A 114608-nucleotide genomic window follows, 5' to 3' on the forward strand; every position below is an offset into this window, starting at 1 on the left:
GCCGCGCGTGCGGGGATGTGCGCGGACTGGAAGCGGAACTCCTCCAGTCGCTCGTCGCTGACCTTGGGACCTCCGCCGGCCTCGGAGATCATCGCGGCGTAGTTGGCGTACAGTCGCCCCTTCGCCTCCGAAACGAAGGAGTAGGCCTCGGCCAGCGCGAGGGCGGTGGCCGGGTCGATCCTGGGTCGGCGCTTGCCCCTGTTGAACTCCACCAGGGCGTCCGCCATGCCCTTCAGGGCGCCGAGCGCCGTCGGTGCCTGGGTGGCCCGTGAGAAGACCTGGAAGAACGGGAGTCTGAACAGCAGACCCGCGTTGAGCGCCAGGCCCGGTGCGGTCCTCTGGTGCACCTCGGTCCAGGTCAGGCTCCGGTGGTCGGGAACGAACGCGTCCTCGACCACGATGTCGTTGCTGCCGGTGGCCCGCAGACCGGACACGTCCCAGTTGTGGACGATCTCGTAGTCCTCGCGCGGGAGCAGCAGCACGTGGCTGCCGACCGGCCCCGGCCCGGGGGTCGGTTCGCCCTCGATGTTGGCCCCGAGCAGCGCCCAGTCGCAGTAGTCGCTGCCGGAGGAGAAGGACCACCGTCCGGACAGGCGGTACCCGCCGTCCACCCGCCTGGCCGTCTGGGGCGCGTACGGCGAGCTGATCAGGGTGGTCGTGTCCGAGGACCAGACGTCGGACTGTGCGCGGGCGTCGAAGAAACCCAGGTGGAAGTGGTGAATGCCGACCACTCCCAGGACCCATCCCACCGAGGGGTCGCCCTCGGCGAGGATGGAGGTCACTTCGAAGGACTCGATGGGAGTGAGCTCGTACCCGCCGTGGGCACGGGGCTGCAGCATCTGGAAGAAGCCGGCCCGCTGCATGTCCGCGATCGTCTCGGGCAGCAGCCGGTCCTGCTGGGCCTGCCGCGCCGCTCGCTCCTTGAGGACCGGGACCAGGTCCCTGGCACGCCGCACCAGCGGTGAGGTGCTGAAGTCGCCCAGAAGGAACGCGTGGATGTCTCCGGTCGGTTCGACGTCACCGGTCAACCGGTCGGGGTGCAGCGCGAGGAGCTCGGTCATGGGGCGTTCCTTTCCGCAGCCGTGCAAGGCTGCTGTGGCAGGTCCACTGACGGGACGTGGGAGGGGTTCACCTGGGCCCGGGCCGGGCCGGCTGCTGGTCGACGGAGACGTCGACCTCGCGGGCCCGGTCGCGCAGAGTGGCGTCCGCCCTCAGGAGGTGTTTGGCGACCTTCCCGGTCGGCGTGAGCGGCATGTCCTGGGTGAGAAGGACGTAGCGGGGCCGCTTGATCCGGGCCAGCCGGGCGCCGCAGAAGTCGGCGACCTCCTGCTCGGTCAGGAGGGAGTCCGCACGGGGCGTGGCAACCAGCAGGATGTCCTCGTCACCCATCTCGGACGGCACTCCGACCGCGGCCGCCAGCACCACCTCCGGGTGTTCGGCGGCCACCCTGTCGAGCTCGGCTCCGGAGACGTTCTCGCCCCGCCGGCGGATGATGTCCTTCTTCCGCGCGACGAAGTAGTACCAGCCGTCCTGGTCCCGTCGCACCAGATCGCCGGTTCTGAACCAGTCGCCTTCGAAGGCTTCGGCGGTCTGCCCGGGTTCGCGGAAGTACTCCAGCATCACGATGGGCGTCCGTACCCAGAGCTCCCCGGCCTCGCCGTCGGGAACGTCCGCACCGGCTTCGTCCACGATGCGGCACTGCGCCCACGGCCGTGCGGGATCAGGATGCCGGCAGAGCCGGCCCATGCTGCCCGGCCTGGCCTCCGCGTCGTACGGAGTGCTCAGGATGCCCGGGATCTCGGTCATGCCGTACCCGCCCACCAGGTGGGGCACCTCGAACCGCTCCCGGAACGCTCGTGTGCTCGCCTGCCGGATCCCGTAGATCTTGCGCAGGCCGTGGCCGGGCACGTACTCGTCGCCGGGCCGGTTGAGCAGGATTGCGCTGATCGCCTCGATCATGTTGACCTGCGTCGCACCGAGCCGCTTGACCGTGGGCCAGAAGCCGGAGGCGGAGAAACGCGGCTCCACCAGCAGGGTGGCACCGGCGGCGAGCGCTCCGGCCACTGAGTAGAGCAGGCCGTTGACGTGGAACAGCGGGAGGATCGTGAGCACCCGGTCGTGCGGCTGCAGGCGAACCCGCTCCACGAAGCTCTCTCCCGTGGCGATCACGCTCTGCTGGCTGTGCAGGACGCCCTTCGGGAAACCGGTGGTCCCCGAGGTGTAGATCATGACGCACGGAGCCTGCCGGTCACCGCCGCTCAGCTCGGTCGGCTCCGCGTCGAGGAGCTCGCCGCCGAGCCGCTGGATCCAGGCGGAGCTGTCGACGTCGTCGCGCGCGGCCTCGGCGACCGGTTCGGCGGCCTGGTCGCAGAGGATGGCCCGGGCACCCGACTGACGGAGCACATAGGCCGCTTCCTCCACCTTGAAGTCGGGGTTGACGGGCACGAACACCGCACCCAGCCCGGCGGCGGCCAGCAAGGCGAGTACATGCCAGTCGCTGTTGCGGCCCATGACGAGCACCCGGTCCCCGGCCTCCACCCCCCTGCGCCGGAGGTGACCGGCCAGCCGTCCCGTCGCGTCGGCGGCCTGAGCCCAGGTCCATGAACGCTCACCGCACACCAGCATCGGACGGTCCGGATCCGCCGCGGCCCGGCCGGCCACGAGGTCGATCAGGGTGTCACCGTGTTCCCGGTAGAGAGCGAGCACCTCGGCCGGGGTGTACCGATCGCCCCACTCATCAGTCATGCGAAGTCTCCTGGGGATCCGAGTACGGGATGCCCTCCCTGGTGAGCTGCCAGATGGTGCGGGCGGAGGGCTGGGCGAACTCCTCCACCACATGGCCGAGCAGACCGCCGGCCCGGGACACCACGGCCAGTCCGCGACCGGCCTTCAGCGGGATCCCGATCTCCAGGAACAGCGCGGCGATGGCACCCGTGGCGTTGATGGTGAGGTGACGGCCACCCCGGGCCGCGTCCACCTCGCGGCTCAGCCGCCGCAGCAGGTCGACGTAGCGGCCGGTGATCCCGTTCTCCCCGGCCACCTCGAGGAGGGTGACCGCGCGCGGGTCGTCCGGCTTGTGCAGGCGGTGCCCGAATCCCGGCACCGGCCGCTTGGCGCTCACGTACTCCTCTGCCACGCGCTTGCAGTAGGCGTCCGGGTCCTCGCCGCTCTCGACACCCTCCACCAGCAGCTCGGCGCAGCCCTCCATGGTCCCGGCGAACACCGGCCCGACCGACAGCAGCCCCGCGGCGATCGCCACCTGCACGTCGTCGGGCACACTGTCGGCTGCCAGCCTGGTGATGATCGACGTCGGAGTCCACCCGTGCTCCATGAGCGTGACCAGGCAGGCGTCGAGAACCCGTGCCTCGGGCGGCGTGGGCATCCGGCCGACGGACAGGAAGTAGATCATGTCCGTGAAGCTGTGCCGGCCGATGAGGTCCTCGCACAGGTCCTTCCCGCGGACGGTGATCGAGGTCGCGTCGGACGTCGCGATGTGGGTGCGGCTGCCGGTCACTGTGCGGCTCCTGACTCCGGTGCCGGCGCGGAGCCGGTCAACTCGTCGTGATACTCGTCGAGCGCGGGCGCCGTGGTGCCGAAGCCCGCTCGCACGCCGTTGATGCTCAGTGGCAGTCCAGTGAGCTTGAGCCGGTCGTCGGCGTTGTCCAGGATGATGTCCATGGCGTGGGTCTGAGGGTGCTCCAGTACCTGCGGGATCGAATGGATGGGTGCGCACGGAACGCCGGCGCGCTCCAGACACGCGATCCAGTCGGCGACGGTGCTGCGGCCGACGAGTTCGGAGATGAGCGGAAGCAGCATGGCCCGGTGCTCGTTGCGCGCGGCGTTCGTGGCGAAGCGGGGGTCGCTCGCCCACTCGGGCTTCTCCAGGGCCGCGGCCAGCTTGGCGAACAGGCGGTCGTTGCCCGCGGCGATGATGAACGGGCCGTCCGCCGCCTCGAACGCACCGTAGGGAGTCAACGAGTTGTGACCGGTACCGACCCGGGGCGGGATGGTGCCGGTCGCCCCGTAGTCCGCGATGTGCCGTCCCGCCCAGCTGACGGCCGTCTCCAGCAACGAGGTCCTCACCTCACCGCCGACCCCCGTCGACTGGCGTTCCAGGACCGCGGCGAGCACGCCGATCACGGTCCACATGCCCGTTCCGAGGTCGACGACCGACGGACCCACCCGGGAGGGCGGACCGCTCGGGTCCCCGTTGATGGCGATCAGACCGGAGAACGCCTGCAGCAGCGGCTCGTAGCCGGGACGGTTCGCCATCGGACCGGTGTGACCGAACGCCGACATCGAGCAGTAGATCAGCCGGGGGTTCACGGCCCTGAGCGTCTCGGCGTCCGCCCTGAGCTTGTTCTCGACGCCCGGGCGCAGATTGTGGATGAAGACGTCGGCGTCGCGGATGAGGTCGAGGAAGACCTTGTAGTCGGCCTCGTCGTCCAGCGACAGCACGACGGACCGCTTGTTCCGGTTCATCATGTGGAAACTGACCGAACTGTCGCCCACGAACGGCGGGCCCCAGCCGCGCGCGTCGTCTCCTCCGGGCTTCTCGACCTTGATGACCTCGGCACCGAGGTCACCGAGGATCAACGAGGCGTACGGGGCGGCCAGGTTCTGGCCCATCTCGACGACCTTCAAGCCCGGAAGCATTCCGAGCGGCTTACCCGCTCCCTCGTTTCCCCGAACTCCCACAGCTTTCTCCTAGCGGCTTGGGCCCGGGCACTGGAGAACCCGGCGCGAACCAATCAAGTTGTTGTGGTGTCAACAACATCCTCGGGTCATCTTGTTGTGTTGTCAACAGCAATCCGGGGCGCTCCGTGGACCGCTCGGATTCCGGTACGGAATTCCGACGCGGAGAAGCGCCCCGGATGCTGTGGCAGCGGCTGTGGCAGCGGCTCAGCGGTCGGCCATCGACTCCTGCGGCTCTGCGGAGCGGTCGGTGAGGAAGAAGGCCGTCACCAGACTGATCAGTGCCATCACCATCAAGTACGGCGCGACCGCGATGACCGTGCCGAATCCCTGCGTCAGCGCCTCGGCGATCATCGGCGCGAACGCTCCACCGAGGACGGCACCGACCGCGTAGGCGAGCGACGCCCCGGAGAGCCTGATCCGGGCCGGGAACATCTCCGCGAAGAGCGCCGACTGGGGGCCGTAGGTCAGGCCCAGCGGCACCGCCAGGGTCAGCAGGGCCACGCCGACGCCCAGCCCGGTGCCCTGACTGAGCAGCCAGAACTGCGGAAGGAGCAGCACGAACAGCATCGAGTAGCCGAACTTGTAGACGACCGGACGGCCGGAGCGGTCGCTCCACCACGCGCCGACGTAGGTGAACGCGATCCACACGGCACTGGCCGCGAAGAGCAACATCAGCACCTGGGCGCGAGGAAGGTCATGGGCACTGGTCACGTAGGCCAGCGCGAAGCCACCGACGATCATGTAGCCGGCGGCGATGTTGCCCACCATCGTGGCGGCGGCCTTCAGCACCTTGGTGCCGTGGGTGCTCAGCAGCTCACGCAGGGGCGTCTTCGCCTTGGCCTTCGACTCCTCGAGTTCGGTGAAGACCGGCGACTCGGCGACCTGGGACCGAACATACTGCCCCACCACGACCAGCACGACGGAGAAGAGGAACGGCAGGCGCCAGCCCCACGCGTCGAAGGCCTCCTTGCCGAGCAGGGCGTTGAAGGCGCCCATCACGACGATGGCGAGCATCATCCCGAGCGGCACGCCCATCTGCGGGAAGGCTCCCATCCGCCCGCGGTGACCGGTTCTGGCGTGTTCCACGGCGAGCATGGCCGCGCCGCCCCACTCGCCACCGGCGGAGAGCCCCTGGAGGCAGCGCAGGAGGATGAGCAGGATCGGAGCCGCGATTCCGATCGCCGCGGTCGTCGGCAGCAGGCCTACCAGCATGGTCGACACGCCCATCAGCCCGAGCGTCAGCACCAGGACGATGCGACGGCCGAACCGGTCACCCAGATAGCCCGAGACGATGGCGCCGAGCGGCCGGAAGAAGAAACTCACCCCGGCGGTCGCCAGGGCGGTGAGCTGGCTCCACTGGCCGAGCCCGCTGAAGAAGAGGTCACCGAAGAGCAGGGCAGCGACCTGCGCGTAGACCAGGAAGTCGTACCACTCGATGGTGGTACCCGCCAGTGTGGCGTAGACGACCCGGCGGCGTTGCTTCTCCTCGCCCCCCGGAGCGGGGCCGGTCGCCAGGGCGACCGACGCTTTGGGCTCAGCAGTCTGATTCGCTCCCATGACGTCCTCTCTCGACTGAATACCGCTACGGAAGTGCCACCCCGGAACCGACGCTGAGCCGCGATGCGAGAAGGCCTGTCCCGGGCACGGGACAGCGTTGCTCAGCAAGGTGTTGAGTGATCAAGGGCACACGCTCTCCCCCCTCTCTTGACTTGTCAAGGGTCAATTTGACAACTGCGGGAAGAAGGTCACCTGTCCGCGACCGGGGTACGTCGGGGCTTCCGCGAACCTTGTCCGTGACCGGCCGACGGGCCTCGGTGACCCCCTGACCAGCGTGATCGTGCGCTGACCAAGTCCTGTAGCCGCCTCGACCACCGAGATCCGTTGACAAATCATCAAGCGCCGGGACAGACTCGGCCGCCTGTTGACGAAACAACAAGCGGCCGCTGTGGCCGCTGAGGGAGGGTGGAGACGGATGGCGGTGGTGGATCAGCGACCGACGGCCGCACGATGCCCCGTGACCAGTGGTTTCAGGCCGTTCGACCACGACGGCACCTACGCGTTCTTCTCGAGGGCCCGTCGCGAGGCGCCGGTGTTCTACAACGAGGAGACCGACTACTGGGTCGTGACGAAACGGCAGGACGTCCTCTCGGTGTTCAAGGACCCCGCACGGTTCTCGGCCGCGAACGTCCTGGACTCGCTGGAGACCTACCCCGAGGAACTGACCCGGTTCCTCGCCGGCAACGGATTCACCGTCGAACCGGTGCAGTCCAACACGGACCGGCCCCGGCACACCCGGATCCGGCAGAGCGCCGGCCAGTTCCTCAATCCCAAGCGCTACCGCGACTGCGAGCCACGGATTCGCGCGCTGGTGCAGGAGTATGTGAACGGCCTGCGCGGCAAAGACGAAGTCGACATCGTCGCCGAACTGACCCACGAGATGCCCGCGCGCGTGGTGTTCATGCTCCTCGGTGTCGACGACGTGGACCCTCTGATGATCAAGCGGTGGGCGCTCAACCGCGCCACGATGATCTGGGGCAAGCCGACCCGGCAGGAAATGATCGATGCCGGCCATGAGTTGAACGACTTCTTCCACTTTTGCAGGGAGATCGTCGAGGACCGCAAGCGGGCACCGCGCGACGACTACCCCAGCAAGCTGCTGGAACTTCGCGGAGGCGACGACTCGGTACTGACCGAGAACGAGATCGTCTGTCTGGTGTTCGCGTTGCTGCTGGCCGGTCACGAGGCAGTGACCAACGGTCTGACCATCAGCATCCTCACGCTGCTGGAGAACCGCGGGGCCTGGGAGGAACTGGTCGCGGATCCGGCGCTGATCCCGCGTGCGATCGAAGAAGTCCTCCGGCACAGCACCCCGGTCATGACCTGGCGGCGCAGGGCCCTCGAGGACGTCGAACTCAGCGGCGTGACCATCCCCGCAGGAGGCAAGGTCCTGCTGAGCCTGGCATCGGCGAATCACGACGAGGACCAGTACGAACGGCCGTCGGACTTCGACATCCACCGCCCCGACGCACGAGGTCACCTGTCCTTCGGATACGGCATCCACGTGTGCATGGGCGCCCCTCTGGCACGCATCGAAATGAAGATCGTGCTGGAAGAACTCATCAACGCCTTCCCCGGCATGGAGCTGGTGAAGGGACAACGACCCGCATGGACGAAGACGATGGCCCACCGCGGTCCGCAGAGTCTGCTGGTCCGGCTTGGAGGTTCTGACCATGGCTGAGGTGACCTGGATCACCGCCGACGGCGAGCGCATCACCGCCGAGGTCGGCGACGGCGTCAGCCTGATGGAGGCGGCCGTGGCCAACGGCGTGCCCGGCATCGTCGGTGAATGCGGTGGCGGGATGATGTGCGCCACCTGCCATGTCTACGTCGAGTCCGACCACCGGACCGGCGCGCCCGGCCCGATCGAGGCCGACCTGCTGGACTTCGCCGACGCACCTCGGCGCGACGGCAGCCGTCTGAGCTGCCAGATCTCCGCCCGGCCCGAGCTTGACGGAATCACCGTCGAAGTACCGCCGGGCTGGTGACGCCGCGCCATGACACACGGAACCGTGATCATCGGCGCCGGACAGGCCGGCCACACCACGGCCATGCACCTGCGCGCCGCGGGCTATGACGCGCCGATCACCCTGATCGGCGCCGAAGCGGCCGTCCCCTACCAGCGCCCGCCCCTGTCCAAGCGCTACCTGCTGCGCGAGATCGGGCAGGAGCACCTCACGCTGGGATCCCCCGCCGGCCGCGCGAAGCCCGAGGTCGAGCTGCGCACCGGCGAACGGGTGGCCGGGATCGACGTCGCCCGGCAGGCCGTGGTCCGGGCGGACGGCAGCACTCTTCGCTACGACAACCTGGTCCTGGCGACCGGTGCGCGGGCCCGACGACTGCCCGACACGCTGGTCAACGGCGTTCAGGGTGTGCACGTGTTGCGCACACTCGCCGACGCCGACGCCCTGTCCGGGGCACTCGACGAGGCGAAGTCGGTACTCGTTCTCGGTGGCGGCTTCATCGGCCTCGAGTTCGCCTCGGTGGCGGCCCGCCTCGGACGTCACGTCACCGTGGTCGAGCGCGACCGGCTGCTCCAGCGAGTCGTCAGCGAGCAGGCCGCCGACCATCTCCGCTCGGAGCACCTGCGCAACGGGGTCGAGGTCCTGGAAGGGCGCGAACTGCGGTCGCTGGACGGCGAGAACGCCCGCGTGGCCGCCGGTGTGCTCACCGACGGGACGCGGATCGACGCCGATCTCGTCCTGGCGGGGATCGGCGCCGAACCGGAGGTCGAACTCGCCGCTCAGGCCGGCATCGCGGTCGACAACGGCATCACCGTCGACGATCTCGGCCGGACCAGCGCCCCGTCGGTCTACGCGGTGGGCGACTGCGCCAACTTCGCCTGGCAGGGCGGCAGACTCCGCCTGGAGTCGGTCCAGAACGCGGAATACATGGCGAAGGCAGCGGCGGCGCACATCGCGGGTCGCACGCCGCCCGCGCGGCCGGCGCCCTGGTTCTGGTCGGACCAGTACGACGTCCGACTGCAGATCGTCGGCCTGACCGGCGACGGCGACGGCGTCATCAGGAGAACCACCGAGGACGGCGCGGGCTTCTCGCTGTGGCACTACCGCGGGGACCGCCTGATCGCCGTCGAGGCGCTGAACGACCCCGGCGCCTTCCTGACAGCCAGAAGGCTGCTGGACCGCGGAATCAGTCCCGCGTGTCACCACCTGGCGGACGAGAGTGTCAGCATCCGGGCCCTCGCCGCACAAGCACTGGGGAGGGCAACCTCATGATCGAATCGTTCGATCCGCCGTTGGCGGATTCCAACTCCATCGTCAGTACCCTGCGTGTGCCGTTGGCGGCACCGGTGCACCTGGACAAGGAGTGGTTCCACCACCTGCCGGGCCCCGCCTTCGGGCAGTTGAAGCTCGGCGCGTTCGACCACGACCTCACGGTGCAGGGCGTCTCGGAGCCCATCGGCACCCGCGTCATCGTCCACGGAACCGTGACCGACAGCGGCGGCATCCCGGTCAAGAACGCCCTGGTCGAGATCTGGCAGGCCAACGCCGCCGGGGGCTACCGCGACTCGATGGACGTGTCGGGCTTTCCGCTCGACGCCAACTTCCACGGCGCGGGCCGGTGCCTGACCGACAGCCGCGGCGCCTACCGCTTCGTGACGATCCGTCCGGGCCCGTACCCGGCGATGTTCAAGGACGGTGCCCGTGCTTGGCGGGCGTCCCACATCCACTTCTCCGTCCTGGGTGCCGGCTGCGCCGGCCGGCTCGTCACGCAGATGTACTTCGAGGGCGACCCGCTGATCCGCATGGACCGCATGATCAACGCCGTCCCGGACCGACGAGGCCAGGAGCGCCTGATCGCCCTGCTCGACGAGGAGAACTCCGTCGCGGAGTCGTTCGGCCCCCGGCGCACTCTGGCCACCGTCGACGGCAGCGGTGCGGTCGTCCACCCACCGGAGCGGACCGACCCCGGCGCCCTGCTGAGCAGGAACCCCTCGGCGCTGGCATACCGGTTCGACATCGTGCTTCGCGGCTCGGCCGCGACCCCGTTCGAGTAGGGATGGCCATGATTCTCACGCCCGCACAGACCTGCGGTCCCCTGTTCGGCTTCGCCATGACCCCGCCGGGCATCACCCAGACCGTCGCCGAGGACGATCCGGGCGCCGTCGTGATCGAGGGCATGGTCCTGGACGGTCAAGGGGACCACGTCGACTATGGCGCGTTCCTCGAGCTCTGGAGCCAGGAGCAGGCATGCCGTGTCCGCACCCTCGAGGGTCGCTTCCGCGCCGTCGTGAGGAAGCCGGAACCGGTGACGCTGCCCGACGGCAACCGGTTGGCGCCGCACCTGAGCATCTTCGTCTTCACGCGCGGCCTGGCAGGGCCGCTGGCGACGAAGGTGTACTTCCCCGACGAGGAGCAGGCCAACGGGTCCGACGCGATCCTGCGGCAGGTCCCCGAGGCCAGGCGGCCCCTCCTGATCGCACAGCCCACCGACGTCGAGCGGCACCTGCGGTACGACATCAGGCTGCAGGGCGAGCGCGAGTCCGTCTTCTTCTCCATCGACTAGAGCACGAACGAGGCTGAACCATGGAAGCGAACCTTATTGTCGAGCGCCTGGGCCATGTGCTGGTGCTCACCCTCAACCGTCCCAAGAAGCTCAACGCCATGGACAGCGCGCTCTACGAGCGACTGATCGAAGAGCTCCGGGGAGCCGACCAGGACGACGAGATCCGTGCGGTGGTCGTGCGGGGGGCGGGAACGTCCTTCTGCACGGGCGCCGACACCGGTGAGTTCGCCGAGCTCACGCCAGACAACACCGAACGCGTCGAGTACCGCGCCGGACTCACCTACGGTCTGCACAAGACCATTCCCGAGCTCTCCAAGCCGGTGATCGCCGCCATTCACGGATACGCCGTCGGCGGCGGCTGCGGGTTGGCCCTCGCCTGTGACATCACCATCGCGTCGGCCAACGTGCGCATGGGCTACCCCGAGATCAAGCACGGTCTTGTCGCGGCGGTGGTGATGGCCAACCTGACCAAGCAGCTCGGCCGCAAGGCGGGTTTCGAGCTGGTGGCCAGTGGGCGCCTGGTCCATGCCGACGAAGCCGAGCGGATGGGAATGGTCACGCGCGTCGTCCCGGAGGGCGAGGAGTTCGCCGAGGCGATGAAGATCGCCGAGAAACTGGCGGGACAGGTGCCCATGGCGCTCCAGGCCACCAAGCGGCTGTTCCACGCGGTCGCGGATCTCCCGCTGGCCGAAGGCCTCGTGCGGGGCCGTCAGGCGAACGAGGAGATGCGTGAGTACCGTGCCGGGGCGCTGAAGGAGTTCGGCGCCTCCGTCAAGGCCGTGAAGGCAGGTTGAGGGCGCTGATGACCGATCAGTCGAGCACCGGGCCCTCGGAGCCCCGCGCACACATCGTCAAGGACACGCTCCGGGTGAGCGACCTCGACTTCCAACGCCACATGGGCAACACCGCGTTCACCGAGATCCTCGCCAATGCGCGCTACGCGTTCATGAACGAGCAGGTGAGGCCGGCGGTGGGGTTCGAGCCGATCATCGCGCTGGTCCGGCTGGAGGTAGATTTCAAGGGCCAGGTCCACCACCCCGCGACGATCACCACCGAGACCCGCCTCGACCGCGTCGGTCGCAGTTCGCTGGGGCTCACGCAGCGCATGCTGGTGGGCACGCGGCTGGTCGCGACGTCCGAAGCCGTCTTCGTGCTGACCGACCGTTCCAGCGGTCAGGCAATGCCCTGGCCCCAGGAGATCCGTGCGTTGGCCACACCCTCCGAACTCGAAGCGAGTCACCCATGAGCGGCGGCGCGGTGGACTCCGCCGCTTTCCGGCAGGCCCTCGGGCATCACCCCACGGGGGTGGCCCTGATATCCAGTACCGACGCGGACGGGGAACCCGTCGGGATGATCGTGGGCACGTTCACCTCGGTGTCCCTCGATCCGCCCCTGGTCGGCTTCCTGCCCGCGCGGGACTCCGCGAGCTTCGCCGCGATCAGGAAGTCGGGGCGCTTCACCGTCAACATCCTCGCCCACGACCAGGAAGACATCTGCAGGGCCTTGTCCCGACCCGCGGACCAGAGGTTCGAGGGACTGGCGTGGTCGCCTTCCGGCAACGGGGCGCCGGTTCTCCCGGACGTGGTGTGCAGCATCGACTGCAGTCTCGAGGCCTGCACCCCGGCAGGGGACCACTACTTCGTGACCGGCTCGGTCGAGAGCCTGGAGATCCATCGTCCGGTCGCCCCGCTGCTGTTCTTCCAAGGCGGTTTCGGCGGCTTCGTCCCGGGGGCCTTCATCGCGCCGAGTGACGCGATCGTGGCCGAGGGCGTGCAGACCGTGCAGCACATCCGCGACGGCATGCAGCGCCTCGCGCATGCGGCCAACGGGGAGGTGACCGTCTACGCCAAGGTCGCCGACCACGCGGTGGCCGTGGCGACGGTCGCCGGCCCGGACGTGCCGACGTCCACGATCCTCGGTTCGAAGTGGCCGCTCACGCCTCCCTTCGGCGAGGTGTTCCTGATCGGCGCTCCCGAAGCGGAGGTCGAGCAGTGGATGAACAGGGCGAGGTCCGCAGGCGAGGAGCTGCTGCGCACGTCCCGGGAACGTCTGGACCATGCGCGCAAGCACGGCTGGGCCGGCTCCTACGCCGGGGACACACGGGACACGCTGCTCTTTCCCGCGTTGACCGAGTACGGCGTGGACGGGGTCACGCCGGCGAAACAACGCGAGATCCAGGCGATGTTCCGGGCCGCGGGGGAGGATCTCCGGCCGGTGGACCTCGAACCGGAGAGGCAGTATCAAGGCGCAAGCCTGGTGGTCCCCATCCGCGACAGGCACGGACGATGCGAACTCATGCTCCGGCTGTGTCGGATTCCGCCGGTCTCCGGATCCCGGATCGAGGTCCTGGCCGACGAACTGTGCCGCCTCACCCGGGAGGCCGAGAGGTCCGTCGGCGGTTCACCCGACCCGCGGATCTTGGTTTCCTCCCCGTGACCCCGTATGTGACGGGGGCTCACCCGGTGTGGGTGAGCCCCCGTGTGCGTCCGGCGTACGTCAGACCTTGCCGAAGCCGTAGCCCAGGAGCTTCTTCGCGTCCGTCTCGCGCTGGGCGGAGCTGGTCGAGGCGAGGACCGTGCCGATGACGGTCTTGCCGTTCCGCGTCGCGGCGAAGACCAGGCAGTACTTGGCAGTCGGACCCGAGCCGGTCTTCACGCCGATCGTGCCGCTGTAGCTGCTGAGCAGACCGTTGGTGTTGGTCCACGGCGCCATCGTGCGGGTGCTGCCCGTCTTCGTGACGGTCTTCGCCGTGTACGCCTTCGTCTTGACGATCGCGCGGAAGTTGGCGCTCTTCATCGCACTGCTGGTGATCTTCGTCAGATCGTGCGGCGTGGAGTAGTTGTTGCCCTTGCCGATGCCGTCGAACGAGTCGAAGTTGGTGTTCTTCAGCCCCAGTTTCTTCGCGTCGGCGTTCATCTTCCCGACGAAGGACTTCACCCGGGCGGCCCGCGTCGAGCCCGTACCGAACTTGTCGGCCAGCGCGTACGCCGCGTCGCAGCCGGACGGCAGCATCAGCCCGTACAGCAGCTGGCGCACGGTCACCTTGTCGCCCACGATCAGGCGCGCGGACGACGCGTTGTTCGCCACGATGTAGTCGCTGTAGGCCATCTGGATGGTGACCTTGGCGTCGAGGTTCAGGTTCTTCTGCGCGAGCACGACCTTCGCGGTCATGATCTTCGTCGTGGAACCGGTCGAAAGACGGGTGTTCGCGGCCTTGGTGTAGAGCGACTTGCCGTTCGCGTCGTTCATCACGAAGCCGCCCTTGGCGGCGATCGTGGGCGCGGCGGCAGCCTGGACCGGTGACGCGTAGAGGGCTCCGGAGGCCAGTACGGCGCCGGTGGTGACGGCGACGCCGACGGCTCTACGGAGGCGGACGCTCTGATTGCCGATATTCAAGTGAGGTACCCCGATTAGGTTGAATGCCCCATTGCTGCGGCCGACTTGAGGTGCGGCTGAGTGGGGCCGCACCAGTCTGACGCGCAGGCGGTGCGGATGGTTGTGCATCGGGGTGTGCGAATTTCGCCGGGTGTCTCGACGGTCCGTCGGCGCGTCGGGCGGCTCGACGGTCCGCCGGCCGCCGGGGGCCTCAGCCGCCTGCTGGTTCGCCGGTCCGTCGATCCGGGCCGCGGGTTCGGGTCGCGGGTTCGGGTCGTGGGTTCGCCGGGCCTTCGGCCTTCCGGTCCGAATAATGGACGGATGCGTCCATGGGTACGTGTTGTATCTATCATGTCGCCATGAGTCTGGCCCCGGTGAAGCAACCCCCCGCCGCCGAGCGCGTCTACGCCCACGTCAAGCAGGGTGTCCTCGACCGCCGTTACGAGGGCGGCACGCTGCTGACCGAGGGGGAGCTGGCCGACGCCGTCGGGGTCTCGCGCACACCGGTGCGTGAGGCGCTGCTGCGGCTGGAGGCCGAGGGCCTGATCCGGCTGTACCCGAAGAAGGGCGCCCTCGTCCTGCCCGTCTCCGCGCAGGAGATCGCCGACGTCGTCGAGACCCGGCTGCTCGTCGAGGAGCACGCGGTGCGCAAGGCCGTCCCCGCGCCCCCCGGACTCATCGAGCGCCTGGAGGCGTTGCTCGCCCGGCAGAGGGAACAGGCCGCCGCCGGTGACTTCGCCGCTGCGTCCGTCACGGACCGCTGTTTCCACGCGGAGATCGTCCGCAGCGGCGGCAACGAGATCCTCTCCCGCCTCTACGACCAGCTCCGCGACCGACAGTTGCGGATGGGAGTCGCCGTCATGCACTCGCACCCCGACCGCATCGCGAAGTCCCTCTCCGAGCACCAGGAGATCCTCGAGGCCCTGCGCTCGGGGGACCCGGAGGCGGCCGCCGGGGCCGTCAACCGGCACGTCGGCTGGTTCTCCCACCTGGCCCGGGGAGAAGTGCGATGACCGGCGGGAGTGCCCTGCCCGGGGATCCTCCGGGCGGGCGGCGTGCCCTGGTGGTGTGGGGGATCGGTGTCTCGGTCTACTTCGTCGCCGTCATCTTCCGTACGTCCCTGGGGGTGGCCGGCCTCGACGCCGCCGACCGCTTCGGCGTCAACGCCTCCTCCCTGTCCACCTTCTCCATCCTCCAGTTGCTGGTCTACGCGGGCATGCAGATACCCGTCGGCCTGCTCGTCGACCGGCTCGGCACCAAGAAGGTGCTGGGCATCGGCGTCGTGCTGTTCACGATCGGACAGCTCGGCTTCGCCCTCTCCCCGTCGTACGGCATGGCGCTCGCCTCCCGCGCCCTGCTCGGCTGCGGGGACGCCATGACGTTCATCAGCGTGCTGCGGCTGGGCAGCCGGTGGTTCCCTGCCCGGCGCGGGCCGCTGATCGGGCAGCTCGCCGGGCTGGTCGGCATGGCGGGCAACCTCGTCTCCACCCTGATCCTGGCCCGGCTGCTGCACGACATCGGCTGGACGGCGGCCTTCGCGGGCAGCGCGCTCGCCGGTGTCGTGGTGTTCGTCCTGCTTTTGCTGTTCCTGAAGGACCATCCCGAGGGCCAGGAACCGGACCCCGTCCGGCACCAGGGCGCCGCCTACGTACGCCGGCAGGTCGCCGCCTCCTGGCGCGAACCGGGGACCCGGCTCGGGATGTGGGTGCACTTCACCACGCAGTTCCCGGCGATGGTGTTCCTGCTGCTGTGGGGCATGCCGTTCCTCGTCGAGGCGCAGGGGCTGTCCCGGGCCACCGCCGGTGAACTGCTCACCCTCGTGGTGCTGTCCAACATGGTCTTCGGGCTCGTCTACGGCCAGCTCATCGCCCGGCAGCACGGCGCGCGGCTGCCGCTGGTCCTCGGGACCGTGGGGATGACGGCTCTGCTGTGGGCGGCCACGCTGGCCTACCCGGGCGAGACGGCTCCGATGTGGCTGCTGGTGGTGCTGTGCACGGTGCTGGGCGCCTGCGGCCCGGCCTCGATGATCGGCTTCGACTTCTCCCGCCCGGTGAACCCGCCGGAGCGGCAGGGCACGGCGTCCGGCATCACCAACATGGGCGGCTTCACCGCGTCCATGACCACCCTGTTCGCCGTCGGCGTGCTGCTGGACGCCACCGGCGGGGACTACGGCGTCGCCTTCGCCGCCGTCTTCGTCCTCCAGGCCCTCGGGCTCACCCAGATCCTGCGGCTGCGCGGGCAGGCGGCGCGCAGGGAGCGGGAACGGCTGGTCGCCGGCCGGGTGGAGAGCGTGCACGTGCCGGTGTAGGGGTGCGTGGGCGGGCGCCGGGGCCCGGGTGCCGTCCAGGGCGCCCGGCGCCCCGCTCCCGTCGGTCCTACCGCGTCACCGCGAAGTGCCGCAGGATCGCCGCCGCCAGGTCCGGGTCGCCCTCCGTCTTCACCCGGTCCGACACCGCGTCCGGCGTCACCCGGCCGCACGCCAGGCGGACGTACGTCTCCCAGTCGAGGCCGAGCGTGACGGCCGGGCCGAGCGCCGGGGCGGTCTCCAGCGTGCCCCGGCCCTGGATGTCGACGCGGATGGTGCGCAGGAACTCCACGGGCCCGTGGACGTCGATGACCACGGCCGAGCTGCGCGGTGCCTGAGCCTTCTCGGCGACCACCCGCGGCAGCTCCGCGAGCAGCACGTCGCGGGCGACGTGCGCGCCGGGGGAGTCGAGGTCGCCGGGGCGGCCGAGAGCCACGCGCAGGTCCTGCTCATGCACCCACACGTCGAACGCGTGCCGGCGCATGGACTCCTTCAGCGTGAGTTCCGAGCCGAGCGGGCCGCGCACCGTCCGGCCCGGCTCACGCGACTCGTTCCGCAGCTGGCGGTTGCGGCGGATGATCGTGTACTCCAGCTCGGAGGTCATCTCCGGCGCCGTGTGGTGGCGGCGCACGTCGACCTGTATCTCCGTGTAGCGCTGCTGGTCGTTGGTGACGTGGAACAGGTCGCGCGGCAGTGTGTGGATCGGGCGCGGGTCGCCCAGCATCTCGCAGTCCAGACCGATGACATGGGAGACCACATCGCGGACCGACCACCCCGGGCACGGCGTCCGCCGGTTCCAGTCGGCCTCCACGAGCGGCTGCACCAGCTCGGATATCGCCTCGACGGACTGGTTCCAGGCGTCGGCGTAGGGCTGGAGGGTGGGATGCAGACTCACGGAACGGGACCCCTCGGCGGTCGGTACACGGGCAGGTTGTGGCGGCGGTGCCAGTGGGCGGTGGCTGCGCTCGGCGGGCGTCTCGGGACTCCCCCGGTTCTCGGCTACGCTCGAACCGGGAGGACCCCCAAGTTACGCTGCTGTGAGGCACCCCGGCAGTGCTTTCGTGTGACGATCGTAGGCCGTGCCGACGAGTCGAATGCCAGGACGGTGGTATTGTGCGCGCTTCGTTGCTCCAAGTCGACGTGAACGAGGGCGAATCGGTCGAATCCCGTCGGCGCAGGGTCGCCGCTCTGGTACGGGAACAGGCCGGAGCCGACCTCGTCGTCCTGCCGGAGCTGTGGACGACCGGCGCGTTCGCCTACGAGGACTTCGCGCGCGAGGCGGAACCTCTCGACGGGCCGACCCTCGAGGCGATGGCCGCGGCCGCGCGCGACGCGGGTGTATGGCTGCACGCGGGCTCCGTCCCTGAGCGGGCTGCCGCCGACGGCGGCTCCGCCACGGGCGACGGGCCGCTCTACAACACCTCGCTCGTCCTCTCCCCCACCGGTGACCTGGCCGCCGTCTACCGCAAGATCCACCGCTTCGGCTTCGACAAGGGCGAGGCCGTCCTGATGAGCGCGGGCGACGCGCTGGTGACGGTACCGCTGCCGCACACCACGCTCGGTGTCGCGACCTGCTACGACCTCCGCTTCCCCGAACTCTTCCGCGGTCTTGTCGACGCCGGTGCCGAGACGTTCGTCGTCCCGGCGGGCTGGCCGGACCGCCGCCGGTCCCACTGGACGCTCCTGGCGCAGGCGCGGGCCGTGGAGAACCAGGCATACATCCTCGCGTGCGGAACGGCCGGGACCCACGCCGGAGTTCCGCAGGCGGGTCACTCGATCGTGGTCGATCCGTGGGGAGAGGTGCTGGCGGAGGCCGGTCCCGGAGAGCAGGTCCTCACGGTGGACTTCGACCCGGCGAAGGTGGCGAAGACCCGCGATCAGTTCCCGGCCCTCAAGGACCGCGTCCTCGGCCTGGACCGCCCGCACCCCTGAGCCTTCGCCCGAGGAACGGCCCTGGGGCAGGCCTTAGCCCTCCCGCTCCTTCTCCGCCAGGTGGATCACGCACACCGCCACCGCGATCAGCAGCGCCGGGTCCGCGTCGTCCCGTACGACGTCGACGCCGTACGTCTCCCGGATGTGCCGCCAGCGCCGCGAGATCACGGCGAGCAGCTCACCGTCGTACTCCACGGCGAACTCATGGTCGAGGATCTTGCCGCTGACGTCCAGTTCGGTGCCGTCGGCCAGGGTGACCCGGTAGTGGTTGCGCAGCAGGGACAGCCGCTTGCGCCGGATCGCCGCCAGCGCCTCGCCGTCCCGCTCGATCACCATGGTGTCGCGCAGGGCGAACATCTTCTTGCGGATGTCGATGAGCACGCGGCCCCGGACGTCCTTCAGTTCGAAGGTGTCCCGCAGCCGCATGGCCTTACCGTCGACGAGGAAGACCTTGTTGCCCTGGTCGTCCTCGATCCAGTAGTCGTCACCGATGCCGAGGAGCCGGTCGCGTACGAGGAATCTCATGCCTTCACGGGTGCCCCGCCGCCCGCCTTCCGACGCCGTCACTAGGCCGATTGTCGGCATGCGGCGCACCCGGCGCATACGGTGTACATCGCACCTGCGGTGTGCATCGCACGCACGGCGCACGCACGGCGCACGCGCACCGGTGGCGCTCGCTCAGACCCCGTACCCGTCGCTGTAGCCGTCGCGGCTGCGCGGGCGGGTGTCGTCGATGACCGGCGTGGCCGGCGGAACGACGACGCGCCTGCGCCGGGCGATGCTGCTGAAGGTCGCCACGCCGATCAGCCCGACGATCATGAAGATGACGCCGACCAGGTTCAGGTCGACTCCCTGCATGTCCCAGTCGGTCGCGAAGGTGAGGATCGCCCCTACGGCGATCAGGATGATGCACCCTCCGAGTCCCATGAGTGCCGCCTTCCTGTCCGGTTCTTCCGGTTCTTCCCCGGCCCTTCCGGTTGCCTCCGGGTACCCGGGCAGTCATCACTCATGCGTCGGAAGCGAGTTGACCTCCCGACGGAGATCCGCTTCTCCCGCCGGGAGGTCAACTCGCTTCCGACGCATGCGACTGGTGACCGGGGCAGGCGCCCCTACCCCTCCAGGAACGCCGTCAACGCGTTCGCCAGGAGGAACGGGTCCTTCGCGCCGCACAGTTCGCGCGCGCTGTGCATCGACAGGATGGCCACGCCGATGTCGACGGTCCTGATGCCGTGCCGGGCCGCGGTGATCGGGCCGATCGTGGTGCCGCACGGCATGGAGTTGTTGGAGACGAACGACTGGAAGGGCACGCCCGCCTTCTCGCAGGCCGCCGCGAACACGGACCGGCCCGAACCGTCCGTCGCGTAGCGGTTGTTGACGTTGACCTTGAGGATCGGGCCGCCGTCGATGCGCGGGTGGTGCGTCGGGTCGTGCCGCTCCGCGTAGTTGGGGTGGACGGCGTGACCGGTGTCCGAGGAGAGGCAGATGGTGCCGGCGAAGGCGCGCGCCCGGTCCTCGTACGAGCCGCCGCGGGCGAACACCGAGCGCTCCAGCACGCCGCCGAGCAGCGGCCCGTCCGCACCGGTGTCGGACTGGGAGCCGTTCTCCTCGTGGTCGAAGGCGGCCAGGACGGGGATGTAGGGCAGCCCGGCCCCGGTCGCGGCGACCGCCGTCAGCGCGGCCGTACCGGCGTGCACGGACAGCAGGTTGTCCATGCGGGGGCCGGCCAGCAGCTCCTTGTCGCGGCCCAGGTACGCCGGCGGCTCCACGGAGTGCACCATCAGGTCCCAGCCGGTGACCTCGCCGGACGGGACCCCGGCGGTGTCCTCCAGGAAGGCGATGAGGTCACCGTCGCGCACGTCCTCGCCCAGGCCCCAGATCGGCTGCATGTGGCGCTGCTTGTCGAGCTTGAGGCCGTCGGCGTTCACCGAGCGGTCCAGGTGGATGGCGAGCTGCGGGACGCGCAGCAGCGGCCGGTCGACGTTCACCAGCCGGGTCGAGCCGTCCCGCAGGGACAGCCGGCCGGCCAGGCCGAGGTCGCGGTCGAGCCAGGAGTTGAGCAGCGGACCGCCGTAGATCTCCACGGCCACCTGGCGCCAGCCCTGCGTCCCGCTGTCGGGCCGCGGCTTCACCCGCAGGTTGGGGGAGTCGGTGTGGGCGCCGACGATCCGGAACGGCGTGTGGGGCGCCGCGCCCTCGGGGACGTACCAGGCGATGATCGCGCCGCCGCGCAGTACGTACGTGCCGCCGCTGCCCGCGCCGGGAGCCGCCGATGTCCCGGCGTCCCAGGCGTCCGTCTCCATGACCTGACGGAAGCCCGCCTTCTCCAGCCGCTCGGCGGCGTTCGCCACCGTGTGGTAGGGCGTGGGTGAGGCGGCGAGGAAGGTCATGAGGTCGTCGGTGTGACCGCGGTCGAAGTGGGAGGGTTCGCTCATCATGTTCCTCCGTGGATACTCCGGCCCTTCGGGCGGAGGGGAAACGGACTCCTGCGGAGCGGGGCGGGGGACGGGGATTCGCCGCCGGGGCGGATCCCGGTGCTCCGGCCCGCAGGTTTGTTCACTGTGGGTGGTCGAGCCGGCCTGTCGGCGTAACCAAGAAGTATGTGAAGCGGACGTTCAAGTATCGCTTCCGGCCGCCGGGCCGGCGGTGTCTGTCTGTGGAGCTGGTGCAAGACCTCAACGGAGTTCTCCGGGCGGGCGGTCGGCGGTGAAGCAGAAAATCCCACGGCGTGAGCCGTAGGAATCCCCCTCGTTCATGAGGGGGAGGAAGCCAAGGGTTCACCTTAACGAGACGAGGGCCCGCTTCCCTGTGCGGAAGCGGGCCCTCGTACGGGCTCGGCCGGTTCTCGGACGATCTCGCGCGATCTGTGCCGGGAGGTCCGGGCCGGGAGGTCCGGGGAGGTCCTAGAAGGCCGCCTCGTCCAGCTCCATCAGGTCCAGGCCGACGCCCTCGGCGACCTTGCGGGCCAGGGTGACGCCGGGCAGGACGTTGGCCGCGAAGAACTTCGCCGCGGCGATCTTGCCGGTGTAGAAGGGGACGTCCTTGGTGGAGGCCGTCTGGAGCTTCTCGACGGCGACCGCGGCACCCTTGAGGAGCAGGTGGCCGACGATCACGTCACCGGAGGCCATCAGCAGGCGGGTGGTGTTCAGGCCCACCTTGTAGATGTTCTTGACGTCCTGCTCGGTGGCCGCGAGGTCGGTGAGCATCAGGCCGACGAGGGCCTCCAGCTCGACGGTGGCCTTGGCCAGGTGCTCGCGGGCGCCCGCCAGCCCCTCGCCACCGGTACCGAGGGCGAGGAACTGCTTGATGTCCTCGGCGATCGAGTTCAGGGCCGCGCCCTGGTTGCGGACGATCTTCCGGAAGAAGTAGTCCTGGCCCTGGATCGCGGTGGTGCCCTCGTACAGGGTGTCGATCTTGGAGTCGCGGATGTACTGCTCGATCGGGTACTCCTGCAGGAAGCCGGAGCCGCCGAAGGTCTGCAGCGACTGGGCGAGCTGCTCGTAGCCCTTCTCGGATCCGTAGCCCTTGACGATGGGCAGGAGCAGGTCGTTGAGCGCGTGCTCGGCCGAGGTGTCCTCGCCCGCCGCCGTCTTGACCGCGATCGTGTCCTGCACCGAGGCGGTGTGCAGGACGAGCGCGCGCATGCCCTCCGCGTACGCCTTCTGCGTGATCAGCGAACGGCGCACGTCGGGGTGGTGGGTGATGGTGACCTTGGGCGCGGACTTGTCCATGAAGTTCGCGAGGTCCGGTCCCTGGACGCGCTCCTTGGCGTACTCCAGCGCGTTGAGGTAGCCGGTGGAGAGGGTGGAGATCGCCTTCGTGCCGACCATCATGCGGGCGAACTCGATGATGCGGAACATCTGGCGGATGCCGTCGTGCTTGTCGCCGATCAGCCAGCCCTTGGCGGGGTGCCGGTCGCCGAAGGTCATCTCGCAGGTGTTGGACGCCTTCAGGCCCATCTTGTGTTCGACGTTCGTGGCGTAGACGCCGTTGCGCTCGCCCAGCTCGCCGCTCTCGGCGTCGAAGAGGTACTTCGGGACGAGGAAGAGGGACAGGCCCTTGGTGCCGGGCCCGGCACCCTCGGGACGCGCGAGCACGTAGTGGAGGATGTTCTCCGACATGTCGTGCTCACCCGAGGTGATGAACCGCTTCACGCCCTCGATGTGCCAGGAGCCGTCCTCCTGCCGCACGGCCTTGGTGCGGCCGGCGCCCACGTCCGAGCCGGCGTCCGGCTCGGTGAGGACCATGGTGGAGCCCCACTGCCGCTCGACGGCGATCTGCGCGATCTTCTTCTGCTCGTCGTTGCCCTCGTCGTGCAGGACCCCGGCGAAGGCCGGGCCGGAGGAGTACATCCACACGGCCGGGTTGGCGCCCAGGATCAGCTCGGCGTACGCCCAGATCAGCGACGGGGGAGCCGTCGTGCCGCCGATGGCCTCGGGCAGGCCCAGCCGCCAGTACTCGGAGTCCATGAAGGCCTGGTAGCTCTTCTTGAAGGACGCGGGAACCGGCGCGGTGTCGGTCTCCGGGTCGAAGACCGGCGGGTTGCGGTCGGCGTCGGTGAAAGACTCGGCCAGCTCGTTCTCCGAGAGGCGGGTCAGCTCCTCGAGGACGCTCTTCGCGGTGTCGACATCCATCTCTTCGAACGGTCCGGTGCCGTACAGCTTGTCGCGCCCGAGGACCTCGAACAGGTTGAACTCGATGTCGCGGAGATTGGACTTGTAGTGCCCCATGGTGACGGCTCCCGGTCCGTAGAGAGATCGGCGAGGCACTTGATTCCTCGCACAGGTTTGCATTCCAACAAGTGGCTACGATGATGCTACCCGCCAGTAATAAGAAGCAAGCCGGATCCGGCCATCTGTGACGAGATACGCCCTCCGGCGCTCGGGAGGACCGGGAAGCCGCAGGTGTGACGGTCCCGGAAGCCCGTCGTGACCAGTCGCACTGTCGATGATCCGGCCGTTCCCGCCGTACCCCGCCCGGCCCTCCGGTGCTCTCGGTACGCTTACGCGCATGTACGGCTACGACCAGAACGTAGGGGCACAGCAGGGGTATGTCCCGCCGCAGCAGCAGCAGATGCCGGGCGGCTACGGGCAGCAACAGCAGCAGCAACAACAGCAACAGCAGCCTCCGCTGTACCCGGAGCCGTCCGCACCGTCGCTCGCGGACGCGGTGCGCGCCTTCACCACGGGTCAGGTGACCGCCGAGGACTTCCAGCAGGTCTTCGCGACGTCCAAGGTGTACTGCCCGCGCGGCGACAACCCGGGGTTCCTCGCCCTGCACAACACCCAGCAGCCGGTGATCCCGATGTTCACCTCGCTGAAGGAGCTGCGGCGGTACGCGGGCAAGGAGTCCAAGTACTTCGTGATCACCGGCGCCGAGATGATCGACCTGCTGCCGACCGGCTACGGCTTCGTGCTGGACATGGAGGGCGAGCACCGGATGGTGTTCGACGCGAAGGCCGTGGAGCAGATGGTCGAGTTCGCGATGCGGCGTATGTATGGCTAGCCGCCCCGGCCGCGGGCACGCCCCGTGTCGTCGCCGGTGTCACCGTCGTCGCGTGACGGGCGGGTGATCTCCGCCCGCGCCGGAACCTGCCGGGCCCGGAGGGAATTCCCTCCGGGCTCCTGTCGTTGGGGGTGGCAGAAAGTTCAACGCTCAACTAAAATGGCCATACAAGAGGAGGTACCGACATGCCTGCAGTGACCGTCGAGAACACGCTGACGCTCCCCCGTGTGACCGCTTCGGCCGACGCCGTGGCACGCCCCGTGCTCACCGTCACGACCGCGCCGAGCGGTTTCGAGGGCGAGGGCTTCCCGGTGCGCCGGGCGTTCGCCGGGATCAACTACCGCCATCTCGACCCGTTCATCATGATGGACCAGATGGGCGAGGTGGACTATGCGCCGGGCGAGCCCAAGGGCACGCCCTGGCACCCGCACCGCGGCTTCGAGACCGTCACCTACATCATCGACGGGATCTTCGACCACGAGGACTCCAATGGTGGCGGCGGCACGATCACCAACGGTGACACCCAGTGGATGACGGCCGGTTCCGGCCTGCTGCACATCGAATCGCCGCCGGAGTCCCTGGTCATGTCCGGCGGGCTGTTCCACGGCCTCCAGCTGTGGGTGAACCTGCCGGCCGAGGACAAGATGATGGCGCCGCGCTACCAGGACATCCGCAGCGGCAGCGTCCAGTTGCTCACCTCCCCCGACGGCGGCGCGCTGCTGCGGGTCATCGCCGGTGAGCTGGACGGCCACGAGGGTCCCGGCATCACGCACACGCCGATCACGATGGTCCACGCGACCCTGGCTCCGGGCGCCGAGATCACCCTGCCCTGGCGCGAGGACTTCAACGGGCTGGCCTACGTGATGGCCGGCCGCGGCGCGGTCGGCACCGACCGCCGTCCGGTCCACGTGGGACAGACGGCCGTCTTCGGCGCCGGTGGCTCGCTGACCGTCCGCGCGGACGAGCAGCAGGACTCGAACACGCCGGACCTGGAGGTCGTCCTGCTCGGCGGCCGCCCGATCCGCGAACCGATGGCCCACTACGGGCCGTTCGTCATGAACACCCGCGAGGAGCTCCAGCAGGCCTTCGACGACTACCAGAAGGGCCGCCTGGGCACCATCCCGGCCGTGCACGGCATGTCGGCATCGGGACCGCAGGAGTCCTGACCCGGCAACCCCGGGTACCCGGGGGGCTTCTGACCGGCCGATCGTGTGGTGGCCCCGTCCGATCCCGGGCGGGGCCGCTCGCCGCGCCCGGCGGGGTGCCCGGGGGCGACGTGCCGCTTCCGGTGCGGTCGCCGGGCGAGGGCGGGTCGGCGGCTGGACAGCGTCTGTCGGGCGTGATCGGCTGAGACGATGCAGGACTCCTCGTCATCTCCGTTGCTGCCCGAAGCCGTTCGGCGTTTCGCCGCCTGGTGCGCCGTCATCCTGCTCGCCTCCGGCGTCGGTTACGTCGGGGTGCTGCTGTGCGTGCAGTTCCGGGCAGCGGTGATTCCCGTACTGCTCGCCCTGCTCGGTACGGCTCTGCTGCGGCCGCTGCACCGGCGGATGGTGCGGGCCGGGGTGCAGCGCTCCTTGTCGGCGGGCCTGACCTGTGTCGCCGTCGTCGCGGTGGTCGGCGGGGCGGTGTACATCGTCGTGTCCGCGCTGATCGATTCCGGGGACCAGATCATCGCCTCGCTCAGGACCGCGGCGAAGGGTCTCAGCGAGCACTTCGGGGCAGCCGGCACCTCCCTGGACGACATCGCGGCGAACGCGCGCGGTCTGCTGTCCAAGTTCGGTGGTACGGCCGCGTCGGGTGTCATCAGCGGGGTCAGCGTGGTGGGTCAGGCGCTCGCCATGGCGGTGCTCGCGCTGCTGCTCGTCTTCTTCTTCCTGCGGGATTCCGACCGGGCCGCCGAAGCGCTGCGCGGGCTCGTGCCGCGCGGCTCCGGTGACGTGGTGCTGGCCATGGCCCGGCGGGCCTTCGAGGCGGTCGAGGGGTTCATGCGGGGGACCACCTTCATCGCCTTCATCGACGCCCTCTGCATCACCATCGGGCTGCTCGTCCTCGATGTGCCGGGCGCCGTCGGGCTGGGCGCGCTGGTCTTCGTCGGGGCGTACATCCCCTACCTCGGGGCGTTCATCTCCGGGGCGGTGGCCGTCCTGGTGGCGCTGGCCGACCGGGGGTTCCTCATCGCGCTGTGGGCGCTCGGTGTGGTCCTCGCGGTGCAGTTGCTGGAGGGGCACGTGCTCCAGCCGATGATCCAGAGCCGCACCGTGCAGATGCATCCGGCGGTCATCATGATCGCCATCACCGCCGGTGCCTCGGTCGCCGGCATCGTCGGCATGCTGATGGCGGTACCGGTGACGGCGGCGTTCGTCGGGGTCGTGGACGAACTGCGCCAACGCCACACCGCGTCGGCGGAACCGCCCGCGAAGTCGCCCCCGGAACCCGAGACGTCGTGAGGGCCTTCACGGGGTGGTGCGGTCTTCTTGGGGCTTGCGGTCCTGGTGGGGCTTGCGGTTCTGGTGGGTGGTGCGGTCCTCGTAGGGTTGTGAGGCGGCAGCCCCGTCGGCCCTGTCCGGCGGGGTGTCCGACTCGTCCAGCTCGAACCAGATGCTCTTGCCCTTGCCGCGCGGGTCGACGCCCCAGGTGTGGGCCAGGAGTTCGATCAGGAGCAGGCCGCGGCCGGAGGATGCCAGCTCGCCCGGTGTGCGCAGGTGCGGGAGGTCGTCGCCCGCGTCGGTGACCTCGATGTGCATCCGGCGGCCCTGAGGCCCGTCGGTGATCTCGGCTTCGAGCAGGGCGTCGGCGTCGGTGTGCACGAGGACGTTGGTGAGCACCTCCGACAGGAGCAGGACCGCCGAGTCGACCTGGTCCGGCGAGCACCAGTCGTGCAGCAGCTCACGCAGTTGCTGCCGGGCCTCCGCGACCCGTTCCGGCTCGGCCTGCTCCACCGTCAGCATGGTGCGGCGCAGCGACGCCCGTACCCCGTCCAGGCCCGTGCCGGCGCCGTGGTCCTTGGCCCGCCGGGTGAGCAGCAGCAGGGCGATGTCGTCCTCGCGGCGGTCGATCAGGGGGCCGGTGGTGTGGTGCGAGGAGGGGCCGTGGACCGCCTGGACCAGGGCGTCCGCCAGTTCCTCCAGGGTGCCCTTGTGGCGTTCGAGGATGCGGCGCAGTCGCTGCCAGCCGGTGTCCAGGTCATGGCCGCCGGTCTCGATCAGACCGTCCGTGCAGACCAGCAGGGTCTCGCCGGGCTCCAGGACCATGCCGGTGGTGGGGTAGTCGGCGTCCGGGGCGATGCCCAGCGGAAGCCCGCCGACCGTCTGCCGGGTCAGTACGGTCGTGTCGGGCATGCGGACCACCGGGTCGGGGTGTCCCGCGCGGGCGACGTCCAGTACTCCGCCGACAGGGTCGACCTCTACGTACAGGCAGGTCGCGAAGCGCGGATCGACGGGATCCACCTCGTTGATCCCGTACAGGAAGCGGGAGGCGCGGGAGAGCACGGCGTCGGGCCGGTGCCCTTCGGAGGCGTACGCCCGCAGGGCTGTCCGCAGCTGGCCCATGAGCCCGGCGGCCCGTACGTCGTGGCCCTGCACATCCCCGATGACCAGGGCGAACCGTCCGTTCGGCAGGGGAATCACGTCGTACCAGTCGCCGCCCACCTGGAGGCCGCCACCGGTGGGGATGTACCGGGCGGCGAGGCTCATCCCGGGGATGCGCTGCGGGCCGAGCCTCGGCAGCATCGAGCGCTGCAGGCCGTCGGTGAGGGCCCGCTCGCTCTCGGCGGTGCCCGCGCGGGTCAGCGCCTGGGCCAGCATCCGCGCCACGGTGGTCAGCACCGACCGCTCGTCGGGGGTGAAGACGACCGGGTGGGCGAAGGCCGCCATCCAGATGCCCATCGTGCTGCCGGACACGGTCAGCGGCAGGAACGCCCAGGACTGGCGGCCGAAGCGTTCGGCGAGCGGCCAGGTGAGGGGATAGCGGGCCTGGTACTGCTGCGGGGTGGACAGGTAGATCGCGCGGCCCGTCCGTGCCACCTCGGCGGCCGGGTAGGCCGTGTCCAGTGGCATGGAGAACGATTCTTCGGCGTCGGGTTCCTGCCCGTGATGGCCGATGACGGTGAGCCGGTCGCCCGCCACGCCGAACACCGCGAGTCCGTCCGGTGAGAAGCCCGGCATCGAGAGGTTCGCCGCGACCCGCAGCACTTCCTGCGTCGACCGCGCCTCGGCCAGCGCCCTGCCCGCGTCCAGCAGGAACGCCTCCCGGGACCGGCGCCAGTCGCCGGTGACCGCCCTGCGGCCGGCGGGCGTGCCGGGTGCCGGCTCGGTGACCTCTTGAAGGGTTCCGGTGAGCAGGTACGCCTTGCGCAGAGGGTCGAAGGTCGGCTTGGAGCGGCTGCGCACCATCCGGACGACCCGTCCCTGGTCGTCCATGATCCGGATACGCACCTCGGCGAGGGTGCCTTCGGTGACGGCGAGCCGGACCACTCCGGTGACCTCGTTCCAGTCGACCGGGTGCAGTCGCGCCCGCACCTGGGCCTCTGTGAGGGTGGCCTGCTCGGCGGGCAGTCCCAGGAGCCGTGCAGCCACCTCGTCGACCGTGACCAGCCCGGCTGCCGTGTCCCAGTGCCATCTGCCGGTGTCGAGGAGGGTGAGGACGTCCTCCATGGACGGCAGGGGCTCACCTGTGCGCATTGCCCCACTTTATGGAGTTTTGAAAGAAAAGTGCTACCTGCGCTTTCCGCGGGACCGGCCGGTAATCCTGGGGCAGCGATCTTGGACCGGCCGGTAGGCTTGGGGGAGTTTCACGTGAAACAAAGACCCCGATCCGCGAAGGCTGGATGAACGACGATGCATCGGTACAGGTCCCACACCTGCGGCGAGCTCCGCGCCTCTGACGTCGGCACCGACGTCCGGTTGAGCGGCTGGCTGCACAATCGGCGCGACCTGGGCGGCATCCTTTTCATCGATCTGCGCGATCACTACGGCATCACGCAGCTCGTGGCCCGTCCCGGCACGCCCGCCTACGAGGCCCTGGACCGGCTCTCCAAGGAGACCGTCGTCCGGATCGACGGCAAGGTCGTCTCCCGCGGTACGGAGAACGTCAACCCCGAGCTGCCGACCGGTGAGATCGAGGTCGAGGTCGGCGAGGTCGAGGTGCTGGGCGCGGCGGCCCCGCTCCCCTTCACGATCAACGCCGAGGACGGGGTCAACGAGGAGCGGCGCCTGGAGTACCGCTTCCTGGACCTGCGCCGTGAGCGCATGCACCGCAACATTCTGCTGCGGACCTCGGTGATCTCGGCCATCCGCCACAAGATGACGGCGCTGGGCTTCAACGAGATGGCGACGCCGATCCTCAGCGCCACCTCACCCGAGGGCGCCCGCGACTTCGTCGTCCCGTCGCGCCTCAACGCGGGCAGGTTCTACGCGCTGCCGCAGGCTCCACAGCAGTTCAAGCAGCTGCTGATGGTCTCCGGCTTCGACCGCTACTTCCAGATCGCGCCCTGCTTCCGTGACGAGGACGCCCGCGCGGACCGCTCACCGGGCGAGTTCTACCAGCTCGACGTGGAGATGAGCTTCGTCGAGCAGGAGGACGTCTTCCAGCCCATCGAGAAGCTCATGACCGAGCTCTTCGAGGAGTTCGGCAACGGCCGTCACGTCACCTCGCCGTTCCCGCGGATCCCGTTCCGCGAGGCGATGCTGAAGTACGGCTCCGACAAGCCGGACCTGCGCGCCAAGCTGGAGCTCGTCGACATCACCGACGTCTTCGAGGGCTCGGAGTTCAAGGCGTTCGCCGGCAAGCACGTGCGCGCGCTGCCGGTGCCGGACGTCTCCGGCCAGTCGCGCAAGTTCTTCGACCAGCTCGGTGACTACGCGGTCTCGCAGGGCGCCAAGGGCCTGGCGTGGGTGCGGGTGGCCGAGGACAGCTCACTGACCGGCCCGATCGCGAAGTTCCTGACCGAGGCGAACGTCGCGGAGCTGACCAAGCGGTTGTCCCTCGCCCCCGGCCACGCGGTGTTCTTCGGCGCGGGCGAGTTCGACGAGGTCTCCAAGATCATGGGCGCCGTCCGGGTCGAGGCAGCGAAGCGGGCCGGCCAGTTCGAGGAGGACGTCTTCCGCTTCTGCTGGATCGTCGACTTCCCGATGTACGAGAAGGACGAGGACACGGGGCGGATCGACTTCTCGCACAACCCCTTCTCGATGCCGCAGGGCGGTCTGGAGGCCCTTCGGACCCAGGACCCGCTGGACATCCTGGGCTGGCAGTACGACATCGTGTGCAACGGCGTCGAACTGTCCTCGGGCGCGATCCGGAACCACGAGCCGGACATCATGATCAAGGCCTTCGAGATCGCGGGCTACGACCGCGAGACGGTCGAGGACAAGTTCGCCGGCATGCTGCGTGCCTTCCGCTTCGGCGCCCCGCCGCACGGCGGCATCGCGCCCGGCATCGACCGCATCGTCATGCTCCTCGCCGACGAGCCCAACATCCGCGAGACCATCGCCTTCCCGCTCAACGGCAACGCCCAGGACCTGATGATGGGCGCCCCGACGGAGCTGGACGAGGCCCGCCTGAAGGAACTCCACCTGACGGTGCGCAAGCCGCAGGCGAAGTAGGCCACAGGCACAGCATGAAAGTGGCTCGGAACCGGTGTCCGGTTCCGAGCCGCTTTCTGTTCGGACGCGGTCAGTGCAGGGCCTTGTATCCGCCCCAGCCGGTGCCGATCTGGGTCCGTGCGCCGATGCCGCCCTTTCCGTTGCCGTAGTTACGGAACAGCTTGCCGGAGGTGTCCCGGGAGATCAGGTCGCCGATGCCGTCACGGTTGAGGTCGCCCACGCCGACGACGGCGTTGTAGGAGCCGCCCCACTTGGTGGCGATCCTGACGCGGGCCTTGAAGGTGCCGGTACGTGTGCCGTTGTAGCGGTAGAGGTTGTTGGACTTGTCCTGGGCGAGCAGGTCGCCGATGCCGTCACCGGTGATGTCGCCGACGGCGACGATCTTCTTGTACGTCTTCCAGTTGCTCATGATCTTGACGCGGGCGGAGAGCTTGCCCGCGCTGGTGCCCTTGTAGAGGTACATGTCCCCGGTGGACGCCTTGCGGACGATCAGGTCCGGACGTCCGTCCCCGGTGATGTCACCGGTCGAGACCATGATGTCGTACTGGTTCCAGCCGCTCTTGCCGATCGTGGTGTACGGCGTCGACGCCTTCAGCGCGGCCCCGCACTTCGGCTTGTACAGCCGCAGCGAGCCGTTGCTCGGCCGTACGACGAGATCGTTGCAGCGGTCGCCGCTCAGGTCACCGAAGGGCACGACCGTGGCCCCCTTCGGCCAGCCGGTACCGCCCACCTTGGACGAGAGGGTGCCCTTGCCCGTGCCCCGGTGGATGGTCAGGGAGCCCGTGGAGTTCATGGTGAGCAGGTCGCCGATGCCGTCCGAACCGCTGTAGTCGTGGCGTACGGGCGAGCCTCCGGTCAGCGTGCCGCTGCCGCTGCCGATGGTCACGGCCGTGGAGGTGCCGAGGCCGGTCGCCTTCAGGCTCCACTTGAACCGGCCGTTGGGGAAGCGGACACCGCCCGCTGTCCTGCCGTCCCAGTTCGCCGTCACCCGCGCGGTGGCCGCGCCGCCGTTGAGGGTGCGGGTGGCCTTGCCGGTCTCGCCGCTCCCCACGGACGTGAACGTCAGCGACCAGGAGGTGACGGGGCGGGACAGCAGCCAGGTGCCGGTCCAGGGCTTCGAGGCGGTCAGGTTCGCCTGGGCGGCGGCGTCCGTCGTGAACGCGGTCGGGGCCGACGGGGAGAACCCGGTCGCGGCGACATAGGTGCGCTCGTGGATGTCGAACCAGGCCACCAGGCCCGTGTACTCGTCCACGGCCCAGCGGTAGCGGCGGTCGGCGGTCAGGCCGGTGTCCGGCACCTCGGAGGCCAGTACGCGGGTGGCGCCGGTGGCCGCGTCGGTCAGGACGAGGGTGCCGGCCGCGTGGTCGTGGCGGACCGTGAAGCCGTCGCCGAGCAGTACGTCACCCGGGGTGACGGCGCGGGAAGTGCCGGCCTTGGTGTCGTACACGCCCGCCGAGGAAGTGCCGCAGGACCAGTACAGCCAGCGGCCCGCCGCCTGCAGCTCGCTCGGGACGCAGCGCGCGCCCGGGACGGTGATCGTGGTGAGGGTCTTCTCCTCCGTCAGGCTGTAGGAGGTGACCCGGCCGGCGGTGGTGGTGGCGCTCCACAGCACAGGGCCGTTGAGGGCGGCGGCCTGGACCGGGCGCTTCAGCAGTTGGCCGTAGCCGAACCGGCCGACGTACTGGGCCGGGGCGGAACCGCCGGAGTTGTAGACCGCGTAGTCGTCGGAGACGTCGACGATGCTGCCGCCCGTGGTGTTGAACCCCAGGGCGTTGTAGCCGATCGGGACCAGCCGGTCCGAGCCCGGCACGGGGCCGTCCTCGTAGACGTCGGAGGCCCCCTCCAGGTAGACGTCCCGGGGCGAGGTGACCGTGTTGCCCCACAGGGCCGAGCACGTGGTGCCCGGGTAGGGGCACTTCGGGTGGATCTTGGTGCTCTCGGTGGCGGGGGACGCGGTGAGGACCGTACCGCCGTTGGTCGTCAGGGTCCGTACGGAGGTGGTGTGGAGGCCGTTGGCGTTGCCGGGGCCGACCTGTGCGACCCGCAGGCTGCCGCGGCTGAGGGCGATGCCCGTCTTGGCGTTCTCGACCGCGGGCACCTGGTACAGCTTCGTCAGCTTCGGCGTGCCGTCCGCGGCCGTGCTCACGCGTCGCACCCACCAGTCGGTGGCGCCCGTGCCGCCGCTGACGAGAGCGGTGTCGCCGGGTCCGCGTACCGCGAACCTGCCGGCCTTCTCCAGCAGGGTGCGGGACGAGCCGTCGGTGAGGGAGAGGGCCGTCAGACTGCTGGTGCCCGTCTGCGGAGGCAGCAGCAGCCAGTCACCGGTCAGGGCCGGCTTGGCACTCTGGTAGGGACCCGGCAGCTCGACGAACTCCTCCTCGCCGCCCGGCTCGGTGCGCGGCTTGAAGTGCAGACCGCCGTCGCCGTACCAGCCGATCCTGTCCTTGCTCAGGACGGCGGGGGCGGTGGCGGAGACGCCGCTGAACGCCTTGGTGACGGCGGCCGACTCGATGTCGATGTAGTACAGGCCGGTGCCCGACCTGACCAGCACCCCGGCCGCGTCGGCGGCCAGGACATAGCCGTCGTTGACCACCACGTCGGCCGGTGCGAAGGGGCGCTCGCGGCGCTCGCCGGCCACGGTGTCGACGAGGGTACGGCTGGTGACGACGGTGGTCCCGGCCAGCGCCCGGTAGGGGTACGCGGACGTCACGGTCGACGTCTTGCGGGTGGCCGGGTCCCACAGGGTGACGGCGGTGGCGGACGTGCTCGTCGGCAGGGCGACGAGGTCGCCGTCCGAGCCGTACCAGGCCTGTCGGCACGTCGAGCCGAGGTCCTCGCACGGCGCCGTCGGCGTGAAGACGCCGTCCGGGGTCCGCACGCCGACGGTGGTGCCGTCGGCGTAGCTCGTCCACAGCAGTCCGGGGACTCCCGACTGCCGGTGCAGGAAGCCACTGGGACCGGCGGCGAACGGCCGTTCGCCGCGCGGCTGGGTCGAGGCCGGGTCGGTGAGCGTGATCCTGGTGGTGCCGGCCGCGCTCTGCGCGCCCGCGGCCCGAGCGGGGTTGCTGCTTCCGGTGAGGACGGTGACGGACGCGGCCGCGACGGCGACCGCGAGCGTGGCGACGGTGGCGGCCAGACCGCCCCGTCCCAGGGCGTGTCTGCCCACGTGAGATTCCCTCCCGGCGAGGGTCCCCTGCCCTCGCACAAGTGAGCGGACTCTACCAGGGGGTTTCCAGCTCTTTTCACGCTCCCGGATCTTGAACAAGTCACGGAGAGGGAGCGCGAAGTGAGGGCGAGGGCGTTGAAGAAGGGTGTGTACTACTCGGCGGAGATCTTCACCAGTCCCCTGAGAGCACTCCGCCCCGCCGCACAGCGACGGGGCGAAGCAATCGGGCCCGAATCAACCAACGGCATCCGACATCGGTCCCGGGCCCTCGCCGTCGTTCACGACGGATGTGAGCGGTTTTTGACGTTACGTCTTCATGGCTGTTCGGCGGCGTCCGTCGGCACGGTCGGGCCCTCCTTGAGAACGTCCTCGGCGGTGGTGGCCGTCAAGGAGCGATCGAACCAGGTGGTGAGCGTGTCGAGGTCGGTGCAGGTGGTGATGCGCTCGTGGACGCTGTCGGGGATCGTGAGCCCCCGTACCTTCAGTGCACGCAGGATGTCCTCGGCCTTGCCCTCGATCTTGCCCTCGGCCTTGCCTTCCAGGTACGTCTCCTCGATCAGGGTTCCGCTTCCCGGGAATTGGGTGCCGATGCTCATCAGATCTCTCCATTTCTTCTTGGACGGAGTGTTCTCCAGACCGATTTCCACCAGCTCGAACCAGTACGCCATGATGCTCGACGGGAAGGACGCGAATCCATGGGCCACCGTGTCCAGTATGGCGTCCGCCCTGCGGTCCCCGCTGTGAACGATGGCCGAGAGTGCCGACAGCGCCGGCTGTTGGGTCACCATCGACGTGTCGGTGATCTTCGGGACGGTCTGCGGTCCCAGGACGAACGGGCGCGTGGTCTGGGTCGACCACGGACCCACGGCGCATTCGAAGGGTCCCATCGCCCAGGATGCCGTGGCCCGGTCCCGGCAGAGGGCCACCAGCAGCACCGGCATGTCGAACTTCGCGCTCAGGTAGGCGATGTAGTAGGACCAGCTTCTGGCCTTGTCCGGGTCCTTCTTCGTCTGGGACTCGACGGCGAGCAGGAAGCTCTCCCCCATGTCGGGCTCGAACTTGAGCACCGTGTCGACGCGACGCTCGAGTGGCCGGATCTCCGTGGCGTCGGGGGAGAGCTCGCTGAAGTCCTGCTTCACGGGCGGGGGAAGCCGCAGTGCCTCGAAGACGGGTGCGAGGGCTTCCGGGTGCTCCTGGAAGAGCCGATGGGAGACCTCGTGTGTCGATGTGACCATGGGAGTGAGCCTGGTGGGCCCATGATCCCGGCGTGGGGCATATGCGGGGGCAGTCACCCGTTCGGGAGCTGGAGAAACGTTCCAGGGGTGTGGGGTGTTGACTCGTTCTCCGAGGGCTCGGGTCAGCGGGCCACGAACTGGGTGAGGATGGCCTGGACCTCGTAGATGTCGACGCCCTTGGTGAAGGTCTTCTGCACCGGGGTGGGGGTGCCGGAGATCCAGATCTTCAGTTCGGCGTCGAGGTCGAAGGTGCCGGCCGTCTCGACGGCGAAGTGGGTGATGCTGCGGTACGGGATGGAGTGGTACTCGGTCTTCTTGCCGGTGATGCCCTGCTTGTCGACCATGATCAGGCGGCGGTCGGTGAAGAGGATGGTGTCGCGGATCAGCAGGTAGGCGGCGTGCACCTGCTCGCCGTGGCCCAGGAGGCGGGCGTACTCCTGCTGCGCCGACGCGGGGTCGATGCTGTGCGCGTTGCCGAACAGTGCCATGGAAGGTCCCCTGCGTGAAGTGGTCTTTATATGAAGCGATCTTTCCTGGACGTTATCGGGCATTCTTGAACGCGTCAGGGCCCGGGAACCTTTGTTCCCGGGCCCTGACGTCGGTGGTGCGGGGTCGTTACGCGGGCTGCGGCTCGCCGCCGAAGCGCTCCTTGTACGCGGCCAGGTCCTCGTCCGTCAGCTTGGCGAAGAGGACCGGCGGGACGGTGAAGGGCGTGCCGGCGGGGACGGAGGTGAGGGAGCGGGCCTCCTCGGCGGCGACCCAGGTCGCGGTGTCACCGGTCAGGGAGAAGACCTGGCGCATCGCCGCCGACGTCGACGGGATGAACGGCTCCGACACCACCGCGTACAGGCGGATCAGGTTCATCGCCGTACGCAGGGTGAGAGCGGCGGCGTCCTTGTCGGTCTTGATCTCCAGCCAGGGGGCCTTCTCCTCCAGGTAGGAGTTGCCCGCGGACCACAGGGCGCGCAGCGCGGCCGCCGCCTTGCGGAACTGCAGCGCCTCCATCTGGGATTCGTACTCCGCGAGGAGCGACGCGATCTCCTCGCCGAGCCTGGTCTCGGCCTCGCCCGGCTCACCGCCCGCCGGGACCTCCTCGCCGAAGCGCTTCTTCGAGAAGGACAGGACACGGTTGACGAAGTTGCCCAGGGTGTCGGCCAGGTCCTTGTTCACCGTGGCGGTGAAGTGCTCCCAGGTGAACGACGAGTCGTCCGACTCCGGCGCGTTGGCGATCAGGAAGTACCGCCAGTAGTCGGCCGGGAGGATGTCCAGCGCCTGGTCGGTGAAGACACCGCGCTTCTGGGAGGTGGAGAACTTGCCGCCGTAGTACGTCAGCCAGTTGAAGGCCTTGACGTAGTCGACCTTCTTCCACGGCTCGCGGACGCCCAGCTGGGTGGCCGGGAACATCACCGTGTGGAACGGGACGTTGTCCTTCGCCATGAACTCCGTGTAGCGGACGGTGTCGTCCGCCTCGTACCACCACGACCGCCAGTCGCGCGTCTCACCGTCGGGCGCGGAGTCCGCCCACTCCTTCGTCGCGGCGATGTACTCGATCGGGGCGTCGAACCAGACGTAGAAGACCTTGCCCTCGGCCGCCAGCTCCGGCCAGGTGTCGGCCGGCACCGGGACGCCCCAGTCCAGGTCGCGGGTGATCGCGCGGTCGTGCAGGCCCTCGGTCAGCCACTTGCGGGCGATGGACGCGGCCAGCTGGGGCCACTCCTCCTCGTGCCGGGCCACCCACTCCTCGACCTCGTGCTGGAGCTTCGACTGGAGGAGGAAGAGGTGCTTGGTCTCGCGGACCTCCAGCTCCGTGGAGCCGGAGATCGCCGACCGCGGGTCGATCAGGTCGGTCGGGTCCAGCACACGGGTGCAGTTCTCGCACTGGTCGCCGCGCGCCTTGTCGTAGCCGCAGTGCGGGCAGGTGCCCTCCACGTAGCGGTCCGGGAGGAAGCGGCCGTCGGCCGGGCTGTAGACCTGCCGGATCGAGCGCTCCTCGATGAACCCGTTCTCCTGGAGGCGGCGGGCGAAGTGCTGCGTGATCTCCACGTTCTGCTGCGAGGAACTGCGGCCGAAGTGATCGAAGGCGAGCGCGAAGCCGTCGTAGACCGCCTTCTGCGCGTCGTGCGCCTGCGCGCAGAACACGTCGACGGGCAGGCCCTGCTCCTTCGCGGCCAGCTCGGCCGGGGTGCCGTGCTCGTCCGTCGCGCAGATGTACAGGACGTCGTGGCCGCGCTGGCGCAGGTAACGGGAGTAGACGTCCGCCGGGAGCATGGACCCCACCATGTTGCCCAGGTGCTTGATCCCGTTGATGTACGGAAGGGCGCTGGTGATGAGGTGTCGAGCCATCGGGGGCTGCTCCCAGGTTGAAACGTACGGAACCTCCAAAGCGTAGCCGACACGGGTGCGCCGCCCGCTTCTCGTTTTATGGACTGAGAAGCGGGCGGCGCGGGGGTGTGCGGGAGGGCTGACGCCCGTGGGGCCGAGGCCCCCGGGTCAGGGGCGCCAGGACTTCAGCACGGCCTCGTAGAGCTCCTTGTCGGTGAGCTCCAGGGGAGACGCGCCGGCGAGGAAGTGGGCCGTGTTCGGCGTCTTCAGCTTGCGGAGGTAGTCGAACGCCTTGTTGTCCGGGTCCCCGAAGGCGACGAAGGAGAAGAACACCGAGGAGTGGGTCTTCGCGGCCTCCGTGAGGGCCTGGGTCGCGGGGGTCTTCGCGTCGGGGGCGCCGTCCGTCTGGAAGACCACCAGGGCGGGCGTGCCGGGCGCCGCCTTGTCGTGCAGGGCGAGGACCTCGGCCACGGCCGCGTGGTAGCTGGTCCGGCCCATACGGCCGAGGGACGCGTGCAGGGTGTCGATCTTGTTCTCGTGGTCGGCGAGGGTCAGCTCGCCGGTTCCGTCGACCTCGGTGGAGAAGAAGACGACCTTGACCGTGACGGACTCGGGGTTCGTGTCGAGGTGGGCGGCGAGGGCGAGGGTCTGCTCGGCGAGGGCCTGTGCGGAGCCGTCCTTGTAGTACGGGCGCATCGACGCGGAGCGGTCGAGAACGAGGTAGACCTTGGCTCGGGTGTCGGCGAGGCCGCGCTCCGCGAGGGCCTGGCCTGCGGCGTCGTAGGCGGTGCGGATCGCCTCCGGCGTTTTGAGGGGGGTGGTGGGGTTGGCGTCGGCCTCGGCTTCGCCTTCGGCGGTGTTCCCATCCGCACCGCCCGTGCGGCTTTCGTCGTCGGGTGCGGGTGGCCCCTGCGGGGTGTCCTCGCCGTCGGCGGCCGCGGGCTGTGCCTCTGGTTCCGGCGTCGGCTCCGGGGTGGCCTCGGCCGCGGGTTCCGGCGTCGGCTCCGGTGCAGCCTCGGCCACCGGCTCCGGCTTCGGCTCGGCCTTGACCTCGGGGGCGGCTTCGACCTCGGCTTCGGCCACCGGCTTCGGCTCGGCCTTGACCTCGGGGGCGGCTTCGACCTCGGCTTCGGCCACCGGCTTCGGCTCGGCCTTGGCCTCGGGGGCGGCTTCGACCTCGGCTTCGGCCACCGGCTTCGGCTCGGCTTCGGGCTCGGCCTTGACCTCGGGGGCGGCTTCGACCTCGGCCACCGGCTCCGGCTCGGCTTCGGGCTCGGCCACCGGCTCCGGCTCGGCTTCGGGCTCGGCCACCGGCTTCGGCGCGGCCTCGGCTTCGGGCGCGGCCTCGGGGGTGGTGTCGGCCACCGGCTGGGGCTCGGCTTCGGCTTCGGCCACCGGCTGGGGCTCGGCCTTGGGCTCGGGGGTGGGTGTCGTCGTTGTTTCTGCCTTCGGCTCGAGGACTGTCTCGGGCTCGGGCTCGGGCTGCGGAGTGTCGGGGGTTGCTGCCGGCTTCGGCTCGGGCTTCTCGGCCGCGGGCTCGGGGGTCGGCTCCGGGTCGGGGGTGGTCCCTGTCTTCGGTTCCGGGGAGTGGGTGGAGGGCGTTGCGTTGCTGAAGGCCGCGGAGACGAGGTCGTGTGCGTCGGCGCGGGGTTCCGGGACGGATGCCTTGGTGGCCTGCGGCGTCGGTTCGGGGGAGGGGGACGGAAGTCGGGGGGCCGGAGCTGCGGCCGCCGTGGACTCGTCGGCCGGCTCGGGCGGCGTCGGGGTGGCTGCGGTCGCGGCGTCCGGGCGGGCGGTTTGTTCCGCACCGTCCGTTTCGGCGACCGGCGTCACACCCTCCGCCTCTGCCGTGCTTGCTTTGCGTGACCGGCCGAACGCGTTCCGCAGGAGAGTGAGAATGCCCATGTGCGCAACCCTTCGCGTGAGTTGTAGCCCGTCAATCCCTGGCCAGGACGGATACGTAAGGTTAGCGGCCCTCGTGGGTGATCTTGGGCAGGGTGTCAAGGGCGTCATTCGGCCCCTGTGGGCCGGAGTGCAGTGAAGCAGGTAACTCCCTTCGTGCTGTCACAGGTTCACTCTCCGTTCATTCTGGCGCCCGGCTGCCGCACATATGTGTCCCTATGGTCACGCTGACACCCCGGGTATCCAAGGAGAGAACACGTGCGCAAGCTGCTTCCGTTGATCGGGACGCCGTCCAGTTCGCACCCCGGCGGCCGGTCCGCCATGACCTGCCGTTTCCGGTGCGGTGACGCCTGCTTCCACGAGGTGCCCAACACCAGCTCCAACGCATACGTCGGCGACGTCATCTCCGACGCCCTCAGCCGCCGGTCGATGATGCGGGCCGCCGCCGCTGTCACGGTGGTCGCCGCCGGTGCCGGCGCGGTCAACCTCGCCGGTGCTCCCGAGGCCCAGGCGGCCCCCGTCGCCGGCAAGGGAGGCCCCGGTAAGGGTCATGGCCAGGGGAACCAGAAGCCGAAGGGCGCCCGCGGCCTGCGCTTCACGCCCGTCGCGCCCAACACCGCCGACGTCGTCACCGTGCCGGAGGGCTACGGCCAGAACGTCGTCATCCGGTGGGGTGAGCCCATCCTGCGCGGCGCGCCCGCCTTCGACCCGGAGAACCAGACGGCCAAGGCGCAGGCCGGGCAGTTCGGGTACAACGTCGACTTCCTCGCCCTGCTCCCCCTCAAGGGTGAGCGCGGTCGCCAGGTGCTCGTGGCCAACCACGAGTACACCGACGAGGTGCTGATGTTCCGTGGCTACGACGCCGCCAACCCCACCCGTGAACAGGTGGAGATCGGCTGGGCCGCGCACGGTCTGGGCGTCGTCGTCGTCGAGGAGGACCGCAGGAGCGGCAAGCTCACGCCCGTCACCCGGCACCACCTCAACCGGCGTCTGACCGCCACCTCCGAGTTCCGGCTGACCGGTCCCGTGGCCGGTTCCGCCCTGGTGAAGACCTCCGCCGACCCGACCGGCCGCAAGGTGCTCGGCACCCTCAACAACTGCGCCGGCGGCACCACCCCGTGGGGCACGACCCTGCACGGCGAGGAGAACTTCAACCAGTACTTCGCCAACAGCAGCCGCACGACCGACAAGCGGTACGGCATCGGCACCGGCGCCACCGAGCGCAAGTGGGAGCGGTTCGACAAGCGGTTCGACCTCGCCCAGGAGCCCAACGAGGCGCACCGGTTCGGCTACGTCGTCGAACTCGACCCGTACGATCCGGACTCCGTCCCGCGCAAGCGCACCGCCCTCGGTCGTTTCAAGCACGAGGGTGCGACCGTGCGCCTGACGCACGACGGCCGCCCGGTCGTGTACTCCGGTGACGACGAGCGGTTCGACTACCTCTACAAGTTCGTCGGCAGCAAGCGGATGCGGCACGGCAACAGCCGCTCCGCGCGCGAGCACAACCTCACGCTGCTCGACGAGGGCACCCTCTACGTCGCCAGGATCACCGGTGACTCGCCCGCCATCGAGATCGACGGCACCGGCAAGCTCCCGAAGGACGGCGAGTTCGACGGCAGTGGCCAGTGGATCCCGCTGGCCACCGCCACCGCCAAGAGCGCCGTCTCGCACGTCGACGGCATGACCGCCGAGGAGGTCTTCGTCTTCACGCGGCTCGCCGGCGACAAGGTGGGCGCCACCAAGATGGACCGCCCCGAGGACGTCGAGCCCAACCCGGTCACCGGCAAGGTCTACGTCGCCCTGACCAACAACACCAACCGCGGTGTCGGTTCGAACCCCAAGGCGGACGAGGCCAACCCGCGCAACGCCAACAAGCACGGCCACGTCCTCGAACTGACCGAGCAGTGGAACCGGCCGGAGAGCACCCGGTTCGCCTGGTCGCTGTTCCTGGTCGCGGGTGACCCGCAGGACCCGGCGACGTACTTCGCCGGCTTCCCGAAGGACTCCGTGAGCCCCATCTCCTGCCCGGACAACGTCGCCTTCGACGACCACGGCAACCTGTGGATCTCCACCGACGGCGCCGCCCTCGGCTCGCACGACGGGCTCTTCGGTGTCGCTACGCGCGGTGACCGCCGCGGTGAGCTGAAGCAGTTCCTGACCGTGCCGAAGGGCGCGGAGACCTGTGGTCCGATCGTCCAGGACCGGCGGGTGCTCGTCGCCGTGCAGCACCCCGGTGAGGTGGACGGTGCCTCGGTGGAGAACCCGGGCAGCACCTGGCCCGACGGCCCCGGCACCTACCCCCGGCCCGCCGTGGTCGCCGTGTGGCGTACCGACGGCAGCGACATCGGCGTCTGACGTCGACGGACAAGGGCACTGACGCCGACACGGATTCGGGTTCGGGTTCGGTTACGGATGGGGTGCGGGCTCCCTGCGGGGCGTCCGCACCCCGTCCGTCGTATCCGGGTGCGGCAAGGCGCCGGCCCGAGGTCAGCCGTCGCCGTGCAGTGCGAGGTCGACGACCAGGGTGCGGTGGTCGGTGCCGGCGAGGTCGAGGAAGCGGACTCGGTCCGCGGCGAACTGATGGGACATCAGCACATGGTCGATCTGGGCGCCGAACGTCGGCGTGGTCCTGGCCGGCCAGGTCGGGACCCGGTGGGCGCCGCCCAGCCGGGCGGCGTCGCTGAGCCCGGAGTCGAGGAGGCGCCGGAAGGCGGCGTGGTCCTGGGAGGCGTTGAAGTCCCCGGCGAGCACCATCGGGGCCGTCGGGTCCGCGGTGACGACGTCGCGCAGCCTGCCGAGCTCCCGCTCCCAGACGCCCACCTGGCCGGGGATCGGGGGCATGGGGTGGGCGAGCTGGAGCCGTACGGCGTGCCCGTCGACGTCGGCGACGGCGCCGGGCATGCCCATGGTGCCGGGGACGGCGTCGGTGCCCCTGAGCGGGAAGCGACTGAGGATGACGGAGCCCTCGGAACCGCCGCCCACCACGACCCGGCGGTGCGGATAGTCCGTCGTCAGCTCCCGCCGCAGCAGCGCGTCGCAGGTGTACTCGCACTCCTGGACGAACACCACGTCCGGCTTCAGCCGGCGCACGGCGTCGACCAGCCCGTCGGTGGCCCGGCCGAACTCGACGTTGGACGTCATCACCCGGAACTCGGCGGCGGGCGGGCCGGCGGGTGCGCCGGTCTTCCCGTACGGCTCGATGAACCAGGCCAGCAGCCCGAGCAGGACGACGCCCCAGACCGCGCCGGTCCACCACCGGGCGAGCAGGGTGAACAGCAGCCCGAGGGCGGTCGGCACGAGGAGCCAGGGCAGGAACGCGAGCAGCTGGGGCACGGGGGTGACCGCGTCGGTGCCGACGGCCCGGCAGCCGACGATCACGCTCACCCCGGCGAAGAGCAGCGCCGCCGACCAGCCGCCGAACCGACGCTTTCCGCTGCGGCGTCCGGTCCTTTCCCTGGCGTCCATCCACTCGGCCGTCTCGGCAGTCGCAGTGTCCAACGTCCGGCCTTCCGCTCGCGGGTGAATCCGTACCTGAAGATCCTCCCTCAAGGACGAGGGCCGACGACGGGAGGTTGCGGTGATCCGTTCCGCGCCTGTTCACCGGCAGATGACCGCGCCTGTTCACCGGCTCGTGCCCCCGGCCGCCGAGTCACTGCCCCGCGCCCGCGGAGTCCGGTCAGCAGGCAGGCGAGGGCCACCGTCAGGCCCAGGGCGAGCAGCGTCCAGGACGCGGTGCGCAGCGTGGCGGTGAGGGCGTCGTAGACCACGCCCGCCGCGGGGCGGTGGGCCGGCTCGGGCACGTCGGCCAGGGTGAGCCGACGGGCGACCGCGACGGCGACGGCGAGCAGACCGCCGCCCAGGGCGATACCGAGCCCGGTCGCGGTGAGCGCGCGACGGCGGTGGACGGCGACGGCGATCCCGGCGACGGCCAGGACGACGGCCGCGAGGGGCAGCCAGAAGGCCGCGACGTCCAGCAGCCGGTACCCCGTCCGGAGCCCGGCGGTCTCCCCGACCGGCACCACCGCGACCCGGGTGTGCTCGACCGGAATGCGGTCGGCGAACGGCATACGGTCGGCGACGAGTTGCCGCTTCACCTCGGCGGTGACGGGCGCGAGGTCGACGGTGACCGGGCCGGGGTCCGCCCGGCCGTCGCGCAGGGCGTGCAGGACCGCGTCGTGGACGGCCCGGTTGCCCACCTCCCACACGGTGCCGAACGCCTCGGTGCGGGTGAACGAGCGGATGGCGTCCCGTACGAACGGCTCGAGCAGGTCGCGCGCCGGCCCCGCGTCCAGCTCCTGTACGACCCCGTCCCCGACGGCGTCGGCGACCGCGTCGCGCACGGCGGGGTCGGCGGACAGCGGCGCCATGGTGCCGACGTACCGTCCGGTGTCGGCCAGCCCGTGCACCACCCAGGCCGCGAGCGCGCCACAGGGCACGAGCAGGCACGCCAGGGCGACGAGCGCCGCCGACAGGGCATTGCGCAGGCGGGTGGGCGTCCGCTCGCGGCGGGGCGGTTCCGGCGGTTCCGGTGGTTCCAGCGGTACGGCGTGGGGCGGCACCCCTTCAGCCAAGGCGCGGGGAGACGTACACGCGAGCGCAGGGCGGGCATCCGGAGTACCGAGACCATCCGGAGGCCCGGAGGCGCGGAGGATCCGAAACCTGAGACCGGAGGCCCGGAGGATCCGAGGACCTCGGCGGACCTGAGGCCCGAGAACCTGAGAACCCGGGGCCTGAGGCTCCGAGACCCGAGAACCCGGGGCCCGAGACCCGAGGCTCCGAGAACCTGAGAACCCGGAGGCCTTCGAGGCCCGAGGACCCCGGAGCACCCAGGGTCAGTCCCCGGGGTCCTGCGCCCTGCGCCCTGCGCCCTGCGCCCTGCGCCCGTCGGACCGGAGGAACGACCGCGTCACTCGATGCGGTGGCCCTGCGCGTCCTCGTGCGTGTAGTACCGGTAGAACAGGAAGACGAAGACGCCTGCCGCGACCGCCAGCCCCAGCCCGGTCGACTGCAGCGTGCTCAGGCCGGTCTGGTTGAACAGGAAGCTGACTGCGGCGCCGGAGAACGCGCCCCACAACACGGCGTGCACCTCGCGCCGAAGCTTCGGCGCGACGCTCAGCAGGGCCATGCACAGGACGGCGAACACCAGTGCGGTGAGGAACCCGAACAGGAGGTTCCAGCCGGTGATGGGGCCGCCGTCGCGCCGGTTGGCCGCCACCCAGTAGCCGTAGACGAGCCCGAGGACGACGGGCACCGCCAGCTTTCCGACGACGTGGGCCCGTTCGCTGAAGACGCGGATTCTGTCCGGCCGCCGCCTGGGCATGAGCTGGGTTCTGGGTGCCGCATGAGTCATGAGCGGACTCCTCTCGCCTCGCCCCCGCCTCCAGCGCACACCTGTGCGGGGCGGCCGGCAACTCGGCCACCCGAATTCGTCCCGCGTCCCACCCCGAACCCCGCCATGGATCCGACTCGAGTCCCGGCCCGCACCCGCCCTGTATCCCGCCTTGGATCTCGTCCCGCATCCGTCCCGCCGTCGGTTCCGCACCCGTCCTGTATCCCCTCCCGCCTTCGACCCGGTCCCGTCCCGCCATCCGGCCGACCGGATGCGGGCCGTGCGCTCGCGTGCTTCGCTGGGGCGGTGCGCCAGGGCAGCAGGGGACTCGGCACGCTCATCCGGCGGTACCCCCGGGCCGGCCGCCGGGACGTCGTGTACCGGCACGCGATGCTGCAGGTGCGGGGGCGCAGTGTCGCCTGGGTGCCGCCGCTTCTGCTGCTGATCGCCATCGCGGTGGTCGACTACCACACCAGCGGCGAGTTCCGGATCATCTCCTGGATCGTGCTGGTGCCGGGCATCGCGGCCGCGATCTGCGGGGTGCTGGGCACAATCGTGTTCGCAGTGCTCTCGCTAGGCATCTTCACGATCGTGGACCACGGCTGGCCGCACGAGTTCCAGACGGGTCTGCCCGACTTCATCCTCGTCGCCGTCGGAGGTGTGCTGGCAACGCTGGCGTGCGTGGTCCGGGTGCGCGGTGAGAACCGCGCGCTGCACATGCGGGACGTCGCCGACACGGTCCGCCGTACGGTGCTGCGCCCCCTGCCGCCCTCCTGGGGCGGTCTGGAGAACGCCGGTGTCTATCTCACCGCGGACGCCGGTGCCCGGGTCGGCGGCGACTTCTACGACATCCAGCCGGGCCCGTACGGCACCCGGGTCCTGGTCGGGGACGTGCAGGGCAAGGGGCTGGGCGCGGTGGAGACGGCGGCGGCACTGCTCGGCACGTTCCGCGAGGCGGGCTGCCACGAGCCGGAGCTGGCGACCGTGGCCGAACGGCTGGAGGAACGGATGCTCCGGCACCGGAGCTACACCACGGCCCTCGGCCGGGCCGACGGCGACCGCTTCGCCACCGCCGTGCTGCTGGGCTTCCCGGCGGACGCGGACCAGCCCGACCCCGGGCGGGCCGACGCCGCGGGTCCCGGTACGGCGGGCCCCGGCACGGTGGAGGCCGTGGTCTTCGGTCACGAACCGCCGCTGGCCGTCGGCCCCGCGGGCGTACGGCCGCTGCCGGTGACCGGCGGGCTTCCGCTGGGGCTGCGCGAACTGGACCCCGCTCCGGTGCGCGTGCACCGGGTGCCGCTGGCCGCCGACGAGACGCTGCTGGTGGTCACCGACGGGGTGACCGAGGCGCGGGACGCCGGCGGGACGTTCTACCCGCTCGCCGAGGGCGTGGCGCGGGCGGTCGCACGGGACCCACGCGCCGCCGAACCGGCCCGGCTGGTCGCCGTCGTACGGGACGGGACACTCCGGCACAGCGGCGGTCACCTGGACGACGACACCACCGCCTTCGCGGTGCGCCGGATCCGTGGGCCGGGGGCGAACGCCCCGAAGAGGGAAGTTCATTGATCCGAGGCCCCATGGTGGAGCCGCAGCGGTTACGGTGCTGCTCTGGATGGTGATCGACAGGGGAGGGAACCATGCCCGGGACCCCACCCGGAAGCAAGCCCGGGGCCGCGCCCGGAACCGTACTGCTGCTGGCGGCCTCCCCGCCCGGGCGGGGACGGCTGGTGGACGCGGCGTCCGTGCTTCCCGTCCTCGCGGCCGTACCGCCCGCCGTCCTGTCCGGCACGGACACCGCGAACGTCGTCGAGCTCGCCGACCCGCTGGAACCGCAGGCGGTCCTGACCCGGCTGCGCGCCGCCGCGACCGCCCCCGGACCGCTCACCCTGTACGTCGCGGGGCAACTGCTGCTCGACCGCCGCCAGCGTCTGCCCCATCTGGCGCTGGCCCGCACCACCGCGTCGACCGTGCGCTACACGGCGTTCCCGTGGCACTGGTTCCGGGACGAGCTGCGACTGCGTCCCCCGGGTGTCACGACGCTGATCCTCGACCTGCACGCGGACCAGGAGACCTGGCAGGCACTGGGCATTGCGCAGCCGCCGGGCCCACCGGGTTCGGCACCGGTCCCGGTCCCGCCCGCGCTCCCGCCCGCGCTCGACTCCGGTCGCGACGCCGCCGTCTACGGACGCATCGCGCCGCCGCCCACCCGCTCCCGTCGTACGGTCGTGGAACCGGCGTACATGAAGGCGGTCGCGACGCTGCTGCGCAGTGGACGGCGCCCGCCGGACGAGGAGTTGCACCAGCAGGCGCTGGTCCGGGTCGCCGCGGAGGGCGCGCACGTCGGATTCGTTCTGGCGCGGCGCGGACCCGGGCCCGTGCCGGGGGACCCGCACACGGTCATCACGGAGGCCGTACGGTCCGGCCGCCACGCAGATGCCCACGCGCTCGCCGCGCGGCACGAGCAGAGCGCCGCCCTCGCCCACGGGCCCGCCTCGGAGGAGGCGCTGCACTGGGCCGAGGTTCGCGCGGATCTGGCGATGCTGGCCGGGGACGCGGCGCTCAGCTGTCACATCTGGCTGGCGGTGGCCGCCGCACGGCTCAACACCGGGCAGACGGCGGACGCTTCCTCCGTCGAGACCGCCGTGGACCGGGCGCACCACCAGTGGGGCCGGATCGGCGACCCGGTGCGGGCCCGCGAACTCGGCCTGTCACTGGCGGAGTTGCGCAGCCGCGTGCCCGGACGACGGGAAGGCGCCCTGGACCATGTGCGGCGGCAGCTGAGCCAGTTGCAGACGCAGAACTGAACCGGGGCCCGACCGGATCTGCCCGCACCCTTCCTCTTCTGTCGGAAAGACGCAACCGTTACCGGCCCCTCCCCGTGGAGCAACAGCAGTGCCATGATGGTGAGTTATGGCTGAGGGGGATGGTGTGGCCAACCGGGGCATTCGGATCCAGCTGGACGCTACCGCGAGCGCGAGCGACATCGGTGCGCTGCGCAAGTGGCTGGAACGGGAGAAACCGCTCGACGAACGGGTGCGCGCGGGCGATCTGCAGATCCAGGAGCGGCCGAGGACGGACGAGTCCGGCGCCCCGATGGGTCTCGGGATGGACATCGTCGTCCTGTTCGTCGGCGCGGGTGCGGGCGCGATCGCCACGGAGCTGCTGGACCAGGTCAAGAAGGCCGTGTCGGCCTGGCAGGCCAACCGGCGCGACGTCGAGGACGGCGAACCGCCCGGGGGCAGAGTCGAATCGGTGAACCTCGACGACAGGTAGGCCGGTGATCCGTCTCGACCCGCGGGGGCTGCCCAGCAGGGCGCTGTTGGTCGGCGTGTCCGAGTACGACCTCACGGAGCCGCCGCACGGTGTGCCCGGCGACCTTCCGGCGGTCAAGCACAATGTGAACCACCTGCGTGAAGTGCTGGCGCGCGGGCGGGTGTTCGGCGAGCACGAGATAACGGTCGCCCGCTCGCCGTCCCTGGACGACTTCGGGCGGGCACTGCGTTCGGCCGCCGCGGAGGCGGAGGGGGTGCTGCTGCTCTACTTCGCCGGGCACGGCGCCATCCCCAGCGCGGGCGACGAGTTGTTCCTGCAGATGCGCAACGCGAGCGTCGTCGCGGGCGGGCACGCGGTGTTCCCGGGCGCGGAGCCCTTCACCACCGTGCTGACGATGCTGGCCACCAGCCCGGCCCGGCGGATCGTGGTGATCCTCGACTGCTGCTTCGCGGGCAACGCGGCCTGGGTCCGGGAGACCCTGAGCGACAAGCACCGCCTGCTGCTGATGATGAGCGTCCAGGCCAACCACCGTATCGACGCGGGCGATCCGCGGACGCCGACGCCGTACACCGCCGAACTCGTCCGGTTCCTCGACGAGGAGGGCGAGACGGGTTTCCTGGACCTCTCCGAGCGAATACGGGAGCGGATGGCCGCCCGCGGCCTCAGTACCGTGCGCGGCGACGGGTGGGAGCCGCAGTGGCGCGCGGAGCCCGGCGAGGACGTCCTGCTGACGGCGAAGCCACGCACCCGGGCGAAGCCGTGGAGACCGGAGAAGCCATCGAGGCGGGCGAAACCGTCGAAAACGGTAGGAGGGACGAGACCGGCGGAGCACCCCGGCCCGGCCCCGGCCCCGGGCCCGGCCCCGAAGAGACCCGGCGCGCACCCGGATCCGGATTCATCCGCCCCCACGCCCACGCCCAAACCCACGCCGCACCCCACGCTCACGCCCGCCGCCTACGCGCCACGGGCCCCGCTCACTGCCCGGCTCGTCGGCCGCCTCCGCAGCCCTCGCGGGACGGACCGGTCCGACCGGCGGACGAGCAGAACCGGCCTGTCAGGCAGAACCGGTCTGACAGGCAGAACCGGCAGGCACGGCAGGACGGCCTGGTGGGGCACCCTCCGGACCGTCCTCCCGCTGTGCCTCGCCGTCCTCGGCCTCCTCACCGCCGGCGCCTACGGCGTGATCGGGCTCGTCGGACACCTCCGGGGCGGCGACACGGTCTGCGCCCCGCCGCTGGAGCTGCGCGTCCTGACCGACCCGGATCTGGAGCCGACGATCCGTGACGTCGCCGAAGCCCATCTGACCTCGGCGGCGAACACCCTGGACGACGGCTGCCGCCGCACCGGCATCACCGTCTACAGCGCGGGCTCCTCCGACGTGGTCACCGCGCTGCGCAAGGAGACCGGCGCCTGGCAGGAGCCCCACGACGAGAATGTCAACCCGCAGCGGGACATCGGGCCGCAGCCGGACATCTGGATTCCCGCCTCCCGCGCCGACCTCGCCCGGGTCGTGGCGGGCCAGGACACCGACGCGGTGGCCGTCGCGGAGCCCGCCGACGAGCCCCTCGCCTACTCCCCGGTGGTGCTGGCCGCCCCGCGGGACATCGCCGCCCAGGGCGTGGAGAACCGTACCGGCCTGACCCTGAACCGCATGATCGAGGACCTGTCCGAGCGGGACGAGGAGGCCGCGGTGCGGCGCCCCGACCCGGAGTTCACCGACATCGGACTGCTCGCCACGATCGGCCTGTACAACGGTGACGAGTCCGTCGTCACCGCCGAACAGCGGGTCGCCCAGCCGGGGCCGCCCTCCCCCACCGCCGCCGAGCTGCTGTGCACGCTGCCCGACCGCGACGACATGGACGACCACACGGCCGCCCTGGTCCCCGAGTTCCTGCTGCGCAGCGGCGTCGACTGCGACCGGGCCACGCGCACCGCGCGCAGCGCCCAGTACCCCACGGACGTCCCCGGTGTGGCGCCGGTGTTCGTCCGGGTCCGCTGGCAGGGCGCGGACCGGGACGAGGAGGCCCGCGACGCGTCGGTCGCCGCCTTCCAGGACTGGCTGACCGGCAAAGAGGGCCGCGCGGTGTTCGCCCGGGACGGCTTCCGCTCCCCGTACGACTGGCAGTTGATGGACCAGGACACGGTCGCCGACGGCGTGCTGCCCGCTCCCTCCGCGCTCGACCGGTTCGCCGGGCGGGACGCGATGGAGGCGGCCCTGGCGGAGTACCGGGCGGCGGGCGGCCCCGGACGGGTGCTGTATCTGCTGGACAGCTCCCTTTCGATGAAGAAGGACCTGTGGGAGGGGCCGAGCGGCGGCCCCGCACTGCTGAAGCAGTCGCTGGGCGGCCTCGGCGAACGGGACAGGTACGGCGTGTGGGCGGTGGCGGACACCGGCGACCGGTCGTACGAGAAGCTGCTGCCGATCGGTCAGCACCGGCGGGCCGACGTCGAACGCACCCTCGACGCCCGCGCCCGGGTCCGGGACGCCGAGGCCGACCCGCGCGACGCCCTGGACGCCGCGTTCGAGGCGATGGAACCGTTCGGGTCCGACAGCCGCCGGCTGATCGTGTACATCACCGACAGCGAGGACAGCGACCAGCTCTCCCGGGACCACCTGGACGACATCCTCGCCGGGGCGCGGAACTCCGAGGTGCCGGTGACCGTGGTGTCCCTGACGGACCACGGCTGCGACCCGGGCCGGCCGGACCGACAGATCGCCGACGTCTCCAGGGGGCGCTGCCTGGACAGCGGCGACGATCCCGGCCCGGCCCTGCGCGACGAGGTCGCCCGCACCGGAACGGGGGATTCATGACCCGGCCCCGACGGCTCACCGCTCCGCGGGTGCCGCTGTTCGCCCTGTCGCTCGCCCTGCTGCTGATCGCCGTCTGCACCGCCTGCACCGGCGGCACACGCGGCCCGGCCGACGGCGGCGGTGCTCCCACGGGGACGGCCGGGTCCGCGGCCCCGGGCGACGTGGACGGCTTCATCGTGGTCGCCAGCGGCCGGGACGTCACCGGCAAGAACGGCATACGCCGGCAGCTCATCGACGCCTGGAACCTCCGTGAGCAGCGGAAGAACTCCGGCTTCCGGGCCCGCCTGGTCGAGCTTCCCGGCAGCGCCGACGAACAGCGCAGCCAACTGCTCGGCGCGCTGCAGTCCCGCAGCGCCGACTACGACGTGGTCAACCTGGACGTGACCTGGGTGCCCGAGTTCGCCACCGCGGACCTGATCGAACCGCTGCCGCGCGACCTGGTCGACAACGACGACGTCATCCCGTCGGTGGCCGGCACGGCCTGGTGGGACGGACAGGTGTACGCGGCGCCGTTCAACAGCGACGTCGGCCTGCTGTACTACCGGCGCGATTACCTGAAGCGGGCCGGCGTCGAGCGGCCCGACCTCGGCGCCGACCCCAACTGGAACAAGCTGCGGGGCCTCGTCGAGGTCCTGGACGCCCATTCTCCCCCGGACGCCTACGAGAAGGGCTGGACCACCCAGCTCGCCGCCTACGAAGGCCTTACGGTCAACGCGGTGGAGGCGTTCGCGTCCGCGGTGCCGGACCTCGAGCTGGTCGACGAGGACGGCCGTTACATCGGCGATGTCGACGAGCTGGCCGACGGGATCGCCGAGCTGCGCCGGCGCACGGAGACGGCGTACACCCTCCAGGACGCCGCCGCCTCCGACGAGGGCGCCTCCCTGAGTGACTTCGCCGAGGGCCGCACCGCGTTCCTGCGCCACTGGCCGTCGGAGTACCGCACCCTGTACCGGACCTTCTCCCAGGGACAGCTCGGGGTCGCCCCGCTGCCCGGCCGGGCGGTGCTCGGCGGGCAGAACCTCGCGGTCACCGGAGTGTCGCAGCGCAAGGGCAAGGCGACCGAGCTGATCCGGTTCCTCACCGGGAAGGAGAGCCAGCGCTGCCTGCTGGAGGCGGGCTTCGCGGCGACCCGCACCTCGGCCTACGAGGGCGACGCGGGCGGCGAGCGGTGCACCGCGGTCGGCCCCGGGCCCTCCGCGTCCCCCACGGGCGAGGGCGCCGACCCGGTCCCGCGGGACAGCGGCGGCCGCCCCGCCTACGCACGCGACATCCTCCTGCCGGCCCTGCGCAAGGCGGTCCACCGGCCGAGGACCCCGCTGTACGGCGCGTTCACCCAGACGCTCATCACCCGGCTCGACCCGCTGCACGGTGACGGCGTGCCGTCGGACGAGGCCCTGGCCGAACAACTGGACAGGGCCCTGCGCAAGGCCCTCCCGCATTAGGCCCGGCGGAGTGACCGCGGAGTGACCGTGGAGGGGCCTGCGGAGGGCCTGCGGACAGGCCGGGTTCTAGCGGACGGCGGCTTCCACCGGGCTTGTGGTGCGGTGGCCCGGCTCCTCGGAGCGGGTGGCCTTGGCCGGGCCCGCGTTGGCTGCCAGGACCAGTGCGGTGACCGCGGCGACGGCCGCGACGAAGCCTCGGGCGTAACGCCTGGCGGTGCGAATGCGTTCCAGCACGGCGACCTCGCAACAGCGATGGGTGGGGCACGGTGAATCCGCGGTTGAACCTAAGGGCTGCCGGCCCCGAACGGCAAGGGGCACAAGGGGGGTTGGTGGTGCGAGCGTCACGATCCGGGCAGGGTGACTGGGGGCTGTCCTCGGTTCCGTACGCTTGCCGGCCATGGACACACTCTTTCTCGCCTGCCTCGTGATTCTCGGGATTTGGGCCGTTCAGAAAAACGTCTCCCGAGCAGAGCGCACCGCCGCGCGGGTCGAACGCAAACTCGACCTGGTGCTCCAGCACTTGGATCTGCACGAGGAGATCCCGGGCCAGGACGAGATCGTCGCGCTCGTGCGGGAGGGCAAGACGGTCCAGGCGGTCAAGGCCTACCGTGAGGCCACCGGGGCCGACCTGCTCGAGGCCAAGCAGGCCGTGGACCGTCTGACGTGACGGTCGGAGTCGTGACGGTTCGATCCGTGACGATCAGACCCGTACCCGGCCCTGCTTCTGGATCTCCGTCAGCCGGTTCACCCCGAACTCCGCGACCACCTGGGTGAGTTCGGACGCGACGTCACCGAAGCCGCCGTTGGTGAGGGTGATGGCGTCCTCGCCGACCCGGACCACTGCCAGGTCCAGGGTGAGGCGCGTCAGCTGGCGGTCGGGTGTCTCGCCGGTCATGGTGACCCGCAGCGCCTGCCGGGCGTCCCCGGTCTCCGGCAGCGTCAGCGCGTCGACCTCGACCTTCTGGACGCCGTCCTTCTTGGCCGTGGCGGTGAACTCCCCGCACTTCTTCGGCAGACCGCCCAGCCACTTCAACGTGCGGTCCACATCGGCGGGCCGGTACGCGGCCACCTGGTACCGCAGTTGGGCGCCGCTGTAGGCGTCGTCCAGGGCGACCACTGCCCCCGGCCCGGCCGGCACGCCGAACAGCTCCTCGGTGTAGAGGACGTCGAGCAGCCGCCGGCAGTCGGCGTTCTTCGTGCTCGACTTGAGCAGCCCGTCCCGCCAGGTCGCCGCGCCCCGCGTCGGCACCCAGGGCTGTCCCAGGTCCGTCTCCGTGATCAGCGCGGCCCGCAGCTGCTCCTCGCTCAGCCCGGACTCGGGCGCCGCCGACGAGGACTGCTCGGCGGCCGGGGTGGCGGCGGAGGGTGAGGGTGAGACGGTGGCGGAGGCCGGGACCGCCGGCCCGGCCGTGTCGTTCCCGAGGACGGAACAGGCTGCCGTGGTCAGCAGCGCGGACACCGACAGCACGGAGGCGAGAAGGGCGCGGGCGGCGGCCGGGGCATGCGTCATCGGGGTGTGCCTCCTGGTGGAGCCGGGCTGTGGATGTGGCTGCGACCGCGCCCCGGCCGTCCGGGACGGGACCGGGACAGGACCGGGACCGGGGCAGCGACACGTGCTCATACGGCACCACCGCGCCGCCCATTCCACCAGCGCGGCGGTCCGTCCGGGTGAGTACGACAAGGGAAAATGTCCTCGTCCCCGCGCCCGCCCCCATGTCCCGTCCCCCGCAGCCCGCGTCCCGAAGGAGTCCTCGCCGTGACGTACGGTCCGCCCGTTCCGGTGATCATCGACTGCGACACGGGTGTCGACGACGCCCTCGCCCTGCTGTTCGCCGTCCGTCACCCCGGGATCGACCTGCGCGCGGTGACCTGTGTGGCCGGCAACACGGACGTGGACGGCGTGGTGCGCAACACCCTCACCGTGCTGGAGACGGCGGGCGCGCCCGCCGTGCCCGTCGCACGGGGGGCCGAGCGCCCGCTGATCGAGGCCCCGCGCTCCGCGGCCCACGTACACGGCCACGACGGGATGGGCGACCTCGGCCTGCCCGCTCCGCGGCGCACCCCGGCCGACGTGGACGCGGTGACCCTACTGCGCCGCGAGATCCTCGCCTCCCCGCGCCCGGTCACCCTGGTGCCCACCGCCCCGCTGACCAACATCGCCCTGTTGCTGCGGACGCATCCCGAGGTCACCCGCAACATCGAGCGGATCGTGTTCATGGGCGGCGCGGCGGGCGCCGGCAACGCCACCCCGGTCGCCGAGTTCAACGTGTGGCACGACCCGGAAGCCGCCGCGATCCTGCTCACCGCCGGGGTGCCGATCACGATGTACGGCCTGGACGTGTTCAACCGGGTCGTCGTCCCGGCGGCCGAGGTGCACAGGCTGCGCGCGAGCACCGAACCGGGCGCCCGACTGGCCGGTGACCTGCTGGCCCACCGTCCCGCCACCCCCGGCAGTGCCCCCGGCGACCCCACCGAGGACGCGGGCGGGCTCGGCGACGCGGGCGCGCTGTGCGCGGTCGTCGATCCGGAGGGCCTGACCACCCACCGGCTCCCCGTCGAAGTCTCCCTGGGCCCCGGCCCCGCCCGCGGCCAGACCGTCGTCGACCGCCGCCCCCGTATCGGCGAGTCCGAACTGCACGAGGGCGTGCGCGAGCAGTGCCTGGTGGACGTCGGGCTGGACGTGGACGTACAGCGCTATGTGACGCTCTACCTGGCGACCGTCGAGGGAGGCGGGCCCGGGACACGGCAGTAGGCCCGCTGTCCGTCGCGGACACCTCTGCCGCCCCCGCGGTGCTGCCCCCGGAACCCGAACGCCCGGCCCGCGTGGACGGGCCGGGCGCGTATGGGGCGCTACTGGCTACTGGCTGTTGGCGCTGCTGCTGGTGCCGGCGCGCTTGCGGCGGGTGGTCACGACGAGCGCCGCGCCGCCTGCCAGCAGGACCGCCGCGCCGATCGCGAACGGGCCGGTGTTGCTGTCGGCGCCGGTCTCCGCGAGGTTGTCGCTGCCGCCGTTCGGCGAGGCCCCCGGTTCGGTGGCCGGCTCGGAGGGGGACTGGGTGGGTGCGTCGGTGCTGGGCGTCGTGGACGGCTCGCCCGGCGTCTCGGAGGCCGGCGGAGTGGTGTCCTCGGCGGGCTCGGACGGCTCCGGCGCGGGGGTGGACGGCTCGGGGGTCTTCTCCTCGGGCGGGGTGTCGGCGGTGCAGTCCTTCGTGCCGCCGTTCCAGGCCGCGATCAGCTTGTCCTTGATGACCGGACGGTCCGGCCCCTTCGGCAGCTCACCGTGCTCGAAGCCGTCGTCCGCGTCCAGCTTGCCGTCGAACTTCACGGCGCCCCGGTAGAGGTCGATCTGCGCGAAGCAGCCCTTGTCCGGGATGGCGATGTCGAGGGAGTCGGTCTTGCCGGGCTTGACCGTCACCGTGCCGAAGTCGACGAAGACCTGCTCGCCGGAGGAGGCGAAGGTGGCTCCGTGCGCCAGGTAGGAGGCGAGCGAGGCGGTGCAGGTGGTCGCGTCACCGGCGGCGCGGACCTTGATGTGCACCTTGCCGTCTTCGCTGGGCCGCAGGTTCTGGTCGTCGACCTTGACGGAGTCGAAGAAGTTCGTGCCGTCGAGCGAGAACTGGCAGCGGTCGGTCTCGGTGACCGTGCCGGCACCGGTCCCGGGCCGGTAGTCGCCGCCCGACTTCCAGCCGTCGCCGCCGGGGGCGCCGTGGGCGAAGGCGGAGGTCGCGGCGACGGTGGTGGCCGCGCAGAGGGCGAGGGTCGCGGCGCCCGTCCCCAGCAGGCGGCGGGTGAGGACACGTCTCGCTATGGACATGCGGATCCCATTCTTGGCGTGTGCCGGAAACCGGGGCGCGGCGGCAGGGCAGCACGCGGCGGCCGGCCGGCCCGGGCATGAGTGGTCGAAGAAACACGAAGCTCATTGGTCACATGTGCCTCAGTGCGCCTTCATGGTGGCCGCGCCGCATCACCCTGTCAACCTGCGGCGGAGTAAGGGGAGTTGCGCACTCTTCACGCCCCCTTCACACAAGGAAGGAATGCCTCCGCTCCGCCCGTGTGTTCACCTTTGCGGCGTTCTGGACAGATTCATGCTGTCATCCGCATCCACCCGGAGGAGAGCGCGTGACCGACCGCATCAATCCGCCCGCCCCCCGGCCGGCCCCGCCGGCCTCCGCCCCCACTGCACCCGTCACACCCGTCACAGACGCTCTCTCCGACGCCGCGCCCGACCTCTCCTCGCGCAACCCCGACTGGTGGCGGCAGGCCGTCGTCTACCAGGTCTATCCCCGCAGCTTCGCCGACGCCGACGGCGACGGTCTTGGCGACCTGCGCGGCCTCGCCCAGCGCCTCACCCACCTCACCGCCCTGGGCGTGGACGCCCTCTGGCTGAGCCCCTTCTACCCCTCCGAGCTCGCCGACGGCGGCTACGACGTCGCCGACCCACGTGACGTCGACCCGCGCCTCGGCACCCTCGACGACTTCGGCGTGCTGGTCGCCGAGGCCCACCGCCTGGGCCTCAAGGTGATCGTCGACATCGTCCCCAACCACACCTCCCACCAGCACGTCTGGTTCCAGGAGGCGCTGCGCGCCGGTACCGGCTCTCCGGCCCGCGAGCGCTACGTCTTCCGCGACGGGCGTGGCCCGCGGGGCGAACACCCGCCCACCGACTGGCAGTCCGTCTTCGGCGGCAGCGCCTGGCGGCGGGTGTCCGACGGACAGTGGTACCTGCACCTCTTCGCCGCTGAACAGCCCGACCTGAACTGGGCGAACGAGGACGTCCGCGCCGACTTCCGCACCACCCTGCGGTTCTGGGCCGACCGGGGGGTGGACGGCTTCCGCGTCGATGTCGCGCACGCCCTCGCCAAGGACCTGAGCGAGCCGCTGCGCGACCTCGGCGCCTCCGAACCGAGCGGCGAGGCCGCCCTCACCGAGTTCCCGCCCGGCACCCACCCGTTCTACGACCGTGACGAGGTGCACGAGATCTACCGCGACTGGCGCAAGATCCTCGACGCCTACTCCCCGCCCCGCACGGCCGTCGCGGAGGCATGGGTCCCCGGCGCCCGACGCGCCCTGTACGCCCGGCGGGACGAACTGGGCCAGGCTTTCAACTTCGAGTATCTGCAGACTCCCTGGGACGCGGAGGCGCTCCGCCAGGTCATCACCGACTCGCTCGCGACCGCCCGAGCGGCCGGCGCCTCGGCGACCTGGGTGCTCTCCAACCACGACGTCGTACGCCACGCCTCGCGCCTGATGCTGCCGCCGGGCACCGACGACAACGCCTGGCTGCTGTCCGGCGGACACGCCCCGGCCGTCGACACCGCCGCCGGGCTGCGCCGTGCCCACGCGGCGACCCTGCTGATGCTGGCGCTGCCCGGCTCGGCCTACGTCTACCAGGGCGAGGAACTCGGCCTGCCCGAGGTCGCAGATCTGCCCACCGAGGTTCTCCAGGACCCGGTCTGGGAGCAGACCGGCCACGTCCGCAAGGGCCGCGACGGATGCCGGGTGCCGCTGCCCTGGACGACGACCGGACCGTCGTACGGCTTCGGCGCGGGCGGCGCCTGGCTGCCGCAGCCGCCGGGCTTCGGCGCGTACGCCGTCGAGGCGCAGGACGGGGTGCAGGCGCGGGACGAGGTGCCGGGCTCGACCCTGGAGCTGTACCGCGCGGCCCTGCGCCTGCGCCGCAAGCTCCAGGAGGGCGAGACGCTGACCTTGGAGGAGGACGCTCCCGCCGGGGTGCTGCAGTTCGGCCGCAACGACGGCTGGCGCTGCGTGACCAACCTGTCGACCGCCCCGGTCCCCCTGCCCCCGGGCGAGGTTCGGCTGACCAGCGCACCCCTGACGGACGGCCGTCTGGCCCCGGACACGACGGCCTGGCTGAGCCGCTGACGAGCCGGAGCCGGACCGTCTCCGGTCCGGCTCCGCCGGTCACACGTGTCCAGGGCCCCCACTGCCGAAGGCGCCGCTCGACCCGGGCAGCCAGCGCTTCCGTTGCTGGTCCTTCCCCGTTCTGGTTGCGGAGTGATGGAGTTGGTAGGGCATGAGGCGCTCGCCGTCCCTCGGTGACAAGGGCATCTCGTCGGGCTCCCGCATCTCCCGCTCCTCGTGGATTGCGCCGGTCTCCGGAAGTCTCGGCTGGTCCTCGGGGCTGGGGCGGAGTTCCTCCTGGTCCATGACCTTCATGCCGATGCGTACAGCCCAGATCAGCGCGCCGGCTATGACCAGCCCGCCGACAAAGGCAGCGGCCAGATGCAGTACTGGCGGACTTGCGGCCAGCAGTTCATACGTTGCCGTACTCATGCTCCGAGTATGAACGATGAAATGAGATAGAGCGCCCGGAATGTCCCGCCGTATCGTTCGGCCGCCCCGGAGGGCGCGGCTCCCCTTCCCGTGGCAGATTGCGGCCAGAGGGAAGGCCGGGACGGGCCGACGCGTCCCCACGTGTGCAGCTCGGGGCCCGTCCCGGCCTTCCCGGCCATCACGAAGACGGCGACCGGTCCACCCCTGCCCCGGGCCTTCGGTGTGTGCGTATTGCGGGACCACGCGCGATCGCCCTTGATCACCAGTGATCATCCTGTTTCCGCCGGAACAGTGCTGACTACGTATTTCGCGTACTAGAGTTTTGGTTGCGTTGAATGCGCGCCCTGGCGCGCACGGTGCGCGGCGGATTGCCGAGGGAGAGGTCTCTCCGGCTCGCCGTGGTTTTTTGGGGGGATTCATGTACGAAATGACCAAGGGGGCCAACGTCGGGCTGGCCACCCTGAGCGACCACGTGGATTCGGTGATCGCGAGCCTGGGGTGGGTCAGCCAGACCGGCGAGGGCGACGCGGACGTGTCCGTCCTGCTGCTGGGCCCGCACGGCAAGGTGCGCAGCGACACCGACTTCTACTTCTACAACAATCCGGTGGCCGTCGACGGCAGCGTGGAACTCCTCGGCAAGAAGCCGGCCGGAGAAGGCAGCGAGGACCGGATCGTCTTCGATCTGACAGCGGTCCCGGACGATGTCGAGCGGATCGTCGTCGCCGCGAGTCGGTACGAGGGCATGCGCTTCGATGAACTGGACGGCTTGCAGGTCATGCTGGCCGACGGTTCGGGCGACGGCCTGCTCCGGTTCCCGATCGAGGACACCGGATCGGTGAGCGCCTTCATCTTCGGTGAGCTGTACCGGCGCTCGGGCGAGTGGAAGTTCCGGGCCGTCGGGCAGGGGTACGACACCGGCCTCGCCGGGCTGGCGGCCGACTTCGGGGTCGACATCGACGATGACACGGCGGAAGCCGGAGCAGCGGCGGAAGCCGACGGGGCGGGAGCCCCGCACGAGTCGGCGGCAGCGGACGGGACGACGGCCGCGGAAGAATCCGGCACCACGTCACCGGCCGTCCCCGGCGGGCAGGAGCCGCAAGCCCCTCCGACGGCGATCCCCGCACCGCGGCAGCCTCAAGAGGGCGCAGGGCGGAGCGGGAAGCCGGCGCGGCCCCGCACCGCCAAGAAGAAGGTCACGCTGCCCAGGGCGGAGCAGAAGTCCCTCGCCGAGAACGATGCGTGGAACCAGGCGAGGCTCTTTCCCCTTTCGGTGCTCAAGAGCGACCGTGACCGCGAGATGCGCGCCACCTCCGTGCTGTTGTCGGTGATGGCGCAGGTGCCGGAGTTCGGTCGCCGGCTGACGGCCGGATTCGGCGCCCCCGCGGGCCGTATGGAGACCTATACGGAAGTCACGTTGCCGCACGGCGACTCCCCACGGCGCCCCGACGGTGTGATCCGGGTCGAACGGGCCGGAAAGCTCTGGACGGCGCTCGTCGAGACCAAGACCAACGGCAACGCCCTCAAGGCCGATCAAGTGCAGGCGTACATGGACATAGCGGCTCGGCGTGGCTACGAGGCCGTGATCACGCTGTCCAACGACGTCGCGCTGGAAGGAAGCCCGCTGGTCGACGTCAAGGTCGACGGCAGGCGCAAGCACAAGGTGGCCCTGTGGCATCTGTCCTGGGCGGAGGTGGCGCACCAGGCACAGATGCTCATCCGGCACGAAGGTGTCGGGAACGGCGCGCACGCCTGGCTGCTCCATGAGCTGCTGCACTACATCCAGCACGAGAACTCCGGTTGCCACGGCTTTCAGAACATGGGCGCCGCGTGGGTCCCTGTGCGCAGGGGCATCGACGACGAGACCTTGTGCCAGGGCGACTCCCGTGCCCTTGAAGTGGTCGAGAGCTGGGAACGGCTGATCCGCCAGGTCTGTCTGGGGCTGGGCGGCGAAATCGGCCAGAAGGTGCTTCCCGTACGCAGGGTCAAGCGGGGAGCCGATCCAGGGGAGCACCGTGTGCGGATGGCCGACCAGTTGTGCCTCGAAGGGCGGTTGCAGGCCGAGGTGCGGATCGAGGACACACCGGGTGTCCTCGCGATCAGCGCCGACCTGCGGACCGGCAAGCTGCGCACGTCCATCGAGATCCCGGCACCCGAACAGGGCTACCCCCTGGCCCGGGCGAAGCGGCTCCTCAAGTGGTTGAGCGAGGCCCCGGCCGACCTGCACGTCGAGACGCTGGTCGATGCCGAGACGGGCGGGCCGAGGGGAACTCTGGAACGGCTTCGGCCCGAGCCGGGGGACCTGCTGCCGAAGAACGGTGCGCAGATCACCGGTTTCCGGCTGACCCTCTTCAAGGGCATGGGCAGTACGCGCGGCAACGCCGAGTCCGGGTTCATCCGCAGCGTGGACGACGCCGTCAACCGGTTCTATTCCACTGTGGTGGTCCACCTTGAGCAGCCGACGTCCCGGAAGGCCGAGCCGAAGCCCGCGTGAGCGGTGCCGCCGGGACAGTCAGGGCGGTGGCCCTGTGCTGCCCCGGCCTCCCGGTCGGCCCAGGCGCAGAGGCAGTTCCTTCAGGCCGTGCACGCCCACAATCGCCGGACGGTGGAGCTGCTGCTCGGGCGGGGGCGAGAGGAGGGCACCGTGCGTCCCGACGTCACCACGGAGGACGTCCTGTTCGCCCTCGCCGCCCTCGGCCGCGCTGTCCCCCTCACCACGGCCACCACGCCCGATGCCTGGCGTCGCCCCCTCGCCCTGTTCCTCGGCGGCCTGCGCACCGTTTCGCCGTCACCGCTGCCGGGCCGCGCACTCACCGGAGCCGAGCTCGGCGCCGTACTCCAGGAGATGGGTCCGCACCGGGCGCGGCCGGGGGAGGGCCCGAAGGGAGGCTCTGTTGTCCGGACGGGCACGCGCCGGTCGCGGACACCGTGAACAGGAGTAAATATCTGTGTGCGTCGCGGTAGTTTTTCCACTGAGGTGACTAGAGTTCCTGTGCGGGGAACCCGTCCCCGTGGTGGCCCGTGTTCCCGGCGGGCCGCAGGAAGGTTCGCATGCCCTCGGAGAGCCGGCCGCATGCCGGCGCCCGGCAGCCGGACGATGGCCGGCTCCCCGTCGCCGACCGGCTCGACGACGACCATTTCCCGGCCTACACCATGGGCAGGGCCGCCGCACTGGTCGGAGTGACCCCCGCTTTCCTCCGTGGCCTGGGCGGGACGGGGCTGATCGCCCCGACGCGCTCGGACGGCGGCCACCGTCGCTACTCGCGCCATCAGTTGAAGCTCGCCGCACGGGTGCGCGAACTCGTCGACCGGGGGACCCCGGTCGACGCCGCGTGCCGCATCGTCGGCCTGGAGGAGCGGCTGAAGCAGGTCGAGCGGGATTATGAGGAGCTGCGTCGGCAGAGCGAGCGCGCCGCGCATCGGCATCAGCATCAGTGAAAAATCTGTTCTCGCCGGAACAGAAATATAGCGCCCGTCGCAGAAATCTATTTCTTCAAACGCGTTGACCGCGCTTTCCTTGGTGATTTTCCTCGCTTGCCGTGGATATGGTTCGTGCTAGGCTGACGTCAGTTGCAGTTGTGGTTGCCATTTTGCTACCGGTTCTCCGGGCAGGTGATCATCGCGACGATGAGGGAATTCGTAAAGTGCGATTTCCCAGCACTGTCTCAGGAGATTTGATATGGCCACCGGTACCGTGAAGTGGTTCAACTCGGAAAAGGGCTTCGGCTTCATCGAGCAGGACGGCGGCGGCGCCGACGTCTTCGCTCACTACTCGAACATTGCCACCTCGGGCTTCCGTGAGCTCCAGGAAGGCCAGAAGGTGACCTTCGACGTCACGCAGGGCCAGAAGGGCCCGCAGGCCGAGAACATCGTTCCCGCCTGACCCGTACGTCCGCAGGGATTGCAGGGGCTCCGCACATCAGTGCGGGGCCCCTGCTCCGCGTTTTCCAGGGGTCCGGCCGCCCCCCGCATTCAGGGTTCCTGAACGCGGTCCCGGTTCCCGGCACTCGTCCTCCCGAGAGGGCCGGGGCGTTGCCCCGGCCCTCTCGGGGCGCATGCTTCGGCGGCGTCGGTGGGCGGGTCAGGCCTGCTTCGGGCCGGTCTGCTGGACCACCTCGAACGACCACAGCGTCGCGTCCGTGGCAGCGGGCTTCGGCCGGTCGCCCTGCGCGCCGCCAGCCTGCGCGCCGCCACCGCCGTGCGCGGCCTGGCCGCGGCCGGCCATCCAGCGCTGGAAGTCCTCCTCGGTCCGCCAGCGGGTGTAGACGAGGTAGGTGTCGGTGCCCTCCACGGGGCGGAGCAGCTCGAACCACTCGAATCCGTCCGAACCCTCCACCGCGCCCGCCCGCGCGGCGAACCGCTTCTCCAGCGTCTCCCGCTGCTCTTCCGGGACCGTGAGTACGTTGATCTTGACGATGCTCATGCCCCGATTGTTCCGCAACACCGGTGCGGGACGCGGGAGGGGGCCTTCCCGCTGTGCCGGGGCCAGGCGGGTGCGGTGAGTTCCGGGCGGGGTCCGCCTTCGCTTTCTTCACCCGTCCGGCCTGTCTTGATCGGTTCGATTCGTTCGCGCAGGGTGGTGGCGAATTCCTCCGCCCGCGCCAGCTGCGTACGAAGATCCGCCGTCCGTTGGCGTGCCGCTTCCTCGAAGCCGCGCAGCGACTCGAGCGGTTCTTCGCGTTCCTGCCCCTCGGGCAGACCGGTCGCGACGTGCTCGTCGACCTTCGACTGGCACTCCATCGCCCCCAAGACCCTCAAGCGAATGCCGGCCGGGGAGATCGGCGTCATGGTGATCACCGTCGTGTGCGTGGTCGCCACGCACAACCTCGCCGTCGGCGTCGTCGTCGGCACGGTCACCGCCATGGTGATCTTCGCCCGGCGGGTCGCCCACCTCGCCGAGGTCACCGCGGTCACCGGCCCCGACGGCACGTCCGTCGTCTACCGGGTCACCGGCGAGCTGTTCTTCGCCTCGTCCCACGACATCGTCGGCCGCTTCGACTACTCGGGCGACCCCGACCGCGTCGTCATCGATCTGTCGTCCGCCCATGCCTGGGACGCCTCCTCCGTCGCCGCCCTCGACGCCGTCGGGACGCGGTACGCGCAGCGCGGGAAGACCGTTGAGATCACGGGCCTGAACGAGCCCAGTGCCCGCCTCCACGACAAGCTCAGCGGGGAACTCGTCGGCGGTCACTGACGGACGGCCCTGGGCAGGCCCGGTGGGGGCACCGGGGGTAGCCGTCAGCCGAGGCAGATCACGAGGAGACAGAGCTCGGCGTCGGAACCGGTGTCGGAGCCGGAGCTGGAGCCGGAGCCGGAGCCGGAGCTGGAACTGGAGCTGGAGCTGGAGCCGGTGTCGGAGCCGGACGATCCCGGTGACGCGGGCGCGGGTGTCGAGGGGGCCGAGGCGGCGGGTTGCGAGCCGCTCCGGCCGCCCGAGCCGCCGCTGCCCGAGGAGCCCTCGGGTGGGGTCGTCGGACGGGTCGCCGTGCCGGAGTCGACGCCGGCTCCGGAGCCGTTGGAGTTCGAGCCCGTCCGTATGCCCGAGCCGTCGGACGAGGGTGTGGTCCGTGACGGGGACGTGGCCGTCGTGGGAGCGCCGGTGGCGTCGTCCGGCCGGGTGCTCGACGCGGTGGTGGGCGCCGACACGGTGCCGGTCGGCTGCCGGTGTGCGTCGTCGTCCGGGGCCGGCTGCGAGGGCCGGTCCTGGGAGCGCTGCGTGCCGGGCGGGCTCACGGACGGCGCCGGGCCGCCGTACTGGTCCGCGGGCCCGTCCGCGCCGCCCATGCCGGACACCTCGGGTGCTGTGGCGGCCTGGGCGCGGTCGCCGGAATCCCGGTCCATCGAGGCGAGGGTGAGTCCACCGCCGACGAAGGCCACCGCCGTGGCGACCAGGGCGCGGCGCTGGGTCTTCTTCCAGCGGGCCACCTGCCGCCGCCGCGCCGCCCGCCCCGTGGGCGCGGACATCACGGGCGCCGGCACGGACGCGGGCGTGGACACCGGGTCCGGGACTTCCACGGTAGGGACCGGCCCCGTACCGATTCCCGTACCGGCCGCGGTGCCGGAACCTGCCGCGGGTGCGGTCGAGGTCGCCGTGCCCGGGACGGTGTGACCGCCGATGACGCTCGGCGCGATGTCGGGGGCGTAGGCGCCGCATCCGGGGCACACGAGGGCGCCGTTCAGATGCCGACGACACGTGGAGCAGTAGTTCATCCGCTGTCTTCCCGAGTTGGCAGGCACCCGCCGAGCCGGGGACGGCCCGTCCGCGTTGCGCACGCGAGAGCGGGGTGAAGCAGGACAGCAACGCTAACGACACTCATGAGCCGCTGTGTGCAGCCTGTGTGTCACTCCTGCACACATTCTCTGCCCGCTTCGCGTGAATGCCGTGAGCATGTGCGTCAATCGGCGCGCAATGCGGCCCGGACTGAAGGTCCTTCCACCAAAGTCATGGGGGACAACGGCAGTCGAGGGCCGCGCGCAGAGTCGATTTGAGCCGTCACGACCGGAAATCGGACCCGGTGGAAGGTGCTCAAGACACGGAAATGACAGGGCTGTTCCCGTGAAGACGCGGTTTGACGCTGCCGGGCCGTGCGGCGTTGGCTTGCCCACCACTTGGTCGCCGCGCCGCACTCTCGCTTGGAAGGCACCTGATGTGAACCCCTGTACCACCCGTACCACCAGCGCGCGCCGCACGATCCGGGGGCGTCGGGGCGCCACCGCTCTGACGGCCGCCCTCTCGGCCCTCTCGGTGCTCTCGCTCTCCGCGTGCGGTGCGCTCGACGCCATCGGCGAAGACGGTGGCTCCGCGTCGCCGGGCCGGCGCAACGACATCACCGTGGGCCTCCTTCTCCCCGACAGGGACACGGCGCGCTTCGAGAAGTTCGACCGCCCCCTCGTCAAGGAACGGGTCGGCGTCCTCACCGGCAAGGAGGGCAGGGTCGTCTACGCCAACGCCGAGGGCAGCATGGCCAAGCAGAGCGAGCAGCTCGGCCGCATGGTCGCCGAAGAGGTCGACGTGATCATCGTGGCCGCGGTGGACGCCAAGGCCATCGGACCGGACGTGGAGAAAGCCAAGGAAGCGGACATCCCCGTCATCGCGTACGACCGGCTCGCCGAGGGTCCGATCGACGCGTACGTGTCGCACGACAACGAACTCGTCGGTGAGGTGCAGGGCCGTGCGCTCGTCGACGCGCTCGGCAGCGAGGCGGAGAACAGCAAGGTCGTCATGATGAACGGTGAGCCCGCCGACCCGAACACCGCGCTGTTCAAGAAGGGCGCGATGGGCGAGTTGAACGGCAACGTGGTCATAGCCAAGTCGTACGACACCGAGAAGTGGCTGCCCGCCGTCGCCAAGGTGAACATGAAGAAGGCGATCAAGGCCGTCGGCGCCGACGACGTCGCCGCCGTCTACGCGGCGAACGACGGCATGGCCGGAGCCGTCATCGAGGCGCTGGAGGAGGCGGGCTTCCCCGGCATTCCGCCAGTGACCGGGCAGGACGCCGATCTGGAGGCCGTGCAGCGGGTCGTCGCGGGCACGCAGTACATGACGGTGTACAAGTCGTTCCTGCTGGAGGCCGGCGGTGCCGCCGAGGTGGCGGTGGCCAGGGTCCAGGGGCGGGACATCCAGTTCGACTCGCTGACCGGTGAACGGGTCGACAGCCCGACGCAGAAGGACATCCCGTCGATGCTGGTGCCGGTGGTCGCCCTGACGCAGGACACCATCGAGGACACGGTGATCCGGGACGGCGTCTACGACGTGGAGGACATCTGCACGGCGAAGTACCGGGCGGCCTGCGCGTCGATCGGCCTCACGCCGTAAGCGCCGTGGGCAGGACGGCGACGGCCCGCTCACTGCTGGTCGGAGTACCCGATGTCTCCCACCGTCCAGGCGCTCACATCGGCGAGCGCCACCCGGTACATGCCGCCCGTGTCCGGGATGCCGTAGCTCCCCTGGAGGATCCGGGCGACGTGGAAATGCAGGTGGGAGGGGTGCGACGGCGCTTCGACCCGGCCGGCCTCCGCGAAGGGAACGGCGAAGTGGCGCAGGCGCGCGGAGTCGCGCAGTACCTCCGCCACGCGCTCCCGCCACAGGGCCTCGGGGGCCAGCCGTCCGGTGATGACGGCGCCGGGGATCACTACGGTGAGTGACATCTGGCTGTCCTGGTCCGTCTCGACCATCGCGGCGACGGCGACGAGCAGATCGTCAGGGTGCGACATGGTCGAAGAGCGTAGCCGAGCCCCGGCCCGGCCGGGCGGTCCGGTCCCGGATCACTTCGACGTGGCGGCCGCCGGGCCCCGCGCCGGCTCCGGCCCACCCGGTGAGTCGGGCGGGCCGGAGCCGGGAGCATTCAACCTCGGGGCCGGCCGTCAGGTCAGGGCTGCAGGGGCATGCTCCAGCAGTTGGAGGTGGCCCGCTTGCCGGACAGCCGGTCGGTCAGCCAGTCGACGGCGTCCCCCTGGTCGGTCAGCAGCGGGGCGAAGTGGTTGAGCAGCGCGCTGCCGACGTGGGGGAGGACGACGGCCTTGTACGTGACGTCGGCGCCCTTGGCACACCAGTCGACGGCGAGTCGGCGGGACTGCCCGTGCGGCACGAGGTCGTCGCTGACGCCGGTGGCCAGGCGGACCGGGCCGGACGGCTTCATCGTGCCGATGAACTGCTTGTCCAGGAAGATCTGGAGGGCGGGCGTGGTGGCGATGATGTCACCGAGGGACTTTCCGTCCCTGGTCCACTTGGTGCTCTTGGCGAAGCCGTACGTGAAGAGGGCGTCGCCGACGCACATCGTCGAGAGGTCGGTGAGCGCGGCCTTGCCGGCGGCGTTCAGGTGCGCCTCGGCCATGGGTTTCAGGGACGGGTCGGACTGGAGGAAACCGTTCAGCGACCAGCCCAGCGCGCCGGCCAGTTCGCTGCCGTCGATGGCCTTGGTGACCTTGGTCAGATCGGCGGGTGGTGCGCCGGAGTAGGTCCCGGACAGGGTGACGTCGGGGGCGTAGGCGGACTGGAGTTCGGCGGCCGCGGCGGTCGCCCCGCCGCCCTGGCTGTACCCGTAGAGCCCGACCGGGGAGGCCGTGGTGATCGACGTCCCGCGGACCGAGCGGGCGGCGCGGACGGCGTCCAGGACCGCGTGGGCCTCGTCGACCCGGTTCACGTAGGTGTGCAGGCGGTCGGTCGCGCCCAGGCCGGCGTAGTCGGTGACGACCACGGCGACGCCCTTCGCGAGGAGGCGGTAGATCGCCAGGTCCTCGTAACCGACGGATACGGTCTCGCCGTTGAACTGCAGCGGGTGCTCGAGCCCCATGGACGCGGCGCACTGGTCGCCCTGCCCCAGGGTGCCGGGCGCCACCGCGACGAGGGGGCGCGGTCCGTTGCCCTTCCAGGCGGCGGACGGTTCGATGTACGCGCCGGTGACGGCGACCGGCTGCCCGCTCGAGTCGGTGGACCTGTACATCAGCCGGGTCGCGGTTCCCGGCAGCGGGCCCTTGAGGCCGGGCAGGCTCAGGGTCAGCGGGAGGCGCTCGCTGCGGATGAGGGCGCCGTTGACGTCGGGCAGGGACGCGGGCGGGGTGTAGAACGCGGGGATCGTGACACCCCGGGACACGACCTCGTCCGCCGCCGCGACGGGGGCGGCCGTGACGGCTTGGGCGCCGAGGCAGGCGGCGGCGGTGACGGCAGCGGCCAGAAGTCTGGGGCGCGGGCGTGCGGGCATGGCGAACCTCCTGTGAAGCGGCTGTCAGGAAGCGGCCTCCGTGCCGGGGCGTCCCGTGATCGGCCCGGACGGGGAGGCGCGGTTGCGGAGCTACGGAGCTGAGCTGCGGGGAGTTGGGGCTTCGGAGCTACGACGGCACAGCGGTGGGGCGGCACGGCGGTGGGGCGGCACAGCGGTGGGGCGGCACGGCGGCACAGCGGCGGTCCGGCGGCGAGGTGGGGCACACGCGTCCCACGGGCTTGTCCACGCCGCTCGGAAGTGGTTCGCATTGAACTTACCTATGGGTAAGTTACTCGTAGTAGCAGTAGGAAGGTTACGGTTCGGTAATATGACGGGCGGTCCGATGCCGCCCGCCGCCCACGGGGCCGTCCGGGACCGAGGGCCAAGCTCGGCGTGTGGCCGAGGCGACGGCGTCGTTGAGCGGCGGCTCGGTGCGGAGGCGGCGACGGCGCAGGAACGGGCGCGTATCGCCCGGGAGTTGCACGACGTGGCGCCCCACCACGGCACGGCCATGGCGGCGCAGGCGGACGCCGCCCGCTTCCTGTTCGCCGGCGCACCGGACCACCGGAGGGCGACAGCCTGGCCTCCCGGGTGACCACGGGGGAGGGCAGCCCGTCAGCGTTCCTCAGGGGCGTCGGAGACTTCTCCGAACGGGAGAGGCCGGGGCGCGTCTGCGCCCCGGCCTCTCGATGATCGTGGTACCCACAGGCGCCGCCACCCGCGCCCCGCACCGCCGTTCGTCCCGGACTGCCGCACGGTGTACGGCGTCGACCCGCGCAGCACCGCCTCAGCGCCTACGGAGTGACCGCTCAACGGCCCTTCGGCGGCTCTTCAACAGCCCTTCAGCGGCCGCCCTTTCCCTTGCCGGTGGCGCTGCGGCGGGCCGCCTGCCCGGGACGGCTGCTGCGCCGGCTCCGGGACGAGGAACCCGTGCGCGCGGGCTGGTTCTGGGCGGGCGGCGGAGTGAGGACGACGGGCACGCCCGACGGTGCCTGGGCTCCGGTGATGCGGTTCAGTTCGTCCCCGCCCGGACGTACCCGGGTGGTCTGCGGGGTGATGCCGGCGTCGGTCATCAGGCGGGACATCTCCCGGCGCTGGTGCGGCAGGACCAGCGTGACGACGGTGCCGGACTCACCGGCGCGGGCGGTGCGTCCGCCGCGGTGCAGGTAGTCCTTGTGGTCGCTGGGCGGGTCGACGTTGACGACGAGGTCCAGGTTGTCGACGTGGATGCCGCGGGCCGCGACGTTGGTGGCCACCAGGACCGTGACGTGTCCGTCCTTGAACTGGGTCAGGGTCCGGGTCCGCTGGGACTGGGACTTCCCGCCGTGCAGGGCCGAGGCCCGCACGCCGACGGCGAGGAGCTTCTTGGCCAGCCGGTCGGCGGCGTGCTTGGTGTCCAGGAACATGATCACGCGTCCGTCGCGGGCGGCGATCTCCGTCGTGGTGGTGTGCTTGTCGTCGTCGTCCACGTGCAGCAGGTGGTGGTCCATCGTGGTGACCGCGCCCGCGGACGGGTCGACGGAGTGGACGACGGGGTCGTGGAGGTAGTTGCGCACCAGACGGTCGACATTGCGGTCCAGCGTGGCGGAGAACAGCATGCGCTGGCCGCCGGGGCGCACCCGGTCGAGCAGGGCGGTCACCTGCGGCATGAAGCCCATGTCGGCCATCTGGTCGGCCTCGTCCAGGACGGTGATGGCGACCTGGTCCAGGCGGCAGTCGTCCCGGTCTATGAGGTCCTTGAGCCGGCCGGGCGTCGCGACGACGACCTCGGCACCGCCGCGCAGGGCGCTCACCTGCCGGCCGATCGAGACCCCGCCGACCACCGTGGCGATCCGCAGGCGCAGCGCGCGGGCGTAGGGGGTGAGAGCGTCGGTGACCTGCTGGGCCAGCTCCCGGGTGGGGACGAGGACGAGCGCCAGCGGGTGCCGGGGCTCGGCCCGCTGCCCGCCGGTACGCGCCAGCATCGCCAGGCCGAAGGCCAGCGTCTTGCCCGAGCCGGTACGCCCACGGCCCAGTACGTCCCGGCCGGCCAGCGAGTTCGGCAGCGTCGCGGCCTGGATCGGGAACGGGGTGGTCACGCCCTCGGCACTCAGGGCGGTCAACAGCTGCTCGGGCATGTCGAGTTCGGTGAACGTCTCGACCGGCGGCAGCGCCGGGGTGAGGGTGACCGGCGGCGCGAACTCCCCGCCGGACGCGGCGGGACGACCCCCGCGGCCGCTGCTGCGTCCACCCTGGGCAGCGCCGCGGGACGGACCGCCCTGGCGGCCGCCCGCCCCCTGGGAACGGACGCGGCCTCCCCGCCCGGAACCCGCGGAGCCCGCGGCCTTGTCCGTACGGGAGCGGGACGAGCCGGTGTTGCCGGCGCTGTTGTTCGAACGAGCTGTGTGGTTGCGGTTCATGCGGAACCTTCCTCGATGCGGCACGTATCGAGGAATTCCTCCCAACGGCGAGGTGCTGGCCGCATGAGAATTCGCAAGAATGAGCCGAAAAACGGTGAATCAGTGAATCACTGCATCAATAACATCAGTGAAACGGCGGCAGGCGGCCGCGAGTGGCGGGCCGCGAGCACGAGTACGGCGCCGGCTTCGTTGCCGGGCCGGGGAACGCAGTGGGCCGGGGCCCCGCGCCACAGGGGTGCGGGGTCCCGGCCACGCACTGCATGCCGGCGTCGGATACCGACGCCGGTGTCAGCGTATACGCGTCAGGCGGGAACGATGTTCTCGGCCTGCGGGCCCTTCTGGCCCTGCGTGACGTCGAAGGTAACCTTCTGGCCTTCCTGAAGCTCACGGAAACCGGAGCTGGCGATGTTCGAGTAGTGGGCGAACACGTCGGGGCCGCCGCCGTCCTGCTCGATGAAGCCGAAGCCCTTTTCCGAGTTGAACCACTTCACGGTGCCAGATGCCATGCTGTATCTCCTTTTGGGCAGTGCCCGGGGCCCACACCTTGTGGACCCGTGGTCGCAGCAACGATTCACCTGGCTGTTGTCTCCGGAAAGCCGCGAAGCCTCCCAGGGACGAAAAAAGAGCGCTCGTCGACGGAAGGTCGGAAGAGCACTCACAAGCCTCTGGTAACCAAAACTGCAACTCTTCACGTTAACACGGACGGGACGCCGGTGTCCGGGACCGGTCTCTCGCCGGGTCGTCGACGTCCGAGGTGGGTGATCAGGAGGCCGTGGCGGGGCGTGGGCTGCCGTGGAAGACCTGGTCGGCGTGCCAGGAGCAGTGGGCGGCCGCGACGGGGCGGGTGCCCGGCTGAGGGCCGATGAGCGGGCGGCCCGCGAGTGCTGTGACGTGCTCGCGGGCGGCGGGGCTGTGGCCGACGAAGCGCTGCGAGACCAGGATGCGGTGACCTTTCCCACTCTCGGCTTCTCCCCCACTCTCGGCTTCGCTCGAGCGGGGGGACCCCCATGAGCGGGGGGACCCCCATCCGATGCCGAGGACGCCCTTGTCGAAGAGCTTGTGGTGCAGTGAGCACAGGCACAGTCCGTTGCCGACGTCGTCGGGGCCGCCGAACGCCCACCAGCGCACGTGTGCGGCCTCCAGTCCGACCGGAAGCGCGCCGATCCTGCCGTCGTAGCCGCAGAAGGCGCACCGGTACTCGTAGGCCGTCAGGACCTGCTCCCGCATCCTCGGGTCCCGCCGCCTGCGCACGACGGCCGAAAGCCGTTCGGGCTCCGCCGGCTCCGGCTCCAGACCGACGGATGCGCACAGCTCGGCGTGGAGCGAGGGCGGGAAGTGCAGGTCGAGCAGGAGCCGTGTCATCCGGCCGAGCAGCGACGGCTCGCGCCGCAGTGCCGCGCGCAGTTCCGGCGCCAGCCGCCCCGCGGCTCCGACGGCCCGCAGCTCCCGTATGCCGCTGCCGGGGCTGCCCGGTCCGCGGTCGGTGCGCACCTCCCACACGCCGTCGCTCGCCAGATGGTGGAACGGGTAGGCGGGAGTGGTTTTGTGGGGCGGGCCGTACTCGTCCAGCAGCCGTTTGAGGTCGTTCTCCACCGCGCTGTAGCGCAGTTCGCCGTCGGCATCCTGTTGGAACCGGCCGAGGGCGTACAGGAAGAGCAGCGGCTTGTGTGGAGCGCGTGTCCCGTTTCTGGTCCACTGTCTCAGCTCCGCCGCGCGCTCAAGCCAGTCCATGACCGGCGATCGTAGTGGTGCCCCGTCGATCACCGATCCGCGTGTGCCTGGAGGGGGGTATGGCGAGGGCCACGCAGGTGTGACGCCGTGAACGCGGGAGAGGGCGAAGACACGGGTCACTCACTGTCAGCGAGGCGGATCGGACGGGAGGGCGCCCGAGACGGCGCCGTCGGCCTTGGCGGCGTCGGCGACGGCCTCGGCTGCGGCCTCGGCGGCCTGCGCCGTGTCGTTGGCGGCCTGGGCGGCCATGTCGTCGTCGACAGGTTTCTCGAGGGTGGCCGGCGACCGGGGCAACTGCTCGGTGAAGGCTTTGGACACGCCCTGGAGTGCTGAGGTGATCTCGCTCGGAATCACCCAGAAGTTGTTGCCCGAACCTTGCGCGAGTTGCGGCAGGGTCTGGAGGTACTGGTAGGCGAGCAGCTTGGGGTCGGGGTCGTTGCGGTGCACGGCCTGGAAGACCTCGTCGATGGCCCGGGACTGGCCCTCGGCCTGCAGGATCGCAGCGGTACGGTTGCCCTCCGCGCGGAGGACGGCGGCCTGTTTGTCGCCTTCGGCGGTGAGGATCTGCGATTGGCGCTGCCCCTCGGCCCCGAGAATCGCGGCCCGCTTGTCCCGCTCGGCGCGCATCTGCTTCTGCATCGCGTCCTTGATGGTCTGCGGGGGGTCGATGGCCTTGATCTCCACCCGGTTGACTCGCAGCCCCCACTTACCGGTGGCTTCGTCCAGCACGCCGCGGAGCTGGCTGTTGATGGTGTCGCGTGAGGTGAGCGTCTTCTCCAGGTCCATGGAGCCGACGACGTTGCGCAAGGTGGTGACGGTCAGCTGCTCGACGGCCTGAAGGAAGTTCGCGATCTCGTAGAAGGCCGCTCGCGGGTCGGTGACCTGGAAGTACAGGACGGTGTCGATCTCGACGACCAGGTTGTCCTCGGTGATGACCGGCTGCGGTTTGAAGGAGACGACCTGTTCCCGCAGGTCGATTACCGGGTGAACGCGATCGATGTAAGGAATGACGAGGTTGAGGCCGGGAGTCAGCGTGCGATGGTAGCGGCCGAGCCGTTCGACATTACGAGCGCGCGCCTGGGGGACGATGCGCACCGCCCGCATCACGGTGAAGATCGCGATCAGTGCGACGATCAGGCCGACGATGAGAAACGCAGAGGTCTCCATGTTTTCAATCCCGGGGGTAGACGAACGCTGTGGTGCCGCTGATCTCTATGACGTCGACGGTCTTGCCAGGAGGAATCACCAGCGTCTCGTCATAGGCGCGGGCCGTCCATTCCTCACCGTCGATACGAACCCTGCCACCCAGGCCCGACACCTCCGAGACGACGTAGGCAGCCTTGCCGACCAGCGCGTCTATACCGAATCGCGCTACCTGGGGCTGGAGCACGTGACGCACCGCGATGGGGCGCACGAACAGCACGGTGACGGTGGCGACGACGGCGAACACCAAGAACTGGAAGGGCAGCGGAAGCCCAAGTGCGGCGCACCCCGCCGTGACCAGTGCGGCGGCACTCAGCATCCCGAGCGCAGCGGTGAGGGTGAAGATCTCCGCCAAAGCCAGCACAGCTGCGATGATCAACCAGATCAGCCACAGATCCATTGCGTACCTCTTCCGACCGGCGCGGGCGCGGAGGGCTTGGTCCCACCATTGGACCCCGACAAGGGAGGGTCGCGGTACCCCTGAGGGAGGAAAACCTGCCGAACGAGTGGAGATGGGGGGCGCCACCCACCGCAATTGATTATTTCATATTTTACTCGCACTTTACCCGTTCTTGGAAGAAAGACTCTCTTCTGGCGGGCCGTTTTCATTTCCTCCGTGGTGCCGTCTTCACGGGCCGGTCCGCCTGCTCGGGGCAGTGGACCCGGCGCGCTGCGCACCGGGTCGGCCACGGCCCGCTCTCCCAGGGCCCGGCGGATGCTGCCGGCGCTGAACCGCCACACCGACGCCGTGCCGCGATCTCCCGGCCGGCACCAGGCGCCGGCCGCCCCGCGGCCCCGACGCGCGCAGCTCGCCCCCGCGACTGCCGGGGCTCCGGCCGGTCGATGACGTGTGATCGCAGCGACCCGCCGCGGGAGAAGAACGTGCTGCGCGATGACATAGGTGCCGGGCCCCCACACCGTCTGAGAGGTGTAAACAACCAGACCAACGACCGACGGCTGGGGAACGGATGAGAACGAAGAGGCTTGTTCTGGCCGGAGTCGCGGCCCTTGCCCTGGTCGGCGGGGGCGGTACGGCCCTCGCCGTGAACGGCGCGGCGCCGCCCGCCGCGGCCGGGGAGACGGCCGGCGGCGAGGCGCGGGAAGCGGCGGCCGTGCAGGCGTCCGCCCGGCCCACTGCCTCCCGGACCGCCGGGCCGCGCGTCGTGCGGCCCTACCGGCCGGTGGAGATCGGCCACGGCCTCAGCACGGCCCTGCTGCCCGACGGCAGGCAGAACTCCGTCGTGGGCCCCGGCGACATCGGCGAGTCGGTCGAGCAGGCCCGGAAGCGCATCGGCGACAACATCCGGCCCGACACCCTCAGCTCCGGGACGTACGTCGACGACGACCACGTCCTCTTCCACGGAGCCTTCCGCGCGGACACCCCACCTGCCGGGATCGACATCGTCCTCGACTCCGGACCGCGCCACACCGCCACCATGCTGAGCCTGCCGGGCGATCCGGGCTGGGGGACGTACTGCGCCTTCGGCGACGCCTCGACGGCGGACACCGGCTTCACGGTCACGGCGTACGCCAAGGACGGCGGCGTGCTGTTCGAGCAGCGCTCCGATGTCCTGCCCCGGGACTGAGAGCGGCCACGACGCCGACCCCGTTGCGGGGGGCCGCCGCGAGGGGGACGGGCTCATCGGTGATCGCTGCCCGGTGTCCGGAAGGCGTCGCGCACCGCCCCTGACCCGCCACACCGGCCACGGGGCCGTTTCCGCCCGCGGGGGCCCTGTCTCGCTCTCGGCCGGCGCCGCCCCCGCTCCTGCGGATGAGGGGGCGACCACCTGGACGGCGCGGTTGCCGGCGCACCTCCCGGGCGGCTCGTGCCCGGTGGGGCCCTTCGACGTATCGCCCGGTGCGAGTAACGGCGGAGGATACGAGATTCGAACTCGTGAGGGGTTGCCCCCTCCACACGCTTTCCAAAAGTTCGTACGCCCGTCCGGCGAGAGGCGTACCCTTCCTGACCTGCGGTGATCAGTTCTGGTCGACTGCGCCCGGTCAGTGCCGAACGTAGGTGGATGAGACCGGAACTGAGGCCGAGGGGCGGTGGCGCGCAGATCACGTCGCCTTCAGCGAGCGCCTTGCCGGTGTTCGATTCCTACTGCTTTGATAATTTGGGTGCCATGACTGAGATCCCGTACAGCGTTGGTGAAGGGCCAGCCACCAGGGTCAGCCTTTCGCTCCCTGAGGGGACGGCCGAGGCGATCCGTCGGCGGGTCGGTAAGCGTGAATTCTCTGCGTTCATCACTGCCGCGGTGGAGCGTGAGCTGCGTGGCCAGATCCTGGACGAGTACCTGGCCGACTATGAGCGTCGTAAAGGGGCGATCTCGGTGCGCGAGCAGGAACGGGCCCGCCAGGTCTTCGACGAGGTGTTTACCGAGGAGGGGCAGTGGCCCGCCGCAAGCTGAGCCACGAAGGCACCCTCGTTCTCGACTGTGAGGGTCTGTCGAAGTTCGTCAGTGATCACGAGCCGGTCGTCGCACTCGTCGCCGAAGCCCGCAAGCGTGGCATGGAGGTGGTCATCAGTGCGCTCACCATCATCGAGGCGGTGCATCGTCGGACCGATAAGGCGCGGCTTGCCTGGGTCCTGTCCGGCATGAGGATCGTTCCTGTCGGCGATGAGGACGCCAAGACCGCCTCAGCCATGCTGATCGATGCGGGGTTGCATGGTCACAAGTACGCCATCGACGCCGCTGTGGCAGAGATGGCGCTGCGGCAGAGTCGTCCGGTCGTCATGATCACCTCGGATATCGATGACATGGCGAAGCTCTGCGGCAGCAGGGTGCGTCTCGTAGCCGCGTAACCGCCGGTGAGGATCTGGCGGGGATGTTGATCAGGGAACCCGAGCAGTCCCGCCCGGGTGAGCCGCCGCGAAGCGCCGGCCGTGAGTCCGTCCGGTTGGTGGAGGTCGCGTCCAGACCTTCCGCCGTGTGCGACCTTCCACTCTCCGTCCCGAACAAGGGACTGCCCGGCCCTCAGGGGACTCATCCGGGAAGTGGCCAACGACGCTGACGGGAGCGGTCCGGAGGGCTCCGGGAAGTCTCGTGGAGACCTCAGTTGAGACCACCAACGTCGAAGGCCCCCACTGCGAGCAGCGGGGGCCTTCGACGTATCGCCCGGTGAGAGCAACGGCGGAGGATGCGAGGTTCGAACTCGTGAGGGGTTGCCCCCCACACGCTTTCCACATGTTCGTCCGGGGGTCCGGGGAGGGCCGGGTCTGTCCTGACCTGGGGTCTCGCGAGTCGTCGGGTGGGCGCTGGACGGCGCTGAACGCGGGTGAATGAGACCAGAACTGAGACCAGAGCGCCGGGTCACACCTTCTTGACGACGATCGAGTCCGGAACCAGCCTCTCCAGGTCGTCCACGTCCGAGGTGAAGACGGTGACCTGCCCCTTCTGTCGGCGGGCGATGACGGCGAGGACCGCGTCGATCGCGTACTTGTGGCCGTGCAGCTTGGCGTCGGCCAGGAGCCGGCGGGCCTGGCGGGCCTCGTCCTTGCCAATGTCGGCGACTGTGAGCCGAGAGAGCACCCAGTCCCAGCGTTGTTCGGTGGTTCTGCCGTCGTATGCCTCGACCAGCGTCATCGGTGACGTCACCACCTCGGCCTCGCCCTGGGCTGCGAGGTCGAGCCAGGCGATCATCTTCCGGTCGCCGCGCACGGCCAGGGACAGGGCTTCGCAGTCGAGTACGAAGATGCGCAGCGGCCGCTGCCCGTGCTCACCGGCCCGCTTCTTCACGCGGCCTCTCCGGCGCTGTGCTTTCCGGTGGCGCGGCGACGCTTGTGTTCGGCGTCGAGGTCCTCCAGCTCCCCGAACGCTGCCGCGCGCTCGTCTTCGGTGACGGGGCCGTGTTCCTCCTGCAGCCAGTCCACCAGTTCCCGCAGCCGATCCCGGTCGCGCTTGAAGCGCAGCGCCTCGGCGACGTACGCCGACAGGCCCCGTTCCGCCGCCTCTGCGCGGATCTCGTCAAGGAGATCCTCGGGGATCGTCACCGTTACCTTCTTGGTCGTCGCCATACAAGAGACCATACTCTCGGTATTGACCCCCTTACCAGCGCGTGCCGCGAACGGTGGCGTGGCCGGACGGCTCGTCCTTCATGGTGCCGTGAGGCGCGGCAGCCGCGCGTTGGCCTCGTCCGGCGCGAAACGGTCCGGGGCGAATTCCGTGGCGGACCGAAGTCCGAGCCACACCAGCATGGCGTGGTGTTCCTCATGCGCCGGGTCGGCGAGGATCGCTTTGAGGCCGCTGTAGCCGGGGGCGCCGCCGCAGTCCTCGGTCGGGCACGCCCCGGCACCGTCCACGCAGTACGGATAGTGAAGCCCGGCTGAGGCTGTCTGGACCTGCTCCACGGTGATGAGGTGCTCCCAGGAGTCCCCGAAGTCGTACGTGTAGACGAAGTGGGCGCCCGGTTTGAGCAGGGCGGCCAGTGTGACGGCGCGCTCGTCGCGGAATCCGAGTTCGCCGTCGGGGCGGCCGTACCGGACGCCGTCGATGGTGAACGCGTGCATGTGGCAGTTCTGCCAGCCCATCGCGTCTTGGATCACGGAGTGAAGCCGGTCCAAGGGGATCGAGGCGGGCACCAGTAGCTGCCGCCAAACCCGGGGGTCGTCCACGTCGGCGAGCTCGACGCGGATCCGCAACACCGCGTCGCCGGGCTCGGGCTCGCCACGCATCCGGGCTGTCGCGGTGCGTCCGTCCGCCGTCAACTCGGCGCTGTCATCGGTGAGATGGACAGCGCCCAGGGAGGCGAGGGCCTTCAGGGCCCGTTGGATGTCGTGGTCGTTGGCGATGCGCAGATGCCGGAGGCGGTCGGGGGACAGGTCGTCGAGCACGTACAGCGAGCTGACCGCCTGCCACACCACCTCGTACAGGTCACTGAGTGGCACCGGGGCAGTGGTCGCGTACAGCCGCTGCAGCAACACCCGCAGACCCCGGTCGTACTCGTGCGAGAGCAGGGATTCCAACCAGCCGGAGACCGTTACGGCCGGGCCGATGTGCGGCAGCGCGGCGAACAGCGCGCCACGCAGTTCGTCGGGGTGGTCCAGCAGCTTGGCGTTCTTCTTCACCGGCAGTAGGCGCCCGCCCGCGGTCCGCAGCAGTCGTGCCGCCTTCGCCCACTCGATCAGCAGCGTGAGGTGGTACAGCTCCTCGCTGGACTTCGTCTTGAACGTACGGTCCCCGATCACCGGGTCCATCAGGTCGCCGGTGTCCAGAACCTCGACCAGTGCTCGCGCGTCGGCAAGCGTCACACGGCCGGTCTGGGTCAGCTTGCGGCTCGTGCCGACCCAACCGACCAGCGCTCGCACCTGCTCGACGGTCCCGCCCACTGTCTCACCCATGCTGACCTGCCCGTTCCGGTTCGTTTCCCGTCTCACCCGAACCCAGGATGGCAGCACCGCCGGCGCACCCTGTGCTTCGCATGGAGGTGACACGGAAATGGCAGACTGGGACGGTGACAACGCGCGACGAGGAACTGCTGGCCCGGGTCCGGGAGATGAGGGAGCGCGGCAGCGCGCCGAAGCAGATCGCGAAGGCGCTGGGGCTGCGCCCGGCCCAGGCCACCACGCTGGTCAGACGGGTCGCCGAGGCGGCACTGGCGGACATCGCGCCGGATGAACGGCCGGTGGTGGGCTGCTGGGTCAACGCGGGCTGGAGCACGGGACTGGACCTGGCTCGAGCCCCGGACTGGGCGGCGGCCGACCGAATCGGCCGAGACCCGGATTCGGAGACGGGCGGTTTCGCCCAGGTGCTGCTGGCCCGCCAGGAACGTGCCAGCAGGGTGACCGTCACCGGGTTCCTGGTGGACGTCTACTGCCTGGGAGTCAAGAGCGTCACCGACCCCGAGGTGATGGGGTCCGGATCCCTGACCACTTACGTACCGATGTACTACTCGGCCTTCGATCATCGGCCGCTGCCGATCGGCGTGGAGCAGGCGCAGACGATCGTGCACGATGCGGTCGCCTACGCCCGCGGTCTTGGCTTCGATCCCGCGGGCGGCTTCGCGGACGCAGCAGTGCACCTGGGTGCCCCGCCCGGCGACCGGCCCGTCATCGGCTTCGGCCGGGACGGCAAGCCGTTCTACTTCTCCGGCCCCTACGACAACCCGCGCAAGGTGGTCCAGATCCTCGAGCGTACCTGCGGTCCGGGCAACTACGACTACGTTGCCCATCTGTAGGCACGGTACGCGGGCGGCACGAAGCGGGGAGCAGGAGCAGTGATACCGGTCGAACAGCAACAGGAGCCCAGCGACGCTCCACGGGTTCGGCGCACCGAGCACGAGGCGCAGGTCAACCTGCTGACGGTGCTGCGCCTGTGTATGACGCAGAAGCTGCGGTGCAGCGAAAAGACCCGCCGCCCCAGCACCGCCACCGTCTCGGCGGTCGCCGACGTCCTGGACGGCGGCGACTTCTGTCCGCACGAGGCCATCGCCGCCTTCGCCTGGCCGATGCTGCTCCAGGCGGGCGGCCTCGCCCAGCTCGTCGGCGGTCGGCTGGTGCTGACCACGCGCGGACGGGCCGCGCCGACCCGGCCACCGCACCTGACCATTGCCCAGCTGTGGCAACGCTGGCTGAACAACGGTCTCCTGGACGAGTTCTCCCGCGTCGAGGAGATCAAGGGCCAGCGCTCGGCGAACGTCCTGACCGCCGCCAAACCGCGCCGCAAGCTCGTCGGCCAAGCGCTGGCCGGCCTCATCCCGGGCGAGTGGATGTCCATCGACGGCCTGTTCACAGACATGCGCGCGGCCGGTCTGGATCCAGTCGTCCACCGCAGTGAACGCGCCCTGTGGAAGCTGTACCTGGAGGATCCGCAATACGGCAGCCTCGGCTACGACGGCCACCACGGCTGGTCCCTCCTCCAGGGTCGGTACACCCTGGCGGTGCTCTTCGAGTACGCCGCCACGCTCGGCCTCATCGACATCGAGTACGTCCCCCCGGCGGGCGCCCGCGATGACTACCGGGACAACTGGGGTGGCGACTACCTCGACCGGCTCAGCCGCTACGACGGTCTGTCCGCACTCCGCCTCAATCCCCTGGGCGCCCACGCCGTCGGCCTCACGGGCGACTACGCCCCTGCCCAAGACCCCGGCTCGGCCGTCCCAACGGGCAGCGTCACCGTCCTGGCGAACTTCGACATCGTCGCCCTCGACGGGCTGCCCTCCGCCGACACACTTCTCCTGGACGCCTTCTCCGACCGGAAAACCGAACGGGTCTGGACGCTCACCACCGCTTCTCTTCTGCACGCCCTCGACCGCGGGCACACCCTCGACGAGCTCCGTGGCTACCTGGACCAGGCCGCCTCGCACCCCGTGCCCCAGACCGTCACCACCCTGCTCGATGACACTGGCCGTCGCACCGGCCGACTCCGCGACGCAGGTCAGACCCATCTCATCGAGTGCGCGGACGAGACACTGGCAGCCCTCATCGTCAGCGACCGCCGCCTGCGCGTGCTGTGTACCCGAATTGGCGAGCGCCACCTTGCGGTCTCCCCCGACCGTCTGCCGGCGTTCCGCAAGGCCGCCCTGGCCCTGGGCTACCCGCTGGCCTGATGGCACGAGGAGAGCCGGGGCCCCTCTGACCGAGGCCGGGCCGCACGTCGTTGCGTGACCGCTGATTGTCGGCAGAGGGCGCGTTCGCCGCATGGGTGAAATGTCTTGAATGTCGGAAATAGCTGAGACCAAGACTGAGACCACCAACGTCGAAGGGCCCCACCGCGAACGGTGGGGCCCTTCGACTTCGTGCCCGGTGAGGCACTGGCGGAGGATAAGGGATTCGAACCCTTGAGGGGTTGCCCCCAACACGCTTTCCAAGCGTGCGCCCTAGGCCACTAGGCGAATCCTCCGCGAGGAACATTACATGACCGGGAGGAGTGCTCGCGAACTCGTCCTCCCCCCGCGACATGGGGTAGCCTTTGCGCAGCCCCTCACGCGGCGCTATCTGACTGAACTCCCCCAGGGCCGGAAGGCAGCAAGGGTAGGTCGGCTCTGGCGGGTGCGTGGGGGGCGCTTTCGTGTGCGGTCCCTCCGCGGCGGGGCGGGGTGGGTTGTCGGTGGGCGCCTATAACCTCGTAGACGTGTCGTCTCTCGCGCTGTACCGCCGTTATCGTCCGGAGTCGTTCGCCGAGGTCATCGGGCAGGAGCATGTCACCGACCCGTTGCAGCAGGCGCTGCGGAACAACCGGGTCAATCACGCGTACCTGTTCAGCGGCCCGCGAGGCTGTGGCAAGACGACCAGCGCGCGCATCCTCGCCCGGTGCCTGAACTGCGAGCAGGGCCCTACGCCGACGCCGTGCGGTCAGTGCCAGTCCTGTCAGGACCTCGCGCGCAACGGGCCCGGTTCGATCGACGTCATCGAGATCGACGCCGCTTCCCACGGTGGTGTGGACGACGCCCGTGACCTGCGCGAGAAGGCATTCTTCGGGCCCGCAGGCAGCCGGTACAAGATCTACATCATCGACGAGGCCCACATGGTCTCCCCGCAGGGCTTCAACGCCTTGCTCAAGGTCGTCGAGGAGCCTCCGGAGCATCTGAAGTTCATCTTCGCGACCACCGAGCCCGAGAAGGTCATCGGGACGATCCGCTCGCGTACGCACCACTATCCCTTCCGGCTGGTGCCGCCCGGGGTCCTGAGGGACTACCTCGGCGAGGTGTGCCGGCAGGAGAACAGTCCCGTCGAGGAGGGGGTGCTGCCGCTCGTCGTGCGGGCCGGTGCCGGGTCCGTGCGTGACTCGATGTCCGTCATGGACCAGCTGCTCGCCAGCTCGGGACCCGACGGTGTGACGTACGCCATGGCCACCTCCCTGCTCGGATACACGGACGGCTCGCTGCTCGACTCCGTGGTCGAGGCCTTCGCCACGGGTGACGGGGCAGCGGCCTTCGAGATCGTCGACCGCGTGATCGAGGGGGGCAACGACCCGCGGCGGTTCGTCACCGATCTGCTCGAGCGGCTCCGGGACCTGGTGATTCTCGCCGCGGTTCCGGACGCCGCGGAGAAGGGGCTCATCGACGTTCCCGCCGATGTCATCGAGCGGATGCAGGCCCAGGCCGGCATCTTCGGCGCCGCCGAACTCAGCCGTGCCGCCGACCTGGTCAACGAGGGGCTCACCGAGATGCGGGGCGCCACCTCGCCCCGGCTCCAGCTCGAGCTGATCTGCGCGCGTGTGCTGCTGCCCGCCGCGTACGGCGACGAGCGGTCGGTCATGGCCCGCCTGGACCGGATCGAGCGCGGTGTGAACTTCTCGGCGGGCGGTTCCGCAGCCGGTATGCCCGCCCTGGGGTACGTGCCCGGGGCCGAGGGGCATGGCGGTGGTGTGGGGGCTCCGGTCGCGCAGGGGGGCCGGCCACCGGCTCCGGTTCCGCCGGGGGGCGGTCCGGCCGCGGCTCGGGCGGCGGCACGGGGGCAGGGCGCGCCTGCGCCGGATCAGCCTCAGCAGCCCGTGCAGGGGCCGGGGGCGGCGGCTGCCGCGGTTCCGCAGCCTCCGGTCGCGGCACCTGCGCCTGCGCCTGTTGCACCGGCTCCGGCGGCTTCGGTTCAGGCTCCGGCCGCGGCACCGAGTGAGCCCGCGCCGCCCAGCGCGCCGGCTCCCGGTGCCTGGCCCACCGCCGCCTCCGCCGGGGGCGGGCGGCGGCCCGGTGGCTGGCCCACGGCTGCCGCGGCGGGAGGAGGGCAGGCTCCGGCCGCTCCGAGCGCCCCCGTGCCTACCCCGGCGCCCGCACCCGCGTCCGCGCCCCCGGCGGCCCCCGCGCCCTCCGGAGGAGGCGGCAGCGGGCTCGACCCCCGGATGCTCTGGCCGAACATCCTGGAAGTGGTCAAGAACCGTCGTCGCTTCACCTGGATCCTGCTCAGTCAGAACGCCCAGGTGACCGGGTTCGACGGGACGACCCTCCAGATCGGCTTCGTGAACTCCGGTGCGCGGGACAACTTCCTGAGCAGCGGCAGCGAGGACGTGCTGCGGCAGGCCCTGGCCGAGCAGTTCAACGTGCAGTGGAAGATCGAGGCCGTGATCGACCCCTCCGGGGGCGGTGCGGCGGCTCCGGCCCTGGGCGGCAGCCCCGTCGGCGGCCGTGGCGGCGGGGCGGGGTACGGCTCCGGCAGTGGTGCCGGGGGCACGGGCGGTGGGTACGGGGGTGCGGGCGCCGGTGCCGGTCAGCGCCCTGGCGCCGCCCAGCCGTCGGGCCCTGCTGCCCCGGCCGGCCCTTCCGCCTCCGCACAGTCGGGCGGTGCCCCGGCGGCCGTCTCCGCACACGCGCCTGCTCCCGGCCCGGCACCCCGGCCCTACGCCCCGGAGCCGCCGCCCCCCGTCTCTCCCGAGGACGACATCCCGGAGGACGACGACCCCGACCTGGACGAATCCGCCCTCTCCGGGAAGGAACTGATCGTCCGGGAACTCGGCGCGACGGTGGTCGAGGAGATCACGAACGAGTAGAGCGCCCCAGCGACAGCGGCAGCGCCCCCACGACAGCGACTCGGTGACCCGGGTGGGGCCTGCCCGGCCGGTGCCCGGGTTGGAGGAACCCACGAACAGGTTCGCCCCGGTCCTTCGGAAGCCCGCACAAAGCGAACCTCCCGGATCCCGTTAGGCTGACCCCGTGAAGGTCCTCGTCATCGGCAGCGGTGCCCGCGAACACGCCCTGTGCCGTTCCCTGTCCCTCGATCCCGACGTCACCGCGCTGCACTGCGCCCCCGGCAACGCCGGCATCGCCGAGGTCGCCGAGCTGCACCAGGTCGACGCCCTGGACGGTGCGGCCGTGTCCGCGCTGGCCACACGGCTCGGCGCGGACCTCGTGGTGGTCGGCCCGGAGGCCCCCCTCGTCGCCGGTGTCGCCGACGCCGTGCGCGACGCGGGCATCCCCGCCTTCGGCCCCTCGAAGGAGGCCGCGCAGCTCGAGGGCTCCAAGGCCTTCGCGAAGGACGTCATGGCGGGAGCCGCCGTGCCCACGGCACGGTCGTACGTCTGCACGACTCCCGACGAGGCCGCCGCCGCCCTCGACGCCTTCGGCGCGCCGCACGTGGTCAAGGACGACGGGCTCGCCGCCGGCAAGGGCGTGGTCGTCACCGACGACATCGAGGAGGCCAAGGCGCACGCCGACGCCTGCAAGCAGGTGGTCATCGAGGAGTACCTGGACGGCCCCGAGGTCTCCCTCTTCGCGGTGACCGACGGCGTGACCGTGCTGCCCCTCCAGCCCGCCCAGGACTTCAAGCGCGCGCTGGACGGCGACGCGGGACCCAACACCGGCGGCATGGGGGCGTACTCCCCGCTGCCGTGGGCCGACCCGAAGCTGGTCGACGAGGTCATGCAGTCGGTGCTCCAGCCGACCGTCGACGAGCTGCGGCGGCGCGGAACCCCGTTCTCCGGTCTGCTCTACGCAGGTCTCGCGATCACCTCGCGCGGCGTCCGCGTGATCGAGTTCAACGCCCGCTTCGGCGACCCCGAGACGCAGGTCGTGCTGGCCCGCCTGAAGACCCCGCTGGCCGGGGTGCTGATGGCCGCCGCCACCGGCAATCTCGCCGATCTGGAGCCGCTGCGCTGGAGCGACGACGCCGCTGTCACGGTCGTCGTCGCCTCGCACAACTACCCCGGCTCCCCGCGCACCGGCGACCCCGTCACCGGCCTGGACGAGGTCGCCGCGCAGGATGCCCCGCACGCGTACGTGCTGCACGCGGGGACGAAGCGCGAGGGCGACGCGACCGTCAGCGCGGGCGGCCGGGTGCTGTCCGTCACGGCGACCGGCGAGGACCTCACCGAGGCCCGCGACCGTGCCTACCGCGCGGTGGCCCGCATCCGCCTCGACGGGTCCCAGCACCGTACGGACATCGCCGCGGAAGCGGCCGAGGCGGCGAAGGGCGCGTAAGCGCTCCCGCGCGTCCCGGCGCAGGTCGACCCGTCCCGGCGCAGGTCGACCGTGCAGGCGCCGTCGGGCCGCGCCACGAACGGCACGAAACCCCAGGGGCCCCGGATCCGTCTCAGGATCCGGGGCCCGATCCTTGCCGTCCGTCATCCACCTTTCCCCAGAGCCATTCCATCGAGTGACCGATGCGCTATCCGGCTGACGAGGGCCTGAGCCCCAACTAGGGTGCCGCGCAAGCGTTCCGGCACTTGGCCCACCGGCATTGCGATGTCAGTGGCGGGTGCCACAGTGGGGGAGTGGGGAACGCCGGGACAGCGTCAGAACCGTCGGGAGGGGGTGAGGCGGGGTCATGAGCGGAGGCGGCATGGGCAGTGAGGCGGGCGCGCAGGCCGCGCGTTCACGGGCGCTCGCGGTGCTGCGCCTGCGCGGCAGAGCACTGGCCGTCGCCCTGCTGCCGGCGGCCGCCGCCGTGATCCTGCTCGTCGGCGTCCCCACCGGCCATTTCACCGGCTCCGGCTGGGACATCGCCCGCTGGACGCTCACACCGCTCGCGGTGCTGGTTCTGCTCGCCGCCGCCGGGGTCTCCCTGGTCGTCGCCCGGGCCCGGCCCGCCATGAGTCCGACGGTCGCGATCGCCGAGGAGGCCGCCCCGGACCTGTACCGGATGGTGCGCGACCTCGCCGACCGGCTCCGTGTCCCCGTTCCGTCCGCGATAGCGCTCACCCCTGACTGCGACAGTTGGCTGGAGGACCGTACCCATCCGGCGCACGGCCGCCCCCCGCCCGCCGAGGAGCACGGCGACATAGCGGACGCGGGCCGGCATCCGCACCGCCGGGCCGTCGCCGCGCCCGTGCTGGTGATCGGCTCCCCGTTCCTGTGGTGGATGCGCGTCGGCGAGCTGCGCGCGGTCCTCGCGCCGGTCGTCGCCGGTACGGGGCCATCGGCGCACCCGGACATAGCCGCCGCCCGGCGCTTCGTCCGCGGTCTCGACGCGGCGGTGGCCGTGACCTCGGAGCACCGCCGCGGGCCGGTGTTCCGCACGGTGTTCGCGGGCGTCGGCTGGGTCGCGCGGGTGTTGCTGCGTAGCTGCCGGGGCCATGCCGCAGAGATGGAGCGCGGGGTCGCCGCGGCGGCGGCCGAGCGTGCCCAGGCGGTGGACTACGGCCTGCGGATCGTTGCCCAGGAGCAGGTGGGACTGGCGTACGCGGGCTGGGACCGGCTGCTCACCCGGGTCGCGCTGCCCGGCTGGCGGATGGGCCGCTGGCCCTCGCGGCTCAACGCGGGGGTGGTGGCCGCGCTCACCGAACTGTCCCGCCGGGACCGGCTGGCCGAGGGATTCGCCTCCCGTCTCGGCGAGCGCCCCGCCTGCGACCTGCTCGAGGAGCCCGGCACGGTGGACGAGGCCACCTCCCTCCTCGCCGCCCGCCTCTTCCACGGCGGCCCCGCCGGGCGCGGACCAGACTGGTCGCCGGTCCACTGGGGCGACTACCCGGAGGAGGTCGTCGACCGTAAATGGCGTACGGACGCGGCCCGCCTCCACCGCGTCCTGGACGCCCTCGGCGTACGCCCCGGCGCCGGCGCGGAGAGCCCGGGGCCTGACGGCCCGACGCTCTCCCGCATCCTCGACCACCTGACGGACCCCGGCCCGGATCCGCGCCCGGAACCGGACTCCCGCGCGAAACCGCCTCCGCACGCGACCCCGCCCGCACACGGAGGACGCGGGGAACACGGGGAACGCGGGGAACGCGGGGAACGCGGGGAACGCGGGTCACGAGAAACCGCCCCCGTCGCTGGAGCCGACCCGGACGACGACGAAGACCTCGTCGGTACCACCCCGCGCAGCACGGCCCTGGCCGCCCGTATCAGCGCCGAAGTGGCCCGCGAGGACGCGGCGGTCACCGCGCGAGCCGCCTCGGCCGCGAGCGCTCCGACGGCTCCGGGCGGCGCGCTGACCGCCCAGGCCCTGCCGGCCGCGCCGACCGATCCCGCTTCCCTCTGGGACGACCGGGCGCTGCCCCTGCTCCCCCTCCAGCCTCCGCGCACCGGTCGCGAACTGCTCGCCGACCACATCACGGCGATGGTCTGCTGCGCGGCCATGGACACCACGGGCGCGACCCCCGGGCTCGACTGGCTCGACGGACCGACTCTCCTCGTGGGCGGTGTGCGCGTCACGGACCTGTCCGCCCAGGTCATGTCGCTGATCGAGGACGGCGATCCCACGGCCCTCCGCCTGTGGCTGGCCCGGCAGGGCATACGCCCGGAGAAGCCGGTCCGGCTCGTCTGAGCCGGACGAGGGGTAAAGCCGGAGAGCCGGAGAGCCGGGGCCCGCCTCGCCACCCAACACCCCCGCCGCCCAACACCCCCTCCGCCCGCCGCGCACTCCCGACCGCCCCGGAGTCAGCCCTTCCGCTTGTGGCCGATTCGCGACGAAGGGTGACGCGGTGCGTGCGTAATGTGATGTGCTTGGGCTGTTCGCGCTCCTTGGCCAGGGCTTGCGACATACGACAAGCACATTGCTGACCGTCGGCGACGGGGCCTGCGGGAGGGGAGCGACCATGGGTGCGCAGCAGGGTCACCGCCGGATCGAGGGGTTCAGTTCCACCGACGGGGTGGCACCCGGAGAAGCGATCGACTTCCACATCACCGTCGACCCGCCCCAGGAGTTCCGCGTCGACGTCCACCGCGTCGGTCACTACGACGGGCAGGGCGCCACCCGGATCATGTCCAGCCCTCGCCTCGCCGGCATCGCGCAGCCCCCGCCGCTCACCGCCGGCCGTACGGTCTCCTGCCACCACTGGTGGCTGTCCTGGCGGCTGCCGGTCCCGTCGGACTGGAGCGTCGGCGCCTATGTGGCCGTTCTGACCACCGCCGACGGCCGCGACCGTGCCCAGATCCCCTTCACGGTCCGCGACCACCGCCCGGCCGACCTGCTCCTCGTCCTGCCCGACATCACCTGGCAGCTCCACAACCGCTATCCGAAGGACGACGGGGCGGGCAAAACCCATGCGATCGACGGGATCCTCCACCAGTCCGGGGACGGGGACGGGGACGAGGGCGGGGACGGCCGGCTGCCCGGCGAGGCCGACACCGACTCCCCCTCCGACACCGACTTCCCTTCCGCGACCACCGTCTCCTTCGACCGCCCGTACGCGGGCGCCGGTCTGCCTCCGTCCGCCGGTCACGCCTACGACGTCATCCGCTGGGCCGAGCGCTACGGCTACGACCTCGCCTACGCCGACGCCCGCGACCTGCACGCCGGCCGGGTCGACCCCACCCGGTACAGGGGCCTCCTCTTCCCCGGCCCCGACACGTACTGGTCCCAGGCCATGCGCGGTACCGCGGAACACGCCCGTGAGTACGGCACCTCCCTGGTCTTCCTCTCCGCCCGGACGCTGTACGGGCAGGTGGAACTCGCGCCCTCCCCGTCCGGAGTCCCCGACCGTCTGCTGACCTGCCGCAGCGGCAGACGCCGGGGCCCGGACCGCAGGACCCAGGACCGCAAGGCGCCGGGCAAGGGGGTGCTGTGGCGGGAGGCGGACCGCGCGGAGCAGCAGCTGATCGGCGTCCAGTACGCAGGTCAGGTCCCCGAGCCGCATCCGCTGATCGTGCGCAACGCCGACCACTGGCTGTGGGAGGCGACCGGGGCCTTGGAGGGCGACGCGGTCGAAGGGCTGGTCGCGGCCGGGGCCGATCGTTACTTCCCGCGCACCCCGCTGCCCGAGCACGAGGAGCGGGTGCTGCTCGCCCACTCCCCGTACACCGACGGGGCGGGCGCCGGACGGCATCAGGAGACCTCGCTCTACCGGGCGCCCTCCGGTGCCTGGGTCTTCGCATCGGGCACGCTTGCCTGGCCCCCGGCCCTGGGCCGCCCCGGCCGGACCGACCCGCGCATCCAGCGTGCCACCGCCAACCTCCTCGACCGCATCTGCAAAAGCGACTGACCCGACCTGCCGATGCCTCGCCTGCTGACGGCCTGCCTGCGGATGCCCTGCCTGCCGACGGCCCACCTGCTCGGCGCACGCCACCGCCCCGACCCGCCGGGACCGCCCCGACCCGCCGGGACCGCCCCGACCCGCCGGGACCGCCCCGACCCGCCGGGACCGCCCCGACCCGCCGGGACCGCCCCGACCCGCCGGGACCGCCCCGACCAGCGGGGGCGGCCGCTCGTACGGGACAATCGGAGGCACTTGTCCCGCCGTCTCCCACCCCACCCTGTGCGAGCCCCGCGGGTGCCCTGTTGTTCCGAACCACGCGGAGGAACCGTGTCCGGATTCGTCGAGAAGCCCGAGCCGATCCAGGTTCCGGGCCTGGTGCATCTGCACACCGGAAAGGTGCGCGAGCTGTACCGGAACGAGGCGGGCGACCTCGTGATGGTCGCCAGTGACCGCATCTCCGCCTACGACTGGGTGCTGCCGACCGAGATCCCGGACAAGGGCAGGGTTCTCACCCAGCTCTCCCTCTGGTGGTTCGACCAGCTCGCCGACCTGGTCCCGCACCACGTCCTGAGCACCGAACTTCCCGCGGGCGCCCCCGCCGACTGGGCGGGCCGCACCCTCGTCTGCAAGTCGCTGCGGATGGCTCCCGTGGAGTGCGTGGCCCGCGGCTACCTCACCGGCTCGGGCCTCGCCGAGTACCAGGAGTCCCGTACGGTCTGCGGCCTGGCCCTCCCCGAGGGACTGGTGGACGGATCGGAACTGCCCGGCCCGATCTTCACCCCGGCCACCAAGGCCGCCGTCGGCGAGCACGACGAGAACGTCTCCTACGAGGAGGTGGCCCGCCAGGTCGGCGCCGACACCGCGGCGCAGCTGCGGCAGGCCACCCTCGCCGCGTACACCCGGGCCCGCGACATCGCCCGGGAACGGGGGATCATCCTCGCGGACACCAAGTTCGAGTTCGGCTTCGACGGCGACACGCTGGTGGTCGCGGACGAGGTGCTCACCCCGGACTCCTCCCGCTTCTGGCCGGCCGAGCAGTGGGAGCCGGGCCACGCGCAGCCGTCGTACGACAAGCAGTACGTGCGGGACTGGTTGACCTCCGCCGAGTCGGGCTGGGACCGGGCGAGCGAGCAGCCCCCGCCGGCGCTGCCGCAGCACGTCGTGGACGCGACCCGGGCGAAGTACGTGGAGGCGTACGAGCGTCTGACGGGCCTCAGCTGGAGCTGAGGCCCGGGCCCGAGGCCCGGCGCGTGCCGGGCCTCGGGCCGGGCGCGTACGAAGAAGACCCCGGTCCGATGGACCGGGGTCTTTCTGATTCCCGAGCGGACGACGAGGTTCGAACTCGCGACCTCAACCTTGGCAAGGTTGCGCTCTACCAACTGAGCTACGTCCGCATGCGCCGTGGCGCGAGAGCAACTATACCCAACCTCGCTCGCGCGCGAGTCGTACTGCGGCGTGACGGTTCTCCGCACCGAGTTTCGTGGCGGCGGACGACAGATAGTTCCGCACGGTCCCCTGGGACAGCGCGGCCCGCTCCGCGATCTCCGTCACGGGCGCCCCGTCGGCCGCGAGTTCCAGCACCTCGGCCTCACGCACGGTCAGTGGTGAGTCACCGGCGGCGATCGCGTCGGCCGCCAACTCGGGATCCACGTAACGGTTTCCCGCGTGCACGGTGCGGATGATCTCCGCGAGGTGCTGTGCGCTGACGGTTTTGGGGACGAAGCCGCGCACCCCCGCCGCGAGGGCCCGCTTCAGATGCCCGGGACGCCCGTGACTGGTCACGATCAGCACGCGGCAGTCGGGGAGTTCAGCCCGCAGCGATGTGGCGACCTTCACACCGTCGGCGCCGGGCATCTGCAGATCCAGTACGGCGATGTCGGGGGTGTGCGCCCGCGCCATCGCCAGCGCCTCCGGACCGGAGGCTGCCTCGGCGACGATCAGGAGGTCGTCCTCCAGCGACAGCAGGGCGGCGAGCGCTCCCCGGATCAGATGCTCGTCGTCGGCGAGCAGGAGCCGGACGGGCCGGGACGGTGTCGTCGTCACAGCGTGACCTCGCTTCCGGACCCCGCGGCGCGGGGTGCCACCGTAGCCGCAGTAGCCGCCGCGATCCCGGAACCCGCGGGCGCGAGGGATGCGGACCCGGGTGCCCCTGCCTTCGAGCCCGGCACCGCCCCCGACGGCACCTCCGCCGTCAGCACGAACCGCCCGTCCCCGGCCGGTCCGGCCCGCAGCGTGCCGCCGATCTCCGCCAGCCGCTCGCGCAGTCCGATGAGGCCGGAGCCCCGGCCCGGCCCGCCGGCGCCGTCCGGCGCCCCGTCGTTCTCCACCGTCAGCACCGCACGCCCCTCCAGTACCCGTACGTCCACCGCGCACCGCCGCGCGTCGCCGTGCCGCAGCACATTGGTCGCGGCCTCCCGTACCACCCAGCCCAGCGCGGACTGCACCTGCGCCGGGAGTCCGACCGCCGGGCCGTTGACCGTGCAGTCGATGCCGGCCGCGGTCAGCACCCCCTTCGCGCCCGCGAGTTCGCTGCTCAGGTCGGCCTCGCGGTAGCCGCGTACGACCTCGCGCACCTCCCGCTGGGTCTCGTGCGCCAGCCGCTGCACCTCGACCATCTGCGTCACCGCCTCCGGCCGTTCGCGCTGGGCCAGCTGGACGGCCAGCTCGCTCTTCAGCGCGATCACGGCGAGGTTGCGGCCCATGACGTCGTGCAGATCCCGTCCGAACCGCAGCCGTTCCTCCGCCACGGCGAGCCGGGTGCGGGTCTCGCGGGCCTCGTCGAGTTCGTACACGGCGTTGAGCAGCCGGACCGAGAACACCGAGGTGAAGGCCACGAACCCGCCGCCGAACAGCACCGCCACGGCGACGGTCAGCGCGGCCGGAACCGGCATACCGATGGGCAGGGACCCGAGTGTCGCGCCCGCCGCGAAGGCGAGCACCCGCAGCCGGTTCTGCACCCCCAGGGCGACGATTCCGGTGCCGAAGGCCGGGACGATCAGCAAGATCACGGCGACCGCCTCATCGACGTTCCGGCCCGCCGGCCCGTGCTCGGCGATCGCCACGGCCGACCCCGCGACGACCGCGGTGAGGCCCCCGAGCGCCCACATCAGCCGACGAGGCTGCTCCCGCTGCCCGCGCAGCCAGTCCAGCGCATGCGAGGCGGACACGGCGCAGAGCGCGCAGTGCAGGGCGATCAGGAACACCAGCAGAGCCGTCAGCCCCGGCCCGAGCCTTCCTGCCCGCCCGAGTACCGGCCCGCCGACCGCCACGAACTCGATCAACGGGAAGGAGTGGAACGACCACCGTGTGTACGTCTCGAACTTCGCCGGGGTGCTCTTGCGCCTCCACCAGCCGCCCGGCCTGCTCATGTCCCCGCCTCCCGCGGTCAGCACGTCAGCGCCTCGGTTCCCAGCGGAACCACCGGCGGACAGCGAACACCGCCAGCAGCACCCAGGCCGCGCCGGTCGCCACGGCGAACAGCGTCTCGGAGCCCGACAGGTTGCCCGTGAAGCCGCCGCGCAGCAGGGTCATGACGGGGGTGAGGGGCAGCAGTTCGCAGAAGGAGGCCAGCCGATCGGGCAGTACCTCCAGCGGGACCATCATTCCGGAGCCGAGCATCGAGACCATGAGCACCGGCATCGCGGTGACCTGCGCGCTCTCGGTGGTCCGGGTGAAGCCGGCGGTGACGGCGGCGAGCGCCGCGCACAACACCAGGCCCAGCAGCAGCCCCAGCACGGACAGGTGGACGGCCTGCGGCGCGGCCACGTCCAGCAGCAGCGTGCAGCCCGCCGCCAGCAGCAGCGACTGCACCAGCCCGGTCGCGGCGGACGGCAGCGAGGCCCCGCACAGGATCTCGATGTCCCGCAGCTCGCCGGTGCGCAGCCGCTTCAGCACCAGTTCCTCGCGCCGGGTGACGAAGACGCCGACGAGCGCCGTGTAGACGGCGAACAGCAGGGAGAAGCCGATCGCGCCGGGCAGGATCACCGCGCCGATGCTGAGACCCACCTCGTCGAGGTTCATCTCGCCGGCCGCCGAGTACAGGCTGAGCGGCAGCACCAGCGGCACGAACAGCGCGGCGAAGAGCGTGCCCCTGCTGCGCCCCAGCAGCGTCAACTCGGCGCGGGCGAGGGCCCGCATACGCCCCATGGGGGTGCTGGCCGCGGTGTTCCTCCCCCTCCCCGCCTCGGCCGTTCCTCCGGCCGGCCCCTTGGTCGTGCTGACTGTCCCGCTCATGCCGCGTACTCCTTTCCGGTGGTGGTGCTCTCCTCCTGCGCGAGGGTTTCGTGCGCGGAGGCCTCGCGGGCGATGCCGAGGAACGCCTCCTCCAGCGAGGCCGAGCGCACGTCCAATCCCTTCAGCTCCATACCGGTCCGCTCGGCCCACACCAGTAGGAGGGTGGCCGCCCGTTGCAGCTCACGGGTGTGCAGCTTGACGGTCCGTCCGTCCAGTTCGTGTCCGGTCACGGCCAGCTCGTCGAGCGGTGGCAGGTCGCCGGGGAAGTAGCCCTGGGGCAGTTCGAAGGTGATCCGGGACGGCTGCGCGGCGGTCACCTCGGCGGGCGTGCCGGTGGTGGCGATGCGCCCCTTGTGCATGATCGCGAGGCGGTCGGCCAGTGCCTCGGCCTCTTCCAGGTAGTGGGTGGTCAGCAGCACGGTCGTGCCGTTGTCGCGCAGGGCCCGCACCAACCGCCAGGTGTCCCGGCGCCCTTCGGCGTCCAGCCCGGTCGTCGGCTCGTCGAGGAACAGCATCTCGGGGTCGCCGAGCAGCGCGAGGGCCAGGTCGAGGCGGCGCCGCTCGCCACCGGACAGCTGCTTGACCCGTACGTCGCCCTTGTCGGCCAGTCCGACCAGCGGCAGTACCTCCTGTGGCGGACGGGCGCCGCTGACGGAGCCGGCCCACATCCGCGTGGTCTCCATGACGGTCAGGTCGGAGGGGAAGCCGCCTTCCTGGAGCATCACACCGGTGCGGGGCCGTACCGCGGCGCGGTCGGTGTACGGGTCGTGCCCGAAGATCCTGACCTGTCCGCCGGTCGGTGCCGCGAGGCCCTCCAGCAGTTCGACGGTGGAGGTCTTGCCCGCGCCGTTGGTGCCCAGCAGTGCGAAGACCTCCCCGCGCCGTGCGGAGAAGCTGACCCCGCGTACGGCCTCGAACCCGCCCCCGTACACACGGCGCAGGTCGGTGACCTCGATCACGTGTTCGTGTTCATTTCCTTGCATGCTTCGATCATTCAGGATCAATGGGTTGGACAGCAGTGCGCCCTGTCATCTGCGCGCATGACAAATGTCAGAAGTCCGGTAGGGCCCGGGGTATGGGGCGCGTGGGGCCGGAGCGGCACGTGAGGCCGGAGTGCGCTGGGGAGACGCGGGCGCACGAAAAGACCCCGATCCAGTGGACCGGGGTCTGATTCCCGAGCGGACGACGAGGTTCGAACTCGCGACCTCAACCTTGGCAAGGTTGCGCTCTACCAGCTGAGCTACGTCCGCATTGCTCCCGACCAGCTTTCACCGGTCGGTGCGAGCACCAGCCTACCTGATCGAATGCACTGATCGGTACGGCTACGCAGAGCGGGTGACAGGAATTGCACACTGCGCCTTCCTCCTGGAAGGAGGATGTTCTACTACTGAACTACACCCGCATGTACTCCGTGAGCCGGGCCTTTCGGCCTTGCCCCTCGGCGTGCTCCAGACTCTAGCTGATCAATGGGGGTGCTGCGCAAGTCGGCTGCTCCGAGGGGCCGGTGGTCGGCTGTCCCGAGGGGTCGGCTGTCCCGGCCGTGGGTGCGGACGTCGACGTCCGCACCCACCAGGCGGGCCACGCTTCGACCGCCGGCCGGCCCCACGGCCGCTCGGCCCACGGCCCCTTTCACCGCGCCGCGGCGAACGCTTCGTAGACCCGCTTGGGGATCCGTCCCCGCGCGGGGACGTCCATCTGGTTCGACTGGGCCCAGGCGCGCACGGCCGCCGGATCGGGGGCGACCTCCGTCTGCCTGTACGCCCGCCCCGAGCGGGAACGCTTGCGGCCGGCCTCCACGTAGGGCGCGAGCGCCTTCCGCAGTCCGTCGGCGTTGACCTTGTTCAGGTCGATCTCGTACGACTTGCCGTCGAGTCCGAAGGCGATCGTTTCCGCCGCTTCCGAGCCGTCGATGTCGTCAAAGAGAGTGACCACGACCTTCTGCGCCACGAATATCGGTCCCTTCGTGCGACACCTCTGTGGTGACGTCCGTGATGAACGTGCCGGGCGTCGCTGAGATGTCGGCTGTCCGCCTGTAATCGGGCAAAGTATCTGCTAATGACAATTCATTTGTACAGTGCCCGGCATTGCATTGTGAAGCTCGACTAAATCTGTCCGCGTGTCCCGCGCGCAATAGAGATACGTGACAGGAGGCGGATCTTTCCCGGATCTTTTCCAGCAGGCCTCCCCGGGACCCCGGATCGTGATCGGGGTCACGTAGATTCCTCCAACTCTACTCGCGTAGAAATTTTGTCCGGGTAGTCTGAAGGAACCTGCTCAGCACCACACACCGGGAGTGCCAGTGGCACGCGTCGTAGTCGACGTCATGCTCAAGCCGGAGATCCTCGACCCCCAGGGCCAGGCGGTGCAGCGCGCACTGCCGCGGTTGGGATTCGAAGGGATCTCGGACGTCCGTCAGGGAAAGCGATTCGAACTGGAAGTTGACGGGCCGGTCGACGAGACCGCGCTCGCCCGCATCCACGATCTTGCGGAATCCTTCCTCGCCAACACCGTGATCGAGGACTTCACCGTCAGGGTCGAGGAAGTCGCGGAGGCCGTGAAGTGACCGCTCGTATTGGCGTCGTCACTTTCCCGGGCAGCCTCGACGACCGTGACAGCCGGCGCGCGATCCGGCTCGCTGGTGCCGAGCCGGTGGCCCTGTGGCACAAGGACAAGAACCTCCACCAGGTCGACGCCGTGGTGCTCTGCGGCGGATTTTCCTACGGCGACTACTTGCGCGCGGGAGCCATCGCCCGTTTTTCGCCGGTGATGGACACCGTCATCGAGCAGGCGAAGGCGGGACTGCCGGTCCTCGGGATCTGCAACGGCTTCCAGATCCTCACCGAGGCGCACCTGCTCCCCGGCGGCATGCTCGGCAACGACCACCTGCACTTCATCTGCCGTGACCAGAAGCTGCGGGTGGAGAACGCGGACACCGCCTGGACCGGCGACTACACCGCCGGGCAGGAGATCAGCATCCCGCTGAAGAACATGGACGGCCGCTACGTCGCCGACCGGCGCACGCTGGACGAGCTCGAGGCCGAGGGCCGGGTCGCCTTCCGCTACGTCACCGACGGCGAGGCCGCCGAGGGCTACGGCAACCCCAACGGCTCGCTCGACGACATCGCCGGCATCACCAACGCGGCGGGCAACGTCGTCGGCCTGATGCCGCACCCCGAGCACGCCGTCGAGCCGCTGATCGGCACCGGCCGCACCGACGGCCTCCCGTTCTTCACCTCGATCCTCAAGAAGCTGGTAAGCGCATGAGCAGGACGCCTCTGGACACGGTCGAGCACGCGGCCGAGACCCCCGACGTCGAGCTGCCGTGGGCCGAACTCGGTCTGAAGAAGGACGAGTACGAGCGGGTGGTGGAGATCCTCGGCCGCCGCCCGACCGGCGCCGAACTCGCCATGTACTCGGTGATGTGGTCCGAGCACTGCTCGTACAAGTCCTCCAAGGTCCACCTCCGCCAGTTCGGCGAGAAGGCCCCCGAGTCCGACGCGATGCTCGTCGGCATCGGCGAGAACGCCGGCGTCGTCGACGTCGGCCAGGGCTACGCGGTGACCTTCAAGGTCGAGTCGCACAACCACCCGTCCTACGTCGAGCCCTACCAGGGCGCCGCGACCGGCGTCGGCGGCATCGTCCGCGACATCATCGCGATGGGCGCCCGCCCGGTCGCCGTCGTGGACCCGCTGCGCTTCGGCGCCGCCGACCACCCCGACACCAAGCGCGTGCTGCCCGGCGTCGTCGCCGGCATCGGCGGCTACGGCAACTGCCTGGGCCTGCCGAACATCGGCGGCGAGGTCGTCTTCGACGCCTGCTACCAGGGCAACCCGCTGGTCAACGCCGGCGCCATCGGCGTCATGCGGCACGAGGACATCCACCTCGCCAAGGCCTCCGGCCCCGGCAACAAGGTCATCCTGTACGGGGCCCGCACGGGCGGCGACGGCATCGGCGGCGCGTCCATCCTGGCCTCCGAGACGTTCGACGACGCGAAGCCCTCGAAGCGCCCCGCCGTCCAGGTCGGCGACCCTTTCCAGGAGAAGCTCCTCATCGAGTGCACCCTGGAGGCGTTCCAGGAGAAGCTGGTCGTCGGCATCCAGGACCTCGGCGCGGCCGGCCTGTCCTGTGCCACCTCCGAGCTGGCCTCCAACGGCTCCGGCGGCATGCGCGTCACCCTCGACGACGTACCGCTGCGCGACTCCACGCTCTCGCCCGAGGAAATCCTCATGAGCGAGTCGCAGGAACGCATGTGCGCGGTGGTCGAGCCGGAGAAGGTCGACCGCTTCCTCGAGATCTGCGAGAAGTGGGACGTCATCGCCACCGTCATCGGTGAGGTGACCGACGGCGACCGCCTGGAGATCTACTGGCACGGCGGCAAGATCGTCGACGTCGACCCGCGCACCGTCGCCCACGACGGCCCGGTCTACGAGCGCCCCTACGCCCGCCCCGACTGGCAGGACGCGCTCCAGGCCGACGACGCCGGCAAGCTGCCCCGCCCGGCGACCTCCGAGGAGCTGAAGGACCAGGTCCTGAAGCTGGTGGGCTCGCCCAACCAGGCCTCGAAGCAGTGGATCACCCAGCAGTACGACCACTTCGTGCAGGGCAACACCGTGCTCGCCCAGCCCGAGGACGCCGGCATGATCCGCGTCGACGCGGAGACCGGCCTCGGCGTCGCCATCGCGACCGACGGCAACGGCCGGTACGCCAAGCTCGACCCGTACACGGGCGCGCAGCTCGCGCTCGCCGAGGCGTACCGGAACGTGGCGACGACCGGCGCCAAGCCCCTCGCCGTCTCCGACTGCCTGAACTTCGGCTCGCCCGAGGACCCGGCCGTCATGTGGCAGTTCGCCGAGGCCGTCCGCGGTCTCGCCGACGGCTGCCTGCAGCTCGGCACTCCGGTGACCGGCGGCAACGTCTCGCTCTACAACCAGACCGGCGAGGTCGCCATCCACCCGACCCCGGTGGTCGCGGTCCTCGGCGTCATCGACGACGTGGCCCGGCGCACGCCGGTCGCTTTCCAGGAGGAGGGCCAGATGCTCTACCTCCTCGGCGACACGCGTGAGGAGTTCGGCGGCTCGGCCTGGTCCCAGGTCGTCCACGACCACCTCGGCGGCCTGCCGCCCAAGGTCGACCTGGAGCGCGAGCGGCTGCTCGGCGAGATCCTGATCTCCGCCTCCCGCGACGGCATGATCGACTCCGCGCACGACCTGTCCGACGGCGGTCTGGTCCAGGCCGTGGTCGAGTCGGCGCTGCTGGGTGGCAAGGGCGCGCGGCTCGTCGTACCGGACGGACTGGACGCGTTCACGTTCCTGTTCTCCGAGTCGGCCGGCCGCGCGGTCGTGGCCGTGCCGCGTTCGGAGGAGCTCCGCTTCACCGACATGTGCGGTGTCCGCGGCCTCCCGGCGACGCGCATCGGCGTCGTCGACGGGGACACGGTGGAGCTCCAGGGCGAGTTCACGCTCACCCTCGAGGAACTGCGCGAGACGCACGAGGCGACGATCCCGGCGCTGCTGGCCTGATCCTCCCGCCGTTCTGTATGAAGCCCCGCCCCATCCGGGCGGGGCTTCACAGTTTTCGGCGTAGCAACGAGAATCACATGGACGCCCGGGCGCACGCAGCCCGTGCGATGTGGAATCTCTTGCACGACTGGTGGGCGATGCTCCCCAAAGAGCGCCGTACGCCGACCGCTGCCGACGCGGCCATCCGGCAGGCCCGCAAGGAGATCGACTGGCTTGGTGCCCTGCCGGCCCAGGCCACGCAGGCGGTGCTGAAAACGTGCTTCCGGGTGTGGAAGAACTGCTGGGAGGGGCGGGCAGCCGCGCCGAACTCCAAGGCCCGCATCCGCACGGTGATGAGTGTGGACCCACCACAGGGACATGACCTGCGGGTCACGCGGGTGCACCGTCGCTGTGCGTCAGCTCCTCCCTCCACCACCCCACCCGAGCCGCACCTGCACTTCCAGTTCATGGACGGCCCCGACCCGAACCGGCCAGCGTCACCCCCGCATAGGCTGCCGCCATGCCACCGGCAAGGAAACGCACCCGCTCCTACGACCCCGTCAGGACCCGGGCCGCCGTGCTGGCCCAGTTCGAGAACGTCCGCGCGGCCGTCCAAACCCTCACCCCCGAGCAGCTCGCGCTGCCCACCCGCCTCGGCGAGTGGACCGTACGGGACCTGATCGCGCACCTGGCCCTGACCGTCGCGAGCGTCGGCCGGGCCCTGGAACGGGACGAACCGGCGAAGCCCGAACTCACTCTGCTGGACTACCCCTCCGCGACCGCCGCCCACGCCGGTGTCACCGCCGAGGGCTCCCGGGGCCTCGCCGCGGCGCCCCCCGACCTCGACGCCCTGCTCACCCGTACCGAGGAGGACCTGGCCCGGTACCTCGCCGCCGCGCCGGCCCCCCGTGTCCTCGCGATGCCCGCCGGCGCCATGACCCTCACCGACTACCTGGTCACCCGTGTCGTCGAGCTCGTCGTCCACAGCGACGACCTGGGCGCCGCCGTGCCCGGCCTGGACATCCCCTACGACCGTCAGGCCCTGGCCGCGTGCACCCGGCTGCTGGCCGACACGCTCGCCGCGAAGGTGCCCGGCGGCTCGACGGAGGTGCGGATCCCGCCGTACGCGGTCGTCCAGTGCGTGGAGGGGCCGAGGCACACGCGCGGTACCCCGCCCAACGTCGTCGAGACCGACCCGCTGACCTGGCTCCGCCTGGCCACCGGACGCACGACGTGGCAGGACGCGCTGGCCGGCGGCACGGTGAGCGCGAGCGGGGAGCGGGCGGACCTCGGGCCGTACCTGCCGCTGATGACGTGAGGCGACGTCGGGCGACGTGAGGGGAACCGGAAGTACCCCGTCTCCGTCGAAGCGGCATGTACACGCACAGGCACGACCGGCGCGGGCGGCGCACTGTTCTCGCGGCGGCCACCGCCGTTCTCTCCGTCCCCTTCGTGGCGGCCTGTGGCAGTGAGCAGGCAGGCGCGGGCGCGGGAGCGGACGCCGGGCGGGCGAGCGCGGTCGGTGCGACGACGGGCACGGCGGAGCAGTCCCTCGCCGGCATCCGCTGGAACGTCGACAGCGTCACCGTGGACGGCACCACCCACCGCGCCACCTCCGACGCGTACATGATCCTGATTGAGGGCGGCGGGGTCGAGGGCAGCTACGGCTGCAACAGCTTCCGGGGCGACAGCGCCCTGGACGGCGACCGTGTCCGGCTCAACCTCCTCAAGAGCACCGCCGTCGCCTGCGACGGACCGGGCAGGGAATTCGATCATGCGCTTCTGAACGCGTTCACCGACGACAGCCCCCGGGCCGAGGTGAAGAACGGCCGCCTCACCCTCACCTCCGGGGACGGCAACACCGTCCGTTTCAGCGAGGGCGGCGAGGACACCCCGTTGTACGGCACGAAGTGGAAGATCGTCTCCCCCGACGCCGAGGGCCGCGCCCACCTCACCTTCGACGAGAAGGAGGGCACCGTCTCCGGAAGCCTCGGCTGCAACAAGGTGAACGCCGACGCCACCGTCCGCGACGGCCATATCACCGTCGACACGCCCACCATGACCCGAATGGTGTGCGAAGACTCACTCATGAAGGCCGAGAAGCGGCTGCTGCGGCTTTTCGACGCCACGCTCAGCTATCGGGTCGATCACCGGAGCATGACGCTGACCAGCGAAAACGGAACGACTGTCAACGCCTTCGCCACCGCATGATCCACGGTTGAGGCCTCGTACCCAATTCGGACCAGCACTCGACCTCGCCTACACTCGGAGGCGTGCCACGTGGTGACGGACGACTCAACCACGACCTGCTCCCTGGAGAGAAGGGCCCCCAGGACGCCTGCGGCGTCTTCGGTGTCTGGGCTCCGGGCGAAGAGGTCGCCAAGCTCACGTACTTCGGGCTCTACGCCCTCCAGCATCGGGGCCAGGAATCCGCGGGTATCGCGGTCAGCAACGGCTCCCAGATCCTCGTCTTCAAGGACATGGGCCTGGTTTCCCAGGTCTTCGACGAGACCTCGCTCGGTTCGCTCCAGGGTCATATCGCGGTCGGTCACGCCCGCTACTCGACCACCGGCGCCTCCGTGTGGGAGAACGCCCAGCCGACCTTCCGTGCCACCGCGCAGGGATCGATCGCGCTCGGCCACAACGGCAATCTGGTCAACACGGCGGAGCTCGCCGAGCTGGTCGCCGAACTCCCCAAGGAGAACGGCCGCGCCCCGAGGGCGGCGGCCACCAACGACACCGACCTGATCACCGCCCTGCTGGCCGGCCAGCGCGCCGCCGACGGCGAACCGGTGACCGTGGAGCAGGCCGCGCACGTGGTCCTTCCGCAGGTGAAGGGCGCTTTCAGCCTCGTCTTCATGGACGAGAACACGTTGTACGCGGCCCGTGACCCGCAGGGTATCCGTCCGCTGGTCCTCGGCCGACTGGAGCGCGGCTGGGTCGTGGCCTCCGAGTCCGCCGCCCTCGACATCTGCGGCGCCAGCTATGTGCGCGAGATCGAGCCGGGCGAGTTCGTCGCCATCGACGAGAACGGCCTGCGCTCTTCCCGGTTCGCGGAAGCGAAGCCCAAGGGCTGTGTCTTCGAGTACGTGTACCTGGCCCGCCCGGACACCGACATCGCCGGACGCAACGTCTATCTGTCGCGCGTCGAGATGGGCCGTCGCCTCGCCAAGGAGGCGCCCGCCGAGGCCGACCTGGTGATAGCGACGCCGGAGTCCGGCACCCCGGCCGCCATCGGCTACGCGGAGGCGTCCGGCATCCCCTTCGGCGCCGGTCTGGTCAAGAACGCGTACGTCGGACGGACGTTCATCCAGCCGTCGCAGACCATCCGGCAGCTCGGCATCCGCCTGAAGCTGAACCCGCTCAAGGAAGTCATCAAGGGCAAGCGCCTGGTCGTCGTCGACGACTCGATCGTGCGCGGCAACACCCAGCGCGCCCTGGTCCGCATGCTTCGCGAGGCGGGCGCCGCCGAGGTCCACATCCGGATCTCCTCGCCGCCCGTGAAGTGGCCCTGCTTCTTCGGCATCGACTTCGCGACCCGCGCCGAGCTCATCGCCAACGGCATGTCCGTCGAGGAGATCGGCACCACCCTGGGCGCGGACTCCCTGGCGTACCTCTCCATCGACGGCATGATCGAGGCGACGACCATCGCCAAGCCGAACCTGTGCCGCGCCTGCTTCGACGGCGAGTACCCGATGGATCTGCCCGACCCCGAGCTCCTCGGTAAGCGGCTGCTGGAGACCGAGCTGGCCGCCGGTACGGCCGAGCCGGCCGCGGTCGACGCGATCCGCCGCCCGTAAGCCCTGCCGCAACGAGACGAAGGCTCTCACAGTCATGTCTGAGAACACTGGCGCCGGCCCCGCGGCGGCGTCCTACAAGACCGCGGGCGTCGACATCGACGCAGGCGACCGAGCGGTCGAGCTGATGAAGGAATGGGTCAAAAAGACCCGGCGTCCCGAGGTCCTCGGCGGCCTCGGGGGCTTCGCCGGCCTCTTCGACGTCTCCGCGCTGAAGAACTACGAGCGCCCCCTGCTCGCCTCCGCCACGGACGGCGTCGGCACCAAGGTCGACATCGCCCGCCGGATGGGCGTCTACGACACCATCGGCCACGACCTGGTCGCCATGGTGATGGACGACATCGTGGTGTGCGGCGCGGAGCCGCTGTTCATGACCGACTACATCTGCGTCGGCAAGGTCCACCCCGAGCGGGTCGCCGCGATCGTCAAGGGCATCGCCGAGGGCTGTGTGCTGGCCGGCTGCGCTCTGGTCGGCGGTGAGACGGCCGAGCACCCGGGCCTGCTGGGCGAGGACGACTTCGACGTCGCCGGCGCCGGTACGGGCGTCGTGGAGGCCGACCGGCTGCTCGGCGCGGACCGTATCCGCGAGGGCGACACGGTCATCGCCATGGCCGCCTCCGGACTCCACTCGAACGGGTATTCGCTGGTCCGGCACGTCCTGCTGGACCGGGCCGGACTCGCCCTGGAGGGCCACATCGACGACCTGGGCCGCACTCTCGGCGAGGAACTCCTGGAGCCCACCCGGATCTACTCGCTGGACTGCCTGGCCCTGATCTCCACCACCGAGGTGCACGCCTTCAGCCACGTCACCGGCGGCGGCCTCGCGGCCAACCTGGCCCGTGTCGTCCCCGATGGGCTGCACGCGGTCGTGGACCGCTCCACCTGGACTCCGGGCCCGGTCTTCGACCTCGTCGGCCGGACCGGCTCGGTCGAGCGTCTGGAGCTGGAGAAGACCCTGAACATGGGCGTTGGCATGATCGCGATCGTGCCGGAGGAGTCCACGGACGTGGCGCTGACGACGCTGGCCGACCGAGGGCTGGACGCCTGGGTGGCCGGCGAGATCACCGGCCGCGGCGACCGGGCGACGGGAGCGGAACTGGTGGGTGACTACGCGGGCTGAGCGAGCCGGGTGAACCGGGTGCGCCGGGCGTCCTGACGCCGGGCACGCAGAGCATGCGAAACACACCGAGCATGCCGAGCACACCCGGTACGGTGCCGGACCGCGCGGGCGGGCAGCACAGAACCCGGTCGGTGACCGGAGTCACCGACCGGGCTGATGATTCAGTGCAAGGTCAAGCGCCACGACGCTGTGGCGGGGACTGGTCGTCCTCGTCATCGTCGTCTTCCTCATAGAGGTCGGCGTACCGTGCGTACAGATCGTCGTCCTGCTCATCGTCCTCCACAGGGTCACCATTGATATTCGGTGACGTGTTCGAAGGCGATGCACCCAGCTCCTCGGCCAGGCGTGCGAGGTCCGTCCCGCCGCTGTTGTACTTCAGCTGGCGGGCGACCTTCGTCTGCTTGGCCTTGGCCCGGCCGCGCCCCATGGCTCGACCCCCTCAACGACGGGGCTCGACGGCCCCAGAGTCTTGACACGCGTTCATGGTCCGGAACGGACTCTCCATGGAGAGTCCGGTCCGTAGGGCTCCCACGGTACCTGAGCCCACGCCCATCCGGTACGTCGCCCGCATGACGTGCCCCGTCCGGGACCCTCGGAGCACCCTGTTCTCCCTGGTCACGTGCGTTTTCAAGCACTTGTCGGGGGGCGACCCGCCGGGAGAAGTGAGAGTTCTCTCGAAGTGGCACTCCGCGGGTACCGGCCAGATGTGCGAACAGCGTGCGGGGGCGGACTCACCGGCCCGCCCCCGCATCCGTACCGCAGATGCCCCGTACGCGCCTTGTACGCGTCACGTACGTGCCCCGTACGCGCCCTGTACGTGTCACGTCCTTGTCCCGTACGGGAGCCGTACGGGGTTCAGCGCGACGCGCGCGCCTCCGCCATCCGCTGTTCGGCGATCCGGTCGGCCGCCGCGGCCGGCGGAATCCCGTCCGACTTCGCACGTGCGAATATGGCGAGCGTGGTGTCGAAGATCTTCGCCGCCTTCGCCCTGCACCGGTCGAAGTCGAAGCCGTGCAGTTCGTCGGCGACCTGGATGACCCCGCCGGCGTTCACCACGTAGTCCGGCGCGTAGAGGATCCCGCGGTCGGCGAGGTCCTTCTCGACGCCCGGGTGGGCGAGCTGGTTGTTGGCGGCGCCGCAGACCACCGCGGCGGTCAGCACCGGCACGCTGCCGTCGTTCAGCGCACCGCCCAGCGCGCACGGGGCGTACACGTCCAGGCCCTCGGTGCGGATCAGCGCCTCGGTGTCGGCGACGGCCGTGACGCCCTGCGGGTGCCGGTCCAGGACCCGCCGCACGGCGTCCTCGCGCACGTCGGTGATCACGACCTCGGCGCCCTCCTTGCGCAGGTGGTCCACCAGGTGGTGGCCGACCTTGCCGACGCCCGCCACGCCGATCCTGCGGTCGCGCAGCGAGGGGTCGCCCCACAGGTGCTGGGCCGAGGCCCGCATCCCCTGGTAGACGCCGAACGCGGTGAGTACGGACGAGTCGCCGGCGCCGCCGTTCTCGGGGGAGCGGCCGGTGGTCCAGCGGCACTCGCGGGCCACGACGTCCATGTCGGCGACATAGGTGCCGACATCGCAGGCGGTGACGTACCGGCCGCCCAGCGAGGCGACGAACCGGCCGTAGGCGAGCAGCAGCTCCTCGGTCTTGTCCCTCCCGGGGTCGCCGATGATCACTGCTTTGCCGCCGCCGTGGTCGAGACCGGCCATGGCGTTTTTGTACGACATCCCGCGCGCGAGGTTCAGCGCGTCGGCGACGGCCTCCTCCTCGGTCGCGTACGGGTAGAAGCGCGTGCCGCCGAGGGCGGGGCCCAGGGCGGTGGAGTGGAGGGCGATGATGGCCTTGAGGCCACTGGCACGGTCCTGGCAGAGCACGACTTGCTCGTGACCGCCCTGGTCCGAATGGAACAGGGTGTGCAGGACGCCGTCAGATACGTCGGTCACGGTGGTGACTCCTGAGTCAGTAGCGGCGGGTGGACACAGTTCCCGAAACTCCCCCGCGCTTGTGGCGGTGGGGGCGGTGGCGGAGGCTGTGAGCACGAGGTTAGAGCCTGCCGCCCGCGGGGGCGGCAACGTGTCCAGGATCACCTCCGCGCGGCTTCCCGTGCGGGAGCGCCGTGCGACGATTTGCCCGTATGTCCGTGCCATCCGTCCGCCACCCGGGCGTCCGTGGGCGGACCCGCAGGTTTTCGCGCCGGTGCGCGGGGGAGGGAGCAGGCGTGCCCAAGGTCTCCTCGGTGATCGTCCCCTACGCGGCCTACCTGCGCGTGTACGAACCACTGACCGCCTTCCCCGAGCCGGAGCGCGGTCACTGGGCCCGTTACGCCCGCCGCCTCGACCTCCCCTCCTACCAGGACGAACTCCGCCTGGCCCTGGCCGACGTCGTGCCGACCCCGCCGGTCCCGGTCCCGGTGCGGGAGAGCGACGACGCGTTCGTGCTGGAGGTCGACGGCGTGGTCTGCGTCTGCCCCTGGCGCACCCGGCTGCGCGGCTGGCAGGCCCTGGGGGAACTCGCCGAGGAATTTCCCCTGCCGGTCCTGGACGCGCTCCTGCCCCCGTTCGTGCGGCGCCAGGCCGCCGAGGACTACGAGCGCTGGCTGGCTGCTCACCCCGACGCCCGGCCGTGGATCCGCACCGCGACCTGGCAGGTGCCGATCAACTGGTTCGTGCTGGTCTCGGACGAGGAGCGCGAGTACGACAAGGGCTCCCGGGGCTCCCCCGGTTCCGTCGACTCCGCGAACTCCACCGGTGAGGCCCCCGTACTGCGGTACCGCACTCCCATGGTCGAGGCGCGACGGCGGGTGGCGCGCGGGCTGCGGGCGCTGAAGACCGCCATGGACGAGGGGCCGCTGATCGACGGCCTGGTGGACGTGGGGCGCTGGCTGGAGGAGTTTCATCCGCGGTCGCTGGTCGAACTGGACTACGGCGGGCTGGTGCACGCCCTGCCGGCCGGCGCGCTGGAGGACGACCACTCCGCGGCGGATGTGGCCGAGGGGATCACGGCGCTGCGCCGCGGCGACGGGGCGACCGCGGGGGAGGCCTACGGGCGGCTGGTGGAGCGCTGGCGCTCGGTCCGGGACCTGCGGTCGGCCAACTGACGCCCGGCCGCGACGGGTCGTGCCCGGCCAGTGCTCCGACGGGCTCGGTCGGACGTTCCGGCCGCGGTAACGAACTGGCGTTTGACCAAACGCCCTTCTTGGGGTTTTGTCGTCGCCCTGAGGTTTCGTCAACCTGGACCGAACAACGGACGTACATGCCGATCCGGGCGTATGTCCCAAGCGGGTCAAGGGTGACGGACCGCACGTACGCGGCCCTTGCGCCACTTGCCCCCCCTCGTGCCAAAATAGGACAAGGAGTCCGGGGAGGACTCCTCCGTCCTGCTGTGCTCGGCTATGGGCGGAATCCCGGCATTGCGTGCTTTGGGGGGTCCAGTGCCCCCTGATCGCGGCTGTGACTGATCGTCACAACCGCGTGACTGTCCGCTATGGCATGGTCCATCGGCTTCCGCGGCTGATGAGCACCTGGGAGGGCAATTCCATCGGTTTGGCCGACGCGGCTGGACGGATGGTGTAGTTGTAGTGCCGAGGACAAGCCGTTCGTCCTATAACCGACTCGACTCGCGTCCGCCATTTCGGGCAACGCGGGTCAAGGTGCAGAATTTAGAGGAAAGAACCGAGAAGGTTCGGTTCTCCCGAGGAGGCCGCTCATGACCGCTCGCACCCCTGATGCCGAGCCGCTGCTGACCCCGGCTGAGGTCGCCACCATGTTCCGCGTCGACCCGAAGACGGTCACGCGTTGGGCGAAGGCCGGCAAGCTCACGTCGATCCGCACGCTCGGCGGGCATCGCCGCTACCGCGAAGCCGAGGTTCGCGCCCTGCTCGCGGGCATTCCGCAGCAGCGCAGCGAGGCCTGAACAACTGAATAACCCGGACAAACCGGCCGGTCCCCCACTTGCCGAGGTGTTCGGACCTACAGCTCCACACGACGCGGGGACTGCCCCAACAGGCCCCTCACCCAAGCCGATCAGAGCTTTCCCGGCAGCTGAACCGGGTGCGTCGTCGATCGCGCTGGACTCCGCCGAGTCCAGCGCGATTTTTTTGTGCGGTGCGCTGCCGGTGGTGTGTCGGTGCGGTGTCCACGGGGTGGGCCCGTGCGGGGCCCGTGTGCGGGCTTGTCCGGCTTCGGGGGTGGCTCTGGGGGGAGCGCCTGTGCGGAGGTTTGTGCGGGCCTTTGGGGGTAGTGCAATTGCACATATTAAATTGACTTGTTGTAGGAGGTGGGTAAGTGCCGGACTTCCCGAAACTCGCGCGGTGACACCCATCACATACCGGTCGCCTTGTTGGGCCACCGGCATATGCGCTAGAGCGGCGGGCGTGGGGCCCGATGTGAAGCAACTCGGGTGCGGGGCGCAGGGACTGGGGCGGTGGGGCTAGGCGGTGGGGGCGCCCTCGCCTTCGACGCGCTCCGGGGGGCGCTCCGTGGACTCGGCCGGCCGTGTGGGCTCGGCGGGCTGTGTGGGCTCGGCGGGGCGCGGTGGCTGCTCCGGGCGCTCGGTGCGCTCGGCGGTGCGGGGTGGGGAGTCCATGGCCAGCCGCAACAGGCGATGGCAGACCGGACAGTGGCGGGTGAGATGCCCGAAGGACGAGGCAGCCGACAGGTGCGCGCGGAGCAATGCCTGCGTCTCGTGCCTGGCCGATGTCGGCATACGCCACCTCCCGTGGCCGCACCGTGGGCGGCCCTGCTACCTGAGGTACCCAGGGAATCCCGTCCCGTCAAGACATCCGGACCTCCGCCAGGAGGCCGCAGAGGCGCATGAAGCGGAGTGCGGGCCTCCCAAATCCCAGGAGCACCTGAAAGGCCATCAGTCGGCCGGTGAGGGGCGTTGAGTGGCGGGCACCGGCGGTGGGGGAGGGTGGGGGTGCGGGGAGGGGAGGCGCAGGACGTATGAGACGGGTTCCACGGCGAGGGTGGGCCGGAGATGCGAAAGACGCGGACGCGGCCTCCACCTCGACAGGGCTGAGGGGGTGGGCCCGGAGACGCGAGAAGGGCCCCACCTGACGGTGGGGCCCTTCGAATGTGCGGTCCTGACGGGATTTGCTGTGTCTGATTGCGGCTGCGCCGCGGGCGCGGTCTCCCTCTGGGGGTGGTGTGGGGGGATGCGAAAGGGCCCCGTCGTGGTGACGGGGCCCTTCGAATGTGCGGTCCTGACGGGATTTGCTGTGTCTGATTGCGGCTGCGCCGCGGGCGCGGTCTCCCTCTGGGGGGGGTGTGGGGGGATGCGAAAGGGCCCCGTCGTGGTGACGAGGCCCTTCGAATGTGCGGTCCTGACGGGATTTGAACCCGCGGCCTCCACCTTGACAGGGTGGCGAGCACTCCAAACTGCTCCACAGGACCAGGTTTCGCAGTGCGATTGCTGTCTTGCGCTGCGAGAAGAGACTGTACAGGAGCCGCGGCCCGCTGGTCGAACTCACCCCGTGTCGCCTCTTCGTCACGGAACGGCGGCGTCGATCGCCTTGACGATCCGCTTGTCCGAGACCGGGTACGCGGTACCCAGCGCGTGGGCGAAATAGCTGACCCGGAGCTCCTCGATCATCCAGCGGATATCCAGCACCTGCTGCGGCACTGGACGCCCCTGGGGCAGCTGTTCCAGCAGCCAGGCGTACTCGTCCCGCATCTCGTGGACCTTCTCCATGCGGGTCGTGTCCCGCTGGACGTTCGCCGGCATCTGCTGGAGGCGACGGTCCACGGCCACCAGGTACCGCATCAGGTCCGGCAGCCGGCGCAGCCCCGTCGCCGTCACGAAGCCCGGCTTCACCAGGGCGTCCAGCTGCCCGCGTACGTCCTGGAGGTTGGCCAGCAGCGCGGGGCTGCGGACGCTCTTCAGCCGTCGCTCGCACGCCTGCCAGGCGGCCAGCACCTGCTGCACCTGGCCCACCGCGCGGACGGTCGTGTCGACGATCTCGGCGCGTACCTTGTCGTACAGCTTGCGGTACGACTCCTCGTCCCATACCGGCCCGCCGAAGTCCGCGATCAGCCGGTCCGCCGCCGCCATCGCGCAGTCGTCGAACAGCGCCTGCACGGAACCGTGCGGATTCGCCGACAGGGCGAGCTTCTGAGCGTTCGCCAACTTCTCGGATGCGAACTTCGCAGGGTTCACCGGAATATTGCGCAGGATGAGACGACGCGTGCCCTTCCACATCGCCGGCTGCTGCTCCGCCTCCGTGTCGAAGAGGCGTACGGAGACCGTGTCGCCGTCGTCGACCAGCGCGGGGAACGCCTTCACCGGCTGGCCGGCCCGCCGTGTCTCGAAGACACGGGTCAGCGCGCCGACGGTCCAGTCGGTCAGGCCCGTCCGCTCCAGCGACTCACCGCCCTCGCGCTCGGCCGTGGCGGCCGCCGCCTGGGAGAGCGCCTGGCGGGCCTTCGGCTTCAGCCGGAGCCGGAGCGCCTCCAGGTCCTTGTCCTCGGCGATCTTCCGGCGCCGCTCGTCGACGATCCGGAAGGTGACCTTCAAGTGGTCGGGGACCTTGGACCAGTCGAAGTCGTCCGCGTCGAACGGCACCCCGACCATCCGCTTCAGCTCGCGGGCCATCGTCGTGGTCAGCGGCTCCTGAAGGGACTGTGTTCGATTGCGCCCCTCCGGGGACGACGTCCGCTCCAGGAACGCCTTCGCGTAGTTCGGCGCCGGCACGTAGTGGCGGCGGATCGGCTTGGGGAGGGAACGGATCAGCTCCGTGACGACCTCCTCCCGCAGACCCGGGATCTGCCAGTCGAAGCCCTCGTCCGTGACCTGATTCAGCACCTGGAGCGGCACATGGACCGTCACCCCGTCCGCGTCCGCACCCGGCTCGAACTGGTACGTCACCCGGAACGTGAGGGCACCCTGCCGCCAGGAGTCCGGATAGTCGGCCTTGGTGACGGCCTGGGCCGACTCGCGGATGAGCATCTCGCGCTCGAAGTCGAGGAAGTCCGGCTGCTCGTGCCGTTTGTGCTTCCACCACGAGTCGAAGTGCGCCCCCGACACGACATGTTCGGGCACCCGCTGGTCGTAGAAGTCGAACAGGGTCTCGTCGTCGACCAGGATGTTCCGGCGCCGCGCCCGGTGCTCCAGCTCCTCGACCTCGGTGAGCAGCTTGCGGTTGTCCGCGAAGAACTTGTGGTGCGTGCGCCAGTCGCCCTCGACCAGCGCGTTGCGGATGAACAGCTCGCGCGACACCTCGGCGTCGATCCGGCCGTAGTTCACCTTCCGCTGGGCGACGATCGGTACGCCGTACAGCGTGACCTTCTCGTACGCCATCACCGCGGCCTGGTCCTTCTCCCAGTGCGGCTCGCTGTACGTGCGCTTCAGCAGGTGCTCGGCGAGCGGCTCGACCCACTCCGGCTCGACCTTCGCGTTGACCCGTGCCCACAGCCGGGACGTCTCGACGAGCTCCGCCGACATCACGAACCGCGGCGGCTTCTTGAACAGCGCCGAACCCGGGAAGATCGCGAACTTGGCGTTGCGCGCGCCCACGTACTCGTTGCGCCCGCCGGTGTCCTTGCGACCGCTCCCGTCCTTGCGGCCGGTCTGCCCGGAGTCCTTCGACTCCTTCACGTCCTTCATCCCGATGTGGGAGAGCAGGCCCGCGAGGAGGGAGATGTGGACGCGGTCCCCGGGAGCGTCCTCCTCGTTGAGGTGGATGCCCATCTGCTTGGCGACCGTGCGCAGCTGCGTGTAGATGTCCTGCCACTCACGGATCCGCAGGAAGTTCAGGTACTCCTGCTTGCACATGCGGCGGAAGGACGACGAGCCGCGCTCCTTCTGCTGCTCCCGCACATAGCGCCACAGGTTGAGGTAGGCGAGGAAATCGCTGGTCTCGTCCCGGAACCGGGCATGCTGCTGGTCCGCCTGGGTCTGCTTGTCGGCCGGCCGCTCGCGCGGGTCCTGGATGGACAGCGCCGCCGCGATCACCATGACCTCGCGGACACAGCCGTTGCGGTCCGCCTCCAGCACCATGCGCGCCAGCCGCGGGTCGACCGGCAGCTGGGCCAGCTTCCGCCCGGTCTCCGTCAGCCGCTTGCGGGGGTCCTTCTGCGCCGGATCGAGGGCGTTGAGTTCCTGGAGCAGCTGCACACCGTCGCGGATGTTCCGGTGGTCCGGCGGGTCGATGAACGGGAACTTCTCGATCTCGCCGAGGCCCGCCGCCGTCATCTGCAGGATGACCGACGCCAGGTTGGTACGGAGGATCTCCGCGTCCGTGAACTCCGGGCGGGTGTCGAAGTCGTCCTCGCTGTACAGCCGGATGCAGATACCGTCCGACGTACGCCCGCAGCGGCCCTTGCGCTGGTTGGCGCTGGCCTGCGACACCGCCTCGATCGGCAGCCGCTGCACCTTGGTCCGGTGGCTGTAGCGGGAGATCCGGGCGAACCCGGGGTCGATGACGTACTTGATGCCCGGCACCGTCAGCGACGTCTCCGCGACGTTGGTCGCCAGAACGATCCTGCGGCCGCTGTGCTGCTGGAAGACACGGTGCTGTTCGGCGTGCGAGAGCCGCGCGTAGAGCGGCAGCACCTCGGTGCTGTGCCCCTCAGCGCCCCCGGCGCGGGGGTACGTCTTCTTCGTCAGCGCGTCCGCCGTGTCCCGGATCTCCCGCTCGCCGGACAGGAAGACCAGGATGTCGCCGGGCCCCTCGGCCATCAATTCCTCGACCGCGTCCGTGATCGCGGTGATCTGATCGCGGTCGACGTCCTCCGAGTCCTCCTCGAGCAGCGGCCGGTAGCGCACCTCGACGGGGTATGTACGACCGCTGACCTCGACGATCGGAGCATCGCCGAAGTGGCGGGAGAACCGCTCCGGGTCGATGGTCGCCGAGGTGATGACGACCTTCAGGTCCGGGCGTCTGGGCAGCAGCTGAGCGAGATAGCCCAACAGGAAGTCGATGTTCAGCGACCGCTCGTGGGCCTCGTCGATGATGATCGTGTCGTAGGCGCGCAGCTCACGGTCCGTCTGGATCTCGGCGAGCAGAATGCCATCGGTCATCAGCTTGACGAAGGTGGACTCCGGGCTCACCTGGTCGGTGAACCGCACCTTCCAGCCGACGGCCTCCCCGAGTGGGGTGTCCAGCTCCTCCGCGACCCGCTCCGCGACCGTGCGGGCGGCGATCCGGCGAGGTTGCGTGTGCCCGATCATCCCGCGGACGCCCCGGCCCAGCTCCATACAGATCTTCGGGATCTGCGTGGTCTTGCCGGAACCCGTCTCACCCGCGACGATCACTACCTGGTGATCGCGGATGGCCTCGGCGATCACGTCCTTCTTCTGGCTGACCGGCAGCTGCTCCGGATACGTGACCGCCGGTACCCGCGCCCGCCGCCGGGCCATCCGCTCCTCGGCCTGGGCGACCTCCGCCTCGATCTCGCCGAGTACGGCGGCCTTGGCCTCCGGCTTATGTATCTTGCGCGCGCCCTCGAGCCTGCGCCCGAGTCGCTGCGTGTCGCGCAGCGAGAGCTCGGTCAGGCGAGAGGCGAGAGCGCCGAAGGAGGGGGCGCCGAAGGAAGGGGCGCCGGAGGAAGGGGCGGAGGCAGGGTGCGTGGACATACGGGAACCAGGATCTCATCCTCGAGAATTGTGTGGCGAACGGTTTTGGCCCGCCGGCCCGGACCTCACCGCACCTCGAGCCGCCAGGACCGGTGAGTGCACGAGAACACCCCCTCCGAAATCCGGAGGGGGTGTGTGTTGTGGCTGGGGCCGGGGTCGAACCGGCGACCTATCGCTTTTCAGGCGATCGCTCGTACCAACTGAGCTACCCAGCCACGAGGTTTCACGTGAAACCTCAGCGGTCCTGACGGGATTTGAACCCGCGGCCTCCACCTTGACAGGGTGGCGAGCACTCCAAACTGCTCCACAGGACCAAGCTCCGTACGACAGTGTCGCACAGGGTGGTGCGTGCCCCCAACGGGATTCGAACCCGTGCTACCGCCTTGAAAGGGCGGCGTCCTAGGCCGCTAGACGATGAGGGCTATCGGCCCGCCTGGGCGCTTCTCAGCGCGTCGGGGACGTCCGAAGCATATGTGATGCCGGGAGGGATCGCCAAAACGGTTTACGGGGTGGTCGTCGAAGGGGTGGGGGAGGGGAGCCGGGTGGGTGGCGGGGACGAGGGAGGGGAGGGGGTTCCGGCGGGGGAATCGGCGGGCGGTCCCGTGGGTGACGCCGACGGGGAACCGGAGGGAGCACCGGACGGGGACGCGCCTGGTTGGTTCTCCTTGGGGAGGTGCCGGCTGACCTCTGCCGTGGTCAGACCCAGGCCGCCCAGCCTGATCGCGTCCCAGGCCTGGAGGCGGCGGGTGTCGCGGTCGAAGTAGAGGATCGAGGTCTCGATCGGGTCGGGGTGTTCGCCCTCGATCGCGCGCAGGCCGCTGCCGCCGGTGGAGCCTTCGATGCGGAGCCGGGTGCCGTACTTCATGACCTGGGTCTTCTGGCGGTGGACGTGCCCGGCCAGGACGAGGGGTACCGTGCCGTCCACCTCGCGGGCCGCCGCCGGTTCATGGGCGATGGCCACGTCGACCGGGGTGCCGGCGGCACGCTGGTCCCGCAGGGCGGAGGCGAGACGGGCGCCCGCGAGTTCCTGGGACTGCTCGGCGCCGGGTTTCGTGGAGCGGTCCGGGGTGAACTGCGGGTCGCCGATGCCGGCGAAGCGCAGGCCCGCGATGGTTCTGGCCCGACCGTCGTCCAGGACGTGGACGTTCTTGAGGCCTTCGAGATGGCGCTGGGTGACGAGCGAGTCGTGGTTGCCGCGGACCCAGACGTAGGGGGCGCCGAGGTCCTTGATGGGGTCGAGGAAGCCGTTCTCGGCGGCGGTGCCGTGGTCCATGGTGTCGCCGGAGTCGACGATGACGTCCAC

At 70.5% G+C, this 114608-nt stretch carries 96 protein-coding genes, 8 tRNA genes, 1 other RNA gene and 2 pseudogenes (2 of these 107 running past the window's edge); 52 read left to right on the forward strand and 55 right to left on the reverse strand.

The features are described 5' to 3' along the window. From ACFPZI_RS07055 to ACFPZI_RS07075, 5 genes are all read right to left on the reverse strand, one after another. Window positions 1-1061: the 5' portion of an acyl-CoA dehydrogenase family protein gene (locus ACFPZI_RS07055; protein WP_381359696.1), read on the reverse strand. The gene continues 220 nt to the left of window position 1, outside the view; only the first 1061 of its 1281 coding nucleotides appear in the window; it begins with the start codon at window positions 1059-1061; its stop codon lies off the left edge, out of view. 67 nt (window positions 1062-1128) lie between these two features. Then, entirely contained in the window at window positions 1129-2745 is a 1617-nt protein-coding gene (locus ACFPZI_RS07060) for a class I adenylate-forming enzyme family protein (RefSeq protein ID WP_381359699.1), read from the reverse strand. Beyond that, on the reverse strand, window positions 2738-3514 hold the full coding sequence (locus ACFPZI_RS07065; RefSeq protein WP_381359701.1) for a citryl-CoA lyase: 777 nt from the start codon (window positions 3512-3514) through the stop codon (window positions 2738-2740). Before ACFPZI_RS07065 ends, ACFPZI_RS07060 begins: the two co-directional genes overlap by 8 nt. Next, entirely contained in the window at window positions 3511-4644 is a 1134-nt protein-coding gene (locus tag ACFPZI_RS07070) for a CaiB/BaiF CoA transferase family protein (protein WP_381359704.1), read from the reverse strand. The genes ACFPZI_RS07065 and ACFPZI_RS07070 overlap by 4 nt, the downstream gene beginning before the upstream one ends. 258 nt (window positions 4645-4902) lie before the next feature. Next, complete coding sequence (locus ACFPZI_RS07075; RefSeq protein WP_381359707.1) at window positions 4903-6255, reverse strand: MFS transporter; 1353 nt, start codon at window positions 6253-6255, stop codon at window positions 4903-4905. A 457-nt stretch (window positions 6256-6712) separates the two neighbouring features. Here ACFPZI_RS07075 and ACFPZI_RS07080 point away from each other — a divergent pair, with 457 nt between their 5' ends. The 8 genes from ACFPZI_RS07080 (at window position 6713) to ACFPZI_RS07115 (ending at window position 13218) form a co-directional block, all read left to right on the forward strand. Further along, a complete protein-coding gene (locus ACFPZI_RS07080; protein ID WP_381359709.1) occupies window positions 6713-7936 on the forward strand; it encodes a cytochrome P450 in 1224 nt (407 codons plus the stop codon). Next, complete coding sequence (locus ACFPZI_RS07085) at window positions 7929-8243, forward strand: 2Fe-2S iron-sulfur cluster-binding protein (protein ID WP_381359712.1); 315 nt, start codon at window positions 7929-7931, stop codon at window positions 8241-8243. The genes ACFPZI_RS07080 and ACFPZI_RS07085 overlap by 8 nt, the downstream gene beginning before the upstream one ends. Before the next feature lie 9 nt (window positions 8244-8252). Then, window positions 8253-9491: an NAD(P)/FAD-dependent oxidoreductase gene (locus ACFPZI_RS07090; protein WP_381359714.1), complete on the forward strand. Its 1239-nt coding sequence runs from the start codon at window positions 8253-8255 to the stop codon at window positions 9489-9491. Then, the gene (locus tag ACFPZI_RS07095; protein ID WP_381359717.1) at window positions 9488-10273 is read left to right on the forward strand and encodes a dioxygenase family protein; all 786 of its coding nucleotides are present in this window, start codon (window positions 9488-9490) and stop codon (window positions 10271-10273) included. Before ACFPZI_RS07090 ends, ACFPZI_RS07095 begins: the two co-directional genes overlap by 4 nt. 8 nt (window positions 10274-10281) lie before the next feature. Next, window positions 10282-10782, forward strand: a complete 501-nt coding sequence (locus ACFPZI_RS07100) for a peptidase associated/transthyretin-like domain-containing protein (RefSeq protein ID WP_381359719.1) — start codon at window positions 10282-10284, stop codon at window positions 10780-10782. Window positions 10783-10802: 20 nt separating this feature from the next. Beyond that, a complete protein-coding gene (locus tag ACFPZI_RS07105) occupies window positions 10803-11576 on the forward strand; it encodes an enoyl-CoA hydratase/isomerase family protein (RefSeq protein WP_381359722.1) in 774 nt (257 codons plus the stop codon). Window positions 11577-11650: 74 nt separating this feature from the next. Continuing rightward, window positions 11651-12028 carry an acyl-CoA thioesterase gene (locus ACFPZI_RS07110; protein WP_381359723.1) on the forward strand — a complete coding sequence of 126 codons (378 nt, stop codon included), beginning with the start codon at window positions 11651-11653 and terminating at the stop codon, window positions 12026-12028. Then, window positions 12025-13218, forward strand: coding sequence for a flavin reductase family protein (locus ACFPZI_RS07115; protein ID WP_381359726.1), 1194 nt, complete (start codon window positions 12025-12027; stop codon window positions 13216-13218). The genes ACFPZI_RS07110 and ACFPZI_RS07115 overlap by 4 nt, the downstream gene beginning before the upstream one ends. A gap of 60 nt (window positions 13219-13278) precedes the next feature. Here ACFPZI_RS07115 and ACFPZI_RS07120 read toward each other — a convergent pair whose 3' ends face one another. Next, window positions 13279-14178, reverse strand: a complete 900-nt coding sequence (locus ACFPZI_RS07120) for a D-alanyl-D-alanine carboxypeptidase family protein (RefSeq protein WP_381359728.1) — start codon at window positions 14176-14178, stop codon at window positions 13279-13281. A gap of 338 nt (window positions 14179-14516) precedes the next feature. Here ACFPZI_RS07120 and ACFPZI_RS07125 point away from each other — a divergent pair, with 338 nt between their 5' ends. After that, complete coding sequence (locus ACFPZI_RS07125; RefSeq protein ID WP_381359731.1) at window positions 14517-15170, forward strand: GntR family transcriptional regulator; 654 nt, start codon at window positions 14517-14519, stop codon at window positions 15168-15170. Continuing rightward, complete coding sequence (locus ACFPZI_RS07130) at window positions 15167-16465, forward strand: MFS transporter (protein ID WP_381359733.1); 1299 nt, start codon at window positions 15167-15169, stop codon at window positions 16463-16465. Before ACFPZI_RS07125 ends, ACFPZI_RS07130 begins: the two co-directional genes overlap by 4 nt. A 67-nt stretch (window positions 16466-16532) precedes the next feature. On the opposite strand, the gene ACFPZI_RS07135 is transcribed toward ACFPZI_RS07130, so the two are convergent. Further along, complete coding sequence (locus ACFPZI_RS07135; protein WP_381359736.1) at window positions 16533-17357, reverse strand: maleylpyruvate isomerase family mycothiol-dependent enzyme; 825 nt, start codon at window positions 17355-17357, stop codon at window positions 16533-16535. A 218-nt stretch (window positions 17358-17575) separates the two neighbouring features. On the opposite strand from ACFPZI_RS07135, the gene ACFPZI_RS07140 reads away from it, so the two are divergent. Then, complete coding sequence (locus tag ACFPZI_RS07140; RefSeq protein ID WP_381359737.1) at window positions 17576-18394, forward strand: carbon-nitrogen family hydrolase; 819 nt, start codon at window positions 17576-17578, stop codon at window positions 18392-18394. A gap of 33 nt (window positions 18395-18427) precedes the next feature. Here the strand turns inward: ACFPZI_RS07140 and ACFPZI_RS07145 are convergent, their stop codons facing one another. The 4 genes from ACFPZI_RS07145 to ACFPZI_RS07160 all read right to left on the reverse strand — a co-directional run bounded on the left by ACFPZI_RS07145 (window position 18428) and on the right by ACFPZI_RS07160 (window position 23121). After that, a complete protein-coding gene (locus ACFPZI_RS07145; protein ID WP_381359740.1) occupies window positions 18428-18919 on the reverse strand; it encodes an LURP-one-related/scramblase family protein in 492 nt (163 codons plus the stop codon). Window positions 18920-19072: 153 nt separating this feature from the next. Next, window positions 19073-19321, reverse strand: a complete 249-nt coding sequence (locus ACFPZI_RS07150) for a DUF6458 family protein (protein WP_381359743.1) — start codon at window positions 19319-19321, stop codon at window positions 19073-19075. Between the two features lie 182 nt (window positions 19322-19503). After that, the gene (locus tag ACFPZI_RS07155) at window positions 19504-20826 is read right to left on the reverse strand and encodes a M18 family aminopeptidase (protein ID WP_381359746.1); all 1323 of its coding nucleotides are present in this window, start codon (window positions 20824-20826) and stop codon (window positions 19504-19506) included. 468 nt (window positions 20827-21294) lie between these two features. Next, the gene (locus ACFPZI_RS07160) at window positions 21295-23121 is read right to left on the reverse strand and encodes an acyl-CoA dehydrogenase (protein ID WP_381359749.1); all 1827 of its coding nucleotides are present in this window, start codon (window positions 23119-23121) and stop codon (window positions 21295-21297) included. A gap of 280 nt (window positions 23122-23401) precedes the next feature. Here ACFPZI_RS07160 and ACFPZI_RS07165 point away from each other — a divergent pair, with 280 nt between their 5' ends. The 3 genes from ACFPZI_RS07165 to ACFPZI_RS07175 all read left to right on the forward strand — a co-directional run bounded on the left by ACFPZI_RS07165 (window position 23402) and on the right by ACFPZI_RS07175 (window position 26343). Continuing rightward, window positions 23402-23896, forward strand: coding sequence for an SseB family protein (locus ACFPZI_RS07165; RefSeq protein WP_332429216.1), 495 nt, complete (start codon window positions 23402-23404; stop codon window positions 23894-23896). A gap of 185 nt (window positions 23897-24081) precedes the next feature. Beyond that, window positions 24082-25062, forward strand: a complete 981-nt coding sequence (locus tag ACFPZI_RS07170) for a pirin family protein (protein WP_381359753.1) — start codon at window positions 24082-24084, stop codon at window positions 25060-25062. 189 nt (window positions 25063-25251) lie between these two features. Then, window positions 25252-26343 carry an AI-2E family transporter gene (locus ACFPZI_RS07175; RefSeq protein WP_381359756.1) on the forward strand — a complete coding sequence of 364 codons (1092 nt, stop codon included), beginning with the start codon at window positions 25252-25254 and terminating at the stop codon, window positions 26341-26343. Window positions 26344-26349: 6 nt separating this feature from the next. On the opposite strand, the gene ACFPZI_RS07180 is transcribed toward ACFPZI_RS07175, so the two are convergent. Continuing rightward, on the reverse strand, window positions 26350-28575 hold the full coding sequence (locus tag ACFPZI_RS07180; RefSeq protein ID WP_381359759.1) for a SpoIIE family protein phosphatase: 2226 nt from the start codon (window positions 28573-28575) through the stop codon (window positions 26350-26352). A gap of 156 nt (window positions 28576-28731) precedes the next feature. On the opposite strand from ACFPZI_RS07180, the gene aspS reads away from it, so the two are divergent. Next, complete coding sequence (aspS, locus tag ACFPZI_RS07185; RefSeq protein ID WP_381359762.1) at window positions 28732-30495, forward strand: aspartate--tRNA ligase; 1764 nt, start codon at window positions 28732-28734, stop codon at window positions 30493-30495. A 70-nt stretch (window positions 30496-30565) separates the two neighbouring features. Here the strand turns inward: aspS and ACFPZI_RS07190 are convergent, their stop codons facing one another. The 5 genes from ACFPZI_RS07190 to ACFPZI_RS07210 form a co-directional block, all read right to left on the reverse strand. Next, complete coding sequence (locus ACFPZI_RS07190) at window positions 30566-33661, reverse strand: FG-GAP repeat domain-containing protein (protein WP_381359764.1); 3096 nt, start codon at window positions 33659-33661, stop codon at window positions 30566-30568. Window positions 33662-33975: 314 nt separating this feature from the next. After that, on the reverse strand, window positions 33976-34896 hold the full coding sequence (locus ACFPZI_RS07195; RefSeq protein ID WP_381359766.1) for an RpnC/YadD family protein: 921 nt from the start codon (window positions 34894-34896) through the stop codon (window positions 33976-33978). Window positions 34897-35018: 122 nt separating this feature from the next. Beyond that, on the reverse strand, window positions 35019-35384 hold the full coding sequence (locus ACFPZI_RS07200) for a PH domain-containing protein (protein ID WP_055607874.1): 366 nt from the start codon (window positions 35382-35384) through the stop codon (window positions 35019-35021). Window positions 35385-35511: 127 nt separating this feature from the next. Then, window positions 35512-37239 (reverse strand): methionine--tRNA ligase, encoded by a 1728-nt coding sequence (gene metG, locus ACFPZI_RS07205; protein ID WP_381359770.1) that lies wholly within the window; start codon window positions 37237-37239, stop codon window positions 35512-35514. Between the two features lie 147 nt (window positions 37240-37386). After that, entirely contained in the window at window positions 37387-39123 is a 1737-nt protein-coding gene (locus tag ACFPZI_RS07210; RefSeq protein WP_381359772.1) for a VWA domain-containing protein, read from the reverse strand. A 255-nt stretch (window positions 39124-39378) separates the two neighbouring features. Here ACFPZI_RS07210 and ACFPZI_RS07215 point away from each other — a divergent pair, with 255 nt between their 5' ends. Further along, the gene (locus ACFPZI_RS07215; protein WP_381359775.1) at window positions 39379-41475 is read left to right on the forward strand and encodes a PhoX family protein; all 2097 of its coding nucleotides are present in this window, start codon (window positions 39379-39381) and stop codon (window positions 41473-41475) included. Window positions 41476-41607: 132 nt separating this feature from the next. Here ACFPZI_RS07215 and ACFPZI_RS07220 read toward each other — a convergent pair whose 3' ends face one another. The 3 genes from ACFPZI_RS07220 to ACFPZI_RS07230 form a co-directional block, all read right to left on the reverse strand. Beyond that, window positions 41608-42618 carry an endonuclease/exonuclease/phosphatase family protein gene (locus ACFPZI_RS07220; RefSeq protein WP_381359777.1) on the reverse strand — a complete coding sequence of 337 codons (1011 nt, stop codon included), beginning with the start codon at window positions 42616-42618 and terminating at the stop codon, window positions 41608-41610. 47 nt (window positions 42619-42665) lie between these two features. Further along, a complete protein-coding gene (locus ACFPZI_RS07225) occupies window positions 42666-43604 on the reverse strand; it encodes a hypothetical protein (RefSeq protein WP_381359994.1) in 939 nt (312 codons plus the stop codon). 422 nt (window positions 43605-44026) lie between these two features. Beyond that, window positions 44027-44470 (reverse strand): hypothetical protein, encoded by a 444-nt coding sequence (locus tag ACFPZI_RS07230; protein WP_381359779.1) that lies wholly within the window; start codon window positions 44468-44470, stop codon window positions 44027-44029. Between the two features lie 285 nt (window positions 44471-44755). Between ACFPZI_RS07230 and ACFPZI_RS07235 the strand changes: the two genes are divergently transcribed. The 5 genes from ACFPZI_RS07235 to ACFPZI_RS07255 all read left to right on the forward strand — a co-directional run bounded on the left by ACFPZI_RS07235 (window position 44756) and on the right by ACFPZI_RS07255 (window position 51976). Then, window positions 44756-46015, forward strand: a complete 1260-nt coding sequence (locus tag ACFPZI_RS07235) for a PP2C family protein-serine/threonine phosphatase (protein ID WP_381359782.1) — start codon at window positions 44756-44758, stop codon at window positions 46013-46015. 71 nt (window positions 46016-46086) lie between these two features. Further along, on the forward strand, window positions 46087-47253 hold the full coding sequence (locus ACFPZI_RS07240) for a hypothetical protein (RefSeq protein ID WP_381359784.1): 1167 nt from the start codon (window positions 46087-46089) through the stop codon (window positions 47251-47253). A 106-nt stretch (window positions 47254-47359) separates the two neighbouring features. Beyond that, on the forward strand, window positions 47360-47722 hold the full coding sequence (locus tag ACFPZI_RS07245) for an effector-associated constant component EACC1 (RefSeq protein ID WP_381359787.1): 363 nt from the start codon (window positions 47360-47362) through the stop codon (window positions 47720-47722). A 4-nt stretch (window positions 47723-47726) separates the two neighbouring features. After that, window positions 47727-50534: a caspase family protein gene (locus tag ACFPZI_RS07250; protein ID WP_381359789.1), complete on the forward strand. Its 2808-nt coding sequence runs from the start codon at window positions 47727-47729 to the stop codon at window positions 50532-50534. Next, window positions 50531-51976 carry an extracellular solute-binding protein gene (locus tag ACFPZI_RS07255; RefSeq protein ID WP_381359792.1) on the forward strand — a complete coding sequence of 482 codons (1446 nt, stop codon included), beginning with the start codon at window positions 50531-50533 and terminating at the stop codon, window positions 51974-51976. The genes ACFPZI_RS07250 and ACFPZI_RS07255 overlap by 4 nt, the downstream gene beginning before the upstream one ends. 66 nt (window positions 51977-52042) lie before the next feature. Here ACFPZI_RS07255 and ACFPZI_RS07260 read toward each other — a convergent pair whose 3' ends face one another. Then, window positions 52043-52210: a hypothetical protein gene (locus ACFPZI_RS07260; protein WP_381359795.1), complete on the reverse strand. Its 168-nt coding sequence runs from the start codon at window positions 52208-52210 to the stop codon at window positions 52043-52045. A gap of 163 nt (window positions 52211-52373) precedes the next feature. Between ACFPZI_RS07260 and ACFPZI_RS07265 the strand changes: the two genes are divergently transcribed. Beyond that, on the forward strand, window positions 52374-52643 hold the full coding sequence (locus ACFPZI_RS07265) for a hypothetical protein (protein ID WP_381359798.1): 270 nt from the start codon (window positions 52374-52376) through the stop codon (window positions 52641-52643). 33 nt (window positions 52644-52676) lie between these two features. On the opposite strand, the gene ACFPZI_RS07270 is transcribed toward ACFPZI_RS07265, so the two are convergent. Next, window positions 52677-53486 (reverse strand): hypothetical protein, encoded by an 810-nt coding sequence (locus ACFPZI_RS07270; RefSeq protein WP_381359801.1) that lies wholly within the window; start codon window positions 53484-53486, stop codon window positions 52677-52679. 246 nt (window positions 53487-53732) lie between these two features. Here ACFPZI_RS07270 and ACFPZI_RS07275 point away from each other — a divergent pair, with 246 nt between their 5' ends. Further along, window positions 53733-54728 carry a nucleoside hydrolase gene (locus ACFPZI_RS07275; protein WP_381359804.1) on the forward strand — a complete coding sequence of 332 codons (996 nt, stop codon included), beginning with the start codon at window positions 53733-53735 and terminating at the stop codon, window positions 54726-54728. A 105-nt stretch (window positions 54729-54833) separates the two neighbouring features. On the opposite strand, the gene ACFPZI_RS07280 is transcribed toward ACFPZI_RS07275, so the two are convergent. Next, window positions 54834-55790 (reverse strand): LAETG motif-containing sortase-dependent surface protein, encoded by a 957-nt coding sequence (locus ACFPZI_RS07280; RefSeq protein ID WP_381359807.1) that lies wholly within the window; start codon window positions 55788-55790, stop codon window positions 54834-54836. 305 nt (window positions 55791-56095) lie between these two features. On the opposite strand from ACFPZI_RS07280, the gene ACFPZI_RS07285 reads away from it, so the two are divergent. Then, window positions 56096-57859, forward strand: coding sequence for a glycoside hydrolase family 13 protein (locus ACFPZI_RS07285; protein ID WP_381359809.1), 1764 nt, complete (start codon window positions 56096-56098; stop codon window positions 57857-57859). A 39-nt stretch (window positions 57860-57898) separates the two neighbouring features. Here ACFPZI_RS07285 and ACFPZI_RS07290 read toward each other — a convergent pair whose 3' ends face one another. Continuing rightward, window positions 57899-58270 (reverse strand): DUF6479 family protein, encoded by a 372-nt coding sequence (locus tag ACFPZI_RS07290; RefSeq protein ID WP_381359812.1) that lies wholly within the window; start codon window positions 58268-58270, stop codon window positions 57899-57901. Between the two features lie 418 nt (window positions 58271-58688). Between ACFPZI_RS07290 and ACFPZI_RS07295 the strand changes: the two genes are divergently transcribed. The 4 genes from ACFPZI_RS07295 to ACFPZI_RS07310 all read left to right on the forward strand — a co-directional run bounded on the left by ACFPZI_RS07295 (window position 58689) and on the right by ACFPZI_RS07310 (window position 62150). After that, window positions 58689-60761 (forward strand): TerD family protein, encoded by a 2073-nt coding sequence (locus ACFPZI_RS07295; protein WP_381359815.1) that lies wholly within the window; start codon window positions 58689-58691, stop codon window positions 60759-60761. 3 nt (window positions 60762-60764) lie between these two features. After that, complete coding sequence (locus tag ACFPZI_RS07300; protein ID WP_381359817.1) at window positions 60765-61199, forward strand: SbtR family transcriptional regulator; 435 nt, start codon at window positions 60765-60767, stop codon at window positions 61197-61199. A gap of 119 nt (window positions 61200-61318) precedes the next feature. Beyond that, window positions 61319-61705: a MerR family transcriptional regulator gene (locus ACFPZI_RS07305; protein WP_381359820.1), complete on the forward strand. Its 387-nt coding sequence runs from the start codon at window positions 61319-61321 to the stop codon at window positions 61703-61705. 241 nt (window positions 61706-61946) lie between these two features. After that, entirely contained in the window at window positions 61947-62150 is a 204-nt protein-coding gene (locus tag ACFPZI_RS07310) for a cold-shock protein (RefSeq protein WP_004985680.1), read from the forward strand. Between the two features lie 198 nt (window positions 62151-62348). Here the strand turns inward: ACFPZI_RS07310 and ACFPZI_RS07315 are convergent, their stop codons facing one another. Both ACFPZI_RS07315 and ACFPZI_RS07320 read right to left on the reverse strand, forming a co-directional pair. Next, window positions 62349-62690: an antibiotic biosynthesis monooxygenase family protein gene (locus ACFPZI_RS07315; RefSeq protein ID WP_381359823.1), complete on the reverse strand. Its 342-nt coding sequence runs from the start codon at window positions 62688-62690 to the stop codon at window positions 62349-62351. Beyond that, window positions 62687-63055 (reverse strand): hypothetical protein, encoded by a 369-nt coding sequence (locus tag ACFPZI_RS07320; RefSeq protein ID WP_381360004.1) that lies wholly within the window; start codon window positions 63053-63055, stop codon window positions 62687-62689. Before ACFPZI_RS07320 ends, ACFPZI_RS07315 begins: the two co-directional genes overlap by 4 nt. Here ACFPZI_RS07320 and ACFPZI_RS07325 point away from each other — a divergent pair. Continuing rightward, a pseudogene (locus ACFPZI_RS07325) lies at window positions 62985-63461 on the forward strand (STAS domain-containing protein); the annotation flags it as partial. The gene ACFPZI_RS07320 and the pseudogene ACFPZI_RS07325 overlap by 71 nt on opposite strands. Window positions 63462-63505: 44 nt before the next feature. On the opposite strand, the gene ACFPZI_RS37265 reads toward ACFPZI_RS07325, so the two are convergent. Then, a complete protein-coding gene (locus ACFPZI_RS37265) occupies window positions 63506-64477 on the reverse strand; it encodes an SCO2400 family protein (RefSeq protein WP_417801252.1) in 972 nt (323 codons plus the stop codon). 439 nt (window positions 64478-64916) lie between these two features. Between ACFPZI_RS37265 and ACFPZI_RS07335 the strand changes: the two genes are divergently transcribed. Continuing rightward, window positions 64917-66083, forward strand: coding sequence for a sugar ABC transporter substrate-binding protein (locus tag ACFPZI_RS07335; RefSeq protein WP_381359829.1), 1167 nt, complete (start codon window positions 64917-64919; stop codon window positions 66081-66083). A gap of 29 nt (window positions 66084-66112) precedes the next feature. On the opposite strand, the gene ACFPZI_RS07340 is transcribed toward ACFPZI_RS07335, so the two are convergent. Continuing rightward, entirely contained in the window at window positions 66113-66481 is a 369-nt protein-coding gene (locus tag ACFPZI_RS07340; RefSeq protein ID WP_381359832.1) for a hypothetical protein, read from the reverse strand. 155 nt (window positions 66482-66636) lie between these two features. After that, complete coding sequence (locus tag ACFPZI_RS07345) at window positions 66637-67968, reverse strand: lipase family protein (RefSeq protein ID WP_381359834.1); 1332 nt, start codon at window positions 67966-67968, stop codon at window positions 66637-66639. Window positions 67969-68479: 511 nt separating this feature from the next. Between ACFPZI_RS07345 and ACFPZI_RS07350 the strand changes: the two genes are divergently transcribed. After that, window positions 68480-68563, forward strand: coding sequence for a hypothetical protein (locus ACFPZI_RS07350; protein ID WP_381359997.1), 84 nt, complete (start codon window positions 68480-68482; stop codon window positions 68561-68563). 247 nt (window positions 68564-68810) lie between these two features. Here ACFPZI_RS07350 and ACFPZI_RS07355 read toward each other — a convergent pair whose 3' ends face one another. The 5 genes from ACFPZI_RS07355 to ACFPZI_RS07375 form a co-directional block, all read right to left on the reverse strand. Beyond that, complete coding sequence (locus tag ACFPZI_RS07355) at window positions 68811-70367, reverse strand: DEAD/DEAH box helicase (protein WP_381359837.1); 1557 nt, start codon at window positions 70365-70367, stop codon at window positions 68811-68813. A gap of 302 nt (window positions 70368-70669) precedes the next feature. Then, window positions 70670-70873: a cold-shock protein gene (locus tag ACFPZI_RS07360; protein WP_042163016.1), complete on the reverse strand. Its 204-nt coding sequence runs from the start codon at window positions 70871-70873 to the stop codon at window positions 70670-70672. 256 nt (window positions 70874-71129) lie between these two features. Further along, a complete protein-coding gene (locus ACFPZI_RS07365; RefSeq protein WP_381359840.1) occupies window positions 71130-72098 on the reverse strand; it encodes a phosphorothioated DNA-binding restriction endonuclease in 969 nt (322 codons plus the stop codon). A 126-nt stretch (window positions 72099-72224) separates the two neighbouring features. After that, a complete protein-coding gene (locus ACFPZI_RS07370; RefSeq protein WP_381359843.1) occupies window positions 72225-73265 on the reverse strand; it encodes an SPFH domain-containing protein in 1041 nt (346 codons plus the stop codon). A 4-nt stretch (window positions 73266-73269) separates the two neighbouring features. Continuing rightward, window positions 73270-73701 carry an NfeD family protein gene (locus ACFPZI_RS07375; protein WP_381359846.1) on the reverse strand — a complete coding sequence of 144 codons (432 nt, stop codon included), beginning with the start codon at window positions 73699-73701 and terminating at the stop codon, window positions 73270-73272. A gap of 568 nt (window positions 73702-74269) precedes the next feature. Between ACFPZI_RS07375 and ACFPZI_RS07380 the strand changes: the two genes are divergently transcribed. The 3 genes from ACFPZI_RS07380 (at window position 74270) to ACFPZI_RS07390 (ending at window position 76107) form a co-directional block, all read left to right on the forward strand. After that, window positions 74270-74887, forward strand: a complete 618-nt coding sequence (locus ACFPZI_RS07380) for a hypothetical protein (RefSeq protein ID WP_381359849.1) — start codon at window positions 74270-74272, stop codon at window positions 74885-74887. 540 nt (window positions 74888-75427) lie between these two features. Next, window positions 75428-75712, forward strand: a complete 285-nt coding sequence (locus ACFPZI_RS07385) for a hypothetical protein (RefSeq protein WP_381359852.1) — start codon at window positions 75428-75430, stop codon at window positions 75710-75712. Continuing rightward, the gene (locus ACFPZI_RS07390) at window positions 75694-76107 is read left to right on the forward strand and encodes a DNA-binding protein (RefSeq protein ID WP_381359855.1); all 414 of its coding nucleotides are present in this window, start codon (window positions 75694-75696) and stop codon (window positions 76105-76107) included. The genes ACFPZI_RS07385 and ACFPZI_RS07390 overlap by 19 nt, the downstream gene beginning before the upstream one ends. Window positions 76108-76615: 508 nt before the next feature. On the opposite strand, the gene ACFPZI_RS07395 is transcribed toward ACFPZI_RS07390, so the two are convergent. From ACFPZI_RS07395 to ACFPZI_RS07405, 3 genes are all read right to left on the reverse strand, one after another. After that, window positions 76616-77041 carry a hypothetical protein gene (locus tag ACFPZI_RS07395; RefSeq protein ID WP_381359857.1) on the reverse strand — a complete coding sequence of 142 codons (426 nt, stop codon included), beginning with the start codon at window positions 77039-77041 and terminating at the stop codon, window positions 76616-76618. Further along, window positions 77038-77319 (reverse strand): ribbon-helix-helix domain-containing protein, encoded by a 282-nt coding sequence (locus tag ACFPZI_RS07400; RefSeq protein WP_381359860.1) that lies wholly within the window; start codon window positions 77317-77319, stop codon window positions 77038-77040. Before ACFPZI_RS07400 ends, ACFPZI_RS07395 begins: the two co-directional genes overlap by 4 nt. A gap of 78 nt (window positions 77320-77397) precedes the next feature. Beyond that, window positions 77398-78642 carry a plasmid pRiA4b ORF-3 family protein gene (locus tag ACFPZI_RS07405; RefSeq protein ID WP_381359863.1) on the reverse strand — a complete coding sequence of 415 codons (1245 nt, stop codon included), beginning with the start codon at window positions 78640-78642 and terminating at the stop codon, window positions 77398-77400. A gap of 113 nt (window positions 78643-78755) precedes the next feature. On the opposite strand from ACFPZI_RS07405, the gene ACFPZI_RS07410 reads away from it, so the two are divergent. Together ACFPZI_RS07410 and ACFPZI_RS07415 are read left to right on the forward strand one after the other, a co-directional pair. Then, the gene (locus tag ACFPZI_RS07410) at window positions 78756-79478 is read left to right on the forward strand and encodes a hypothetical protein (RefSeq protein WP_381359864.1); all 723 of its coding nucleotides are present in this window, start codon (window positions 78756-78758) and stop codon (window positions 79476-79478) included. 39 nt (window positions 79479-79517) lie between these two features. Continuing rightward, complete coding sequence (locus tag ACFPZI_RS07415; RefSeq protein ID WP_381359867.1) at window positions 79518-80849, forward strand: helicase-associated domain-containing protein; 1332 nt, start codon at window positions 79518-79520, stop codon at window positions 80847-80849. 205 nt (window positions 80850-81054) lie between these two features. Here ACFPZI_RS07415 and ACFPZI_RS07420 read toward each other — a convergent pair. Next, window positions 81055-81142: transfer RNA gene (locus tag ACFPZI_RS07420), tRNA-Ser, on the reverse strand. Window positions 81143-81214: 72 nt separating this feature from the next. Here ACFPZI_RS07420 and ffs point away from each other — a divergent pair. From ffs to ACFPZI_RS07450, 6 genes are all read left to right on the forward strand, one after another. Continuing rightward, window positions 81215-81313, forward strand: an RNA gene (ffs, locus tag ACFPZI_RS07425) — signal recognition particle sRNA small type. 60 nt (window positions 81314-81373) lie between these two features. Next, complete coding sequence (locus ACFPZI_RS07430; RefSeq protein ID WP_381359868.1) at window positions 81374-83725, forward strand: DNA polymerase III subunit gamma and tau; 2352 nt, start codon at window positions 81374-81376, stop codon at window positions 83723-83725. 163 nt (window positions 83726-83888) lie between these two features. Next, a complete protein-coding gene (gene purD / locus ACFPZI_RS07435; protein ID WP_381359871.1) occupies window positions 83889-85151 on the forward strand; it encodes a phosphoribosylamine--glycine ligase in 1263 nt (420 codons plus the stop codon). Window positions 85152-85497: 346 nt separating this feature from the next. Beyond that, window positions 85498-87432: a hypothetical protein gene (locus ACFPZI_RS07440; RefSeq protein ID WP_381359874.1), complete on the forward strand. Its 1935-nt coding sequence runs from the start codon at window positions 85498-85500 to the stop codon at window positions 87430-87432. Between the two features lie 271 nt (window positions 87433-87703). Next, a complete protein-coding gene (locus ACFPZI_RS07445) occupies window positions 87704-89089 on the forward strand; it encodes a N,N-dimethylformamidase beta subunit family domain-containing protein (RefSeq protein ID WP_381359877.1) in 1386 nt (461 codons plus the stop codon). A 321-nt stretch (window positions 89090-89410) separates the two neighbouring features. After that, on the forward strand, window positions 89411-90310 hold the full coding sequence (locus tag ACFPZI_RS07450) for a phosphoribosylaminoimidazolesuccinocarboxamide synthase (RefSeq protein WP_381359880.1): 900 nt from the start codon (window positions 89411-89413) through the stop codon (window positions 90308-90310). Window positions 90311-90404: 94 nt separating this feature from the next. Here ACFPZI_RS07450 and ACFPZI_RS07455 read toward each other — a convergent pair. From ACFPZI_RS07455 to ACFPZI_RS07490, 8 genes are all read right to left on the reverse strand, one after another. Beyond that, window positions 90405-90477, reverse strand: a tRNA-Gly gene (locus ACFPZI_RS07455). Between the two features lie 22 nt (window positions 90478-90499). Next, window positions 90500-91126: a response regulator gene (locus ACFPZI_RS07460; RefSeq protein ID WP_381359882.1), complete on the reverse strand. Its 627-nt coding sequence runs from the start codon at window positions 91124-91126 to the stop codon at window positions 90500-90502. After that, window positions 91123-92451, reverse strand: a complete 1329-nt coding sequence (locus ACFPZI_RS07465) for a sensor histidine kinase (protein WP_381359885.1) — start codon at window positions 92449-92451, stop codon at window positions 91123-91125. The genes ACFPZI_RS07460 and ACFPZI_RS07465 overlap by 4 nt, the downstream gene beginning before the upstream one ends. Window positions 92452-92476: 25 nt before the next feature. Further along, window positions 92477-93316 carry an ABC transporter permease gene (locus ACFPZI_RS07470; RefSeq protein WP_381359888.1) on the reverse strand — a complete coding sequence of 280 codons (840 nt, stop codon included), beginning with the start codon at window positions 93314-93316 and terminating at the stop codon, window positions 92477-92479. After that, window positions 93313-94299, reverse strand: a complete 987-nt coding sequence (locus ACFPZI_RS07475) for an ABC transporter ATP-binding protein (RefSeq protein WP_381359890.1) — start codon at window positions 94297-94299, stop codon at window positions 93313-93315. The genes ACFPZI_RS07470 and ACFPZI_RS07475 overlap by 4 nt, the downstream gene beginning before the upstream one ends. Window positions 94300-94493: 194 nt before the next feature. Then, window positions 94494-94566: transfer RNA gene (locus ACFPZI_RS07480), tRNA-Gly, on the reverse strand. Between the two features lie 80 nt (window positions 94567-94646). After that, a tRNA-Gly gene (locus ACFPZI_RS07485) sits at window positions 94647-94718 on the reverse strand. Window positions 94719-94945: 227 nt separating this feature from the next. Continuing rightward, a complete protein-coding gene (locus ACFPZI_RS07490) occupies window positions 94946-95263 on the reverse strand; it encodes a histone-like nucleoid-structuring protein Lsr2 (protein ID WP_055604353.1) in 318 nt (105 codons plus the stop codon). Window positions 95264-95615: 352 nt separating this feature from the next. Here ACFPZI_RS07490 and purS point away from each other — a divergent pair, with 352 nt between their 5' ends. From purS to purM, 8 genes and pseudogenes are all read left to right on the forward strand, one after another. Continuing rightward, window positions 95616-95879 carry a phosphoribosylformylglycinamidine synthase subunit PurS gene (gene purS, locus ACFPZI_RS07495; RefSeq protein WP_042175198.1) on the forward strand — a complete coding sequence of 88 codons (264 nt, stop codon included), beginning with the start codon at window positions 95616-95618 and terminating at the stop codon, window positions 95877-95879. Next, window positions 95876-96580: a phosphoribosylformylglycinamidine synthase subunit PurQ gene (gene purQ, locus ACFPZI_RS07500; protein ID WP_381359894.1), complete on the forward strand. Its 705-nt coding sequence runs from the start codon at window positions 95876-95878 to the stop codon at window positions 96578-96580. The genes purS and purQ overlap by 4 nt, the downstream gene beginning before the upstream one ends. Further along, a complete protein-coding gene (purL, locus tag ACFPZI_RS07505) occupies window positions 96577-98835 on the forward strand; it encodes a phosphoribosylformylglycinamidine synthase subunit PurL (RefSeq protein WP_381359897.1) in 2259 nt (752 codons plus the stop codon). Before purQ ends, purL begins: the two co-directional genes overlap by 4 nt. 77 nt (window positions 98836-98912) lie before the next feature. Further along, window positions 98913-99224, forward strand: a pseudogene (locus tag ACFPZI_RS07510) (RNA-guided endonuclease InsQ/TnpB family protein); the annotation flags it as partial. Window positions 99225-99334: 110 nt separating this feature from the next. Continuing rightward, on the forward strand, window positions 99335-100132 hold the full coding sequence (locus ACFPZI_RS07515) for a maleylpyruvate isomerase family mycothiol-dependent enzyme (protein WP_381359899.1): 798 nt from the start codon (window positions 99335-99337) through the stop codon (window positions 100130-100132). A gap of 56 nt (window positions 100133-100188) precedes the next feature. Next, a complete protein-coding gene (locus ACFPZI_RS07520; protein WP_381359902.1) occupies window positions 100189-101025 on the forward strand; it encodes an META domain-containing protein in 837 nt (278 codons plus the stop codon). Window positions 101026-101087: 62 nt separating this feature from the next. Then, the gene (purF, locus tag ACFPZI_RS07525; RefSeq protein ID WP_381359905.1) at window positions 101088-102614 is read left to right on the forward strand and encodes an amidophosphoribosyltransferase; all 1527 of its coding nucleotides are present in this window, start codon (window positions 101088-101090) and stop codon (window positions 102612-102614) included. A gap of 34 nt (window positions 102615-102648) precedes the next feature. Then, window positions 102649-103731, forward strand: coding sequence for a phosphoribosylformylglycinamidine cyclo-ligase (gene purM / locus ACFPZI_RS07530; protein WP_381359908.1), 1083 nt, complete (start codon window positions 102649-102651; stop codon window positions 103729-103731). 172 nt (window positions 103732-103903) lie between these two features. Here purM and ACFPZI_RS07535 read toward each other — a convergent pair whose 3' ends face one another. Together ACFPZI_RS07535 and ACFPZI_RS07540 are read right to left on the reverse strand one after the other, a co-directional pair. Then, window positions 103904-104158: a DUF3073 domain-containing protein gene (locus ACFPZI_RS07535; protein WP_381359911.1), complete on the reverse strand. Its 255-nt coding sequence runs from the start codon at window positions 104156-104158 to the stop codon at window positions 103904-103906. A gap of 428 nt (window positions 104159-104586) precedes the next feature. Then, window positions 104587-105675, reverse strand: coding sequence for a Leu/Phe/Val dehydrogenase (locus tag ACFPZI_RS07540; protein ID WP_381359914.1), 1089 nt, complete (start codon window positions 105673-105675; stop codon window positions 104587-104589). Between the two features lie 275 nt (window positions 105676-105950). Between ACFPZI_RS07540 and ACFPZI_RS07545 the strand changes: the two genes are divergently transcribed. Next, window positions 105951-106829, forward strand: a complete 879-nt coding sequence (locus ACFPZI_RS07545; RefSeq protein WP_381359917.1) for a DUF8083 family protein — start codon at window positions 105951-105953, stop codon at window positions 106827-106829. Between the two features lie 608 nt (window positions 106830-107437). Beyond that, the gene (gene bldC, locus ACFPZI_RS07550) at window positions 107438-107644 is read left to right on the forward strand and encodes a developmental transcriptional regulator BldC (RefSeq protein WP_003949541.1); all 207 of its coding nucleotides are present in this window, start codon (window positions 107438-107440) and stop codon (window positions 107642-107644) included. Between the two features lie 516 nt (window positions 107645-108160). On the opposite strand, the gene ACFPZI_RS07555 is transcribed toward bldC, so the two are convergent. From ACFPZI_RS07555 to ACFPZI_RS07585, 7 genes are all read right to left on the reverse strand, one after another. Beyond that, entirely contained in the window at window positions 108161-108436 is a 276-nt protein-coding gene (locus tag ACFPZI_RS07555; RefSeq protein ID WP_381359920.1) for a DUF6274 family protein, read from the reverse strand. 614 nt (window positions 108437-109050) lie between these two features. Then, window positions 109051-109125: transfer RNA gene (locus tag ACFPZI_RS07560), tRNA-Asp, on the reverse strand. 94 nt (window positions 109126-109219) lie between these two features. Then, window positions 109220-113305 (reverse strand): ATP-dependent RNA helicase HrpA, encoded by a 4086-nt coding sequence (hrpA, locus tag ACFPZI_RS07565; protein WP_381359923.1) that lies wholly within the window; start codon window positions 113303-113305, stop codon window positions 109220-109222. 141 nt (window positions 113306-113446) lie between these two features. Beyond that, window positions 113447-113520, reverse strand: a tRNA-Phe gene (locus tag ACFPZI_RS07570). 24 nt (window positions 113521-113544) lie between these two features. Beyond that, window positions 113545-113619, reverse strand: a tRNA-Asp gene (locus ACFPZI_RS07575). 35 nt (window positions 113620-113654) lie between these two features. Beyond that, a tRNA-Glu gene (locus ACFPZI_RS07580) sits at window positions 113655-113727 on the reverse strand. A gap of 80 nt (window positions 113728-113807) precedes the next feature. Next, window positions 113808-114608: the 3' end of a metallophosphoesterase gene (locus tag ACFPZI_RS07585; RefSeq protein ID WP_381359926.1), read on the reverse strand. Its footprint extends 885 nt past the window's final position; only the last 801 of its 1686 coding nucleotides appear in the window; the start codon falls outside the window, past its right edge; its stop codon occupies window positions 113808-113810.

The sequence above is a fragment of the Streptomyces chlorus genome, assembly GCF_042655885.1.
In the GTDB taxonomy this organism is placed as follows: Bacteria; Actinomycetota; Actinomycetes; order Streptomycetales; family Streptomycetaceae; genus Streptomyces; species Streptomyces chlorus.

Bases quoted from the DNA above. Each gene is read 5' to 3' on its own strand.
- ACFPZI_RS07060 (WP_381359699.1), bottom strand. From the start codon at position 2,745: ATGACTGATGAGTGGGGCGATCGGTACACCCCGGCCGAGGTGCTCGCT.
- ACFPZI_RS07075 (WP_381359707.1), bottom strand. From the start codon at position 6,255: ATGGGAGCGAATCAGACTGCTGAGCCCAAAGCGTCGGTCGCCCTGGCG.
- ACFPZI_RS07085 (WP_381359712.1), top strand. From the start codon at position 7,929: ATGGCTGAGGTGACCTGGATCACCGCCGACGGCGAGCGCATCACCGCC.
- ACFPZI_RS07090 (WP_381359714.1), top strand. From the start codon at position 8,253: ATGACACACGGAACCGTGATCATCGGCGCCGGACAGGCCGGCCACACC.
- ACFPZI_RS07095 (WP_381359717.1), top strand. From the start codon at position 9,488: ATGATCGAATCGTTCGATCCGCCGTTGGCGGATTCCAACTCCATCGTC.
- ACFPZI_RS07100 (WP_381359719.1), top strand. From the start codon at position 10,282: ATGATTCTCACGCCCGCACAGACCTGCGGTCCCCTGTTCGGCTTCGCC.
- ACFPZI_RS07105 (WP_381359722.1), top strand. From the start codon at position 10,803: ATGGAAGCGAACCTTATTGTCGAGCGCCTGGGCCATGTGCTGGTGCTC.
- ACFPZI_RS07115 (WP_381359726.1), top strand. From the start codon at position 12,025: ATGAGCGGCGGCGCGGTGGACTCCGCCGCTTTCCGGCAGGCCCTCGGG.
- ACFPZI_RS07125 (WP_381359731.1), top strand. From the start codon at position 14,517: ATGAGTCTGGCCCCGGTGAAGCAACCCCCCGCCGCCGAGCGCGTCTAC.
- ACFPZI_RS07130 (WP_381359733.1), top strand. From the start codon at position 15,167: ATGACCGGCGGGAGTGCCCTGCCCGGGGATCCTCCGGGCGGGCGGCGT.
- ACFPZI_RS07145 (WP_381359740.1), bottom strand. From the start codon at position 18,919: ATGAGATTCCTCGTACGCGACCGGCTCCTCGGCATCGGTGACGACTAC.
- ACFPZI_RS07150 (WP_381359743.1), bottom strand. From the start codon at position 19,321: ATGGGACTCGGAGGGTGCATCATCCTGATCGCCGTAGGGGCGATCCTC.
- ACFPZI_RS07155 (WP_381359746.1), bottom strand. From the start codon at position 20,826: ATGAGCGAACCCTCCCACTTCGACCGCGGTCACACCGACGACCTCATG.
- ACFPZI_RS07160 (WP_381359749.1), bottom strand. From the start codon at position 23,121: ATGGGGCACTACAAGTCCAATCTCCGCGACATCGAGTTCAACCTGTTC.
- ACFPZI_RS07165 (WP_332429216.1), top strand. From the start codon at position 23,402: ATGTACGGCTACGACCAGAACGTAGGGGCACAGCAGGGGTATGTCCCG.
- ACFPZI_RS07170 (WP_381359753.1), top strand. From the start codon at position 24,082: ATGCCTGCAGTGACCGTCGAGAACACGCTGACGCTCCCCCGTGTGACC.
- ACFPZI_RS07175 (WP_381359756.1), top strand. From the start codon at position 25,252: ATGCAGGACTCCTCGTCATCTCCGTTGCTGCCCGAAGCCGTTCGGCGT.
- ACFPZI_RS07180 (WP_381359759.1), bottom strand. From the start codon at position 28,575: ATGCGCACAGGTGAGCCCCTGCCGTCCATGGAGGACGTCCTCACCCTC.
- aspS (WP_381359762.1), top strand. From the start codon at position 28,732: ATGCATCGGTACAGGTCCCACACCTGCGGCGAGCTCCGCGCCTCTGAC.
- ACFPZI_RS07195 (WP_381359766.1), bottom strand. From the start codon at position 34,896: ATGGTCACATCGACACACGAGGTCTCCCATCGGCTCTTCCAGGAGCAC.
- ACFPZI_RS07200 (WP_055607874.1), bottom strand. From the start codon at position 35,384: ATGGCACTGTTCGGCAACGCGCACAGCATCGACCCCGCGTCGGCGCAG.
- metG (WP_381359770.1), bottom strand. From the start codon at position 37,239: ATGGCTCGACACCTCATCACCAGCGCCCTTCCGTACATCAACGGGATC.
- ACFPZI_RS07210 (WP_381359772.1), bottom strand. From the start codon at position 39,123: ATGGGCATTCTCACTCTCCTGCGGAACGCGTTCGGCCGGTCACGCAAA.
- ACFPZI_RS07230 (WP_381359779.1), bottom strand. From the start codon at position 44,470: ATGACTCATGCGGCACCCAGAACCCAGCTCATGCCCAGGCGGCGGCCG.
- ACFPZI_RS07240 (WP_381359784.1), top strand. From the start codon at position 46,087: ATGCCCGGGACCCCACCCGGAAGCAAGCCCGGGGCCGCGCCCGGAACC.
- ACFPZI_RS07245 (WP_381359787.1), top strand. From the start codon at position 47,360: ATGGCTGAGGGGGATGGTGTGGCCAACCGGGGCATTCGGATCCAGCTG.
- ACFPZI_RS07255 (WP_381359792.1), top strand. From the start codon at position 50,531: ATGACCCGGCCCCGACGGCTCACCGCTCCGCGGGTGCCGCTGTTCGCC.
- ACFPZI_RS07265 (WP_381359798.1), top strand. From the start codon at position 52,374: ATGGACACACTCTTTCTCGCCTGCCTCGTGATTCTCGGGATTTGGGCC.
- ACFPZI_RS07270 (WP_381359801.1), bottom strand. From the start codon at position 53,486: ATGACGCATGCCCCGGCCGCCGCCCGCGCCCTTCTCGCCTCCGTGCTG.
- ACFPZI_RS07280 (WP_381359807.1), bottom strand. From the start codon at position 55,790: ATGTCCATAGCGAGACGTGTCCTCACCCGCCGCCTGCTGGGGACGGGC.
- ACFPZI_RS07290 (WP_381359812.1), bottom strand. From the start codon at position 58,270: ATGAGTACGGCAACGTATGAACTGCTGGCCGCAAGTCCGCCAGTACTG.
- ACFPZI_RS07295 (WP_381359815.1), top strand. From the start codon at position 58,689: ATGTACGAAATGACCAAGGGGGCCAACGTCGGGCTGGCCACCCTGAGC.
- ACFPZI_RS07305 (WP_381359820.1), top strand. From the start codon at position 61,319: ATGCCCTCGGAGAGCCGGCCGCATGCCGGCGCCCGGCAGCCGGACGAT.
- ACFPZI_RS07310 (WP_004985680.1), top strand. From the start codon at position 61,947: ATGGCCACCGGTACCGTGAAGTGGTTCAACTCGGAAAAGGGCTTCGGC.
- ACFPZI_RS07315 (WP_381359823.1), bottom strand. From the start codon at position 62,690: ATGAGCATCGTCAAGATCAACGTACTCACGGTCCCGGAAGAGCAGCGG.
- ACFPZI_RS07320 (WP_381360004.1), bottom strand. From the start codon at position 63,055: ATGACGCCGATCTCCCCGGCCGGCATTCGCTTGAGGGTCTTGGGGGCG.
- ACFPZI_RS37265 (WP_417801252.1), bottom strand. From the start codon at position 64,477: ATGAACTACTGCTCCACGTGTCGTCGGCATCTGAACGGCGCCCTCGTG.
- ACFPZI_RS07340 (WP_381359832.1), bottom strand. From the start codon at position 66,481: ATGTCGCACCCTGACGATCTGCTCGTCGCCGTCGCCGCGATGGTCGAG.
- ACFPZI_RS07345 (WP_381359834.1), bottom strand. From the start codon at position 67,968: ATGCCCGCACGCCCGCGCCCCAGACTTCTGGCCGCTGCCGTCACCGCC.
- ACFPZI_RS07350 (WP_381359997.1), top strand. From the start codon at position 68,480: ATGGCGGCGCAGGCGGACGCCGCCCGCTTCCTGTTCGCCGGCGCACCG.
- ACFPZI_RS07355 (WP_381359837.1), bottom strand. From the start codon at position 70,367: ATGAACCGCAACCACACAGCTCGTTCGAACAACAGCGCCGGCAACACC.
- ACFPZI_RS07360 (WP_042163016.1), bottom strand. From the start codon at position 70,873: ATGGCATCTGGCACCGTGAAGTGGTTCAACTCGGAAAAGGGCTTCGGC.
- ACFPZI_RS07365 (WP_381359840.1), bottom strand. From the start codon at position 72,098: ATGGACTGGCTTGAGCGCGCGGCGGAGCTGAGACAGTGGACCAGAAAC.
- ACFPZI_RS07370 (WP_381359843.1), bottom strand. From the start codon at position 73,265: ATGGAGACCTCTGCGTTTCTCATCGTCGGCCTGATCGTCGCACTGATC.
- ACFPZI_RS07375 (WP_381359846.1), bottom strand. From the start codon at position 73,701: ATGGATCTGTGGCTGATCTGGTTGATCATCGCAGCTGTGCTGGCTTTG.
- ACFPZI_RS07380 (WP_381359849.1), top strand. From the start codon at position 74,270: ATGAGAACGAAGAGGCTTGTTCTGGCCGGAGTCGCGGCCCTTGCCCTG.
- ACFPZI_RS07385 (WP_381359852.1), top strand. From the start codon at position 75,428: ATGACTGAGATCCCGTACAGCGTTGGTGAAGGGCCAGCCACCAGGGTC.
- ACFPZI_RS07400 (WP_381359860.1), bottom strand. From the start codon at position 77,319: ATGGCGACGACCAAGAAGGTAACGGTGACGATCCCCGAGGATCTCCTT.
- ACFPZI_RS07405 (WP_381359863.1), bottom strand. From the start codon at position 78,642: ATGGGTGAGACAGTGGGCGGGACCGTCGAGCAGGTGCGAGCGCTGGTC.
- ACFPZI_RS07440 (WP_381359874.1), top strand. From the start codon at position 85,498: ATGAGCGGAGGCGGCATGGGCAGTGAGGCGGGCGCGCAGGCCGCGCGT.
- ACFPZI_RS07445 (WP_381359877.1), top strand. From the start codon at position 87,704: ATGGGTGCGCAGCAGGGTCACCGCCGGATCGAGGGGTTCAGTTCCACC.
- ACFPZI_RS07465 (WP_381359885.1), bottom strand. From the start codon at position 92,451: ATGAGCAGGCCGGGCGGCTGGTGGAGGCGCAAGAGCACCCCGGCGAAG.
- ACFPZI_RS07470 (WP_381359888.1), bottom strand. From the start codon at position 93,316: ATGAGCGGGACAGTCAGCACGACCAAGGGGCCGGCCGGAGGAACGGCC.
- ACFPZI_RS07475 (WP_381359890.1), bottom strand. From the start codon at position 94,299: ATGCAAGGAAATGAACACGAACACGTGATCGAGGTCACCGACCTGCGC.
- purL (WP_381359897.1), top strand. From the start codon at position 96,577: ATGAGCAGGACGCCTCTGGACACGGTCGAGCACGCGGCCGAGACCCCC.
- ACFPZI_RS07515 (WP_381359899.1), top strand. From the start codon at position 99,335: ATGCCACCGGCAAGGAAACGCACCCGCTCCTACGACCCCGTCAGGACC.
- ACFPZI_RS07520 (WP_381359902.1), top strand. From the start codon at position 100,189: ATGTACACGCACAGGCACGACCGGCGCGGGCGGCGCACTGTTCTCGCG.
- purM (WP_381359908.1), top strand. From the start codon at position 102,649: ATGTCTGAGAACACTGGCGCCGGCCCCGCGGCGGCGTCCTACAAGACC.
- ACFPZI_RS07535 (WP_381359911.1), bottom strand. From the start codon at position 104,158: ATGGGGCGCGGCCGGGCCAAGGCCAAGCAGACGAAGGTCGCCCGCCAG.
- bldC (WP_003949541.1), top strand. From the start codon at position 107,438: ATGACCGCTCGCACCCCTGATGCCGAGCCGCTGCTGACCCCGGCTGAG.
- ACFPZI_RS07555 (WP_381359920.1), bottom strand. From the start codon at position 108,436: ATGCCGACATCGGCCAGGCACGAGACGCAGGCATTGCTCCGCGCGCAC.
- hrpA (WP_381359923.1), bottom strand. From the start codon at position 113,305: ATGTCCACGCACCCTGCCTCCGCCCCTTCCTCCGGCGCCCCTTCCTTC.